The sequence below is a fragment of the Methylorubrum populi genome, assembly GCA_036946625.1.
GTDB classification, from domain to species: Bacteria; Pseudomonadota; Alphaproteobacteria; order Rhizobiales; family Beijerinckiaceae; genus Methylobacterium; species Methylobacterium populi_C.
Window position 1 is genome coordinate 2,055,596 of record JAQIIU010000003.1, and the last position, 114,648, is coordinate 2,170,243.

General features: G+C 71.5%; 102 protein-coding genes and 1 tRNA gene. 55 read left to right on the forward strand and 48 right to left on the reverse strand.

The genetic code is table 11. The features are described from left to right. Nucleotides 1–265: 265 nt before the first annotated feature. The 8 genes from PGN25_21060 to PGN25_21095 form a co-directional block, all read right to left on the reverse strand. Entirely contained in the window at nt 266–727 is a 462-nt protein-coding gene (locus tag PGN25_21060) for a peptidylprolyl isomerase (protein ID MEH3120002.1), read from the reverse strand. Between the two features lie 3 nt (nt 728–730). After that, nucleotides 731–1,237 (reverse strand): hypothetical protein, encoded by a 507-nt coding sequence (locus tag PGN25_21065; GenBank protein ID MEH3120003.1) that lies wholly within the window; start codon nt 1,235–1,237, stop codon nt 731–733. 26 nt (nt 1,238–1,263) lie between these two features. Continuing rightward, nucleotides 1,264–1,806 (reverse strand): peptidylprolyl isomerase, encoded by a 543-nt coding sequence (locus PGN25_21070; protein ID MEH3120004.1) that lies wholly within the window; start codon nt 1,804–1,806, stop codon nt 1,264–1,266. After that, a complete protein-coding gene (coaD, locus tag PGN25_21075; protein ID MEH3120005.1) occupies nt 1,803–2,360 on the reverse strand; it encodes a pantetheine-phosphate adenylyltransferase in 558 nt (185 codons plus the stop codon). Before coaD ends, PGN25_21070 begins: the two co-directional genes overlap by 4 nt. Before the next feature lie 130 nt (nt 2,361–2,490). Continuing rightward, nucleotides 2,491–5,214, reverse strand: a complete 2,724-nt coding sequence (gene gyrA / locus PGN25_21080; GenBank protein ID MEH3120006.1) for a DNA gyrase subunit A — start codon at nt 5,212–5,214, stop codon at nt 2,491–2,493. 184 nt (nt 5,215–5,398) lie between these two features. Further along, on the reverse strand, nt 5,399–6,028 hold the full coding sequence (gene mobA, locus PGN25_21085; GenBank protein MEH3120007.1) for a molybdenum cofactor guanylyltransferase MobA: 630 nt from the start codon (nt 6,026–6,028) through the stop codon (nt 5,399–5,401). Then, on the reverse strand, nt 6,025–7,179 hold the full coding sequence (locus PGN25_21090; GenBank protein ID MEH3120008.1) for an Mrp/NBP35 family ATP-binding protein: 1,155 nt from the start codon (nt 7,177–7,179) through the stop codon (nt 6,025–6,027). The genes mobA and PGN25_21090 overlap by 4 nt, the downstream gene beginning before the upstream one ends. Nucleotides 7,180–7,272: 93 nt before the next feature. After that, nucleotides 7,273–7,542: a hypothetical protein gene (locus PGN25_21095; protein ID MEH3120009.1), complete on the reverse strand. Its 270-nt coding sequence runs from the start codon at nt 7,540–7,542 to the stop codon at nt 7,273–7,275. A 143-nt stretch (nt 7,543–7,685) separates the two neighbouring features. Between PGN25_21095 and PGN25_21100 the strand changes: the two genes are divergently transcribed. Continuing rightward, nucleotides 7,686–8,189: a pyridoxamine 5'-phosphate oxidase family protein gene (locus PGN25_21100; GenBank protein MEH3120010.1), complete on the forward strand. Its 504-nt coding sequence runs from the start codon at nt 7,686–7,688 to the stop codon at nt 8,187–8,189. Nucleotides 8,190–8,348: 159 nt separating this feature from the next. Next, complete coding sequence (locus PGN25_21105) at nt 8,349–9,647, forward strand: nicotinate phosphoribosyltransferase (protein MEH3120011.1); 1,299 nt, start codon at nt 8,349–8,351, stop codon at nt 9,645–9,647. 183 nt (nt 9,648–9,830) lie between these two features. Here the strand turns inward: PGN25_21105 and PGN25_21110 are convergent, their stop codons facing one another. The 3 genes from PGN25_21110 to PGN25_21120 form a co-directional block, all read right to left on the reverse strand. Further along, nucleotides 9,831–10,106: a type II toxin-antitoxin system VapC family toxin gene (locus PGN25_21110; GenBank protein MEH3120012.1), complete on the reverse strand. Its 276-nt coding sequence runs from the start codon at nt 10,104–10,106 to the stop codon at nt 9,831–9,833. 144 nt (nt 10,107–10,250) lie between these two features. Continuing rightward, on the reverse strand, nt 10,251–10,517 hold the full coding sequence (locus PGN25_21115; GenBank protein ID MEH3120013.1) for a plasmid stabilization protein: 267 nt from the start codon (nt 10,515–10,517) through the stop codon (nt 10,251–10,253). Nucleotides 10,518–11,108: 591 nt separating this feature from the next. Further along, nucleotides 11,109–12,713, reverse strand: a complete 1,605-nt coding sequence (locus PGN25_21120) for a TROVE domain-containing protein (GenBank protein MEH3120014.1) — start codon at nt 12,711–12,713, stop codon at nt 11,109–11,111. A gap of 1,058 nt (nt 12,714–13,771) precedes the next feature. Between PGN25_21120 and PGN25_21125 the strand changes: the two genes are divergently transcribed. The 4 genes from PGN25_21125 (at nt 13,772) to hisN (ending at nt 18,304) form a co-directional block, all read left to right on the forward strand. Then, a complete protein-coding gene (locus PGN25_21125) occupies nt 13,772–14,083 on the forward strand; it encodes a helix-turn-helix transcriptional regulator (GenBank protein ID MEH3120015.1) in 312 nt (103 codons plus the stop codon). 53 nt (nt 14,084–14,136) lie between these two features. Then, on the forward strand, nt 14,137–14,859 hold the full coding sequence (locus PGN25_21130) for a 5-oxoprolinase subunit PxpA (protein MEH3120016.1): 723 nt from the start codon (nt 14,137–14,139) through the stop codon (nt 14,857–14,859). A gap of 366 nt (nt 14,860–15,225) precedes the next feature. Beyond that, on the forward strand, nt 15,226–17,256 hold the full coding sequence (locus PGN25_21135) for an AI-2E family transporter (protein MEH3120017.1): 2,031 nt from the start codon (nt 15,226–15,228) through the stop codon (nt 17,254–17,256). A 256-nt stretch (nt 17,257–17,512) separates the two neighbouring features. Then, nucleotides 17,513–18,304: a histidinol-phosphatase gene (hisN, locus tag PGN25_21140; protein MEH3120018.1), complete on the forward strand. Its 792-nt coding sequence runs from the start codon at nt 17,513–17,515 to the stop codon at nt 18,302–18,304. Nucleotides 18,305–18,501: 197 nt separating this feature from the next. Here hisN and PGN25_21145 read toward each other — a convergent pair whose 3' ends face one another. Then, nucleotides 18,502–19,488 carry an alpha/beta hydrolase gene (locus PGN25_21145; protein ID MEH3120019.1) on the reverse strand — a complete coding sequence of 329 codons (987 nt, stop codon included), beginning with the start codon at nt 19,486–19,488 and terminating at the stop codon, nt 18,502–18,504. Between the two features lie 182 nt (nt 19,489–19,670). Here PGN25_21145 and PGN25_21150 point away from each other — a divergent pair, with 182 nt between their 5' ends. Further along, a complete protein-coding gene (locus PGN25_21150) occupies nt 19,671–20,141 on the forward strand; it encodes an Hsp20 family protein (protein ID MEH3120020.1) in 471 nt (156 codons plus the stop codon). Nucleotides 20,142–20,476: 335 nt separating this feature from the next. Here PGN25_21150 and PGN25_21155 read toward each other — a convergent pair whose 3' ends face one another. From PGN25_21155 to PGN25_21165, 3 genes are read right to left on the reverse strand one after another with little or no spacing between them, the layout of a single operon-like run. Next, nucleotides 20,477–20,779, reverse strand: a complete 303-nt coding sequence (locus PGN25_21155) for a hypothetical protein (protein MEH3120021.1) — start codon at nt 20,777–20,779, stop codon at nt 20,477–20,479. A 45-nt stretch (nt 20,780–20,824) separates the two neighbouring features. Beyond that, a complete protein-coding gene (locus PGN25_21160) occupies nt 20,825–21,232 on the reverse strand; it encodes a cupin domain-containing protein (GenBank protein MEH3120022.1) in 408 nt (135 codons plus the stop codon). After that, nucleotides 21,229–21,669 (reverse strand): RNA polymerase subunit sigma-70, encoded by a 441-nt coding sequence (locus PGN25_21165; protein MEH3120023.1) that lies wholly within the window; start codon nt 21,667–21,669, stop codon nt 21,229–21,231. Before PGN25_21165 ends, PGN25_21160 begins: the two co-directional genes overlap by 4 nt. Before the next feature lie 231 nt (nt 21,670–21,900). Between PGN25_21165 and PGN25_21170 the strand changes: the two genes are divergently transcribed. Beyond that, complete coding sequence (locus PGN25_21170; protein ID MEH3120024.1) at nt 21,901–22,770, forward strand: Kdo hydroxylase family protein; 870 nt, start codon at nt 21,901–21,903, stop codon at nt 22,768–22,770. Between the two features lie 389 nt (nt 22,771–23,159). On the opposite strand, the gene PGN25_21175 is transcribed toward PGN25_21170, so the two are convergent. Beyond that, nucleotides 23,160–24,269, reverse strand: coding sequence for an AI-2E family transporter (locus PGN25_21175; protein ID MEH3120025.1), 1,110 nt, complete (start codon nt 24,267–24,269; stop codon nt 23,160–23,162). 233 nt (nt 24,270–24,502) lie between these two features. Between PGN25_21175 and PGN25_21180 the strand changes: the two genes are divergently transcribed. From PGN25_21180 to PGN25_21210, 7 genes are all read left to right on the forward strand, one after another. Further along, nucleotides 24,503–24,991, forward strand: coding sequence for a hypothetical protein (locus PGN25_21180; protein ID MEH3120026.1), 489 nt, complete (start codon nt 24,503–24,505; stop codon nt 24,989–24,991). A gap of 369 nt (nt 24,992–25,360) precedes the next feature. Next, a complete protein-coding gene (locus PGN25_21185; protein ID MEH3120027.1) occupies nt 25,361–25,657 on the forward strand; it encodes an acyl carrier protein in 297 nt (98 codons plus the stop codon). A gap of 28 nt (nt 25,658–25,685) precedes the next feature. Then, nucleotides 25,686–26,150 carry a beta-hydroxyacyl-ACP dehydratase gene (locus tag PGN25_21190; protein MEH3120028.1) on the forward strand — a complete coding sequence of 155 codons (465 nt, stop codon included), beginning with the start codon at nt 25,686–25,688 and terminating at the stop codon, nt 26,148–26,150. Further along, on the forward strand, nt 26,147–27,292 hold the full coding sequence (locus tag PGN25_21195; GenBank protein MEH3120029.1) for a beta-ketoacyl-ACP synthase: 1,146 nt from the start codon (nt 26,147–26,149) through the stop codon (nt 27,290–27,292). The genes PGN25_21190 and PGN25_21195 overlap by 4 nt, the downstream gene beginning before the upstream one ends. A 283-nt stretch (nt 27,293–27,575) precedes the next feature. Continuing rightward, entirely contained in the window at nt 27,576–28,862 is a 1,287-nt protein-coding gene (locus PGN25_21200) for a beta-ketoacyl-ACP synthase (GenBank protein ID MEH3120030.1), read from the forward strand. Beyond that, nucleotides 28,859–29,635: an SDR family NAD(P)-dependent oxidoreductase gene (locus PGN25_21205; GenBank protein ID MEH3120031.1), complete on the forward strand. Its 777-nt coding sequence runs from the start codon at nt 28,859–28,861 to the stop codon at nt 29,633–29,635. The genes PGN25_21200 and PGN25_21205 overlap by 4 nt, the downstream gene beginning before the upstream one ends. A 50-nt stretch (nt 29,636–29,685) precedes the next feature. Next, entirely contained in the window at nt 29,686–29,973 is a 288-nt protein-coding gene (locus tag PGN25_21210) for an SH3 domain-containing protein (GenBank protein ID MEH3120032.1), read from the forward strand. A gap of 236 nt (nt 29,974–30,209) precedes the next feature. Here the strand turns inward: PGN25_21210 and PGN25_21215 are convergent, their stop codons facing one another. Next, complete coding sequence (locus tag PGN25_21215; protein MEH3120033.1) at nt 30,210–33,875, reverse strand: PAS domain-containing protein; 3,666 nt, start codon at nt 33,873–33,875, stop codon at nt 30,210–30,212. 250 nt (nt 33,876–34,125) lie between these two features. Between PGN25_21215 and PGN25_21220 the strand changes: the two genes are divergently transcribed. Continuing rightward, on the forward strand, nt 34,126–35,148 hold the full coding sequence (locus PGN25_21220) for a zinc-binding dehydrogenase (protein MEH3120034.1): 1,023 nt from the start codon (nt 34,126–34,128) through the stop codon (nt 35,146–35,148). 15 nt (nt 35,149–35,163) lie between these two features. Here the strand turns inward: PGN25_21220 and PGN25_21225 are convergent, their stop codons facing one another. Genes PGN25_21225 through PGN25_21245 form a run of 5 tightly spaced genes read right to left on the reverse strand, consistent with a single transcriptional unit; the run spans nt 35,164 to nt 38,908 of the window. After that, on the reverse strand, nt 35,164–35,460 hold the full coding sequence (locus PGN25_21225) for a hypothetical protein (GenBank protein ID MEH3120035.1): 297 nt from the start codon (nt 35,458–35,460) through the stop codon (nt 35,164–35,166). Between the two features lie 34 nt (nt 35,461–35,494). Further along, nucleotides 35,495–35,935: a cupin domain-containing protein gene (locus PGN25_21230; protein ID MEH3120036.1), complete on the reverse strand. Its 441-nt coding sequence runs from the start codon at nt 35,933–35,935 to the stop codon at nt 35,495–35,497. After that, on the reverse strand, nt 35,932–37,593 hold the full coding sequence (locus PGN25_21235; protein MEH3120037.1) for a DUF4166 domain-containing protein: 1,662 nt from the start codon (nt 37,591–37,593) through the stop codon (nt 35,932–35,934). The genes PGN25_21230 and PGN25_21235 overlap by 4 nt, the downstream gene beginning before the upstream one ends. Nucleotides 37,594–37,616: 23 nt before the next feature. Next, nucleotides 37,617–38,489 (reverse strand): hypothetical protein, encoded by an 873-nt coding sequence (locus PGN25_21240; protein ID MEH3120038.1) that lies wholly within the window; start codon nt 38,487–38,489, stop codon nt 37,617–37,619. Continuing rightward, nucleotides 38,486–38,908 (reverse strand): hypothetical protein, encoded by a 423-nt coding sequence (locus tag PGN25_21245; protein ID MEH3120039.1) that lies wholly within the window; start codon nt 38,906–38,908, stop codon nt 38,486–38,488. Before PGN25_21245 ends, PGN25_21240 begins: the two co-directional genes overlap by 4 nt. 169 nt (nt 38,909–39,077) lie before the next feature. On the opposite strand from PGN25_21245, the gene PGN25_21250 reads away from it, so the two are divergent. Then, the gene (locus tag PGN25_21250; protein MEH3120040.1) at nt 39,078–42,035 is read left to right on the forward strand and encodes a phosphoenolpyruvate carboxylase; all 2,958 of its coding nucleotides are present in this window, start codon (nt 39,078–39,080) and stop codon (nt 42,033–42,035) included. Between the two features lie 141 nt (nt 42,036–42,176). Here the strand turns inward: PGN25_21250 and PGN25_21255 are convergent, their stop codons facing one another. Further along, a complete protein-coding gene (locus tag PGN25_21255; protein ID MEH3120041.1) occupies nt 42,177–42,422 on the reverse strand; it encodes a hypothetical protein in 246 nt (81 codons plus the stop codon). A 209-nt stretch (nt 42,423–42,631) separates the two neighbouring features. Here PGN25_21255 and PGN25_21260 point away from each other — a divergent pair, with 209 nt between their 5' ends. The 5 genes from PGN25_21260 to PGN25_21280 all read left to right on the forward strand — a co-directional run bounded on the left by PGN25_21260 (nt 42,632) and on the right by PGN25_21280 (nt 47,068). Next, nucleotides 42,632–42,814, forward strand: coding sequence for a hypothetical protein (locus PGN25_21260; protein MEH3120042.1), 183 nt, complete (start codon nt 42,632–42,634; stop codon nt 42,812–42,814). Between the two features lie 21 nt (nt 42,815–42,835). Further along, nucleotides 42,836–43,186 carry a hypothetical protein gene (locus PGN25_21265; GenBank protein ID MEH3120043.1) on the forward strand — a complete coding sequence of 117 codons (351 nt, stop codon included), beginning with the start codon at nt 42,836–42,838 and terminating at the stop codon, nt 43,184–43,186. A 406-nt stretch (nt 43,187–43,592) separates the two neighbouring features. Further along, complete coding sequence (locus tag PGN25_21270) at nt 43,593–44,072, forward strand: (2Fe-2S)-binding protein (GenBank protein ID MEH3120044.1); 480 nt, start codon at nt 43,593–43,595, stop codon at nt 44,070–44,072. After that, the gene (locus tag PGN25_21275; GenBank protein ID MEH3120045.1) at nt 44,069–46,420 is read left to right on the forward strand and encodes a xanthine dehydrogenase family protein molybdopterin-binding subunit; all 2,352 of its coding nucleotides are present in this window, start codon (nt 44,069–44,071) and stop codon (nt 46,418–46,420) included. The genes PGN25_21270 and PGN25_21275 overlap by 4 nt, the downstream gene beginning before the upstream one ends. Nucleotides 46,421–46,681: 261 nt before the next feature. Further along, nucleotides 46,682–47,068: a hypothetical protein gene (locus PGN25_21280; GenBank protein ID MEH3120046.1), complete on the forward strand. Its 387-nt coding sequence runs from the start codon at nt 46,682–46,684 to the stop codon at nt 47,066–47,068. Nucleotides 47,069–47,250: 182 nt separating this feature from the next. Here the strand turns inward: PGN25_21280 and PGN25_21285 are convergent, their stop codons facing one another. From PGN25_21285 to PGN25_21305, 5 genes are all read right to left on the reverse strand, one after another. Then, nucleotides 47,251–47,508: a hypothetical protein gene (locus PGN25_21285; GenBank protein MEH3120047.1), complete on the reverse strand. Its 258-nt coding sequence runs from the start codon at nt 47,506–47,508 to the stop codon at nt 47,251–47,253. Between the two features lie 369 nt (nt 47,509–47,877). Beyond that, nucleotides 47,878–48,426 (reverse strand): hypothetical protein, encoded by a 549-nt coding sequence (locus tag PGN25_21290; GenBank protein MEH3120048.1) that lies wholly within the window; start codon nt 48,424–48,426, stop codon nt 47,878–47,880. Nucleotides 48,427–48,553: 127 nt separating this feature from the next. Next, on the reverse strand, nt 48,554–48,967 hold the full coding sequence (locus PGN25_21295; protein ID MEH3120049.1) for a hypothetical protein: 414 nt from the start codon (nt 48,965–48,967) through the stop codon (nt 48,554–48,556). Then, nucleotides 48,955–49,398: a hypothetical protein gene (locus PGN25_21300; GenBank protein ID MEH3120050.1), complete on the reverse strand. Its 444-nt coding sequence runs from the start codon at nt 49,396–49,398 to the stop codon at nt 48,955–48,957. The genes PGN25_21295 and PGN25_21300 overlap by 13 nt, the downstream gene beginning before the upstream one ends. Before the next feature lie 95 nt (nt 49,399–49,493). Further along, nucleotides 49,494–49,571 (reverse strand) — tRNA-Pro (locus PGN25_21305). A gap of 332 nt (nt 49,572–49,903) precedes the next feature. Here PGN25_21305 and PGN25_21310 point away from each other — a divergent pair. The 10 genes from PGN25_21310 to PGN25_21355 all read left to right on the forward strand — a co-directional run bounded on the left by PGN25_21310 (nt 49,904) and on the right by PGN25_21355 (nt 63,057). Then, nucleotides 49,904–50,635, forward strand: a complete 732-nt coding sequence (locus PGN25_21310) for a LuxR family transcriptional regulator (protein ID MEH3120051.1) — start codon at nt 49,904–49,906, stop codon at nt 50,633–50,635. 509 nt (nt 50,636–51,144) lie between these two features. After that, complete coding sequence (locus PGN25_21315; protein ID MEH3120052.1) at nt 51,145–51,780, forward strand: GNAT family N-acetyltransferase; 636 nt, start codon at nt 51,145–51,147, stop codon at nt 51,778–51,780. Nucleotides 51,781–51,890: 110 nt separating this feature from the next. Next, nucleotides 51,891–52,499, forward strand: coding sequence for a hypothetical protein (locus PGN25_21320; GenBank protein MEH3120053.1), 609 nt, complete (start codon nt 51,891–51,893; stop codon nt 52,497–52,499). 101 nt (nt 52,500–52,600) lie between these two features. Next, nucleotides 52,601–53,935, forward strand: coding sequence for a glycosyltransferase family 1 protein (locus PGN25_21325; GenBank protein MEH3120054.1), 1,335 nt, complete (start codon nt 52,601–52,603; stop codon nt 53,933–53,935). Between the two features lie 690 nt (nt 53,936–54,625). Next, a complete protein-coding gene (locus tag PGN25_21330) occupies nt 54,626–54,949 on the forward strand; it encodes a rhodanese-like domain-containing protein (protein ID MEH3120055.1) in 324 nt (107 codons plus the stop codon). 131 nt (nt 54,950–55,080) lie between these two features. Continuing rightward, nucleotides 55,081–56,223 (forward strand): efflux RND transporter periplasmic adaptor subunit, encoded by a 1,143-nt coding sequence (locus PGN25_21335; protein ID MEH3120056.1) that lies wholly within the window; start codon nt 55,081–55,083, stop codon nt 56,221–56,223. A 152-nt stretch (nt 56,224–56,375) separates the two neighbouring features. After that, on the forward strand, nt 56,376–59,585 hold the full coding sequence (locus PGN25_21340; protein ID MEH3120057.1) for a multidrug efflux RND transporter permease subunit: 3,210 nt from the start codon (nt 56,376–56,378) through the stop codon (nt 59,583–59,585). Between the two features lie 81 nt (nt 59,586–59,666). After that, nucleotides 59,667–60,539, forward strand: coding sequence for a hypothetical protein (locus PGN25_21345; GenBank protein ID MEH3120058.1), 873 nt, complete (start codon nt 59,667–59,669; stop codon nt 60,537–60,539). 327 nt (nt 60,540–60,866) lie between these two features. After that, nucleotides 60,867–62,330, forward strand: a complete 1,464-nt coding sequence (locus PGN25_21350) for a PAS domain-containing methyl-accepting chemotaxis protein (protein ID MEH3120059.1) — start codon at nt 60,867–60,869, stop codon at nt 62,328–62,330. An 82-nt stretch (nt 62,331–62,412) separates the two neighbouring features. After that, on the forward strand, nt 62,413–63,057 hold the full coding sequence (locus PGN25_21355) for a DedA family protein (protein MEH3120060.1): 645 nt from the start codon (nt 62,413–62,415) through the stop codon (nt 63,055–63,057). 248 nt (nt 63,058–63,305) lie between these two features. On the opposite strand, the gene PGN25_21360 is transcribed toward PGN25_21355, so the two are convergent. The 4 genes from PGN25_21360 to PGN25_21375 all read right to left on the reverse strand — a co-directional run bounded on the left by PGN25_21360 (nt 63,306) and on the right by PGN25_21375 (nt 71,186). Next, nucleotides 63,306–66,131: a bifunctional transaldolase/phosoglucose isomerase gene (locus PGN25_21360; GenBank protein MEH3120061.1), complete on the reverse strand. Its 2,826-nt coding sequence runs from the start codon at nt 66,129–66,131 to the stop codon at nt 63,306–63,308. Nucleotides 66,132–66,344: 213 nt separating this feature from the next. Next, nucleotides 66,345–68,420: a transketolase gene (gene tkt, locus PGN25_21365; protein MEH3120062.1), complete on the reverse strand. Its 2,076-nt coding sequence runs from the start codon at nt 68,418–68,420 to the stop codon at nt 66,345–66,347. A gap of 62 nt (nt 68,421–68,482) precedes the next feature. Next, on the reverse strand, nt 68,483–70,342 hold the full coding sequence (locus PGN25_21370) for a glycoside hydrolase family 15 protein (protein ID MEH3120063.1): 1,860 nt from the start codon (nt 70,340–70,342) through the stop codon (nt 68,483–68,485). A gap of 232 nt (nt 70,343–70,574) precedes the next feature. Continuing rightward, entirely contained in the window at nt 70,575–71,186 is a 612-nt protein-coding gene (locus tag PGN25_21375) for a hypothetical protein (protein ID MEH3120064.1), read from the reverse strand. A 207-nt stretch (nt 71,187–71,393) separates the two neighbouring features. On the opposite strand from PGN25_21375, the gene PGN25_21380 reads away from it, so the two are divergent. The 8 genes from PGN25_21380 to PGN25_21415 all read left to right on the forward strand — a co-directional run bounded on the left by PGN25_21380 (nt 71,394) and on the right by PGN25_21415 (nt 81,384). Beyond that, nucleotides 71,394–71,981, forward strand: coding sequence for an ANTAR domain-containing protein (locus PGN25_21380; GenBank protein MEH3120065.1), 588 nt, complete (start codon nt 71,394–71,396; stop codon nt 71,979–71,981). Next, nucleotides 71,978–72,994 carry a CmpA/NrtA family ABC transporter substrate-binding protein gene (locus PGN25_21385; GenBank protein ID MEH3120066.1) on the forward strand — a complete coding sequence of 339 codons (1,017 nt, stop codon included), beginning with the start codon at nt 71,978–71,980 and terminating at the stop codon, nt 72,992–72,994. The genes PGN25_21380 and PGN25_21385 overlap by 4 nt, the downstream gene beginning before the upstream one ends. A 606-nt stretch (nt 72,995–73,600) precedes the next feature. After that, entirely contained in the window at nt 73,601–74,896 is a 1,296-nt protein-coding gene (locus tag PGN25_21390; GenBank protein MEH3120067.1) for a CmpA/NrtA family ABC transporter substrate-binding protein, read from the forward strand. Continuing rightward, complete coding sequence (ntrB, locus tag PGN25_21395) at nt 74,896–75,756, forward strand: nitrate ABC transporter permease (protein MEH3120068.1); 861 nt, start codon at nt 74,896–74,898, stop codon at nt 75,754–75,756. Before PGN25_21390 ends, ntrB begins: the two co-directional genes overlap by 1 nt. A gap of 13 nt (nt 75,757–75,769) precedes the next feature. Beyond that, nucleotides 75,770–76,564 carry an ABC transporter ATP-binding protein gene (locus tag PGN25_21400; GenBank protein ID MEH3120069.1) on the forward strand — a complete coding sequence of 265 codons (795 nt, stop codon included), beginning with the start codon at nt 75,770–75,772 and terminating at the stop codon, nt 76,562–76,564. Nucleotides 76,565–76,754: 190 nt separating this feature from the next. After that, nucleotides 76,755–77,969, forward strand: coding sequence for an FAD-dependent oxidoreductase (locus tag PGN25_21405; GenBank protein ID MEH3120070.1), 1,215 nt, complete (start codon nt 76,755–76,757; stop codon nt 77,967–77,969). Nucleotides 77,970–77,980: 11 nt separating this feature from the next. Continuing rightward, nucleotides 77,981–79,786, forward strand: a complete 1,806-nt coding sequence (locus PGN25_21410; protein ID MEH3120071.1) for a NirA family protein — start codon at nt 77,981–77,983, stop codon at nt 79,784–79,786. Further along, entirely contained in the window at nt 79,783–81,384 is a 1,602-nt protein-coding gene (locus tag PGN25_21415; protein MEH3120072.1) for a sulfite reductase subunit alpha, read from the forward strand. Before PGN25_21410 ends, PGN25_21415 begins: the two co-directional genes overlap by 4 nt. Before the next feature lie 727 nt (nt 81,385–82,111). Here PGN25_21415 and PGN25_21420 read toward each other — a convergent pair. Then, a complete protein-coding gene (locus tag PGN25_21420; protein MEH3120073.1) occupies nt 82,112–82,759 on the reverse strand; it encodes a hypothetical protein in 648 nt (215 codons plus the stop codon). A gap of 37 nt (nt 82,760–82,796) precedes the next feature. Further along, complete coding sequence (locus PGN25_21425) at nt 82,797–83,429, reverse strand: 2OG-Fe(II) oxygenase (GenBank protein MEH3120074.1); 633 nt, start codon at nt 83,427–83,429, stop codon at nt 82,797–82,799. A gap of 200 nt (nt 83,430–83,629) precedes the next feature. Between PGN25_21425 and PGN25_21430 the strand changes: the two genes are divergently transcribed. Both PGN25_21430 and PGN25_21435 read left to right on the forward strand, forming a co-directional pair. Next, a complete protein-coding gene (locus tag PGN25_21430; protein ID MEH3120075.1) occupies nt 83,630–83,959 on the forward strand; it encodes a hypothetical protein in 330 nt (109 codons plus the stop codon). A gap of 243 nt (nt 83,960–84,202) precedes the next feature. Beyond that, nucleotides 84,203–86,329: an ABC transporter ATP-binding protein/permease gene (locus tag PGN25_21435; protein MEH3120076.1), complete on the forward strand. Its 2,127-nt coding sequence runs from the start codon at nt 84,203–84,205 to the stop codon at nt 86,327–86,329. Between the two features lie 50 nt (nt 86,330–86,379). Here the strand turns inward: PGN25_21435 and PGN25_21440 are convergent, their stop codons facing one another. The 5 genes from PGN25_21440 to PGN25_21460 form a co-directional block, all read right to left on the reverse strand. Next, nucleotides 86,380–86,760 (reverse strand): hypothetical protein, encoded by a 381-nt coding sequence (locus PGN25_21440; GenBank protein ID MEH3120077.1) that lies wholly within the window; start codon nt 86,758–86,760, stop codon nt 86,380–86,382. 17 nt (nt 86,761–86,777) lie between these two features. Further along, nucleotides 86,778–86,975 (reverse strand): DUF2283 domain-containing protein, encoded by a 198-nt coding sequence (locus PGN25_21445; protein MEH3120078.1) that lies wholly within the window; start codon nt 86,973–86,975, stop codon nt 86,778–86,780. After that, nucleotides 86,972–87,223, reverse strand: coding sequence for a DUF4258 domain-containing protein (locus tag PGN25_21450; protein ID MEH3120079.1), 252 nt, complete (start codon nt 87,221–87,223; stop codon nt 86,972–86,974). The genes PGN25_21445 and PGN25_21450 overlap by 4 nt, the downstream gene beginning before the upstream one ends. A 27-nt stretch (nt 87,224–87,250) precedes the next feature. Beyond that, a complete protein-coding gene (locus tag PGN25_21455; protein MEH3120080.1) occupies nt 87,251–89,083 on the reverse strand; it encodes an aminopeptidase P family protein in 1,833 nt (610 codons plus the stop codon). A gap of 146 nt (nt 89,084–89,229) precedes the next feature. After that, nucleotides 89,230–90,147 (reverse strand): 50S ribosomal protein L11 methyltransferase, encoded by a 918-nt coding sequence (locus tag PGN25_21460; GenBank protein MEH3120081.1) that lies wholly within the window; start codon nt 90,145–90,147, stop codon nt 89,230–89,232. Between the two features lie 317 nt (nt 90,148–90,464). On the opposite strand from PGN25_21460, the gene PGN25_21465 reads away from it, so the two are divergent. Both PGN25_21465 and PGN25_21470 read left to right on the forward strand, forming a co-directional pair. Then, on the forward strand, nt 90,465–90,665 hold the full coding sequence (locus tag PGN25_21465) for a hypothetical protein (protein ID MEH3120082.1): 201 nt from the start codon (nt 90,465–90,467) through the stop codon (nt 90,663–90,665). Between the two features lie 91 nt (nt 90,666–90,756). After that, nucleotides 90,757–90,927: a hypothetical protein gene (locus PGN25_21470; protein ID MEH3120083.1), complete on the forward strand. Its 171-nt coding sequence runs from the start codon at nt 90,757–90,759 to the stop codon at nt 90,925–90,927. 43 nt (nt 90,928–90,970) lie between these two features. On the opposite strand, the gene PGN25_21475 is transcribed toward PGN25_21470, so the two are convergent. Then, entirely contained in the window at nt 90,971–91,108 is a 138-nt protein-coding gene (locus tag PGN25_21475; protein ID MEH3120084.1) for a hypothetical protein, read from the reverse strand. Nucleotides 91,109–91,391: 283 nt separating this feature from the next. Between PGN25_21475 and argC the strand changes: the two genes are divergently transcribed. The 3 genes from argC to PGN25_21490 all read left to right on the forward strand — a co-directional run bounded on the left by argC (nt 91,392) and on the right by PGN25_21490 (nt 93,788). Further along, nucleotides 91,392–92,309: an N-acetyl-gamma-glutamyl-phosphate reductase gene (argC, locus tag PGN25_21480; GenBank protein ID MEH3120085.1), complete on the forward strand. Its 918-nt coding sequence runs from the start codon at nt 91,392–91,394 to the stop codon at nt 92,307–92,309. A 561-nt stretch (nt 92,310–92,870) separates the two neighbouring features. Next, nucleotides 92,871–93,407, forward strand: coding sequence for a MucR family transcriptional regulator (locus tag PGN25_21485; GenBank protein ID MEH3120086.1), 537 nt, complete (start codon nt 92,871–92,873; stop codon nt 93,405–93,407). Nucleotides 93,408–93,512: 105 nt separating this feature from the next. Continuing rightward, nucleotides 93,513–93,788, forward strand: a complete 276-nt coding sequence (locus tag PGN25_21490) for a hypothetical protein (GenBank protein MEH3120087.1) — start codon at nt 93,513–93,515, stop codon at nt 93,786–93,788. 287 nt (nt 93,789–94,075) lie between these two features. Here the strand turns inward: PGN25_21490 and PGN25_21495 are convergent, their stop codons facing one another. Beyond that, nucleotides 94,076–95,032, reverse strand: coding sequence for a hypothetical protein (locus PGN25_21495; protein ID MEH3120088.1), 957 nt, complete (start codon nt 95,030–95,032; stop codon nt 94,076–94,078). 355 nt (nt 95,033–95,387) lie between these two features. Between PGN25_21495 and PGN25_21500 the strand changes: the two genes are divergently transcribed. The 3 genes from PGN25_21500 to PGN25_21510 all read left to right on the forward strand — a co-directional run bounded on the left by PGN25_21500 (nt 95,388) and on the right by PGN25_21510 (nt 97,762). Further along, a complete protein-coding gene (locus tag PGN25_21500) occupies nt 95,388–96,113 on the forward strand; it encodes a thiamine phosphate synthase (GenBank protein ID MEH3120089.1) in 726 nt (241 codons plus the stop codon). A gap of 34 nt (nt 96,114–96,147) precedes the next feature. Beyond that, nucleotides 96,148–96,954 carry a bifunctional hydroxymethylpyrimidine kinase/phosphomethylpyrimidine kinase gene (gene thiD, locus PGN25_21505; protein MEH3120090.1) on the forward strand — a complete coding sequence of 269 codons (807 nt, stop codon included), beginning with the start codon at nt 96,148–96,150 and terminating at the stop codon, nt 96,952–96,954. 178 nt (nt 96,955–97,132) lie between these two features. Then, a complete protein-coding gene (locus tag PGN25_21510) occupies nt 97,133–97,762 on the forward strand; it encodes an XRE family transcriptional regulator (GenBank protein MEH3120091.1) in 630 nt (209 codons plus the stop codon). 182 nt (nt 97,763–97,944) lie between these two features. On the opposite strand, the gene PGN25_21515 is transcribed toward PGN25_21510, so the two are convergent. From PGN25_21515 to PGN25_21535, 5 genes are all read right to left on the reverse strand, one after another. Beyond that, complete coding sequence (locus PGN25_21515; protein MEH3120092.1) at nt 97,945–98,556, reverse strand: ABC-type transport auxiliary lipoprotein family protein; 612 nt, start codon at nt 98,554–98,556, stop codon at nt 97,945–97,947. A gap of 222 nt (nt 98,557–98,778) precedes the next feature. Further along, nucleotides 98,779–99,861: an MlaD family protein gene (locus PGN25_21520; GenBank protein MEH3120093.1), complete on the reverse strand. Its 1,083-nt coding sequence runs from the start codon at nt 99,859–99,861 to the stop codon at nt 98,779–98,781. 71 nt (nt 99,862–99,932) lie between these two features. Further along, on the reverse strand, nt 99,933–100,754 hold the full coding sequence (locus PGN25_21525; protein MEH3120094.1) for an ABC transporter ATP-binding protein: 822 nt from the start codon (nt 100,752–100,754) through the stop codon (nt 99,933–99,935). Between the two features lie 215 nt (nt 100,755–100,969). Further along, complete coding sequence (locus tag PGN25_21530; protein ID MEH3120095.1) at nt 100,970–102,142, reverse strand: MlaE family lipid ABC transporter permease subunit; 1,173 nt, start codon at nt 102,140–102,142, stop codon at nt 100,970–100,972. A 55-nt stretch (nt 102,143–102,197) separates the two neighbouring features. Beyond that, entirely contained in the window at nt 102,198–102,479 is a 282-nt protein-coding gene (locus PGN25_21535) for a hypothetical protein (GenBank protein ID MEH3120096.1), read from the reverse strand. 144 nt (nt 102,480–102,623) lie between these two features. Here PGN25_21535 and PGN25_21540 point away from each other — a divergent pair, with 144 nt between their 5' ends. After that, on the forward strand, nt 102,624–103,745 hold the full coding sequence (locus tag PGN25_21540) for a hypothetical protein (protein ID MEH3120097.1): 1,122 nt from the start codon (nt 102,624–102,626) through the stop codon (nt 103,743–103,745). A gap of 86 nt (nt 103,746–103,831) precedes the next feature. Continuing rightward, entirely contained in the window at nt 103,832–104,272 is a 441-nt protein-coding gene (locus PGN25_21545) for a DUF1489 domain-containing protein (GenBank protein MEH3120098.1), read from the forward strand. A gap of 265 nt (nt 104,273–104,537) precedes the next feature. Here the strand turns inward: PGN25_21545 and PGN25_21550 are convergent, their stop codons facing one another. Beyond that, nucleotides 104,538–111,383 (reverse strand): hypothetical protein, encoded by a 6,846-nt coding sequence (locus tag PGN25_21550; protein ID MEH3120099.1) that lies wholly within the window; start codon nt 111,381–111,383, stop codon nt 104,538–104,540. Between the two features lie 355 nt (nt 111,384–111,738). Between PGN25_21550 and PGN25_21555 the strand changes: the two genes are divergently transcribed. Together PGN25_21555 and PGN25_21560 are read left to right on the forward strand one after the other, a co-directional pair. Continuing rightward, nucleotides 111,739–112,083, forward strand: a complete 345-nt coding sequence (locus PGN25_21555) for an Hpt domain-containing protein (protein ID MEH3120100.1) — start codon at nt 111,739–111,741, stop codon at nt 112,081–112,083. A gap of 128 nt (nt 112,084–112,211) precedes the next feature. Next, on the forward strand, nt 112,212–112,532 hold the full coding sequence (locus PGN25_21560) for a 2Fe-2S iron-sulfur cluster-binding protein (protein MEH3120101.1): 321 nt from the start codon (nt 112,212–112,214) through the stop codon (nt 112,530–112,532). 78 nt (nt 112,533–112,610) lie between these two features. On the opposite strand, the gene PGN25_21565 is transcribed toward PGN25_21560, so the two are convergent. After that, complete coding sequence (locus tag PGN25_21565; protein ID MEH3120102.1) at nt 112,611–113,786, reverse strand: VWA domain-containing protein; 1,176 nt, start codon at nt 113,784–113,786, stop codon at nt 112,611–112,613. A gap of 239 nt (nt 113,787–114,025) precedes the next feature. Between PGN25_21565 and PGN25_21570 the strand changes: the two genes are divergently transcribed. After that, on the forward strand, nt 114,026–114,445 hold the full coding sequence (locus PGN25_21570) for a hypothetical protein (GenBank protein ID MEH3120103.1): 420 nt from the start codon (nt 114,026–114,028) through the stop codon (nt 114,443–114,445). The last annotated feature ends 203 nt before the right edge of the window (nt 114,446–114,648 follow it).

Sequence of the window (114,648 nt, forward strand, 5' to 3'; positions counted from 1 at the left end):
CGACGCCGACATCCGCCATCCCGAAGGGATCCAACCGGATGTCGTATGAGCCGCCGCATCATCCCGCTCCCCTCCGCGGGAGAGGGGAGCGCCGCTTCCGGAAAGACCTGAGCCGACCCCGCTCCCGCCTGCTCCGCAGGCACTCTCCCCCACCCGAGTCGGGCCTGCCCGCCTTGAACCTGCCCGACCTGGACCTGCCCGCCTTGGGCAGATCCTTGCGGATCCCGGGCAGGCCCGCGATCCGTGGGGAGAGGGTTCATTCGGCTTACGCCGCGGCGACGGTCGCCTTCACGATCCGGTCGGGATCGCGCACGGGCTCGCCGCGCTTGATCGTGTCGACCACCTCCATGCCCTCGATCACCTTGCCCCACACCGTGTACTGGCGGTCGAGGAAGCGGGCGTCGGCGAAGCAGATGAAGAACTGCGAGTTCGCCGAGTGCGGGAAGTTGGTGCGCGCCATCGAGCAGGTGCCGCGCACGTGCGGCTCGGCGTTGAACTCGGCGTTGAGGTCGGGCAGCTCCGAGCCGCCGGAGCCGGTGCCGGTCGGGTCGCCGGTCTGGGCCATGAAGCCGTCGATGACGCGGTGGAACGGCACGCCGTCGTAGAAGCCCTGGCCCGCCAGCGTCTTGATCCGCTCGACGTGGTTGGGGGCGAGATCGGGGCGCAGCGCGATGACGACGCGGCCCTTGGTGGTCTCCAGGACGATGGTCTCGTTCGTCTCTGCCATGGCTTAGATTCCCTGTCCTCTGGGTCCGTCGTAGATGAAGCGCAGCGCCAGGGGGCGCCCCGCAATGGCTCCGCCGAGGGCCGGCGTGAGCCGGACCGGGGTGCAGCGGGCGAGCGCGTCGAGCGTCGCCCGCACCAGGATCTCCCGGGCCCTCGCAGCGCCCGGCGTCTTGTCGAACGACGTCTTGGCGAACGACGTCTTGGCAAAGGTCTTGGCGAAGGTGATCCGCGGCGTGCCGATCACCGAGCCGTCCCGGCGCAGCGACAGGCGCGCCGTGATCTCCGCGCGCTCGAACCGGCCCAGGCCCTCGGGCACCCTCCAGCAGGCGGCGAGCGCCGGATAGAGCGCCTTCAGGGTATCGGCCGGGGGCGGCCCCGTCTCCCCCGCGGGCAGCGGCACGGGCTGCGTGCCCCGCAAGGTCCGGGGCAGGGTGCGCCAGGGTTCAATGCCCCCGAACGCATCCGCCCCGCCCGGTGCGAGCAGGGCGAGGCCCGCCGCGAGGAGGCCCATCCTGCTTCGCGATGGACGCCGGGCCGCTATCGGCCGCCTCCGGCGAGCGTCATCCTCACGATCTTGTCGGGGTCCTGCACCGCGCCGTTATTGGCCTTGGAGCCCTTCTTGATCTTGTCGACCACGTCCATCCCGGAAGTGACGACGCCGACCACGGTGTAGTTGTTGTTCAGGAAGTCCGCGTCGCCCGTGCAGATGAAGAACTGCGAATTGGCCGAGTTCGGATCGCCCGAGCGGGCCATGCCGACGGTGCCGCGCTTGAACGGGGCGGAGGAGAACTCGGCGGGGATGTTGGGCAGGCTGGAGCCGCCGGTGCCGTTGCCCTTGGGATCACCGGTCTGGGCCATGAAACCGTCGATGACGCGGTGGAACTTCAGGCCGTCGTAGAAGCCCTGGGCGATCAGCGTCTTGAGCTGCTTGACGTGCTTCGGCGCGATCTCGGGGCGCAGCTCGATCGTGACCCGCCCGTCCTTGGTGTCGAGCGTGACGGTGTTCTCGCCGGCCCGCGCGGGAGCGGCGAACAGGGCCGCGGACAGGGCGAGACCGAGGACGGCGTGGCGGCGATTCATGCGGGCTTGGGCTCCGTGGTCGAAGTTTGGGTGGGGGCTCGGAAGGAGGCCTGGGGTTTCGCGAAGCGGGCGGCGAGCCGCACGGCGACGAGGCGGGGCACGAAGGGCGAGACGTCGCCGCCCATCGCCGCGATCTGGCGCACCAGGGTCGCGGTGATCGGCCGCACGCCGGTGGAGGCGGGCAGGAACACGGTCTGGACCTCGGGCGCCATCGCGCCGTTCATGCCGGCGAGCTGCATCTCGTAATCGAGATCGGTGCCGTCGCGCAGGCCGCGGATGAACAGGCTGGCGCCGCAGCGCCGGGCGGCCGAGACGGCGAGGTCGTCGAAGGTGACGACGTCGAGGCTCGCGCCCTCCGCCGCGGCGAGCGGCCCGCAGGTCTCGCGCAGCAGGGCGGCGCGCTCCTCGGCCGGGAACAGCGGCGCCTTGCCCGGATGCACGCCGATGGCGAGCACCAGCCGCGGCACGAGCCGGCAGGCCTGCCGCACCACGTCGAGGTGGCCGTTGGTGACCGGGTCGAAGGAACCGGCATAGAGGGCGGTGCGGATGGTCACGGGAACGGCCCTAGAGCATTTTTCCCGCGAACGGAACCCGACCGATCCTCTGCCGAGTCCTTGCGCTTCGTCGTTCCGGGGCCGCGCGGCGGAACCCGGAACGACGGGGGACGCGGGATCGGTCCACGCCTCAGGCCGCCTCCTCGCCGCCCTCTTCCTCACCCTCGATATGCTCCACCGAGACCACGCGCTCGGCCTTGTCGGTGTTGAACACCGTGACGCCCTGCGAGGCGCGGCCGACGATGCGGATGTCGTCCACCGGCACGCGGATGAGCTGGCCGGCATTGGTGACCAGCATGATCTGGTCGGAGGCCTCGACGGGGAAGGAGGCGACGAGGTTGCCGTTGCGGGCGTTGACCCGCATCGCGGTGATGCCTTTGCCGCCGCGGCCCGAGGTGCGGTACTCGTAGGAGGACGAGCGCTTGCCGAAGCCCCGCTCGGACAGCGTCAGCACGTACTGCTCGGCGGCGCCCATCGCGCTGTAGCGCTCCTGCGAGATCGCGGCCTCGGCGGTGCCCTCCTCGGCCTCGCCCGGCTCGGTCTCGCCTTCGCCCGCATCGCCGATGACGGCGCGGCGCATCTTCAGGTAGCCCGCGCGCTCCTCCGGCGCGGCGTCGAAGGCGTTGAGGATCGCCATCGAGATCACCCGGTCGTCCTTGGCGAGCGCGATGCCGCGCACGCCGGTCGAGTCGCGGCCCTTGAAGACGCGCACGTCCTCGACGGGGAAGCGGATGCACTGGCCGAGCGCGGTGGTCAGCAGCACGTTCTGGTCCGGCCGGCAGATCTCGACATGGACGATGTGATCGCCCGGATCGAGCTTCATCGCGATCTTGCCGTTGCGGTTGACCGTGGTGAAGTCCGACAGCTTGTTGCGGCGGACGCTGCCGCTGGCGGTCGCGAACATCACGTCGAGGGTGTCCCAGGACGCCTCGTCCTCGGGCAGCGGCATGATGGTGGAGATGCGCTCGCCCTCGTTCTGCAGGTGCAGGATGTTGACGAGCGCCTTGCCCCGCGCGTTCGGGGCGGCGACCGGCAGGCGCCAGACCTTCTCCTTGTAGGCCTGTCCCTGGTCGGAGAAGAACAGCACCGGCGTGTGCGTGCTCGCCACGAACAGCCGCGTGACGAAGTCCTCGTCGCGGGTGGCCATGCCGGCCCGGCCCTTGCCGCCGCGCTTCTGCGCCCGGTAGGTCGAGAGCGGCACCCGCTTGACGTAGCCGGCATGGGACACGGTCACGACCATGTCCTCGCGGGCGATCAGATCCTCGTCCTCGACGCTGAAGTCGGAATCGACGATCTCGGTCTTGCGCGGGGTGGCGAAGAGTGCGCGCACCTCGGCCAGCTCGTCCTTGACGATCGCCTGGATGCGGGCGCGCGAGCGCAGGATGTCGAGGTAATCGGCGATTTCTTCCGCCAGCTTCTTCAATTCGTCGCCGATCTCGTCGCGGCCGAGCGCCGTCAGGCGTTGCAGGCGCAAGTCGAGGATGGCGCGGGCCTGGGTCTCGGACAGGCGGTAGGTGCCGTCGTCGGCCACCCGGTGGCGCGGGTCGTCCACCAGCGCGATCAGCGAGGCGATGTCGTGCGCCGGCCAGTCGCGGGCCATCAGCGCCTCGCGGGCGGTGTTCGGGTCCGGCGAGGTGCGGATCAGGCGGATCACCTCGTCGATGTTGGCGACCGCGATGGCGAGGCCGCACAGCACGTGGGCGCGCTCGCGCGCCTTGTTCAGGAGGAACTTGGTGCGCCGGGAGACGACCTCTTCGCGAAAATCGTTGAAGGCCCGGAGCAGGTCCTTCAGGTTCATCAGTTCGGGGCGCCCGCCGTTGAGCGCGACCATGTTGGCGCCGAACGAGGTCTGGAGCGGGGTGTAGCGGTAGAGTTGGTTCAGCACGACGTCGGCCATCGCGTCGCGCTTGATCTCGACCACGATGCGCATGCCGTCGCGGTCGGATTCGTCGCGCAGGTCCGAGATGCCCTCGACGCGCTTGTCCTTCACCAGCTCGGCGATCTTCTCGATCAGCGTCGCCTTGTTCACCTGGTACGGGATCTCGGTGAAGATCAGCGCCTCGCGCTCCTTGCGCAGTTCCTCGACATGCGAGCGGGCGCGCATGATGATCGAGCCGCGGCCGGTATTGTAGGCCTGCCGCGTGCCGGCGCGGCCGAGGATCAGGCCGCCGGTGGGGAAATCGGGGCCCGGGACGATCTCGTTGAGCGCCTCGATGGTCATCCCCGGATCGTCGATCAGCGCGACGCAGGCATCGACCAGTTCGCCGAGATTGTGCGGCGGGATGTTGGTGGCCATGCCGACCGCGATGCCGCCCGCGCCGTTGACCAGCAGGTTCGGGAAGCGCGCCGGGAGGACCGTCGGCTCCTCGCGGGAATCGTCGTAGTTCGACTGGAAATCGACGGTGTTCTTGTCGATGTCGGTGAGCAGCGAGATCGCCGGCCGGGCGAGCCGCGACTCGGTGTAGCGCATGGCCGCCGGCGGATCGCCGTCGACCGAGCCGAAATTGCCCTGCCCGTCGATGAGCATCAGGCGCATGGAAAAATCCTGCGCCATCCGCACGAGGGCGTCGTAGATCGATTGGTCGCCGTGCGGGTGGTACTGACCGATCACGTCGCCGACGATGCGGGCCGACTTGACGTATTTGCGCTCCGGCAGGTGTCCGGATTCGAAGGCCGAGTAGAGGATGCGCCGGTGCACGGGTTTCAGGCCGTCGCGCGCATCGGGCAGCGCGCGGCTCACGATCACGCTCATGGCGTAATCGAGATACGAACGGCGCATCTCGTCGGTGATGGAGACGGGCTTGATGTCGGTCGCGGGCGGGGGGGCGCCGGTCGCGTCGTTGTCGTCTGCCAACGTCGTTCTCTCGATCTTCTGTTCGGTCGCCCGCCGCAAGGAGGCGCCGGGGGAGACGGAAGGGCTATCGCGGGGCGGCCGCTCCGATCCGCCGACCAAAGGCCGTCGTTTCAGTTGCTGAAATATGAATGACGGCCCGCGCGCACAACATCCGCGGGCCCGCGATCCGCGCTTTGCCGCGGCCTCACGCCCCGGCCGCCAGCAGCGCCTCGGCGGCGGCCAGGTCCTCCGGCGCGTTGAGGTTGAGGAAGGGATCGACCGGCTCCGCCGGCCAGGAGGCGACGGCCGCCCCGTGCCGCTCGATGAAGCCGCCGACGCGCCGCCCGCCGCGGGCGAGCCAGCCGCGCAGGTCGTCGCGCAGGCCGACCGGCCAGAGCGCGCTGGTGAAGTGACGCCGCTCGCCCGAGGCCGCCAGCGCGATGGGCTTCCGCTCCGTCCCGGCGGCCGAGACGAGGCGCGCCACGAAGTCGTGCGGCAGGAACGGCGCGTCGCCGGGCGCGCTCGCGACATGGGTCACGCCCGGCAGCGCCGCGGCCGCCTCCAGCCCGGCCAGGATGCCGGCGAGCGGCCCCGGATGGTCCGGGATCGGATCGGGCAGGACGACGCCCGAAAACACGGCGCGAAAACGGGCCGGGTCGCCGTTGGCGCTCAGCACGAGGCCGCCCCCGCATTGCGGGCCCAGGCGCTCGGCGACGCGCTCCAGCAGGGTGCGTCCGGCGAGGCGGCGCAGGGGCTTGTCGCCCCCGCCCATCCGCCGCGACAGGCCGCCGGCCAGAATGACTCCGAAAACCGTCAGGCCGAGGACCGGGCTCACTCGATGACGATCTTCGGCGCCGCCCGGCCCGCGGGCGCGCCGACGAGGTTGCCCCACAGCTTGCCCGCGATGTCGCGGTAGACCCCGGCCTGCGGCCCGTCCGGATCGGTCGCGACCACGGGGCGGCCGGCATCCGAGGTCTCGCGGATCGCCATGGTGAGCGGGATCTCGCCGAGGAAGGGCACGCCCAGGCGCTGCGCCTCCTGGCGGGCGCCGCCATGGCCGAAGATCGCCGAGGCCGCGCCGCAAGTCGGGCAGATGAAGGTCGCCATGTTCTCGATCACGCCGAGGATCGGCACCGAGACCTTGCGGAACATGGTCACGCCGCGGCGCGCGTCGATCAGCGCCAGATCCTGCGGGGTCGAGACGATCACCGCGCCCGAGAGCGGCGTCGCCTGGGCCATGGTGAGCTGGGCGTCGCCGGTGCCGGGGGGCATGTCGACCACGAGCACGTCGAGTTCGCCCCAGGCCACGTCGCGCAGCATCTGGGTGATCGCCGACTGGACCATCGGCCCGCGCCAGATCATCGCCGATTCCGGCTCGATCAGGAAGCCGATCGACATCGCCTTCAGCCCGTAGGCCTGCATCGGCTCCAGCACCTTGCCCTCGATCACCCGCGGCTTGCCGGAGAGGCCCAGGAGCTTGGGCACCGAGGGGCCGTAGATGTCGGCATCGAGCAGGCCGACCCGCAGCCCCTGCGCGCTCAGGGCCAGGGCGAGGTTGCAGGCGGTGGTCGACTTGCCGACGCCGCCCTTGCCGGAGGCCACCGCCACGATGTGGCGCACGCCCGGCAAAGCGTTGCCCTGGGCGTCGCCCTGGCGCGGCGGGGCGGCCGGACCGCCGGACCGGCGCGGCGCGCCAGGAGCGGGGCCGGGGGTGGCGGGGCCGGGGGTGGCGGGCCCGCGCTCGGCGGTGAGGCTCGCCAGCACGCTCGACACCCCCGGAATCGCCAGAACGCGGCCTTCCGCCTCGCGGCGCACCGGCTCGAAGCGCTCGGCCTCGCTCGGATCGATCAGGATCGAGAACATCACCCGGTCGCCCGGGTCGATCACGACCTGCGAGAGCCGGCCGGAGCCGGGCAGGGTGGTGCCGCCGCGATCGACCGTCACGGTCGAGAGCGCCTTCAGCACGTCGTCGCGGGTGATGGCCAAGACGCGAAGCTCCATCGGGCGCCGGGGCGGGGTCGAGCCCGCTCCCGTCCATCTAACCGCCCCCGCGCGAAACGCCAGTCCGGGGAAACCTTCTCAGCGCCGCCCCGGCGGAACGGCGATCAGGTTGCACGTCTCCATCGGCCCGCGCACGACCGAGCCGTCGCCGCGCCGATAGAACCCGCGGCGCACATGCCGGCAGCCGACGGGCCCGCGCAGCCGCTTCACCCGCTCGATATGGACGCTGCGATAGCGGCGGTTCGAGAAATCGTGGCCGCCGATGCGCACGCCGGGGCCGAACCGCACCTCGGCGGCGGCCGGCCCGAGGCCCGCGATCAACAGCGCCGCCAGCAGCGCGACCCTCATCCCCATCTCCGCGCGCACCTCCCCAACAGGGCCCTGAACCAAGACCGGCCTCGCTCGTTGTCGAGGCAATCGCCGGACGGCGGACCGCCGTCGGCCTCGGCCGGCCCGGCTCACACGATCGCCGACAACGGAGTAAGGATTCCATGCACCAGGGCAACCATCGCGACCACGAGGGTGCGAAGAGGCTCTTCGAGCTGACCCGGGACGTCAAGGTCGCGATGCTGACCACGGCCGACCCGGACGGCACCCTCAACAGCCGCCCGATGTGGAACAACGAGATCGACGAGAACGGCGACATCTGGTTCTTCACCAAGCTGCACAGCCCGAAGACCGCCGAGATCGGCCGCGACAACCAGGTCAACCTCGCCTACGCGGACCCGTCGAGCCAGACCTACGTCTCGATCGCCGGCAAGGCCGAGGTGATCCGCGACCAGAGGCTGATCGACGAGAAGTGGCAGGAGAGCCTCAAGACGTGGTTCCCCAACGGCAAGGGCGACCCGGAGGTCGGCCTCATCCGCATCCACCCCGAGCAGGGCGAATACTGGGACAGCCCGTCGAGCACGATGGTCCACCTCTACGGCTACGTGAAGGCCTCGCTCACCGGCGAGAGCCCGAAGACCGAGACCAGGAAGGTCGACCTCGCCTGATTCTTTTGTGACCGGGCCTCGCGCCCATCCAAGTGACGTTCGGCGCTCCCGTCCCCGGCGGGGGCGCCTTTTTCGTCACGCGGCTTCGGACCGGACGGCGTTGATCGCCGGAGCGATCCGCCCCAAGCTCGGGCGATTGTCCCCGAACACGGACGGCCCATGATCGACCTCGCGAAGCGGGTCTACGACCACAACTTCCGCATCGACCCGATCGTGCGGTCGCTGCTCGATACGGACTTCTACAAGCTCCTGATGGCGCAGACGATCTTCCGCCGTCACCGCGACGTGGACGTCACCTTCGCGATCCAGAACCGCACGCGGAGCGTGCGGGTGGCCGACGCGATCGACCTCGGCGAATTGCGGGCGCAGCTCGACCACGCCCGCACGGTCGGCTTGAGCCGGGGCGAATCCACCTGGCTTCGCGGCAACACCTTCTACGGGAAGCGCCAGATCCTCTCATCCGAGTTCATGGCGTGGTTCGAGGACTTCCGCCTGCCCGACTACGCGCTGGAGGTGCGCGACGGGCAGGTGGCCCTCACCTTCCACGGCCCCTGGGTCGAGACCACGATGTGGGAGGTGCCCGCACTCGCGATCCTCAACGAACTGCGCTCCCGCGCGGTGCTGCGCGGCTTGGGCAAGTTCGAGCTTCAGGTGCTCTACGCCCGCGCCATGACCCGGGTCTGGGAGAAGATCGAGCGCCTCAAGCGCCTGCCGGACCTGTCGATCGCCGATTTCGGCACCCGGCGCCGCCACGGCTTCCTGTGGCAGGACTGGTGCGTGCAGGCGATGATGGAGGGGTTGGGCGAGAAAGCCTTCCTCGGCACCTCGAACTGCCTGATCGCCCTGCGCCGCGAGGTCGAGGCGGTGGGCACCAACGCCCACGAGTTGCCGATGGTCTACGCCGCGCTCGCCGGCGGCGACGACGACGCCCTCGCCCGGACCCCCTACGCGGTGCTCGCCGACTGGCAGCAGGATTATGCCGGCAACCTGCTGGTCGCCCTGCCCGACACCTACGGCACCACCGGCTTCCTCGAACACGCCCCCGACTGGCTGACCGCCTGGACCGGCCTGCGGATCGATTCGAAGGAGCCGATCGAGGGCGGCGAGGAGGCGCTCGCCTTCTGGCGTTCCCGCGGCTGCGACCCGCGCGAAAAGCTGGCGATCTTCTCCGACGGGCTCGACATCGACGACATCGAACGCATCCACGCGCATTTCCACGGCCGCATGCGGATCGGCTACGGCTGGGGCACGCGGCTGACCAACGATTTCCGCGGTCTCGTGCCGGAGGGGCGGCTCGACCCGATCTCGGTGGTCTGCAAGGTGACGGAAGCCGGGGGGCGCCCGACGGTGAAGATCTCGGACAACCCGAGCAAGGCGCAGGGGCCGGCGGCGGAGGTGGAGCGTTACAAGCGGGTTTTCGGGGTGGGGGAGCAGGCGGCGATGGCGGTGGCGGTGTAGATGACCTGCCAACGTCTCATACCGTTTCCGCTTGATCGCTTCGGGTTTGGCCCCCCTCCGTCATCGCGAGCGGCCGCGAAGCGATCCAGGGCGCGACAGGTCCGGAAAGGGCGCGCCCTGGATCGCCACGGCTTCGCCTCGCGATGACGCAGGAGAGGCCGAACTCATCAACCGGATGTCGTATCATGCCGCTTGCCAAGGATCGATCACGTCGATGCCGCAGCCCGAAAACCCTCCGATGTCCCGGGTCGCGATACGGAATCCTGCCGCGGCGGTGATCGCGGCAATCAACGCATCGAACCCTTCGATCGGTCGCCCCATCCCACGCCGTAGCGAGACGATCCGGGCATAATGATCCGCGGCGCGATCATCGAACGGCAAGACGTGTCCGGCGAATTCATTTTCGAAGATTGCCGTGACAGCCGCACGGATCCCATCCCGACGGCGCCCCAGGGGCAAGAGGGCGGACCCGTAGAGAAGTTCGGCTCGATTGATGCTCGTCGTATTAAAGCGCGGATCGTGGCTGAACGGCGAGCCAGCCGAGAACGCGCGGATCAGGGACCGGCCGTATCAACTCGGAGATGACGTTGGTGTCGAGGACGATCATTCCTCGAGACACGGCGGATCGCGGAGCGTCACGACCGGATGCTCGTCGAGTTCGATGCCGCCGAGATGGGCCACGCGGCGGCGGATCGCCGCCGCGAGATCGAGACCGGTGCCGTCCTCCACGCGCAGGCCGTCCTGAAGTATCGCCTGAGCCTCCGCCTCCACGGAACGACCGCTCCGAGCCGCCCGCACGCGCAGCCGCTCCCGAAGCGTCCCGCCGGGATCGCGGATGGTGAGGCTGGTCGATGGTCGCGAAGAAGCCATGTCGCGTTTGTAGGAACGATTGCGGAAACCCGCAACGACAGCGCGACAGGAGGCGCCGGGCTTCCCACCCGGCGCCGCCCTCACTTACCGTCCGCGGCAGCCTTCACCCGCTTCTCCGCCGCCATGCGCCGCCACGGCGCGTCGGCCTCCCCCCGCATCAGCGCGTCCATGTGAGCGATCACGGCGGCCGCGTTCGCCCGCTCGGCTTACCGTCCCGGCGTCGAGGAGGACGCCGAACTCGAGCCCGTTCGTGCGCATCGGGATCGGGTCGGCCGAGGGCTCGACGTCGCGCAGATGCGCGAGGATCGCCGCGTCGTCGGCGCCCTCCGCGCGCATCGCGTCGGCGATGGAAGCCGCCCGCCTGAATCCACGCGCCCGGCCGGAAGCCCGAGGCGATGGGATCGCGTCCGTCGATCGCGGTCATGGTGCCGCTCCGTCTTCTTGCGGTGTCGTCCCGTTTCCGGTGATCCGATCGGATGTCCCCCTCTCCCCGCACGCGGGGAGAGGGGCTCCGTGCGGAACCGAAGCGTGCGACGGGAAACCGTCGCGGGCGGGGCGGGCGGCCCACGGCGAGCCGTCCGCCCCTCTTCGTCATCCGCGGATGAAATCCGCGATCAGCGCGGGCGCCGCCGTGTCGAAGCCGACGACGTCGAGCATTCCGGCATCGTCCGGGTCGGCGATGCTGAAGCCGTTGGAGACGAGCCCCACGACCACGAGCCTGGCCGGAATCCCGGTCTTCTCCCGGTATGCCCGCAGCGCCTCGACCGGATGGACCGGGCCGGCCCAGGTCTCCGAGTCCGTGTAGACCACGAACGCGTCGGCCTTCACGCCCCGCTCCAGCGCCCACCGCATCGGCAGCGAGCAGTCGGTCGCCCCGAAAGGCAGCCCGTCCGCCACGGTCGCCGCCTGATCGAGCCGCATCGACGGCCCGATCGGCAGCGTGGTGAGGGCCGCGCCCGCCTGCCAGTCGCGCCCGTCCTCCGCGGTGAAGGCGAGCGTCTGCCAGTGCTCCTCGGTCGCCGCGGTGACGAGCGCCATCGCGGCCGCCGCCTCGCGGGGCGTCAGCGCGGAGCCCGCGACGCTGCCCCAGCCCATGGAGCCGGACACGTCGAGGGCGAGCACGAGGCGCTTGCCCGTGGGCTCCACCGCCGCGAAGGCGGTGTAGAACGCCGCGTTCAACGCCTCGACGACGGCCGCCACCGGCTCCCAGGAGAGCCGGCCGCGCTGGCCGCGCCCGGACGCGTAGGTCTTGAGCGCCACCAGCAGTGCCATCGGGTGCAGGCGCGCCTTCAACAGGCGCTCCCGGTCCGACAGCACGCCGACCACGTGCTCGGTCGCCGCGGTGAAGGGCGCGAGCGCCCCCGCCGCGGTGAGCCGGCCGAGCTGGCGCACGAGGGCGCCGACCGGCATGCGCTCGATCAGGGCCTCGTTCACCGCGCGGCTCGTGAGCAGCCCCGTCGGCAGCGCCTCCCAGGGCAGGTTGTGCGAGCGCACCTGCGCCGCCGCGAAGGCCCCGTCGACGCCCTCCGCCTGCACCGCGGCGAAGGCGTGGACGAGGGCGGGGGTCTCCTCGGTCAGCGTCCAGCGGCAGATCCAGTCGAACAGCGCCTTCCGGGCCGGCTCGTCCGTCTCCGGATGGGCCAGCCGCAGGAGGTCGCGGTGCGACCAGCCCTGGCGGGCGCGGACCTTCACCGCCTGGTAGGCGAGCGCCTCCACCGGACGCGCCCGGTACCAGTCGCCGACCGCCCGCCGCAAGCCCCGGCCCCAGCCGCGCATCGCCTCGACGGCGCCCGCGAACTGGAACAGGTGCGTGCCGGTGCGGCAGACCCGGGGCAGGGCGGCGAGCGCCACCCGGCGGGTCGCCTCGGCGTCCGCGGAGGCCGCGAGCGCGAGGGCGAAGATCGCCGGATCCTGCTTCGGGGCGCGGCCCTCCTCGCTCACCGCGACGATGGCCGCGACCGCTCGCGCCCCGTCCTCACGGATGCAGCGCATCACCGCGACCGCGTTCTCCCGGGAGAGAGGCCGCTCGCCCGCGTAGTACGAGCCGCCCTCCGCGCCGAGCACGAGGAAGCGGTCGAGCCGCGCCCAGTCGCTGACCGCGAAGGCGTGGCCGCCGGCCGAGTTCGGCACGGTGCGGAGGATCGGCTCCGACTGCGGGGTGCGCCGGAGCGAGAACAGCTTTCCATCGTTCAACATCGCTCGCTCCTTTCTCCGCGGGGTTTTTTTGGGACTTGCCCCGAGGCTCGTTGCGGCCGCGCGGTCGTGGATGTTGCGAGGGGCTCCAATGCCTTGCGACGTTCGGGATTCGAACCCCAGGACCAGATCATCCTCGCAATCCGGCCCGCGCGGCCGAATTCTTCTCATCGTTCCAGCGGCCGTGCGGGCATGGTGGGAGAGACAGAGAACCCGCTCTCGCGGCGTGCGTCGCCCGTCCGCCACCCAGGCATCGGACCTCGCGGCCCCGTGGGATTCGAACCCGGCCTTCCGGCCGACGATCACCTGCCTCCATCGGCCCGGCGGGAGTCGAACCCGCGACCCCCTCATGAAGAATGACAACCTTGCCGCGAACGGCCCCGCGGTCGTGGATGTCGGGGACGGGTTTTCCTGAGCTACGGGCGTGACGCCCGGCGGAGCTCGAATCCGCGACCTCCGCGGCGGGTGCCGCGGCGCTCTGACCGGTAACCGTGTCCGTTCGGCCCGCAGGGACCGCCGGGATGGGGATGGGGATGGGGGGATTCACGGCCGAACCGGAGCGGCGGCCACGCGGGCATGGGGGTGCGGACGGGCATGTCCTTGCGGACAACCGAGCCCTCCGCCCGGAGGCGTCAGGCGTTCGATTCCCTGAGATAACCGTCCGCTATCGGCCCGCGTGGCCGACGATCGCGCGTGCGACCGGATACGGCCGCATCGACCATGGCCGCTCGGACCCTGGACGGGCGAAAGCGGCGACGCTGAGGTCGTCGTGTTTCATGCCTTGCTCCGTCGAGGCGGGGCCAACGGGAGACGCGGACGTGTGAAGGGGCGATCGGGGCTTCACGGGACAGGTGATAACCGAACGCCGACCGGCCCGCGCCGGTGATCTTTTCGAGTCGTGAACCGGACGTGGCGCGAACGGGCGAGGACCTTCCCATGCGGGCAAGCGGTCACGCCCGTTCTCCGGTCCGGCCGAACCGATGGGCCGGGGATACGGGCCCGCCCCGTCTGCGTCAACCGCAAACTTGAAAATTCTTTCAGCTTCGCCCATCTCCCGCCTCATGATCCCATCCGCCATCACCCCTGCCCAGATCCGCGCCGGACGCGGCCTTCTCAAATGGACCCAAGGGGTTCTGGCGAGCCGCGCCAGCATCTCCGCCGTGACCCTGAACATGATCGAGAGCGATCAGGTCGCACCGCGGACCAGGACGCTCGCCGCGATCCGCTCGGTGCTCGAAGGGGAGGGCATCCGCTTCATCGGCGACGACGAGGAGGGCTACGGCGTCGTCATGCGGCGCAAGCCGCCATCGGACGACGAAAGTTCCGGGGCAGCGCAGCCCCAGGCGTCGCCTTCCGTGCGGGCCGCCGAGTGAGCGCCCGCATCGATCTCAACGCCGATCTCGGCGAGGGCTTCGGCCCCTGGCGCATGGGCGACGACGCCGCGCTCCTCGACATCGTCACCTCGGCCAACGTCGCCTGCGGCTTCCACGCGGGCGACCCCGACATCATGGTCGAGACCGCCGCGGCGGCGCGGGCGCGGGGCGTGGCCATCGGCGCCCATCCGGGCTTCCCGGATCTGCGCGGCTTCGGCCGGAACCGGATTCAGGAGAGCCCGAGACGGATCGAGCGCGACGTCGCCTATCAGATCGGCGCGCTCCAGGCCTGCGCCGCCCTGGCCGGCGCCCGCCTCACCCACGTCAAGGCGCACGGGGCGCTCGCCAACCTCTCCAACGAGGACGAGGCCGTGGCCGAGGCGCTGGCCCGCGCCGTGGCCGGGGTGGATCGCGGCCTCGCCCTGATGGTGATGCCGGGGCTGCCCGCCGAGCGGGCCGGCGCGCGGGCCGGGCTGCCCCTGGTGCGCGAGATCTACGCCGACCGCGCCTATGCCGAGGACGGGACGCTGAGCCCCCGCTCGGCCCCCGGCGCGGTGATCCACGACGCGCAGGACGCCGCCGAGCGCGTCGCCCGCATGGTCGGGGAGGGGGCGGTGTTCACGCCGGGCGGCCGCCGCATCCCGGCGGCGATCGACACGGTCTGCGTCCACGGCGACAACCCGGCGGCTCTGGCCATGGCCCGGGCGGTGCGGGCGGGGCTGGAGCGGGCGGGCCTTGCCCTGCGCCCCTATGGGGAGATCCGAGGGACTGTCTGACCACGGCGATCCTGTTCGCAGCCTCATCCCGAGGGGCAGGCGGCAGGTTCCCGGTCATGCCGTTTCCGATCGATCACTTCGGGTTTGGCCATCCTCCGTCCTCGCGCGCGGCCGCGAAGCGATCCAGGGCGCGGGCATGTCCGGAAAGGGCGCGCCCTGGTTTGTCACGGCTTCGCAAGGACGCAGGACAGGCCGAACTCATCGACCGGATGGCGTATCGGACAGGCTCCGAGTGGAGATCCGGACGCAGCCCCCTCGCCACGGCGAAGTTTGCGGGATCGAATCCGGCCCGCTCACGGTTTCTCGAATTCAGGTGCCTCCGGGCGCCGGCCTTGAGCGTCGCGTTGCAGGGAAGCCCGGCCCGAGATGAAGCGTATGTCCCCCGGCGAAGGCTTCGTCGCGCCGCCGCATCCGACCCGCGTCGCCGCCGCCGAGGCGCCCCGCGGCCCGCTCGCCTCCTCGCTGATCGTGTTCGCGATCATCGTCGCCGGCCTCTCTCTCGGCCGCGAGGTGCTGATCCCGATCGCGATCGCGGTGCTGCTGTCCTTCGTGCTCGGCCCGCTGGTGAATTTCTTGCGCCGCCTGCGGTTGGGGCGAGCGTTTGCGGTGCTGGTCTCGGTGCTGTTGGCCGCCGGGATCATCGCCGCGCTCTCCACCGTCATCGGCGTGCAGGTCGCCGAACTCGCCCAGGACGTGCCGCGCTACCAGCGCACCATCGAGCGCAAGGTCGAGGGCCTACGGACCGGCATGCTCGGCCGGACGATGGACTACATCGCCAACATCAACCGGGCGATCCATCAGGGCGGCGAGGAGAGCAAGGAGGCGGCCGGGAAGGCCAGGCCGCAGGCCGCCCGCGACAGCGCCCGCAGGACCGAGCCGGAGCCGTCGAATCCGGTCCTCGTGCAGGTGGAGGAGCGCCGGCCGAGCCCGGTCGAACTCGCCGGCACCGTGCTCTCGCCGGTGGCGCAGCCGCTCGCCACCGCCGGCATCGTCCTCGTGGTGCTGCTGTTCATCCTGATGCAGCGCGAGGATCTGCGCGACCGCCTGATCCGGCTCGCCGGCTCCAGCGACCTCCACCGCACGACGGTGGCGATGGACGACGCGGCGCGGCGGCTCTCGCGCTACTTCCTCGGCCAGCTCGCCCTCAACTCCGCCTTCGGCATCGTCATCGGCGTCGGGCTCTGGATCATCGGCGTGCCGAGCCCCGTGCTGTGGGGCATCTTCGCGCTGGTGATGCGCTTCGTGCCCTATATCGGCGCCTTCCTCTCGGCGGTCCTGCCGATCGCCCTCGCGGCGGCGGTCGATCCGGGCTGGAGCATGGTGGTGGCGACCTTCCTGCTCTTCGCCCTCGTCGAGCCCGTCGTCGGCCAGATCGTCGAGCCGCTGGTCTACGGCCACTCGACCGGACTGTCGCCGTTCTCGGTGCTGGTCTCGGCGCTGTTCTGGACCTGGCTGTGGGGACCGGTGGGACTCCTGCTCTCGACGCCGCTCACCGTCTGCCTCGTCGTGCTCGGGCGCCACGTCGACCGGCTCGAATTCCTGGACGTGCTGTTCAGCAACCGCCCGGCGCTCACCCCGATCGAGAACTTCTACCAGCGCATGCTCGCCGACGACCCCGAGGAGGCGCAGGAGCACGCCGACCTGATCCTGCGGGAATGCTCGCTCTCGGCCTATTACGACGACGTGGTGCTCAAAGGCCTGGAACTCGCCGCCCGCGACGCCGCCCGCGGCGTGCTCACCCCCGACCAGAAGGACGGGATCCGCGCCTCGATCACGGCGCTGGTGGAGGATCTGGAGGAGCGCGAGGACCGGCTGCCGGAGGCGTCCGACAAGGCCGCGCGCCCGATCCCGGACGGGGCGGGCGAGGGCGCCTGCAAGAGCGACCCGATCCCCGAGCCCGATCCCGACGCCCTGCCCGAGGCGTGGCGCGCCGACGGGGCGGTGCTCCTCGTCTCCGGCCGCGGCTTCCTCGACGGGGCGGCCACCGCGATCGCCGACCAGCTCCTGCGCAAGCGCGGCTTCGGCACGCGGCCGGTGCCCTTCGCCGAGGTCGCCCGGGTGCGCATCGACGACTGGCATCCGGGGCCGGCCCAGGCGGTCTGCGTGATCTCGCTGGCGCTCACGGGCGAGCCCGCGCACCTGCGCCGCCTCGTCTCGCGGCTGCGCCGGAAGCTCGACGCCGTGCCCGTCGTCGCCGGCCTGTGGCGCCTCGACGAAGCGGTGCTCTCCGACGAGGCTCTCCGTGCCAAGCTCGGCGCGGACGACCACGTCACCTCCCTGCGCGCCCTGATCGAGACGATCCTGGCCATGGCCCGTCACGGGGGCGGCGCCAACGCCCCCGAACGCCGCGACGCGGCCACGCCCCCGCGGCAGGCGCAGCCCAGGGCCATCGCTTGAAGCGATGGCCCTGGGTTCCTTAGCCAGCCTCAGTCGCCGGCGCCCGCCTCCGCGGACATCTCGGCCCCTTGGGCTTTCGCTCCGCTCGATGTTTGTCAGGACGAATGTCCTGACAAACCCGCTCCGCGCGGCGCTCTTCGCGCCGCGAAGCCGCTCAAGCGGCTTCGAGCGATGGCCCTGGCGCAACCCGAGCCGGCTTGACGCGGCGGCCTCCCGGCGGCTTCGTCGTCGGTGGTCACAGGGAGGCTGCCCCTCGATGAGCGTCGTCGATCTCGCCCGGTTCATGGAAGACCTCGCCACCCAGTCCGGAGCGGCGATCCTGCCGTTCTTCCGGGCGCATTTCGGCCTGGACGACAAGTCCCACGGGACGGGCCGCGCCTTCGACCCCGTGACCGAGGCCGACCGCGCCGCGGAAGCCGTGATGCGGCGGATGATCAAGGACCGGCTCCCCACCCACGGCATCCTCGGCGAGGAATTCGGCTCGGAGCGGGCGGATGCGGAATGCGTCTGGGTGCTCGACCCGATCGACGGCACCCGCGCCTTCATCGGCGGCCTGCCGACCTGGGGCACGCTGATCGGGCTCACCCATCACGGCGCGGCGGTGCGCGGCCTGATGCACCAGCCCTATCTCGGCGAGCGCTTCCTCGGCGACGGCAAGACCGCGAGCGTGCGTTCGTCCCGGGGCGAGCGCCGCCTGCACACCCGCCGCTGCGAGGCGCTCGCCGACGCCATCCTCGCCACCACCGATCCGCGCCTGTTCGAGGCCGGCGAGGAGGCCGAGCGCTTCCGGGCGGTCGAGGGACGGGTGAAGATGTCGCGCTACGGCACCGATTGCTACGCCTACTGCATGCTGGCGGCGGGCCAGATCGACCTCGTGGTCGAGGCGGGGCTCAAGCCCTACGACATCGTCGCCCTGATCCCGATCGTCGAGGGCGCGGGGGGGGTCGTCACCGGCTGGGACGGCGGCCCGGCCACCGGCGGCGGACGAATCGTCGCCGCGGGCGATCCCCGGCTGCACGAGGCGGCGCTGGGAATCCTCAACCCGTGACCAAGCCGTGAGGGTCCGAGCCTCATACGACATCCGGTTGATGACCTCGGCTCTCCTGCGTCATCGCGAGGCGAAGCCGTGGCGATCCAGGGCGCGACACCTCCGGATAGGGCGGCGGCCTGGATCGCTTCGCATTCGCTCGCGATGACGCAGGAGAGCCGAGGTCATCAACCGGAAACCGTATCAGGGCCTCGCACTCAAGCGACGGCCCCGGCCCGGGGCTCCTCGGCCGCCGCCCGAGCCCCGTGGCCGGGCACGAAGGCGTCGAAGGCCGCCCAGAAATCGGCGCGGATCGCCTCGCACTCGGTCAGGATCTCGTGGCGGGCGCCGGGCAGCACGATCAGGTGCCCGGTCTTGAGCCGGGCGGCGAAGCGCTCGATCGCCGGGGTGCCGCACACCGGGTCCGCCCCCGCCGCGACGATCAGGCAGGGCGTGCGGATCCGCCGGATCAGGGCCGGGTCTTCCAGCCGGCGCATCGCCCGGTAGGCCGAGGCGAGCCAGGCGATGGTCGGATCGCCGACCGCGCCCGCGCCGACCGCGTGGGCGGCCGCCGCGTTGCGGGCGTAGCGCACCGGGTCGGTCGAGAGGCGGTTGCCGGCAAACGGCTTCGTCGCGATCGAGACGGCGCTGCCGAACGGGATGTAGGCGCGCCCGAGCCCCAGCCGGTGGAGACCGCGCGCGAGCAGCGAGGCGCCCGCCGGCCAGCGCACCATGCGGATCGCCAGCATCGGCGCCACCGCGACGAGGCGACGGAACGGCAGCCAGCCCTCCGCCGCGCCGGTGAGCGCCACCGCCCCGCCCATGGAGTGCGCGAGCCCGAAATACGGCTCGGGCGCGTGCGGCACGAGCACCGCCTCGGCGATCGCCCGCAGGTCGAGCCGGTAGTCGTCGAAGCGGCGGACATGGCCCTTGCGGGCGTCGCGCACCTGCCGCCCGGAATCCCCCTGGCCGCGCCAGTCGAAGGCGACGACGCAGAAGCCGCGGGCGCGCAGGTCGGCGATCGTCTCGAAATACTTCTCGATGAACTCGGCCCGTCCCTGGAGCAGGCAGACCGTGCCCTTCACGCCCCGCGCCGTCGGCTGCCAGGTCGCGGCCCGCAAGGGCACGCCGTCGGCGGTCTCGACGGGCACGAGGCGGGCGCCCGGCGGCACCGGGTTGTCGGGGGTGGATCGCAGCGTCAGCACGGTCGGCTCGTCCCCGGAATCGTTTTCGAAAAATTCGCGCGCGATCCCCGCAAGCAGACCCTTGCGCGGTTTTTGCTCCCCACCGATATCACGGGAGCACCGGCCGAGACGGCGGTGCGATGGTCCGGCCCCCGGGCGGACCCGAAGACCCACGACATGTTGCTTCTTCTGGAGGATGTGTGATGCGTCAGTTCGATCTGGCTCCCCTGTACCGCTCCACCGTCGGTTTCGACCGCCTGTTCGCGGCCCTCGACGGCTTCGTGAGCGCCGAGGCCGCTCCGACCTACCCGCCCTACAACATCGAGCGCACGGGCGAGAACGTCTACCGCGTCACCGTCGCGGTGGCCGGCTTCACCGAGGCCGACCTGTCGATCGAGGTGAAGGAGAACGCCCTCACCATCAAGGGCGAGCGCAAGGCCGCCGAGGGCAAGCCCGCCGAGGTGCTCTACCAGGGCATCGCCGCCCGCGCCTTCGAGCGCCGCTTCCAGCTCGCCGACCACGTCCAGGTGACCGGCGCCGTGCTGGAAAACGGCCTCCTCCACGTCGACCTCGTCCGCGAGGTGCCGGAGGCGAAGAAGCCGCGCCGCATCGAGATCGCCGGCCGCGCGTCGAGCCAGCCGGTGATCGAGGGCTCGGTCCAGCAGGCGGCCTGACCGCCCGGCCGCGAGGCCGACCCCGCGGAGGAGCGCCCCGGCCGCCGTGGCCGGGGCGTTTTCGTGTGCGGTCGCGTCCCGGACGCCGACCCTGTGGAGAGGGACCGAAGGCGTCGCGCCAGGCTCTTGTTCTTGCATCGTCTTTTCAGACAAGCCGGAGGCCACCTTTCGGGACGACGCTCCAGGTCCATCGACGTCGCGGCGACTGGATCGCTTCGCTGCCGCTCGCCATGACGGCGTGAGAGGACCCGCCCCGTCGTCGCGCGGCGAAGCCGAAGCCATCCGGCAGCGCGACGCTGCCGAACGGGCCGGAACCCCGCTCCCGAGCCGGTCCTTCAAAAATCCCCGAAGCGGTCGCCGCGGCCGGGCTCGTAGCAGGTGTAGCCGACGAAGCAGCCCGGCGCGTCGCGGGTCGGCACGAAGGCGCGCCGGCCGATCTCGGTCGCCTCGCAGAAGGAGCGGTCGCGCACGAAGCGGTCGAAGGTCGCCCCGCCGGTGCCGAGCACCGCCGCCCCCTGCCGCTGCACCACGGCGCGGGCCTGGGCGCAGGTGAGGGTCGTCGCCGAGGGGCGCTGCGCCAGGGCCGGCCCGGGGCCGGCGGCGATCAGGATCGTCGCGGAAACGAGGACGCGGCGCATGACGTGGGCCCGGGGACGACGAGGATGCCTCCGCGACCGCGCCGGTCACGGATGGATCCCGTCGAGATGCGGCAGCAGCACCACGCTCTCCTGCTCGTTCGGATCGGTGCGGGCGATGATCGCGGTGCAGGGCTCGCTCGGGCTCGGGTTGTAGGGCAGGTGGGGCACGCCGGCCGGGATGTAGAGGTACTCGCCGGGCTTGAGTTCGGCGTGGTGCTCCAGCCGCTCGCCCCACCACATGCGGGAGACGCCCGACACGGCGTAGATCGCGGTCTCGTGGCCCTCGTGCTTGTGGGCCCTGGCGCGGGCACCGGGCGGGATCGTCACGATCTGCAGGTGGATGCCGGTCGCGCCGACGGATTCCGCCGAGATGCCGGGGGCGTAGGACAGGCCCTGCTTGCCGGTGAAGGCCTCGCCGGGGCGCACCACCCGGCACGGCGCCTCGTCCGTCATCGCCACAGATCTCCGAACACGAGTTGCCCCTGGGGCGCGGCCGGCTTCCGGGCGACCCGCGGCGCCTCCTTGCGGGGCGACGGCTTCGGACGCGGCTTCGGGTCGGCGCGCATCCGCGCCTTCGCCTTGTCCCGGGCCGCCGCCTCGGGGGCGTGGGGATCGTCGTCGAGCCACTTGCCGCGCTTGATCACCTCGTTGACCCGGCCCTGGTTCACCCCGACCTTGAAGGCGATCTCCTGCTGGGTCATGCCGGTGGAGGCGTGCAGTTCCAGGATCGCCCGGGCGAGGTCGGGGGTCATCTTCCGGCCGGTGATGCGCCGGGCCGGGCGGATCGTGCGGGTCTGCCGGTCGCGCTCGCGCAGGCGCTCCAGCAGGGCGAGCGCCATGTGCATGCCGTGCTCGCGCAGGGCCTCCTCGAATTCCTTCAGCGTCGCCATGGCCGGTTCCTCGTCCAGGAGCGGACGGTCGGCGGGAAAACGCCGCGTCCGGGCCTCAGGTTGCCGCCGAAGGAGACGCGCGCGCGGGAGGCGGGGCAAGCGGGCGGGATGCCTCGTCCACCGCAAAACGGCCGGGCCGCCCCGCGGAGGCCCGCGGCGGCTTATCGTGTTGGCAGGGCCCGAGCCGGTCGGCTACATCGCGCCCTATCATATCGTGCGAAAAGGCCAGCCATGATCAGCCCCGTCCTTCCCGTCTCCCGCACCGAGGCGGCACCGGGCGCGCCCGGCCTCGTCGAGGCGCTGGAGAGCGGCTCGGTCCTCGTCTTCCGCGACCTCGACTTTCCCTTCGACGCCTTCGAGCGGCGCTTCGTCGAGCGCCCCTTCGCCGACGGCAAGGCCAAGAACGTCTCGATCCGCGGCGAATCCGCCGAACTGCGCGGCGCGGCCGGGAGCGAGGAGGAGCAGGCCCGCCTGCGCGCCCTGCTGGTGCGCTACCGCCGCTTCGCGCAAGACCTGATCGACACCGCCCTGCCGGCCTATGCCGGCAAGGTCTCGCTCGCCGGCACCTCCTATCGGCCGTTCGACGTCGACCGGCGCAAGCTGAGCTGGCGGCGCGACGACACGCGCCTGCATGTCGACGCCTTCCCCTCGAACCCGATCGGCGAGAAGCGCATCCTGCGCATCTTCCGCAACATCAACGCCGAGGGGCAGCCGCGGCTGTGGCGGGTCGGCGAGGATTTCGGCTCGATGGCCGAAAGATTCCTGCCGAGGCTCCCGGGCTATTCCGGGCTTTCGGCGGGCGTGCTGGCGGCGCTGAAGATCACCAAGGCCAAGCGCTCGGAATACGACCACCTGATGCTGCACCTGCACGACGCCCTGAAGCGCGACATGGACTATCAGGCCAACGCCCCCCAGGCGGACGTGCGCTTCCAGCCCGGCGAGACCTGGGTGACCTTTTCGGACCTGGTGATGCACGGCGCCATGGGCGGGCGCTACATGCTGGAGCAGACCGCCACCATCGCGGTGGCCGATCAGGCCGACCCGGAGAAGAGCCCGCAGCGGATTCTCGCGAAGAAGCTCGGCCGGCCGCTCAGGCACTGAGAGCCTGTTTGACTGCGATGATCCCATCTCGCCCCTCATCCTGAGGTGCCGCGTGAGCGGCCTCGAAGGATGCTCCAGATCCCGCGCGATTCCTGGAGCCCCCTTCGAGGCCTCCGCTCCGGCACCTCAGGATGAGGGTTCAGGATGGGAGCAGGGCATTCCTCTCGCCTTGCCGTTGCCCGACGAAGACACGGTGGCCGGTCAAATAGGCACTGAGAGTCCGCCGCATCACCGCGAGGCGGATGCCCCTGCGATCGCGGCATGGAGCGGGACCGCTCGGATGCCCCTTCCGGGGCCGAAGCGGTCCAGTGCGCCGCCTTCTCCGAAAAGGTCGCGGGGTCCGAGGCGCGGCACTTCCGTTCGCGATGACGCCGTAAGCAGCGGACCGGTCAGCCGGACGCAGCCTCTTCCGCGCCGTCCGTAAAGTCCCGCCACAGCAGGATCAGCGCGGCCATCACCGCCGGCCCGACGAACAGGCCGAGCAGCCCGAAGGTCTCGACGCCGCCGAGGATGCCGAGCAGCACCCACAGGAACGGCAGGCGGGTGGTGCCGCCGATCAGCGCCGGGCGCACGAAGTGGTCGGCGACGAAGGTGACGACGAAGCCCGCCGCCGCCACGACGAGGGCGGGAACGACCGCGCCGCCGGCCAGCAGCAGGACGGCGGCGAGCCCGAAGGCGAGCGGAGCGCCGAAGGGGATCATCGCGGCGACCGCCGTCAGCGCCCCGAACAGCACCGGGTGCGGCACGCCGGCCAAGGCGTAGACGATCCCGAGGAGCACGCCCTCGCCGAGCCCGACGAGGACGAGCCCGTCGACGGTGCCGTGCACGGAGGCCGCCATCTGGCGCGCGACCCGCTCGCCCCGGGGGCCGAACAGGCGCCGGCTCGCCCGCAGCCCCTGCGCGATCACCGCGTCGCCCTCGCGGAACAGGAAGAACAGCGTCAGCAGACAGAAGCCGAACAGCACGACCCGGTGGACGAGGCCGGCCCCGAGGGTGCGGGTGAGATCGCGGTTCGAGGCGGTGTTGAGCCGCTCGGTCAGTTCGTGGGCAAGGCCGGCATGGGCGAGATGGTCGTTCCACCACGCCGTGACGGCGGCCGAGCCGTAGGGCAGGCGGGCGACGACATCGGGCACGGGGATGCCGGAGCGCTCGGCCTCCCGGGCGTAGTCCAGCAGATCGCGCGCCTCGCGCAGGGCCTCGACGGCCAGCACCGCGATCGGCAGCAACAGGGCGAGGGCGACGGCGGCGGTGAACAGGGCCGGCCAGAGCAGGTTGCGCCGCCCGGGCGGAAACCGGCGCCGGGCGCGGGCGAAGAGCGGCCACAGGGCGATGGCGAGCACCACGGCCCAGACCAGCGCCCGCAGGAAGCCGGACAGGATGGTGAGCCCGAGCCCCAGCAGGGCGGCCACCAGCAGCGCACGGAAGAACGCCTGGGCAGGGGAGCGCCCCGCGACGCCATCGCGGGCGGCGCCGGGATCGGATTCGTCCACGCCGTGCATCGACCGCCTCGTTCCGCTGACCGCCGCGTGCATCGTCCCGGCGGCGCAGGCAACCTATGGCGGCTGCGCAGGGTTCCACGGCCCGCCCGACAATGCGGCCGCACGCCTTCTTTTCAAGAACGAATTGCGAACAAATGCTTGACCGCCGATGAGGCCGCGCCCATTGTTCATGGAACGTTCCGAACCGATTCGCCACTCGGTCTTTCCGGAACCCATCGAGCCAGGAGGCTTCCATGATCGAGATCGGCTTCGAAGACGACCTGCTCGACCGCCCGGAAGCGCCTGCGCGGCGACCGGCGCCGGACCGGGACTGGCGGATCCTCGACGACGGCCTCGAACACCGGGCCAGCGGCTACTTCATCGCCCGCGAGGAGATCGCGGGCCGCCGCGGCGACGGGCTGTGGACATGGCCGATGCAGCTCGCCGAGAAGGCGTGGTGCGCGCCGCCGAGCTTCCGCCGCGTCTTCATGGCCGCGCTCGACCGCTACGGGATCGCGTCGGACGAGGGTCTCACCCGCTCCTTCGCCCTGGGCTTCGGCATCCGGGATGCCGGGCAGCGGCACGACGACCGCTTCGTGGCCTTGGGCGAACTGGTGCGCCCGCGCATGCCGGAGCGCAAGCGGCCGCTGCCGGCCGAGGGCCGCCGGACCGGCCGCGAGCGTCCCAGGCAGGGGGCCGATACCCGCGCCCCGGCGCTGGATCTCAGCCGCTCGGCGGGCTGAACCGGCCGGCCGCGACGGAGCGCGACCCAGGCTCCGAACGCGGGTCGACAGCGAGCCGCCCGGATGCCGAGTCGCCCGATCCCGCGTCCTCCCTCGTCGCTCCGGGGGCGCCGACAAGCGAACCCGGATGACGGGTCAGGTGACAGGAGCGGTCTCCAAAGGCCGTCGCTTCGCGTTCGGCGCCTTGGGAGCGTGACGCCCGAGGTTGCCCGCGCTCCACCGCTTCGTGTAAGGGGTCGCAATCTTTCAGACGCGCCATCGGGAACCGGCGGCGATGCGGGGCCGCGGATCGGCTCGGGCGCCATGGGGCGTGCCGCGCGAGGGGTCGGCGACGCCGGACACGAAGAATCGAGAAAGCGGCCAGCCCTTATGTCGAACGAGACCGCCACCTTCGACCGCGTCGCGGACATCATCGCCGAGACGGCGGACATCCCACGCGACAAGATCACGCCCGAGAGCCACGCCATCGACGATCTCGGCATCGATTCGCTCGCCTTCCTCGACATCGCCTTCGCGGTCGACAAGGCCTTCGGGATCAAGCTGCCGCTGGAGCGCTGGACCCAGGAGGTCAACGAGGGCAAGGTGCCGGCCGAGCAGTATTTCGTGCTCAAGAACCTCTGCGCCCGCATCGACGGGCTGGTGGCCGAGAAGGCCGCCAAGGCCTGACGCGGGCAGGCCGAGGGCGCTGACCGCGATGCGGCTCGAATATTTCGAGATGATCGACTCCGTGGTGCGGCTCGACCGCGCCGCCGGCCGTATCGAGGCGCGGGCGCTCGTCCCCGAGGCGAGCCCGGTCTTCGAAGGGCACTTCCCCGGCCATCCGCTGGTGCCCGGCGTCCTGCTGACCGAGACCATGGCCCAGGCCTCCGGCTACCTCGTGCTGGCCCATCTCGACTTCGCGCAGATGCCCTTCCTCATGGGCGTCGACAAGGCCCGCTTCCGCTCCTTCGTCGGCCCCGGCGCCGCCCTCGACATCACCGCGAGCCTGGAGCACGACGGCTCGGGCTACGCGGTGACGAAGGCGGCGATCCGGCACGAGGGCAAGGCGCTGTGCGACGCGGAATTGCGGTTCCGCACCATGCCGTTCCCTGCGGGGCTCGACGCGCCGATGCGCGAGCGCGCCCGCAGGATCGGCCTTCTCGACGGAGCGCAGCCGTGAGCCGCCGGACGGGCCGTGATGTCGTCGTCACCGGCATCGGTCTGGTCTCCTGCGCCGGCGAGGGGATCGAGGCGCACCTGGCCGCCTTCGCCTCGAACGATCCGCCGCGCACGGATGCGGAGACCTTCGCACCCTACCCGGTGCATCCGGTCGCGCCGGTGACGCTCGATACGCAAATCCCGAAAAAATCCGACCAGCGGCAGATGGAGCCCTGGCAGCGGCTCGGCGTCTACGCCGCCGGGCTCGCGCTCGATTCGGCCGGGGTGAAGCAGGACGCGGCCTTCAAGTCGGCGCTGCCGCTCATCGTGGCGGCGGGCGGCGGCGAGCGCGACTATGCGGTCGACGGGGCGATCCTCACCGGCCTGCGCGGGGCCGCCGAACCCGGCGCCTTCCTCAACGAGCGGTTGCTGAACGACCTGCGGCCGACCCTGTTCCTGGCCCAGCTCTCGAACCTGCTCGCGGGCAACATCGGCATCGTCCACGGCGTGACCGGCGCCTCGCGCACCTTCATGGGCGAGGAATCGAGCGGCGTCGACGCGCTGCGCATCGCCCATGCCCGCATCGCCTCGGGTCAGGTCGAGACCATGATGGTCGGCGGCTCCTACAATGCCGAGCGGCCCGACGTGATCGTCGTGCACGAGATGGGCGGCTTCCTGCTCACGCCCGCCTATCGGCCGGTCTTCGAGCGCGGGGCGGACGGCCGGGGCGGATTCGTCCTGGGCAGCGCCGCGGCCTTCCTCGTGCTGGAATCGGCCGAGCACGCGACGGCGCGCGGCGCCAAGGCCTTCGCCCGGCTGATGCCGGTGGCCAACGACCGGGTGGCGCGCGCGCCCGGCAGCGTCTCCGCGAGCCTGGCCCGTCTGATCGGCGAGGCCGGCGTCGAGCGGCCGGACGTGGTGCTCTCCGGCGCCACCGGCCTGTCGGACCTCGCCGGGGAGGAGATCGCCGGCATCCACGCGGCCCTGCCGGGCGCGGGCATCCGGGCCACGGGCGACATGATCGGCCACCCGCTGGAGGTCGCGGCCCCTTTCGGCGCGGCGCTCGCGGCGGCGCTCTGCGCGGTCGGCTCGGCCGGGGAAGTGGCGGTCACCTCCGTCGGCCACCGCCGCGGCGAGGGCGTGATCCGCGTCGTCAAGGTCTAGAGCATCGTCCCGAAAGGTGGCTGCCGGCTTTCGGGACGATGCGGGAACGAGAGCCCCTCGTCGGCCACCGCCCTCCACCGGATGCGGGCGGGCCGAAAAGATGGTCTCATACCGTTTCCGCTTGATCGCTTCGGGTTTGGCCCCCCTCCGTCATCGCGAGCGGCCGCGAAGCGATCCAGGGCGCGCCCTGTCCGGAAAGGGCGCGCCCTGGATCGCCACGGCTTCGCCTCGCGATGACGCAGGAGAGGCCGAAATCATCAACCGGATGTCGTATAAGGCGCCGATGCCAGATCCCCGCTCCTCGTCCACCCACGACGCCCAAGGCCGCCCGCTCGTCGCGGTGACCGGCCTCGGCATCGTCACCTCGCTGGGCCGCGGCCTCACCGAGAACTGGGACGCGCTCACCGCGGGCCGCTCCGGCATCCGCTCGATCGCCCGCTTCCCGACCGAGGGCCTGCGCACCCGCATCGCCGGCACGGTCGATTTCCTCGACACCGACCCGCTGGTGGCCCCACTGCTGTCCGAGCGCTTCGCCACCGTCGCGGCCGAGGAGGCGGTGGCGCAGTCCGGCATCGGCGCGGGTTTTCCGGGCGGCCTGTTCGTGGCGGTGCCGCCGGTCGAGATGGAGTGGCCGCAGCGGCAGGCGCTGGCGGAAGCCGCGGGCGAGCCGGGCGCGGTGACCTATGCCGGCCTCCGGCGCGCGGCCGCGAGCCGGCGGTTCGACGCGTGGCACGACCTGTTCATCTTCGGCACGGTGGCCGACCGCCTGGCCGACCGCTTCGGCACCCGCGGCTCGCCGATCTCGCTCTCGACCGCCTGCTCGTCGGGCGCCACCGCGATCCAGCTCGGCGTCGAGGCGATCCGCCGGGGCGAGATGGAGGCCGCGCTCTGCATCGGCACCGACGGCTCGGTGAACCCGGAATCCTTGATCCGCTTCTCGCTGCTCTCGGCGCTCTCGACGCAGAACGACCCGCCCGAGGCCGCCTCGAAGCCGTTCTCGAAGAACCGCGACGGCTTCGTGATGGGCGAGGGTGCCGCCGCGCTGGTCCTCGAAAGCGCCGGATCCGCGCGGGTGCGCGGGGCGAGGATCCTCGGCTACGTGCTCGGCTGCGGCGAGAAGGGCGACGGCTTCCACCGCACCCGTTCCAGCCCGGACGGCGCGCCGGTGATCGCGGCGATGCGCGCCGCGCTCGACGATGCGGGCGTCGCGCCGGAGGCGATCGACCACGTCAACGCCCACGGCACCTCGACGCCGGAGAACGACAAGATGGAGGCGCTCGGCTGCTCGGCGGTGTTCGGCGAGCGGATGGCGCGGCTGCCGATCTCCTCCAACAAGTCGATGATCGGCCACACCCTGACGGCGGCCGGCGCCATCGAGGCGGTGGTGTCCCTGCTGACGATCCGGCACGGGCGCATTCCGCCGACCATCAACTACGCTCTGCCCGATCCGGCCCTGCGCCTCGACGTGGTGGGAACCGCCCGCGACACCCGCGTCTCGCGGGTCCTGTCGAACTCCTTCGGCTTCGGCGGGCAGAACACCTGCCTCGTCCTGGGAGACGAGCCGGCATGAGTGCGCAAGGCATGAGCGCGCGGAAGCAGTCCGTCCTCGTCGTCGGCGGCGCCTCGGGCCTCGGCGCGGCGACCGTCCGCGCCCTGGCCGGAGCCGGCTACGACGTCACCTTCACCTACCGCTCCTCGCCGGAGCGGGCACGGGCCCTCGCGGACGAACTCGCCGGGGCGCACGGGGCGGGCCGCATCGAGGCGCGTGCCCTCGACCTGTCGGACCGCGCCGCGGTCGAGGCTTTCTGCGAGGCGGTCGAGGGCGAGGGCTTCTACGGCTACGTCCACAATGCCGGGCAATCGGCGGACGCGCTCGCGGCCATGTTCGACCGGGACCGGGCCGAGGCGGCGATGCAGGTCAACTTCTGGTCGATGACCCGGATCGCCAAGGCGCTGGTGCGGGGCATGATCCGGGCGCGCTCGGGCCGCATCGTCGCCATCGGCTCGGTGGCCGCGCTCCAGGCCAATGCCGGCAACGCGGCCTACGCGGCGACCAAGGGCGCGCTGATCGCCTATTGCCGGACGCTGGCGATCGAGTCGGCCAGGCGCGGCGTCACCGTCAACGTGATCGCCCCGGGCTTCATCGACACCGGGATGCTCGCCGCCTACGCCAGCCACCGCGCCGGGATCGAGCGCCAGATCCCGCTCGGGCGCTTCGCGGCGCCGGAGGAGGTCGCGGCGACGGCCGCCTTCCTCGTCGGCGCGGGCGGGGCCTACATCACCGGCGCGGTGCTGCCGGTCGATGGCGGGCTGACCGCGATGATGGGCATCCACCGCACCTGAGCCCCGGCGCTCCGTCCCTCCTGCCGACCCCTCGCCCCGATCTCCCACCCATGCCGCTGCGGCCGACACGTCTTCTCGCGCTCACCCTGCTCCTCGGAGCGGGTGACGCCGCGCGGGCGGCCGAGACCTTCCGGGTCGAAGGCCTGCCGCGGGACGACAGCCTCGCCATCCGCGAGGCGCCGGACGCGGGCGCCCCCGCCCTCGGGCAGATCCCCGTCGGGCGCCGGGTTCTCGGCTTCGGCTGCACCAACGATACGCCGAGCGGGCTGACATGGTGCCGGGTCCGGTTCGAACGCAGCCTCGGCTGGGCGCGGCGGCGCTACCTGACGCCGGACTGAGCCGGTGGCTCCTCGAGGCTGCGAACCCAGGTTGACGGGATGCGCCCTCCGGATGCGGCGGTCACCGCCGCGACGCCGGACGGTCCCATCCCCAACCCTCATCCTGAGGGGCCGGAGCGCAGCGGAGGCCTCGAAGGGTGCTCCAGGTTCCGCGCGATTCCTGGAGCCCCCTTCGAGGCCGCTCACGCGGCACCTCGGGATGAGGGTCGAGATGGGAGCACCGCAGTCGAACAGGCTCAAGGCGGCGTTCCCAGCGTATCGGCGAGAAAGTCGACGACGCGCTTCAGCTCGACCGGCTTCTGGAGCCGCTCCACGTCGGCGAAGTCCGGCGGGATCACGCCCTCGTCGTAGCCGGTGATGAACACGAACGGCGTCCCGCGCTCCCGCAACAGGGCGGCCAGGGCGAAGGACGGACCCGAGCCGAGGTTGATGTCCACCAAAGCCGCGGTCGGCGCGCCCTCGTCCAGCGCCTCGCGGGCCGCCGCCTCGCTCGGGCAGGGGCCGAGAACCGCGGCACCCGCCCTCCGCAGGGCTCGCGCCGTGTCGGTGGCGAGATAGTAGTCGTCCTCGACCACCAGGATGCGGTGGCCGCTCAAATCCGATTCTCCGCTCATGTCGAGCGCTCCTCCGAACACGGTCGCGCGCTGCGGGGCATCCGTTTCCAGGAGGCTGGCCCCCTCGCGCAGCGGGAATTCCAGGCGGCATCGCGCGCCCTCCGGCCCGATCTCCAGCCGGCCCTTCCCGCCCAGCTCGTAGGGCAGGCGGCCCTCGATCAGTTCGCGGCCGAAACCGCTCCGGACGGCCGGGGCCGGCCGCCGGTCCTCCCCCGGTCCGCCGGCTTCCGTCCAATCGAAGCCGAGCCAGGACTCGCCGCGCTTGCCGAAGGTCGTCCAGCGCACCCGCACGCACCCTTCCGCAACGGAGAGGGCCCCGTATTTCAGGGCGTTGGTCGCCAGTTCGTGGACGGCCAGCGTCAGGATCTCGGCGGCTTTGGGGGAGAGCTCGATCTCCGGACCGGACAGGTCGTACTGCTCCTCGCGCAGCGCCTGGGCGCTCACCTCGTCGTGCACGATGGTCGCCACGCGAACCCCGGCCTTGGCGGAACGGGTCAGCAGGGCCTGGACGCGGGCCAGCGTCAGGAGCCGCCCCCCCACGAGGGCGGCGTACTCGGACACCGTCTCCGCGCGCTCGCCGGTCCGGGCGACGATCGACCGGGTCACCGCCATGATGTTGCGCACCCGGTGCTGCAACTCGGCCAGGAGGACCGCCTGGTGCTCGATCAGGAGCCTGGCCTCGGTGATGTCGGAGGAGAGGCCGCCGATGCGCCTGACCCGGCCGGCCTCGTCGCGCAGGGGAAACAGGGTGCTGCGGATCCAGCGGAAGGCGCCGTCGCTCGGGCGCATGATGCGGAACTCGTTGCGCAGGGCCTCGCCGGTCCCCACCCGCTTCAGGTTGCCCAGGACCTGCTCACGATCCTCCGGAACCATGTGGCTGCCCCAGCGCCGCACGTCGCGCCCCAGCACGTCCGGCTCCACGCCGTAGACCGTCCGCAGCGCCGGGTTGACGAACTCCATCTCCAGCGTCTCCGCGTCCCGGATCCACAGAACGTCGGAGGAGGCCTCGGCGAACTGCCGGAAGCGCTCGTCGCTCTCGCGCAGGCGCAGCTCGGCCCGCTTGCTGCGCAGGGCGTGCCAGATCGCCGGTGCCAGCGCCTCGGCCGCCTCCAGATCCTCCGGCCGGTAGCCGCCCTCGCGGTTGCCGAGCCCCATGATCCCGCGCGTCTTCTCGCCCTGCTTCAGCGGCACGCCGAGGAACGCCTCGAGCGGAAAGCGGCCCTTCGGCGTACCGACGCTGTCGGGATGGGAGGCGGGATCGTTGACGATGACACCCTGACCGTCGCGCAGCACCCGCCCGTAGATGCCGTGCACCGCGAGCCCCAGCGTCACCCAGTCCTGCGGCAGACCCGCGGAGGCGGCGGGATGCGCCGCGTGCAGGGCCCGGCTCCGGTCGCTGAAGAACAGGGCGTCGAGACGCCCGGTCGCCTCGTCGATCTCGCCCATGAAGCCGATGGCGCTTCCCGTCAGCTCTTCGGCGACTTCGAGGGAGATGCGCGCGAGTTCCTCCTCCGAGGAGGCGCCGAGGGTCTCGCTGAAGACGCGGTTGATCGCCTGGAGGACGGCGTTGTTGCGCCTGACGCGCTCCTCGGCCTGGCGGCGCTCGGTGATGTCGATCGAGACGGCGACGAAGCGGTCGTCGCCGAGCGGCTGTGCCGAACTGATCAGCCAGCGGTATTCCCCGTCGGCGCGGCGGAGCCGGGCCTCGCGGATGAAGGGACGGCGCTGCGCCAGGGCCTCCTCGAAGGCGGCGACGTGGCCCTGCGCGTCCTCCGGGTGCAGGAACCTCTCCCAGCCGCGACCCGCGACGGAATCGAACCCCACGCCGAAGAAATCGAGATAGCGGTCGTTGACGAAGATCGTGCCGTTCGCGTCCGCGTCCCAGATCAGTGCCGGGGCGGCGTCGGCCATGGTGCGCATCCGGATGTCGGCCTCGCGCGCCGCCCCCTCCGCGCGTGCCCGCTCCATCGCCGCCCAGATGCGCTCGCCCGTCTCGCGGACCAGCGCGACCTCCGCCTCGCTCCACGCCCGCGGCTCGATGCCCATGACGCTGAGCGTCCCCACCAGCTCGCCGCCCTTGACCAGCGGCACGCCGATCCAGGCGATGAAGTGGTTGGCGCGCAGGATCGGCCGATCCGCCTCCGGTATCAGCGGGGATGCGTTCGCATCGTTCAGGGTCACCGGAAGCCCCCGCTCGTAGAGCGGCACGAACCAGCGGAAGAGCGAGAGGGGATACGTGCCGATATAGGATTTGAAAGGCCCGCGGAGGTGTTCGCACTCGACGACGAGGCGATTCTTCGCCTCGTAGATCGCGGAGTAATGCGTGCGGTCGGCGCCGAGATGTTCGCCCAGCAGGCGGCAGGCGACGGTCTGGATGGCGGTGGTGTCGGTCAGGGAGCGCAGCGCGTCGCTGAGCCTGAGCAGGAAGACCTGCTGCTCCTCGCGGGCACGCAGGGCCTGCTCGGCGAGCTTGTACTCGTGGATGTCCTCGCTCGCGCCGTACCAGCGGACGATCCGCCCTTCCGGATCGCGGCGCGGATAGGCCCGCGACCGCAGCCAGCGGTAGTCGCCCGCGCCGCACATGCGCACGCGGTACTGGAAGTCCATCGGCTCCCCGGTGCGGACACACGCCGTCCAGTGCGCCCGCATCGGGCCGCGATCCTCTGGATGCACCACCTCCATCCAACTGTCCCCGAGACCGCTGACGCCGGTCCAGTCATGGAAGCGCAGGGGTGCGGAATCCACCGCACCCTCGGGCGTCGCGGTCCAGGAAATCTGTGGATTGAACTCGATCGTGTGCCGGAGATGTTCCTCGCTCTCGCGCAGCGCACGCTCGGCCTGAACCCGGTCCGTCGTCTCGAACGCGGCGAGATAGACACCGACGACCGCCCCGCCTTCGTCCCTCAACGGCGTCCAGCTCGATGTGAACCAGCCGAGGGTCCGTTCGCCGACGGGATATTCCCAAGGGGTGTCGATCGTGTGGAGGCCCTCGCCCCGCAGCATCATTTCGACGATGTCGCGACCCTCGGGCGCAGGCCAGATCTCGATGAAGGGCCGTCCCAGCGGCGACATGCCGACGGCGCGGCTCATGGCGTCGAAGGCGTCGTTGAGGAGGATGGTGAGTTCGGTTCCCCAGGCAACGGCGGCAAGGAGTGGCGAGCCGAGCATCAGCTCGACGATGGTCTTCAAGCTCTGGGGCCAGATTTCGATCGGACCCAGCGGCGTCCGCGCCCAATCATGGGAGCGAATACGCTCGGCCATGCCGCCGCCGCGGGGCCAATCGTTCATCTCTTCTCGCATCTCCCGGCGTAAAGACACGCTTTTCCGGAAAAGTCACTCGCCATATTTCACAAATCCCGACCGGAATCCGGAAGGATTGAAGCGGGACGAGGTTCGAAGCACAAGCCGTCCGGCGCGATTCGCGCGGGTGCCGCCCCCGCCGCCGGCCGGGGCCTTCCACGGATCCGCCGTTTCGCGATACGCCGATCGCGGTTATGCCCGGCCGGCCCACCCTCGACGGCAGACGAGATCACTTCCGATGCAAGCCCTCCAACTCTTCGGCGACCGCGACCTGCGTCTCACCGAGGTCGAGCCGCCGCCGGCCCCGGGACCGGGCGAGGTGCGGATCCGGGTGCGCGCGGTCGGGCTCAACTTCATCGACGTGTGGGGTTTTCGCGGGATGGCCTTCGCCAAGCGCCGGCTGCCGCTCACCGTCGGCGCCGAGGCCGCCGGCGAGATCGCGGCCGTCGGCGAGGGCGTCGAGGGCCTGGCCGTGGGCGATCCCGTCGTGCCCTACGGCGCGCTGACCTGCGGGCGGTGCCGCGCCTGCCGCGAGGGCCGCGACAACCTGTGCGAGGACGTCGCGGGCGTCATGGGCTTCCACATCGACGGCTTCGCCCGGGAGTTCGTGAACATGCCGGCCCGCCTCGTGGTCAAGGTGCCGGCGCAGGTCGCCCCCGTCCAGGCGGCCTGCGCCGGCATCGCCTTCGGCACGGTGCAGCACATGCTGTTCGACAACGCGCGGCTGGAGCCGGGCGAATCGATCCTGGTCCATGCCGGCGGCTCGGGGATCGGCACGGCGGCGATCAGGATGGCCAAGGCGATCGGCTGCACCGTCTACGCGACGGTGGGCGACGACGCGAAGGGCGAGAAGGCCCGCGCGCTCGGCGCCGACCATGTGATCAACTACCGCGAGGAGCGCTTCGAGGGCGAGGTGCGGCGGCTGACCCAGCGCAAGGGCGTGGACGTGGTGTTCGAGCATGTCGGGCCCGAGACCTGGAACGGCTCGCTGCTGTGCCTCAAGCGCGGCGGCCGGCTCGTCACCTGCGGCTCGACCTCGGGCGTCTCGACCCAGATGAACCTGATGCAACTGTTCCAGCAGCAGTACCGCATCACCGGCTCGTTCGGCTGCCGCGTCGCCAACATGCGCGAGAGCCTCGACAAGATGGCCGCCGGGATCACCCCCGTCGTCGACACGGTGCTGCCGCTGGCCGACTTCGCGCGAGGGCTGGAACGCCTCGAATCGCGCAAGGTGTTCGGGAAGATCCTCGTCACTCTCTGATCGGTCGCACCCGGATCAGCGCAGGCAGACGAGGACCAATCTGCCGATCGTCAGGGCGCAGCCGAGGCCGCGCCGGGGATCGGCGGTGTGCCGGGCGAAGCCGACCCAGCCGTCAGGGTGGAGCACCACCGAGGTGACGATGGCCGCGCTCACCGCCAGGGCCGCGAGGATCGGCTGGCCGAACCCCTTGTTCAGCGCGGCGTTGGCGCCCGCCTGCACGGTGTCGAGGATGCCCGCGGCGCTCGCCGCCAGGGCGATCAGAAGCGGCAGGGTCCGGCTCCTGTCCGCCCGCGCTCGGGAAAACCGCGGCAACGCGCTAAAACCCGCCGGCCGGACCCGACGCGGCTCAGGCGCGCGGGGTCGGGCGCCAGTCCTCCGGGGCCATCTCGAAGCCGGAAAATTCGAAGCCGGGCGAGACCGTGCAGCCGACGAGCGTCCAGGCGCCGAGGCTGGTCGCCGTCTGCCAATGGCCGGCCGGCACCACGATCTGCGGGCGCTGGCCGCGCAGGAGGTCGGGCCCGAGATGGTGCGCCGAGGCGTCGTGGCCGTTGGGGCTGATCGTGATCACCATCGGCGCGCCGGCATGCCAGTGCCAGATCTCGGCGGCATCGACCCGGTGCCAGGCCGAGGTCTCGCCGAGCCCGAGCAGGTAGTAGATCGCGGTGCCGACCGAGCGCCCCTCGATCGTGCGCGGATCGCGAAAGGTCTCGCGGTAATGGCCGCCCTCCGGGTGCGGCGCCAGCCCGAGCGCGTCGATCACCTGCGCCGCCGTGAGCCTGTCCGTCATGCCTCGTCCTCCACGCGGCCCGGTTCGGGCACGAGCCAGCCCCTGTAATGCACCAGCAGGCCGGCGAGCGGCAGGAACAGGGCCACGTCGAAGCGGAAGCGGCCCTGCGCATCGACCCGCTCGCTCGCCCGCGTCGTCGGCCGCAGGCGCCGCGGCAGGGGGAGGGGCCCGAGCCGCCAGCCGGTCACCGCCATGTCGAGGCCGTCCGCACCGGCGCTCACGGTCAACTCCATCGAGAACGGGCCGAAGCGCTCGCGCACCCGCCCACGCCCCTCGGGGCCGGCGAGCCGCATCCGGCTGGAGAAGCGGCGGCCCGGGACATGGCGCGTCCAGAGTTCCGCGTCGGCATCGAAGTCGGGCTCCATGGTGACGCGGAGCGGCCCGTCGGCCATCGCGGGCGGCAGCCGGAACAGCCCGGCGATCAGCGCGACCAGGGGCCCGCGCCCGCGGCGCACCTCGGCCCGGCCGCGGAAGGCGCCGTCGCCGACCGACCCGTGCAGGGCGCGCACGGCCTCGGGCATCCGGGCGAAGCCGGCCCCGAGCGCCCGCTCGAACAGGGGCGGGGGGTGCGTCACCGTGCGCTCCGTGCGGATGGCGTGGCGGGCCATCTCGGCCTCGATCTCGCCGAGCGTCAGCACGCCGGTGCAGGCGCGGGCGCCGGGCGGGATCGGCGCGCCCCGCGGATCGGTGAGGCGACGGATCGCGGCGAGCGCCGGCAGGGTGGGGACGCAGGGACCGTCGCCGGCCTCGGCGACGAGGCTCCACACGGCCCGCGCCGGGCGCCCGTCGGCGTCCCGCCCCAGCGCCTCGACGCTCATCCCGCCCCGGTCGCTGCCGAAGCGGTCGAGCCGGCCCGCCATCGCCAGGAAGGGGCGCGCGAAGGGAACGAGCGAGGGGAGCAGCCCGGCCCGGACGGGCAGGCTGGCGAGGCCGAGGCCGAGATGCAGCACCGGCAGTTCGAGCCCGGCCCGGAACAGGGCCGTCCGCAGGCGGGGGTAACGCGCGGGGAAAATGTCGAGGTCGGGCGTCTCGCACAGGCTGGCGAAGCGCCGCCCCAGCCCCGGCACCGCAAGGCGGGTCAGGAGGCCCCAGCCGGGCTCGGTCCGCCACGCGCCCGCGCGCAGCACCCGCACGGGCCGGCCGGCATAGGACAGGATCGCGCGCATCACCGAGAGGCCGCGCGGCGCCCGGTTGCCCGGCACGATGGCGACCCGCACCGTCTCGACCGCGCGCCAGCCCTCGGTGATCGCGTCGAGCGCGGCGTTCGACAGGGCCGGCGTCGAGCTGGCGCCGGTGAGCGCGGCCACGCCGGCCGCCCGCGCCGCCTCGTCGAGGGACGGGAAGGCCGCCACGAAGTCGCGCCCGTCGGCGAGGTCGAGATAGGGCAAGCCGGCGGCGACGGCCGCGCGGGCGAGCACCGGCGCGCCGCCCTGGAACGGCCCGGCGGCATCGACCACGAGATCGGCGCCGAGCGCCCGCAGGTCCGCCGCACTCGCCCGGCTCGCGTCGAGGCGGGCCGCCCGTCCGCGCCCGTCCGGCACGGTCCGGGCCACGGCCTGCGCCCGCGCCGCGTCGCGGCCGGCGACGATGACGCGCAGATCGGTGGTCGCGGCGAGTCCGGCGACGAGCCGCGCCCCGAAGGCGCCGGCCCCGCCCACCACGAGGATGGCGGGCGGCCGGTTCAGGGAATCGCCCCCTGCGGCAGTTGCAGGCCGGGCGCCCGCGCCGGCACCCGCGGCGGCTCCCCTCCCGCGGATGCCGGCTTCGAGCGCGTCGGCTTCGCGGCGGGTTTCGCGGCCGCCTTGGCCGCCTTGGCCGCCTTCTCGGCCTCCGCCGCGACCGCCTCGGGCGCCGGCGCCATGCGGCGGGCCTTCGGCGGCGGCAGGAGCCTGGCCGAGGGCGCGGTGCCGCATTCGCGGAAGCGCAGCTCGGCCAGGGCCTCGCCGGTCTCGGCGTTGACCGGCAGGGTGTCGGGCAGGGCGACCAGGGATGGGTCCCACTGGATCCTGCCGCCGACGGTCCCTTCCAGCGTCGCGGGGGAGGCGCCGCGGCGCAGGGACAGCAGGTCCGGCCCATAGGCCGTGGCGACCTTGCCGCCGATCACCACCTGCAGGACGCGGGTGACGTCCGGCGTGAGCGGGCGCAGGGGGTTGTCGAGGGTGATGCGCCCGCTGCGGGTCACCCACAGATCAGCGTTCCCGGCGCCCTGGTAGCGGGCCGCCTGATCCGGCTCGCAGGCGACCGGCGGCGCGGCGAAGGGCGTCGCCGCCGGCGCCGGGACGACGGAGGGGATCGGGTTCGCGGCCGGCTCGGCGGCCGGAGGGGTCGGGTCCGCCGGTTTCTCGGCAGCCTTTTCCGTGGGCTTCTCGGCAGGCTTCTCGACGGGCTTGGCCTGCGGCTTCGGGCGGGGTTTCGGCCGCGGGGGCTTGCGCTTGGGCGCCTGCGGCGGCGCCTCGGGCCCGGCCGGGGGGACGGCCTCCTCCTGTGCGCGCAGAGCGGGCGCGAGCGCCATCCAGGCCGCCACGGCGGCGGCGATCCGACCGATCCGCCTCATCGGGCCGCCCGGCTCCCGGCCTCGGAGGGCCCGTCGTCCCGCGCCTGCGCCTGCTTCAGCGCGCGGCTCTGCTGGTCGAGAAGGTGGTCGAGCATCCGGGGATCGAGTTCCTCCGCGTCGGACCGTTTCGGTTCCGTGGCCGCAGGCGGGTGCGGATCGTCACCCGTCGCATCAATGACCGGGCCCTCGATCGATCGCCCCGCGCCGGACCGCCCGCCGACGGCGTGGGCATCGAGCACCGGCGCGCTCCGGTCGATCGGGCTCGCCTGCGGCGGGATCAGCACCTTCGTCACGGCCTCGGCGTCGTCGTCCCACGCCTCCTCGCGGGGGAGGCGCAACGGCGGGCGGCGCGGGCCCTTGGAGAGCGTCGCCACGAAAAGGCAGGCGAGCAGCGTCGCCGCGCCCGCGGCAAGGATCACCAGGGTTTCCATGGTCGGCCCGACCCTAGACCGGATCGGGCGCCGTTGCACCTGTCCCCGGCCGCGGCCCGCCCTGCGGGGAACGGTCCTTGCGTCGCGGGCCGAAGGGTGAGAACCGCGTCGTCGACGCCGTCCGACGGTCACCGGCCGCTCACCCCAGGAACGCGCGATGCCCCTCGAAGACCCTCGCCCCGCCCCCGCCGACGCGGCGGCCCCGCCCCGGGCGACGACGGTGGCGAAAGCCGCCGACGCCGCGCACCCGGCCGGTCGCGACCGGGAGGCCGAACTCCTCGACCTCGTGGCGCGCTCCCGCGAGCAGGCGAGCGAGGACCCGTTCCGCAACCCCGTGCTGGCGGTGACGCTCGCCATCACCCGCCGGCTCGACCGGGACGAGATCGGCGAGGCGGATCTCGACGCGCTGCTCGCGACCCTGCGGCGGCGGGCGCTGACCGCGCGGGCCGAGCGCCTGCGCGCCTATGTCGGCCTCGACGGCGACGCGGCGGCGGGCGACACGGCGCCGGCGGTGGATCTCGCACAGCGCCTCGTCGCGGCGGTGGCGCGGGGCTCGGGCGATTTCGAGGCGTTTCGCGAGCGCGTCGGCCGCACCGCCTTCGCGGCGGTGTTCACAGCGCATCCGACCTTCGGCATGCCCCGGGCCGTGGCGGAACTGATCGCCCGGGCCGCCTCCCTGGCGGACGCCGACGAACGGGCGCCGCTCATCGGCGAGGCCGCCGCCCGCTCGACCCGGCCCGACCCGCAGATCAGCCTCGACGACGAGTTCGAGCAGGCCTGCATCGCCGCCAACCACGGCCGCGCGGCGATCGACGCGTTCAACGGCGCGATCCTCGACGCCGCCCGCGCCCGCTGGCCGGATCGCTGGACCGAACTGGTCCCGAAGCCGCTCGCCATCGCGAGCTGGGTCGGCTGCGACACCGACGGGCGCACCGATATCGGCTGGTGGGACACCATGCGCTACCGGCTGATCTCGAAGCGCATGCAGTTCGACCGGCTCCTGCGCGACCTGCCGGATGTCCCGGCGACCCGCGTGGTGCGCGAACTGACCGCGGGCGCGCGCGATGCCGTCGAGCGCCAGCTCGCGGGGGCGCCGCTGCTCGGCACCAAGCCGTCGCTGGAGGCGGTCCACCGCTTCGCGCTGGCCCTGATCATCGAGCGCGAGCGGGCGCAGACCGATGCCGGGCCGATCCTGGCCGGTCTCGCCGCCGCCCTCGGCGCCGCCGAGTCCGACGCGGACCGCCGCGCCATCGCCGTGCTGCGCTCCGGCGTCTCCGCGCACGGCCTGTCGAACGCGCTGCCGCATTTCCGGCTCAACGCCAGCCAGATCCACAACGCGGTGCGCCGGGTCATCGACCTGGAGGGCGAGCCGACCGACGCGGCGCAGCGCCGCTCGCACCTCGCGGCGATCAACACGCTGCTCAACGACGTGCGGCCGGTGCCGGTCGATTTCGGCGCGCTCGCCGCCGAACGCGCCTCGGCCGCGCGGCTGATGATGACGATCACGCAGATCCTCAAGCACGTCGACGGCACCCATCCGGTGCGCTTCCTGATCGCCGAGACCGAGACCGGCTACACCCTGCTCGCGGCTTTGTGGCTCGCGCGCCACTACGGCATCTCCGACAGGCTCGAGATCACGCCGCTGTTCGAGACGGCGAGCGCGCTGGAACAGGGCATCCGCGTCCTCGACGACGCCCTGCGCAACCCGCACTGGCGCGCCCATCTCAAGCGGCTCGGCCGGCTCTCGGTCCAGTTCGGCTACTCGGATTCCGGGCGCTATGTCGGCCAGCTCGCGGCGACCTTCTGGGTCGAGCGCCTGCGCCTGCGCATCACCGAGCTGATGACGCAGAACGGGCTTTCCGACATCGAACTCGTGATCTTCGACACCCACGGCGAGTCGATCGGCCGCGGCGCCCACCCGACGTCGCTGCGCGACCGCCTCGCCTATCTCGCGCCGGAGGATTCGCGCCGGCGCAACGCCGCCGCGGGCATCCGCGAGCGGCTGGAATCGAGCTTCCAGGGCTCGGACGGCTACCTGATGTTCGGCTCGGCCCAGCTCGCCGGGGCCTCGGTGGCGCGCATCGCCGAGCACGTCTTCGCCGACGCGCTCGCCGAGGACGACGCCTTCGCCGACTACGCGCTGAACGAGCGGGCCGCCGCGCCCGCCGCCGACCCGATCTACGAGGAAGCCGACTTCGCCGCCGAGTTCTTTCGCGTCGTCCGCCAGGATATGGAGGCCTTGGTCGACGACCGCGGCTACGCGGCGCTGCTCGGCACCTTCGGCCCGAGCCTGATCGACCGCACCGGCTCGCGCCCCGTGGCGCGCCAGTCGGACGGCGGCGGCCCGGCCGCGATCACCCATCCGCGCCAGATGCGGGCGATCCCCAACAACGCGATCCTGCAGCAGCTCGGCTACCTCGCCAATTCCCTGCACGGCGTCGGCCGCGCCGCCCACCGGGCGCCGGAGCTGTTCCGCCACATGCGCCAGGACTCGGTGCGCTTCTCCCGCGCCTTCCGCCTCGTGCAGCACGCGTCCAGCGTCGGCGACCTCGACGTGATGCGCGCCTATATCGACACCCTCGACCCGGCGGTGTGGCTGGAGCGGGCCCGCCGCACCCGGAGCGACGCGCGGCGCGACGAACTCGTCACCATCGCCGCCGCCCTGGAGCGGCTGAACCTCTCGCCCGACCTGCGCCGCCTGTTCGGGCGGCTCACCCGCGACGGGCTTTTCCTCCAGGCCGCGGCGCCGGATCTGGCCGCCATGTCGAACCGGCTCGCCCTGCTGCACGCGATCCGCCTCGCGCTGATCCACCGGATCTGGTTCCTGGCCGCCCACATCCCGAGCTTCCGGCCGCAGGCGGGCCTGACCCGCGAGGCGCTGCTGGAGCGCTTCCTGCGCCTCGACATCGACGGCTGCCTGACGCTGCTCGACGAGATCTTTCCGGTGACCCCCGACCCGACGCTGGGCCTCAACTTCGGCGAGCCGCCGGGCCCGCGCGACGTCGGCACCTACGAGACCGAGCACAACACCCTGTTCGGGCCGATCCGGCGGATGTTCGAGCGGGTGCGGGAGATTTCCGGGATCATCCAGCACGAGGTCGGCGCGTTCGGCTGAGGCCTCGTCCGGCTCTCGTCGCGGAGCCGGATCGCTTCGGCTCCGCCTCGCAATGACGGTGCGGGCCACCCTCTCCGTCATTGCGAGCGAAGCGAAGCAATCCAGGGCTCTGCCCTCTCCGAACGGATCGCGACGACCGACTCAATGCTTCAGCAGGCTCTCGAAGCTCGCGTCGGGCTCGACCTTGCCGGCGAAGCGGGCCAGCCGGCTCAGGCTCGGCTCGGACAGGCCGCCGGCATGGGCGTAGGTGGCCAGCGCGAAGCTCACCAGGAGTTCGGCCTCCTCGTGGGTCATCGCCCGGCCGCTCAGGGTGCTGGCCGCACCGCGCACCGCGAGGGCGGCTTGGCGGAAGGCGGGGTCGTTCTTCAGTTCGTCCAGGCGACTCATCGGGCGTCCTCGGGGCCGTGCTCGGTTCCTTGCGCGTCGACGGACGAGCCGGCGGGGTTTCGCGTGAGCTAGCCTAAGTGGGCTTCAAGTGAACTGCGTCCGAACGAAAAAGCCGATTCATCGACGGCGCGGCCCCGTTGTCGCGGCGTTCCCTCTCCCCATCGTCGCCGGAAACGGTACATTCGGGGCGGCCAGCGGGAGGGCGCGCCATGGAACGCGATCGGACCGAGGACGCGGCCTGCGCGGAGGGCCGGCACGCGGCCGAGCGGGGCGAGGCGCCGGAGAGCAACCCCCATCCGCCGGGCTCGGCGGAGCATCGAAGCTGGCAGGACGGCCACGCCTCGGTGACCGCGCCCGACGCCGTCGCCGACGATGTCGGCGATTTCGCCTGACCCCCGAGCCGCGGGACGCCGATGCGTGTGCTGGAAACACCGGACGGCCGCTACATCGTCGTCCACGGCCGGCTGTGGCGGCGCCACCGGCCGGACCTGGAGCCGGTGCAGCGCGACCGGCTGGTGCGCGACCTGATGGATGCCCGCCGTGCGGTGCGGTCGGCCAAGCGCTCCGGCGAGGAGACGGCGCTCGTCCGCGCCCGCGCGGCGGTCGACGCCGCCAAGCAGGGGCTCGGCGAGCGCGGGCCGGTGTGGTGGACGGACGGCGCACCCGACCACAACCGCCGCATGATCGCCAACACGCCCTACGCCGCGTGGTATGCGTCCCTGCCCGCGGCAACGAGGGCCGACCACGACCGTCGGAGAGGGTAGGGCGGCGTCGGGCAGCCTTTGCCGCAGCCCTCATGTGCGCGGCCGCACAGACGATTTCGAGCGATCGCTCGGAAAGCGCCCGGGACCCGCTTTGCGACGGCAAAGCGTCGGACGCAACCGAGTCGCGCGATTGCCAAAGCCTCCCGGTTCTGATTAATTCCAGACAAGAAATGCAGTCGAGGCCGTTCCGCGGCCTCCGCATCGCGGCGCAGCGATCGCGCCGCCCTCGCGACCGACCACAGGCACGAACCAAGAGCCGGACGGCACCGCCCGTGAACCGGCCGCCACGGCAGCGATCCACCCGCCCGTCGGGCTTCGGATCGTTCCCGGTACGGCATCCATGGGGAACGGCAGATCGATCCGGCCGCCGGGCGCGGCATTCCATTCCGAAACGGCAGATGGCAAGATGATAAAACTCACGGTCAACGGAGCCGAACGCAGCTTCGACGGCGATCCCGAGATGCCGCTGCTGTGGTACCTGCGCGACGAGCTCGGCCTCACCGGCACCAAGTTCGGCTGCGGCATCGCCCAGTGCGGCGCCTGCACGATCCATCTCGGCGGCACCGCCGCACGCTCCTGCATCACCCCGGTCTCGTCCGCGGAAGGCCAGGAGGTCACGACCATCGAGGGGCTGTCTCCCGACGGCAACCACCCGGTCCAGGCGGCGTGGCGCGACCTGAACGTGGCCCAGTGCGGCTACTGCCAGACCGGCCAGATCATGCAGGCGGCCTCGCTCCTCAAGGACGCACCGAAGCCGACCGATCAGCAGATCGACGAGACCATGAGCGGCAACATCTGTCGCTGCGGCACCTATCCGCGCATCCGCGCCGCGATCCATCAGGCCGCCGGCCAGACGGCGCCCGCCAACACGGGAGAGCGCCTGTGATTCACGAAGCGAAGCCGATGGCGGAACTCGCCGCCTCCGAGAACGCGTCCGGCCCGGTCCGGATCGACAACGTCAGCCGCCGCGGCGTGGTCGGCGGCATGGGCGCGCTCGTGCTCGCGCTGTCGCTCCCGGACCGCGCCAGGGCCGACGAGGGCCAGACCAAGGAGCAGAAGGAAAGGAAATTCGGCGCCGACGGCATGCCCAACGGCTGGCGCGACGATCCGAAGATCTTCGTCTCGATCGCGCGTGACGGCACCGTCACGATCACCAATCACCGCTCCGAGATGGGCCAGGGCGTGCGCACCTCGGTGGCGCTCACCGTCGCCGACGAGCTGGAGGCCGACTGGGCGAAGGTGAAGGTGATCCAGGCCTGGGGCGAGGAGACCCGCTTCGGCAACCAGGACACCGACGGTTCGCGCAGCCTGCGCCACTTCTTCCGGCATTTCCGCCATGCCGGCGCCGCCGCGCGGCTGATGCTGGTCCGGGCCGCTGCCAAGCGGTGGGGCGTGCCGGAGGGCGAGGTGAAGGCGGAGGGTCACGTGCTGACCCACGCCAGGTCCGGGCGCACGCTCGGCTACGGCGAGGTGGCCGAGGCCGCGGCCTCCCTGCCGGTGCCGGCGCGCGAGAGCGTGCGGTTGAAGAAGCCCGAGGCCTTCCGCTACATCGGCAAGGGCCGGATCGGCCTCGTCGACAACCGCGACATCACCACCGGCAAGGCGGTCTACGCCCTCGACGTGAAGCTCGACGGCATGCTTTTCGCCGTCGTCGCCCGCCCGGCGGTCTACGGCGGCAAAGTCGTTTCCTTCGACGATTCGGAAACCTTGAAGGTGCCCGGCGTCGTCAAGACCGTGAAGATCGAGGGCGGCGAGATCCCGTCCGAGTTCATGCCGCTCGGCGGCATCGCGGTCATCGCCAGGAACACCTGGGCGGCGATGAAGGGCCGCGAGGCCCTGAAAGTGACCTGGGACGACGGCCCGAACGCCGCCTACGACACCGCCGCCTTCCGCAAGGAACTGGAGACGGCCGCCCGCGCGCCGGGCAAGGTCGTACGGGTCGCGGGCGACGTCGATGGGGCGATGAAGGGCGCCAGGACGAAGATCGAGGCCGAGTACTTCGTGCCCCATCTCGCCCAGGCGCCGATGGAGCCCCCGGCCGCGGTCGCCCGCATCAAGGACGGCATCTGCGAGGCCTGGGCCTGCACGCAGGGGCCGCAGGCCGCCCATGACCGGGTGATGAAGCGCCTCGACCTGCCCGCCGACAAGGTGCGGGTGAACGTGACGCTGCTCGGCGGCGGCTTCGGCCGCAAGTCGAAGCCCGACTACGTGGTCGAGGCGGCGCTCTGCTCGCGGGCCATGGACGGCGCGCCGGTCAAGCTGGTCTGGACCCGCGAGGACGACATCCGGCACGGCTACTACCACACCATCTCGGTGGAGCGGATCGAGGCCGGCCTCGACGACAAGGGCCTGCCGGTGGCGTGGCTGCACCGCTCGGTCGCGCCGACGATCGGCTCGATCTTCGCGCCCGATCCGAAGCACGAACTGCCGTTCGAGCTGGGCATGGGCCTCGTCAACAATCCCTTCGCCCTCGAGAACCTGCGGTTCGAGAACCCGGAGGCCGCCGCCCACACCCGGATCGGCTGGTTCCGCTCGGTCTCGAACATCCCGCACGCCTTCGCGATCCAGTCCTTCGTGGCCGAACTCGCGCACGCCGCGGGCCGGGATCCGAAGGATTATCTCTTGGATCTCATCGGCCCCGCGCGAAACATCGACCCGACCGGGATGGGCGATGTCTGGAACTACGGCGAGGATCCGAAGCGCTACCCCGTCGAGACCGGCCGCCTGCGGCGCGTCATCGAGACGGTGGCCGACGGGGCCAAGTGGGGCCGCAAGCTGGAGAAGGGCCGGGGTCTCGGCCTCGCCGGCCACTACAGCTTCGTCACCTACACCGCGGTCGCGGCCGAGGTGGAGGTGGACGACAAGGGCCAGGTGAAGGTCCACGCCATCGACATCGCCGTCGATTGCGGGCCGCAGGTGAACCCGGAGCGCGTCCGCTCGCAGATGGAGGGGGCGGTGGTGATGGGGATGGGCCTCGCGCTCACCTCGAAGATCACCTTCAGGAACGGCCGGACCGAGCAGTCCAACTACGACGGCTACGAGGTCCTGCGCATCGACGCCGCCCCGAAGGCGGTGCGGGTGCATCTCGTGCCCTCGGACACCTACGACGCTCCGCTCGGCGGCGTCGGCGAGCCGGGCGTGCCCCCGGTCGCGCCGGCGATCGCCAACGCGGTCTTCGCGGCCACCGGCCGCCGGGTGCGCGAGCTGCCGCTGCGCGACCAGCTCAGCACCTGAATACCAAGCGGCCTGGAAGCCGACCGATGGTCGGCTTCCCTGCGTCCGGCGGACGACCGGGCAACGCCCTCCGGATGTCGGGCTCGCCCGATATCCGGCTTCCTTGTCCAAAGGGGTTTGGTCCAAAGGGAGTTTGGTCCAAGTCGGGCTTGATCCAAGTCGGGCCTGCCCGACTTGGATGGGGGAGGGTCGGATGTCGGCGGCAACCCTCGGGCGCCTCGCGACTTTCACAGGCATCCGTTGCACGAGGATCCACGCTTCATGACGCTCACCGCGCGCCTTGCCCTCGGGCTGTCGCTGACCGGCCTCCTGATGGCCGGGCCGGCGCTCGCCTCCCCCTGTTCCGACAAGATCGCGAAGCTCGACGGCCGAGTGAAATCCGAGGCGACGGCCTCGATCGCGGCCTCCACCGGCAGCAAGACCGTCGCCGCCCACCGGGAGGGCGAGGGCCAGACCGGGACCGGCGGCCAGACCGACCGGCGCGAGGCCCCCCCGGAAAAATCCGCCGAGGCGGGCAAGGGCGGTGATCGGGCCCAGCAGGCCAAGGTCGCCCTGGAGGAGGCCCGCACCGCCGACGGCAAGGGCGACGCCAAGGGCTGCGAGGCGGCGATCGCCCGCGCCGAGACGCTCCTCGGCGACGAGCCCTGAGCTTGGCGAAGGCGGGCGCCGTCGCGGTGCCGGATCGCTTCGCCGACCCGTGCGCGTCGTCGGCAACCTCGGCCGCCAGCGCGAGGGCGTACTGTCCCTGGAACCGGGCCGGGGCGCCCGGTTCGCGTCGCGGATGATCGCCGAGGGGTGAGCGGGGCGTCGAGCGGCGCTCCCGGGACGCGTCAGTTGCCGCCGCTTCCGCCGCCGGCGCTGCCCTGCGGCACCACCCGCGAGGGCTGGTTCGAATTGCCGCCGGCGGCCGAGTTGGTCTCGACGGTATCGGCGGCGCTGTTGCCGCGCGGGATCGTCAGGTTGCGGTCACCGCCGGTGTTGTTCTGGCCAATGCCGACGGCGGGGCTGCTCGGGGGCGGAGCCGCGGTCTGCGCCAGTGCCGGCGTGGCGGCGGCCAGGAGTGCGGCGGCCAGGATCGGAATACGCATGGAAGTCCCTCGATCTCGCTGGAGCACCCGCATGTCGCGGCGGGCCTCGGGCTTGTTTTCGCTCGGACAACCGTGCTGACCGGCGATCGATCCAAGAAAGCCTTTCACGGCTTCCGGCGCGAAGCCGCCATTCGACAGCCGCACCGTTCCGCTCTCACGAGAGGAAAACAGGGAGGAGAGGACGTGACGCGCCATTCGAACGGGCCCGCCGGGATGTGCGCGCTCGGGCCGGGCCGCGCTCGCCGCCGTGCACCTACACGGTCGAGGGGCGCCAATACGTGGCCGTGGCCGCCGGCGGCGCCTCCTTCACCAGGGCTTCGGCACCGGCGACGCCCTCGTGGTGTTCGCGCTGCCGGATTGAGCCTCGGCCTACGCCGCCGCGTCGGGCCCGTCCGCCTCGAAGGGCGCCGACGGATCGGTCCCGTCCTCCGCCGCCTCGTCCCCGAGGCCCTCCTGCGCCGACCGGGGAGCGGTGCCGACGGCGTAGAAGTCGCCGCGCCGCACCGCCTCGCCGCTGTTGGCCATGACGCTGAGATAGGTGTTCAGCGTGTTCGGCGCGACGTCGGGCAGGCGCCGCGCGATCTCGGCATGCGACAGGCCCTGCGGTCCGGCGCCCTCCAGCAGCGTCTTCAGCCGGCCCTTGGCCGAGTTCGCCCGGGGCCCGCGGCTGCCCCGCCCGCCGCCGCGCCCCGAACGCGCCTGCGGCTCGCCGGCAAACCCCGGCGCGACGGCCGAGGAAGCCGGAAAGTCGGCGGTCACATCGCCGAGCGCCGTGCCCTCGACGATCGCGGCGAGCGACTTTTCCGCCACCTGGAGCTTGGTCAGCTCGGACGTGACGCGCTCGTACTCGGCCTGGAGATCGGCCATCCGCCGCCGGACATCGGCCAGGGCCTTGGCCAGCGTATCGCCTTCGGACATGACGGAATTCAACCCTCACGGGACGGGAAGAAGGCTACAGCCACAGCCCGCTCTGCGCGTCAACCGGGCCGGCGCGGATCGGGACGAGAAAGCGAAGGTGCGGTCGAAATCCACCGACCGGCGGGACTCAGCCGCCGGACGAACCGGTCGGGGGCGGCAGGAGCTTGCGCGAATGATAGTCTGCCGCGCGGGGCTTCGGCGGCGGCGCGTCCGGGTTCTTGTTCCAGCCCCGCCGGCCTTCGGCGAGGCCGTGCTCGACGAAATGGACGAGCGGGTTGACGCCGCCCTCGCGCACGTCGGGGTTAGCCTTGAGATAGCCCTCGGTACTGAAGCCGGCGCTCGGGTCGCGCCCTTCCTTCCAGCCGTAATGGATATAGTGGCTGAGAGGCCCGTGCGGGAAGGTCCGCACATCCGGATACCAGTAGAGGTAATAGATCGGATCGAAGCCCGGCAGCGGCGTGCGGACGATCGAGGACGACGGCCGCCGCGTCGTGAGCGCCTGCAGCCTCGTCTTCTTCAAAAGCTTCTTCACCGCGCGCACGGCTCTAAGGACTCGTTCGAGGAGGAGTGCCCGTCGCCTCCCGACGACGGCGCCATTCTCGGCGCCGGCGTGAGGGCGGGTTCGTCAAGACACTCGGCCGATCCCTCATCCGCGGATTGCATCGGCCAGTCTAGTGCCGGACGGCCACAATCGCGGTCCGTCGGATACGCGCGGACCGGCGGGACGGAAGTGGCCTGAACGAACGGCGCGACGGGTGCCTCGATCCGCCACTTGGCCTCGATCATGAGTTCGGAACGGTAGACCGGCCGCCGCTCGTTCTTGGTGACGGCCTTGGTGACGACCTCGAACCGGCCGATATCGAGCCGCGTCGTCATCGCCGTGACGGCCAGCGCCCGACATCCGGCGAGTTCCATGCCTTCCTCGTCGATCGTGCGGTTCCCACCCTCCCCGTCGAAGAAGCAACGGAGCATCCCGTGCGGCTCCTCCGTTCACCGATACGGGCGGAAGTTGGAAACCAAGGCGACATAGCCGTATCCCGGTTCGGCTAAGTCATTGACTTAAAGGATGGTCGGAGTGGCGGGATTCGAACCCACGACCCCTAGTCCCCCAGACTAGTGCGCTAACCGGGCTGCGCTACACTCCGACGCCCCGAAGGGCTTGGCGCTCTTAGCTTTCCGCCACCGGGGGTGCAACCCCTTTTCGAGCCGGTCGCGCAACGAAGCGCGAACAGGTGCGGCGTCGCGCGCAGAAAGTCCCACGGAAGTCCCACGGGATGTTCCGTCGCCTTGCCCCGTGGATCGGGTCCGCCAAAGCCTTCCACGGCGACGACCGGCAGCGGGGTCGGCTCGAACCGGGGCAGGTTGGGAAACCCCGCGCAGCCAGCCAATAATGCAACCTGAAAGAAATTTATGACTGCTCTTCTCAAGAGCCTCGTATCGACTTATCGTAATGATCGCGCATCCGTTTCACCGGGCCATGTCCAGAAAATCACTCGACCTGACGTTGGCGATCCTCAAGTCGCTCGACCGGGCGCATTCGCGCGAGGATGTCCTGCGGGCAATCATGCCGCGCCTCGGAGCCTTCGGGATCGAATACATCATCTCCGCGATGATCCCGCAGAAACGTCTCCCGTCACGGACACAGAAGAACTACGTCATCCTCGAAAATACATCGGACGAGTGGAACCGGCTCTACTTCTCGAAAGGGTACATGTACGCCGACCCGATCGTTCAGGCGACGCTGCAGAGCACGACGGGCTTCCGCTGGTCCGAGATCGAGACGGCCGGCCCGCTCGATCCGCGCTCGCGGCAGGTCATGGGCGAGGCGCGCGAATTCGGCCTCGGCGACGGCTTCACCGTGCCGCTCGCCACCCTGGAGGAGGAGCGCGGCGGCCTGACCTTCGCCGGGCGGCAGATCGACGTCAGCCCGGCGCAGCGCGGCGTGCTGACCCTGCTGGCTTCCTACGTGGTCGGGCAGACGCTGCTGATCGCCAACGGGCCCAACGAGCGCCGGATGGGGCTGACGCCGCGCGAGCGCGAGAGCCTGCAATGGGTGGCCGAAGGCAAGACCGACTGGGAGATCGGCGAGCTGATGGGCATCTCCCACCACGGGGTCGATTTCCACCTGCGCTCCGCCCGGGTGAAGCTCGGCTGCGTCTCCCGCACCCAGGCGGTGGCCGAAGGGTTCCGGCGCGGACTGATCATCTAGAGCATCGTCCCGGAAGGTGGCTGCCGGCTTGTCTGAAAAGACGATGCAAAATCAAAAACCGAGAGCATCGAGGCCCGACATCCCGTCTCGCAGGGCCACCGCTCGAAGCTGCCCGCAGGGCCACCGCTCGAAGCCGCGCGAGAGGTTTCGCGGCGCGAAGGGCGCCGAAAGGCAGGGCCGCGAACTCGGGTTGACGCTCTTGCAGGCCCTCTCCGGTCCCTCACCGCCGTCATTCCGGTGCTGTGGCCGGTGCTGTGGCCGCGACGCCGCATCCGGAGGGCGCACTTCGTCGACCTGACTTCGCAGCCCTGCCCGGGGCCTCGGATGCAGATTGCCTCGGCATGCAATCCACGATAGAGGAAACGGGCCGCGACTCGGCCCCGCACCGCCCCCCGCCCGCGGTCGCCGCCGGCGCCCTGTTTGCGCGAACGAAACCCTACGGGTTCCCGTAGTGCCGCCGCCCGTCTGAATTTGGGACGACCACCTCGGATTTCCCAAGAGGTGTTCCCATGATCCATGTCGTGACGGCGGAGAACATGCAGGACTATGCCGGTGCCCTGGATCAGGCTTTCCGCCTGCGGCACCGGGTGTTCGTCGAGGAGCTGGGCTGGCACAACCTCGCGCGGCCCGACAAGCGCGAGATCGACGAGTTCGACGACGAGCACGCCGTCCACCTGCTCGCGATCGATGAGAACGACACCGTCATCGGCTACTCGCGCCTGTTGCCGACGACCCGCCCCTACCTGCTGCCGATCGTTCTGCCGCAGCTCTGCGAGGGCACGCCGCCCTCGGGCCCGCACGTCGTCGAGTGGGGCCGCATCTGCGTGGCCGAATGCGCCCGCACCTCGGGCCGGCGGCTCAACCCGACGGCGCTGGCGCTGATGACGGCCATCGTCGAGTGGGGCCTGCCGCGGGGCGTGACGAGCTTCGTCTCCGAGATGCCGACGAGCTGGATCCTGCGCCTCCTGCAATTGCATCTGCGCGCCATCCCCCTCGGCCTGCCCCATGAGATCGAGGGCGAGGAGATCGTCGCGGTCGAGGCGGCCTTCGACCGCCGCGCCCTGCGCCAGCTCCAGACCAAGCGCGGCGACATCCGCTCCGTGCTCGCCCCGCCGCGGGCCAGCATCACGCGCCTCGCATCCTGACGGGCGCCCCTCCAGCCCACGAGAGCGCCGCGGCCCGGCCGCCGCGGCGCGCACGAGCACAGCCACCAACACCATCGGCCCAAAAAACATCGGGCGCGGGGAGCAGGACCGTGAAACACAGACGCAGTGGCGCCCGCCGGGGCGCGACCCCGGGGCTCGTCGGAACCCTGGCGAAGTCCGGCATCGTCGGAACCTGGGAGTGGGATCCGGCCACCGGACACTTCCTCCTCGACGAGGGAGCCGCCGCCCTGATGGCGGGCGATGCGCGACTTGCCGGAGGCGCCCTGCTCAGCGAACGGGCGACGGCAGGGCTCGACACGCCGGACGCCGTCCGCTTCCTCGGCGCGGTGCTCCGCACCGCCGAGCAGGAGGAGGACGATCTGCGGATCGACCTTCGCGTCCGGGCTCCCTCCGGAGCCGTTCGCCGACTGCTGTGCCGCGGCCGGATCCACCGGAACGAGCACAACCGGCCCGTCCGCTGCGAGGGAACCCTGGTCGACACCGTCGATGTCGGCGCCGAGGCCCGTGCCCTGCTGGGGCTGGAGAACGAGGGCGCCGCGAACGCCATCGACGAGGCGGCCGAACTCCTGATCGCGGCGCGCCAGGCGATCGATGCGAGCGGCAGCCGTCGCCTGCGCCAACTCGTGGACGTCCTCCTCCTGGAGGTCGCCCGGGAGATCGCCAGCCGGAGCGTGCAGCCGAACCGGTCGCATCATTAGGGCACCCTGCGCCCGGGTGGTGCCCGGTCCGGCGCGAGCGGAAGCGCGTCAGGACAAGCGCTGAGAGCCCTGCCGATTGCAACGCGATCGGGCAGGGCTCTATGCAGCGGCCCATGCCAGCCAGCCTCGCCATCGACCTGACCCGCCTCATCACCCGGCTCCGCCACGCCAGCCCGACGGGGATCGACCGGGTCGACCTCGCCTATGCCCGGCACGTCCTCGCCGGGGGCGGGCAGGGCACGCGCTTCGGGCTCGTCTCGACGGCCCTCGGCCCGCGCGTCCTCGACCGCGAAACCGCGCGCGGCCTCGTCGAGGCCGTGGCGGCGGGCTGGGTCGAGGACGCCGCCGCGGAGGCCGACCCGGTCTACCGGACGCTCGCCGCCTCCCTCGCCGCGACTCCCGCCCCCTCCCTCGCGGCCTGCCCGCTTCCGGCGGAGACGGCTCCCCGGCGACGGGGGGAGGGGAGCCTGCGCCGTCGCCGCCTCCAGGCCGAGACGATGCTGCGGGTCCTGCGCCGCGGCGGCGCCGAACACCTGCCCGCGGGCACGGTCTATCTCCACACCTCGCACCTGCGGCTCGACCTGCCGGGGCGGTTCGACTGGCTCTACACCCGGCGCGACGTGCGGCCGGTCTTCTTCGTCCACGACCTCATCCCGATCTCGCATCCCGAATACGGCCGGCCCGGCGAGGCCGGGCGCCACGCTTTGCGCATGGAGACGGTGGCGCGCCACGCCGCCCACGTCCTCGTCAATTCCGGCGATGTCGGCGCGCGCTTCACGCATTACGCGCGGCAGCGGGGCCTCGGGACGAAGCCGGTGAGCGTGGCGCCGCTCGGCGTCGAGACGGTCTTTTCGGATCACGCGGGGGAGGCGCCGCCGGGGCTCGCCCGGCCGACCTTCCTCGTCTGCGGCACCATCGAGCCGCGCAAGAACCACCTGCTGCTGCTCAACCTCTGGCGCGATCTCGCCGCGCGCATGGGCGCGGCGACCCCGCGGCTCGTGCTGGTCGGCCGGCGCGGCTGGGAGATCGAGAACGTCGCCGACATGCTCGATCGCTGCGCGGCGATCCGGCCGCACGTCACCGAGGTGGCCGGCCTCTCGACCCACGGCCTCGCGCGGCTGATGCGCGGCGCCACCGCCCTGCTGATGCCCTCCTTCATCGAGGGCTACGGCCTGCCCGTGGTCGAGGCGGCGGCGAGCGGCCTGCCGGTCGTCGCGTCCGACATTCCGGTCCATCGGGAAATCGGCGCGGGCTTCGCCCATCTCCTCGATCCCCTCGACGGGCCGGGCTGGACGCGGGCCGTCCGCGCCTTGAGCGAGCCGGATTCGCCGCTGCGGCGGGACCTGAGGGGGCGCCTCGACGGCTACCTGCCGCCGAGCTGGGCGGCGCATTTCGAGCGGGTGGACGCGGCGCTGGCCGAACTGCCGCCACCGTGAGCGCAGTCCCGCGGCAGGGCCATCGCTCGAAGCCGCCTGAGCGGCTTCGCGGCGCCAAGGGACACGACCAAGAGCGCCGCGCGGAGCGGGTTTTTCCAAGACGTTCGTCCTGAAAAACATCGAGCGGAGCGAAAGCCCAAGGGGCCGAGATGTCCGCGGAGGCGGGCGCCGGCGACTGAAGCTGGCCAAGAAGACCAGGGCCATCGCTTCAAGCGATGGCCCTGGGCCCCGCGGGGGCGACGGTTGCACGGTGCCGGTCGCAGGACTTATACGCTATCCGGTTGATGAGTTCGGCCTCTCCTGCGTCATCGCGAGGCGAAGCCGTGGCGATCCAGGGCGCGCCCTGGATCGCTTCGCGGTCGCTCGCGAGGACGGAGGGGGGCCAAACCCGAAGCGATCAAGCGGAAACGGTATTAATACCAAGCGGCGCCGATCCCGACCGATGGTCGGGATCGGCGCATCCGGCGGACGGCCGCCGCCCCGAGGTCGCGGGGGCAGCCGACGATGCGTGATCCTCATCGCCGGCTGGTATAAGAAAAACGCCCTCGGACGCTCCGCCCCTGAGCGTCTCTCACGAAACGCCCGCTGCGCCGACGCGCCCGAAGGGGAGACGACCGGTGACCGGGCGTTTCGTGAGGCACTCCGAACCCTCGGCCGCGGCAGGTTCCCCTCAGGAAAGATCGGTTTGCGATGAAGGTGGTCGATCTCGACCGGGAGACGGTCAAGCAGGGCCTGGCGGACGGCTCGCTGCTGCTCATCGACGTGCGCGAGGACCATGAGTTCGCCCGCGGGCACATCCCCGGCTCGGTCTCGCATCCCCTCTCGCGCTTCGATCCGGAGAGGGTGCGGGCGCTGATCGCGTCGGACGGGCGCCGGCCGGTCTTCTCCTGCGCCTCCGGCGTGCGCTCGGTCCACGCCATCGCCGCGGCGCAGCAGGCCGGGCTCGATCTCAGCGAGCACTACGCCGGGGCCTTCAAGGACTGGTACGCCGCCGGGGAGCCGGTCGAATTCTAGCTCATGAAGAATTTCCCCACGGACATCGATTCGTTCCGGCGATTCGTTCCGGCCGGAGGAACCGACCATGTGCGCGAGCGCACGCCCCATACGAGGGGACGGGGACTAGGCCGCGCCATGCAGGGAACCGAATGATGCGCAGCCTCAGGCCACTCCTCTTCGCCACGCCGCTGATCGCTTCCGCGCTGCTGGCCGCGCCGGCCAGCGCACAGATGCCGGGGGCGCCCCCGCCCGGCGTGACCGTCGCCAAGCCGGTGGTGAAGGAGATCGTCGAGCAGAACCAGTATACCGGCCGCTTCGACCCGATCGAATTCGTCGAGGTGCGCGCCCGCGTGACCGGCTATCTCGACAGGATCCTGTTCCAGGACGGCGCCAACGTGAAGAAGGGCGACGTGCTCTTCGTCATCGACCGGCGCCCCTACAAGGCGGCGCTGGAGCAGGCCCAGGCCGCGCGGACCTCGGCCAAGGCGCGGCTGTCCTTCACGCAGACCGACCTGGAGCGCGCGCAGGTGCTGTCGAAGGGCGGCAACATCTCCGAGCAGGTCACCGACCAGCGCCGCCAAGCCTCGCAGACCGCCCAGGCCGATGTCGACAGCGCGGAAGCCGCGCTGCGCAACGCCCAGCTCAACTACGACTTCACGGAAGTGAAGTCGCCGATCGACGGGCGGATCAGCCGGCGCCTCGTCACCGAGGGCAACATCGTCATCACCGACCAGACGATGCTGACCACGATCGTCTCGCTCGATCCGATCTATTTCGGCTTCACCGTCGATGAGCGCTCGTTCCTGAAGTACCAGAACACGCTCGGCATCGGCATGGGCCAGATGCAGCGCGGCAAGGGCGCGCCGATCCTCATCGCCCTGTCCGGCGAGGAGAAGCCGACCCGCAAGGGCACCCTCGACTTCGTCGACAACCGCGTCGACAACGCCACCGGCACCGTGCTCCTGCGCGCCACGGTCGAGAACCCGGACGGCTTCGTCAAGCCGGGCCTGTTCGGCATCGTCTCGATGCCGGCGACCAAGCCCTACCAGGGCATCCTGCTGCCCGACGAGGCGGTCTCGGCCAACCAGGACAAGCGCATCGTCTACGTGCTCGGCGAGGGCGACAAGGTCTCGGCGAAACCGGTGAAGCTCGGGCCGATCGTCGACGGCTACCGGGTGATCCGAGACGGCCTGAAGGGCGACGAGATGGTGGTCGTCAACGGCGTCGCCAAGGTCCGTCCCGGCGCTCAGGTGAAGCCCGAGACGACGCAGTTGCCGCCGAGCAGGAAGTGAAGCCGCCCCGGCCGCGGGGGGCGAGGCGGGAACGGACAGTGACATTCGAGCGCCGACGCCGCCGGGCCGACCGGGGGCGCCGGCCTGAACGCAGACGGCAAGCCGCGCGGGTCGCGCCAACGCGCTCGTCCCGGCGGCGAGAGGTTTGAACGATGCGTTTCGCCCATTTCTTCGTCGACCGGCCGATCTTCGCCTCGGTCACGTCGATCGTCTTCCTGATCCTCGGCTTCGTCGCCTACGAGACGCTGCCGGTCTCGCAATACCCCGAGATCGTGCCGCCGACGGTGACGGTGCGCGCGAGCTTCCCCGGCGCCAACGCCGAGACCGTGGCCGCCACGATCGCGACGCCGCTGGAGCAGGAGATCAACGGCGTCGACAACATGCTCTACATGACGTCGTTGTCGACCAACGACGGCGCCATGCTGCTGACCGTGACCTTCAAGGTCGGCACCAACCTCGATATCGCCAACGTGCTGGTGCAGAACCGTCTCTCGGTGGCCCAGCCGCGCCTGCCGCCGGACGTGCGCAACCTCGGCGTCACCGTGCGCAAGGCCTCGCCCGACCTGATGCTGGTCGTGCACCTGCTGTCGCCGAAGAAGACCTACGACCAGAACTATCTGGCCAACTACATCTACCTCAACATCCGCGACGAGCTCTTGCGCCTCGACGGCGTCGGCGACATCTCGATCTTCGGCGGCAACGAGTACGCCGAGCGGATCTGGCTCGACCCGCAGAAGATGGCCGCCTACGGCCTGACCACGACCGACGTCACCTCCGCGCTGCAGGAGCAGAACGTCCAGGTCGCCGCCGGCCAGCTCAACGGCCCGCCGGCCGCGCCGGGCGCCGCCTTCCAGCTCGTGGTGCAGTCGCAGGGGCGCTTCCAGACCCCGGAGGAGTTCGCCGACGTCATCGTCAAGGCCAATGACGGGCGCCTCGTGCGCGTGCGCGACATCGCCCGCGTCGAGATGGGCCAGAAGGACTACACCACCAACTCCTTCCTCAACGACACGCCCGCGGTCGGCATCGGCGCCTTCCAGCGGCCGGGCACCAACGCGCTCGAGGCCGCGGAATCGGTCAAGGCGACGATGGAGAACCTGAAGAAGAACTTCCCGCCGGACGTCGAGTACCGCATCGCCTACAACCCGACGGAGTTCATCGAGGAATCGATCCACGAGGTCTACAAGACCCTGTTCGAGGCCGTCCTCCTCGTCGTCATCGTGGTGCTCGTCTTCCTGCAGAGCTGGCGCACGGCGCTGATCCCGGTGATCGCGATCCCCGTCTCGCTCGTCGGCACCTTCGCGGTGATGTCGGCGCTGGGCTTCTCGCTCAACAACCTGACCCTGTTCGGCCTCGTGCTCGCCATCGGCATCGTGGTCGACGACGCCATCGTCGTGGTGGAGAACGTCGAGCGCAACATGGCCGAGGGCCTCTCCCCCGGCGAGGCGGCGCACAAGACCATGGACGAGGTGGGCAGCGCGGTCATCGCCATCGCCCTGGTGCTGGCGGCGGTGTTCATCCCGACCGCCTTCATCCCCGGCATCTCGGGCCAGTTCTACAAGCAGTTCGCGCTCACCATCGCGGCCTCGACCCTCATCTCGGCCTTCAACTCGCTGACGCTGTCGCCCGCGCTGTGCAAGCTCCTGTTGAAGCCGCACGACGCGCATGCCAAGCCGAAATTCTTCCTCACGCGCTTCGTCAACTGGCTGGCGCACCTGTTCAACCGCGGCTTCGACGGGCTGTCGAACGCCTACGGCCACACCATCCGCGTCCTGACCGGCACGGCGATCGGCGTGATCGCGATGCTGATCCTCTACGCGGGCGTGATCGCGGGCACGCTGCACCTCGCGAAGACGACGCCGACCGGCTTCATCCCGGACCAGGACCAGGGCTACCTCATCGGCGTCGTGCAGTTGCCCTCGGGCGCCTCGCTCGACCGCACCACGGAGGTGGTGAACCGGGCCGCCGCCATCGCCCGCAAGATCGACGGCATCACCAACACCGTCATCATCGCCGGCTTCGACGGCGCGACCTTCACCAACACCACCAACGCGGCGGTGATGTTCCTCACCCTCAAGAACGCCAAGGAGCGGGCGGAGCAGGGGCGCAGCGCGGCGGTCATCACCGGCGACGTGATGAAGGCCACCGCCGGCATCCAGGAGGCGCGGATCATCGTGATCCCGCCGCCGCCGGTGCGCGGCCTCGGCCAGGGCGGCGGCTTCAAGATGCAGATCGAGAGCCGCCAATCCTCGGCGGTCGGGCCGCTGCTCGCGGCGACCGGCGAGGTGATCGGCCAAGCCAACCAGAGCAAGGACGTGACCCGGGTCTTCACGACCTTCGGCAACGACACGCCGCAGCTCTACCTCGACATCGACCGCACCATCGCGCGCATGCTCAACGTGCCGCTCGCCAACGTCTTCGACACCGTGCAGGCAGAGCTCGGCGGCACCTACGTCAACGACTTCAATACCTTGGGCCGCATCTATCAGGTGCGCGTGCAGGGCGATGCGGTCTACCGCATGTCCCAGCGCGACATCGAGCAGTTGAAGGTGCGCTCCTCCACCGGCGCCCTGGTGCCGATGGGCACGCTCGCCACGATCCGCGAGATCACCGGCCCGCAGATCGTGCAGCGGTTCAACCTGTACTACTCGGTCCCGGTCCAGGGCGTGGCGCAGGCCGGCGTCTCGACCGGTCAGGCCCTCGACTCCATGGAGGCGATCGCCAAGCGGGCGCTGCCCGAGGGCTACGCCTACGACTGGACCGAGATCGCCTTCCAGCAGAAGGCGGCCGGCGGCACCGCCATCTACGTCTTCGCGCTCGGCGTGCTGCTGGTCTTCCTCGTGCTCGCGGCGCAGTACGAATCCTGGGCGCTGCCGCTGGCGATCCTGCTCGTGGTGCCGACCGGCGTGCTGTCCGCGCTCTTCGGGGTGCAGTTGAGGGGGCAGGACAACAACATCCTGACGCAGATCGGCCTGATCGTGCTGATCGGCCTGGCGGCCAAGAACGCGATCCTGATCGTGGAGTTCGCCCACGACATCGAGAAGAGCGAGGACAGAGGGCCGGTGGACGCGGCCGTGCACGCCTGCCGCCTGCGCCTGCGCCCGATCCTGATGACGGCCTTCGCCTTCATCCTCGGCACCCTGCCGCTGGTGATCGCCACCGGCCCCGGCGCCGAGATGCGTCAGGCACTCGGCACGGCGGTGTTCTTCGGCATGATCGGCGCGACCTTCTTCGGCCTGTTCCTGACGCCGGTCTTCTACGTGGTGATCCGCAAGGCGGTGCTCTGGATCGAGCGGAAGCGCGGCAAGGATCCCCACGGCAAGGATCCGCGCCACGAGCCGCACGGCGCCCCGGCCCACGGCTGAGGCATTTACCCGAAGGGGATGAGAATGCGGCCGGGAGCGCTAGCTTCCGGCCGTTCTCGTTTTTTCGAAACAGGATCGTCCGTGCCCGGTTACCTGCCCTTCGCGGGCGCCCTGAAGCTTCCCGCCTACGCTTGCGACAATTGCGGGTTCTGGCAGCGCCACTTCGAGGCGCCGCCGGCCTGCCCGATGTGCCTCGACGCGCGCCACGTCGTGCCGCAGGACGGCTGGCGCTTCCGCTCGGAGCGCGAGGCGCAGGCCGCCTTCCCCTGCCACTGGGAGGAGTTGGAGCCCGGCGTGTGGCGCTTCTGGAACGAGCCGGTCTCCGGCATCGGCCCGAGCGCCTACCTGATCCGGACCGAGAACGGGAACATGGGCTTCGAGGGCTGCCCGGTGTTCAGCGAGGCGGCGCTCGACCGGATCGGGCGGCTGGGCGGGATGCAGGTGCTCTCGGCCTCGCACCCGCATTCCTACGGCGCCCTTGTGCAGCTTCAGGACCGCTTCGACCCGGAACTGTGCCTGCCCGCGGCCGACTTCACCTGGAGCGCGGCGCTCCAGGTCTCCTGGCCCTACGACGATTTTCTGGAGCCCCTGCCGGGCCTGGAACTGCACCGGACGGCGGGTCACTTCGACGGCCACGCCGTGCTGTTCGACCGGAAGCGAAAAATCTGCTTCTGCGGCGACGCGCTGAAGTTCGAACTCGACCCGAACGATTCCCGTAAGGCGGTGACGATCTCGGCCCACAAGGCCTTCGTGCGCGGGGTGCCGCTGACGGTGAGCGAGCTGCGCCGCTACCGCGACGTGTTCGAGCGGCTCGACTTCACCCAGACCTGGACGCCGTTCGAGCCCGCGGCCAATGTCGGCCGGGCGGAGGTGCTGGCGCTGATCGATGCCATGCTCGGCTCACGGCCGCACGCGGCGCCGGTGCCGCTGGCCTCGCTGCCATCCCGGATCTGAACCTGCGGAACCTGCCTTCTTACCGGGGCCGCCCGGCGACCGATGTCGCGATCCGGCCCGTTGTCCGGCAGGGGGAAGGGGGAAGGGGGAGGATAAACGGAACACGCATGGCTTTCATCCCAATTTAACACCTACCATGAGATGTAAACCGAGAAGAGCGGTGGGACGATGCGCCAGACTTTTGTTTTTGCATCCTCTTTTTCCGAAAGCCGGAGGCCACCTTTCGGGATGATGCTCTAAAAGAACGAGAATCTCTGTCCGAGGCATGACCGGAAACTCTCCGCACGTAGCCTCAAGCGGAAACGGACTTCGGTCACGAGGCTATTCATGTTCCATAAAGCTGTTGTCGACAACTTCGACCGAGCCAAGCTTGCCGCACTCGACCGTTCGCTCGCGACGATCGAACTTTCCATGGACGGCCTCGTCGTCGACGCGAACCGGAATTTCCTGGCTCTGTTCGGTTACACGCTCGAAGAGATCAAGGGACGGCATCACGGCGTCTTCGTCGAGGCACCTTGTGCCGAGAGCGACGATTACCGCAGGTTCTGGGAGAAGCTTCGCGGCGGCGAGTACGTGTCGGGCGAGTTCCTCCGTCTCGGCAAGGCCGGAGACAGGATCTGGCTGGAGGCAACCTACAACCCCATCCTGGGGGTAAACGGTACGCCCGAACGGGTGATGAAGTTCGCCACGGACATCACCGCCAAGAAGAACGAGACGAGCCGCCTTCTGACGATGATCGACCGCATGCCCGTTGCCGTCATGACCGTGGATCCTCGGGATGATTTCCGGATCAACTATCTGAACAAGACCTCGCGGGACACGCTGAGCACGATCGAGCGGCATCTGCCGATCAGGGTCTCGGAGATGGTGGGTCGCTCCTTCGACGTGTTCCACAAGACCCCCCACCATCAACGCTCCCTGCTCGCGGACGACAGCCGCCTGCCGCACCGGGCCAAGATCAGGGTCGGCCCCGAGACGCTCGACCTGCGGGTCTCGGCGATCAACGGTCCCGACGGCGCATATATCGGCCCGATGGTCACCTGGGCGGTGGTGACGGCCCAGGTCGAGATGGCGACGAACGTCTCGCAGGTCGTCGAGGCGGTGGGCTCGGCGGTGGGAGCGATGCAGCAATCGGCCCAGGACCTCGCGCACTCGGCGGAGGAGGCCCGGCGGCGGGCCGCCTCGGTGGCGGCGGGGTCGGAGCAGATGACGGCCTCGATCCAGGAGATCTCGGGGCAGGTCGGCAGCGTCTCCGACCGCGCTCAGCGGATCGCGGCCCAGGCCGCGACCACCGACGCGACGGTGCGGCGGCTCGCCGAGAATGCCCGCACGGTCGATGCGGTGGTGGCGATGATCCGCACCATCGCCGCCCGGACCAACCTGCTGGCGCTCAACGCCACCATCGAGGCGGCCCGGGCGGGTGCCGCCGGCCGCGGCTTCGCCGTGGTGGCCGCCGAGGTGAAGGCCCTGGCCGAGCAGACCGCGCGGGCGACCGGCGAGATCTCCGGGCAGATCGCCGCGATTCAGAGCGCCACGGGCGAGGCGGTCGATGCCATCGACACCATCACCGCGGCGGTGACGGAGCTGTCCGGGCTGACGCTCGCCATGGCGAGCGCGGTGGAGGAGCAGGCGGCCTCGACCCACGCGATGTCGGGCAACATCGTCGGCGTGTCCTCCGCCGCGAACGCCACCGGCGCCCTCGTCGATTCCGTGCGCGCGATCGCCGACGGCCTCTCGGCGCATTCCGCGAGCCTGGGGGCCAGCGTGGAGAAGTTCCTCAAGGCGGGCTAATAGCGAGGAAATGGCCGCCCTCCTGCGGCCACGTTCCTGACCAGACTGCGCGGCGACACGTTCCGCGGAGACACGCCCACCGATGTCCTTCCTCCAAGGACTGCCGATCGCCGACCTGATCGCCCATTACGGCTATCTCGCCGTCTTCGTCGTCGTCGCGCTGGAGAGTGCGGGCGTGCCGATGCCGGGCGAGACGATCCTGATCTCGTCGGCGGTCTACGCAGGCAGCACCGGCAACCTCAACATCGTCCTCGTCGTCGCCGCGGCGGCGGCGGCCGCGATCCTCGGCGACAATGTCGGCTACTGGGTCGGGCGGCGCTGGGGCATGCCGCTGCTGCTGCGCCACGGCCACCTCATCGCCCTCGATCACGGCCGGCTGAAGCTCGGGCAGTACCTGTTCCGCGAGCACGGGGGCAAGATCGTGTTCTTCGGCCGCTTCACGGCGATGCTGCGCGCCTACGCGGCGGTGCTGGCCGGCGTGAACAAGCTCGATGCCCGCCGCTTCATGGTGTTCAACGGCCTCGGCGGGCTCGCCTGGGCCGGCATCATGGGCTTCGGCGCCTATGCCTGCGGCCGTTCGATCGAGCACATCGTCGGCCCCGTCGGCCTCGCGCTGCTCGCCTTCGTGATCTTCGGCGGGCTCGCCCTGTGGCTGTTCATGAAGCGCCACGAGGAGCGGCTGCTGCTGAAGGCGGAAGCGGCGATCCCGGGGCCGCTGACGGACTGATACCGTTGCCGATTGATCGCTTCGGGTTTCGCCCCCCCCTCCGTCATCGCGAGCGGCCGCGAAGCGATCCAGGGCGCGACAAGCCCGGAAAGGGCGCGCCCTGGATCGCCACGGCTTCGCCTCGCGATGACGCAGGAGAGGCCGAAGTCAGCAACCGGATGGCGTATGATTTCTCTTTTCGCGGGCGATCCCCGCGACGACGGCCATTGAGGGCCCCTCTCCCCGCCCGGCGGGGAGAGGGGGAAGCCTTATCCGGCGACCGCCGCCCTGATCGCCGCGGCGACGCGCTTCACGCCGCCGGCCACGTCGCCGCCCTTGACGTGAACCCTGAGCGCCCGGCGCTTACGCTCGGACAGCACGGCGAAATCGCCCCGGGCCTGAGCCGCGATCACCGTCTCGAAGCCGAGCTTGCGCCCGGGGATCGGCAGGGCGGCGGAGGGGTCGGCGGTGATCTGGAGGAACACGCCGCCGGCAGGGCCGCCCTTGTAGGCTTGCCCCGTCGAGTGGAGGAAGCGCGGGCCGAATTCCAGGCAGGTCGCCACCCGGCGCGCGTCGCGCACCGCGAGACGCGCCTCCTGAAGCGTGGCGTGGTGCGCCGCGTTGCGTTCGACGTAGGCCAGCAGGGCGACGTAGTCGCCCGGCTTCACCCGGGCGAGATGGGCCGCGACGATCGCCTCGAAGCCCTCGCCCTGGCGCAGGGCCTCGGTATTGGCCGCGTCCGCGTAGAGCGCGACGGTCCCGTCCTCGAAGACCGGCGTCTCGGCCGGGAGCGCGCCGGTCTCCTCGGCCGCGGCGAACAGCTTCTTGGTCTCGACCTTGCTCGCCTCGACATCGGGCTGGTCGAACGGGTTGATGCCGAGCACCGCGCCGGCCACCGCCGTGGCGATCTCGAACCGGAAGAATTCCTGCGGCAGCCGCTCGGCCTTGTCGAGGTCGATGCGCACCACCGGCTGCGCCTCGCTCTCCAGGATCTTCACCGCCTCGTCCTGGCGCGCATCGGCGTGGCCGGTCAGGCGCAGGTACACGAACAGGCGATCCTCGCCGTAGACGGCGGGCACACCGACCGGCTCGCCCTCGACCGGGATCAGGCCCTTGCCCTCCTTGCCGGTCGACTCGGCGATGAGCTGCTCGGCCCAGGTGCCGAAGGTGCCGATGCCGGGCGAGGCGACCAGAGTCACCTTGTCGCGGCCGAACTCCCTGGCCGCCACCCCGATCGCCGCGCCGAGCTGCACGCCGGGATTGGCGGCGGGCGGCACCGCCGGACCGCAGGAGCGGACCATCATGCGGGCGCTGTCGAGGAACTCGCGGATCTCGACGCCGGCCGCCGCCGCCGGCACGAGGCCGAAGGCGGAGAGCACGGAGTAGCGCCCGCCGATCTGCGGCACGCCCAAGAAGATCTTGCGGAAGCCGTCGTCCTTGGCCGCCTTCTCCATGGCCGAGCCGGGATCGGTGACGGCGACGAAATGGCGGCCGGCTCGTGTCGCGCCGACGACCTCCTTCATCCGGCCGAGGAAGTAGTCGCGAAAAACGTTGGGTTCGAGGGTCGAGCCTGACTTCGAGGCGACGATGAACAGCGTCGTCTCGAGGGTCACCGCCGCCTCGACCGCCCGAACCTCGTCCGGATCGGTCGAGTCGAGGATGCGCAGGCGCGGAAAGCCCTCGCGGTGGCCGTAGGTCGCGGCGATCACCTCCGGGCCGAGGCTGGATCCGCCCATGCCGAGCACCACCGCGTCGGTGAAGCCTTCCGCCCGGACCTCCTCGGCGAAGCGTTCGTAGAGATCGACCCGCTCCCGTTCGTCCTCGACGATGCGCAGCCAGCCGAGCCACCTGTCCTCGTCGCGCCCGGTCCAGACGCTTGCGTCGTGCGCCCAGAGGCGGCGGATCGCACCGCTCGCGCGCCAGGACTCGACCGTCTTGTCGGTGGCCGCCTGGAGCGCCTCGTCGAACTGGAAGGACTGGGCGTCGAGCCGGTGACCGAGGAGCGCCGCCCGCTTGCCGGCGACCGCGCCGAGCACCGCGTCCGCGGCATCGACGAAGAGCTGCACGCCCTCCTCGACGAGCTGGCGCGCCACCGCCTCGATGTCGATGCCGGCCTCGGCCAGACGCGCCATCGCGGCCTCCGCCTCGCCGACGTTCTCTTCGAGCGTCGCCCGCACCCGGCCGTGGTCGCGGAACGCGTCCATGGTGGCCGGCGGCATGGTGTTGACGGTGTTCCGGCCGACCAGTTCCTCGACGTAGAGCACGTCGGAATAGGCCTTGTTCTTGGTGCCGGTGGAGGCCCAGAGCAGGCGCTGCGCCTTCGCCCCCCTGGCCTCCAGCGCCGCCCATTTCGGGCCGGAGAAGATCCGCTTGTAGCGCTGGTAGGCGAGCTTGGCGTTGGCGATCGCGATCCTGCCCTTGAGATCCTCGTAGCCGCCGGCTTCGTCGAGTTTCCTGTCGACGAGGCTGTCGATGCGGCTGATGAAGAAGCTCGCCACCGAGGCGACCTTCGAGACGTCGCCGCCTTTTTCCCCGAACGCGGTCAGGCCGTCGATGAAGGCGTGCGCGACCTCTTCGTAAACGCCCTGCGAGAACAGCAGGGTGATGTTGACCGAGATGCCCTCCGCCGTGAGCTGGCGGATCGCCGGCAGGCCGGCGGGGGTGGCCGGCACCTTCACCATCAGGTTGTCGCGGGCCACCGCCGCGTGGAGGCGGCGCGCCTCCTTCAGGGTCTCCTCGGTGTCGAGGGCGAGGTAGGGCGAGACTTCGAGGCTGACATAGCCGTCGGCGCCCGCGCTCGAATCGTAGACGGGCCTGAGCACGTCGGCCGCCGCCCGGATGTCGGCGATGGCGAGCCCCTCGTAGAGGTCGATGACGCGGGCATCGCCCTCCGAGAGCGCGGCCTTGAGGCCGTCGTCGTACTCGGCCGAATGGCCGATCGCCTTCTCGAAGATCGCCGGATTGGAGGTGACGCCGCGCAGGTCGTCGGTCTCCACCAGCGCCCGGAGTTCGCCCTTGGCGACGAAGCCGCGGGCCACGAAATCGAGCCAGACCGCCTGCTCGTGCTCGGCGAAGAGGGCGTTCAGCGCGTTCATCTCGGTCGTCCTCGCGTGATGTCTGGTGCGTCCCGTGCCCGGTAGATAGGGCGGGGCGGGCGCCTCAACCCTCCCCCCCGTCTGCGGGGGAGGGGGCCTGCGGAGCGGGCGGGGGAGGGGCTGGCGCAGGTTCCGGAAACGGCGCTCCCCTCTCCCGCGCTCCCTTCGGGGGCCACCCTCTCCCGCTTCGGGGGAGAGGGCAGTTGGCGCGCCCTACTTCCCGTGCTTGGCCACCTGCGCGCGCGCGGCCTCCAGCACCTTCCCGGCGGTGAAGCCGAACTTGCCGAGCAGATCCTTGATCGGGGCCGAGGCGCCGAAGGTGTGCATGCCGACGATGGCGCCCGCCGAACCGGCGTAGCGGTCCCAGCCGATCACGCTGCCCTGCTCCACCGCCACGCGGGCCAGAACCTCGGGCGGCAGCACGCTGTCGCGGTAGCTCTCGTCCTGGCGCTCGAACAGGTCCCAGGACGGCATCGAGACGACGCGGGCCTTGACGCCCTCGCTCGTCAGGGTCTCGTAGGCGCCGACGCAGAGCTGCACCTCCGAGCCGGTGCCGATCAGGATCACGTCGGGGGTGCCGTCGCAATCGGCGAGCACGTAGCCGCCCTTCGCGACACCGGAAGCCGGGGCGTACCGGGAGCGGTCGAAGGTCGGCAGCGGCTGGCGGGACAGCGCCAGGACCGCGGGCTGGTCCTTGAGCGAAAAGATCACCCGGTAGGCCTCGGCGACCTCGTTGGCGTCGGCCGGGCGCAGGGTCATGAGGCCGGGGATGCAGCGCAGCGAGAGCAGTTGCTCCACCGGCTGGTGGGTCGGGCCGTCCTCACCGACGCCGATCGAGTCGTGGGTGAAGATGTGGAAGACCGGCAGTTCCATCAGCGAGGCGAGCCGGATCGGCGGTCGCATGTAGTCGGCGAAGACGAGGAAGGTCGCGCCGTAGGCCCGCAGGCCCACCAGCCCGAGGCCGTTCACGATCGAGCCCATGGCGTGCTCGCGCACGCCGAAATGGATGTTGCGCCCGCCCGGCTCGAACGGGGTGAGCGAGCCGGCCCCCTCGAAGGTGAGGTTCGACTTGTTGGAGGGCGCCAGATCCGCCGAGCCGCCGAGCAGGAACGGCACGTGCTTCGCGATGGCGTTCAAGACCTTGCCCGAGGCTTCGCGGGTCGCGAGCCCCTTGGCGTCGGCCTCGAACACCGGGATGTCCCGGTCCCAGCCCTCGGGCAGGCGGCCTTCGAGGAAGGCGCTCAGATCCTCCGCATGGGCCGCGTCCGCCGCCTTGGCCTCTGCGAAAAAGCCTTGCCACTGGGCGTAGAGCGCGGCGCCGCGCCTGCCGATGCCCTCGGCGAAGGTGTCGTAGACGCCGTCCGGCACGAGGAACTCGGAATCCTCCGGCCAGCCATAGGCGCGCTTGGCCCCCTTCGCCTCGTCGGGGCCGAGCGCGTCGGAATGGGCTTTGGCCGTGTTCTGCTTGGTCGGCGCGCCGTAGCCGATGATCGAGTTGACGATGATCAGGGTCGGGCGGTCGCTCGACTGCAGGAAGGTTTCCAGCGCGGCCGAGATCGAATGCACGTCGTTGGCGTCCGCCACCCGCAGCACCTGCCAGCCATAGGCGAGGAAGCGCGCGGCGACCTCCTCCGAGAAGGCGAGTTCGGTGTGGCCCTCGATGGTGATGGTGTTGTTGTCGTAGATCCAGCACAGGTTCGACAGGCGCAGGTGCCCGGCGATCGAGGCGGCCTCCTGGCTGACGCCCTCCATCAGGTCGCCGTCCGAGCAGACGGCGTAGACGTTGTAGTCGAACAGCGGCCGGTCGGGCCGGTTCAGGCGCTCGCCCTTGAAGCGGCCGCCGACGGCCATGCCGACGGAGTTCGCCACGCCCTGGCCGAGCGGGCCGGTGGTGGTCTCGACGCCGGTGGTGAAGCGGTATTCCGGGTGGCCCGGCGTGCGGCTGTCGAGCTGCCGGAATTTCTTGATGTCTTCCAGCGATATCGCGGGTGCGTTGCCGCCGTCGCTCTCGGCGACGCGGGCGAGGTGCAGCAGCCCGTAGAGCAGCATCGAGGCGTGGCCGGCCGAGAGCACGAAACGGTCCCGGTTCGGCCAGTGCGGATGGGCCGGATCGTAGCGCAGATACCGGTTCCACAGGGTGTAGGCGACGGGCGCCAGCGCCATCGGCGCGCCGGCATGTCCCGAATTCGCCTTCTGCACCGCGTCGATCGCGAGCGTCCGGATCGTGTCGATCGCGAGCGTGTCGCCCTCGCTCGGGGCCGCCTTGGGGCTCGTGTCTGCACCGCTCATCAGTCTCGTCTCTCTCGCTTCCACCGCCCGCCGGGCAACCGCCGCCATGAAGCGGACGGCGCCTACTGCGCCGCGATGGATTCGCCTGCCCTCGACTCGGAATCGTCCGCGCCGCCGCCCCGTTCCTTCGCCGGACCGGTGGCGCGGCCGTAATTGAGGATCGTGTTGACGAGCGCAACATGCGTGAACGCCTGGGGGAAGTTGCCCACCTGGCGTTTTGCGCGCACGTCGTACTCCTCGGAGACCAGTCCGAGGTCGTTGCAGATGCCGATCAGGCGCTCGATCAGGTCGCGGGCCTCGGCGCAGCGGCCGAGCCCGATCAGGTTGTCGGCGTACCAGAAGCTGCAGGGCAGGAAGGCGCCCTCGTTGCCGGGCAGGCCGTCGGTGGTCTGCCCTTCGGTCTCGTAGCGCAGCACGAAGCCTTCGCGCATCAGGTGCCGCTCGACCGCCGCCACCGTGCCGACGACGCGGGGATCGTCCTGGGGCAGGAAGCCCATATGCGCGATCAGCAGCAGGCTCGCATCGAGCGCCTTGCTGCCGTAGGACTGCACGAAGCTGTCGAGTTCGGCGTCGAAGCCCTTCTCGCAGACCTCGGCGTGGATCTCGTCGCGGATCGCGCGCCAGCGGCCGAGCGGCGGATCGGCGGGGCGAAGAGCGTCTTCGCCCATCATCTCGACGCTGCGGATCGCCCGGTCGAAGGCCACCCAGGCCATCACCTTGGAATGCACGAAGTGGCGCCGTCCGCCGCGCACCTCCCAGATGCCCTCGTCGGGCTCGCGCCAGGCCGTTTCGAGATGCTTGATCAGGGCCTGGCCGACGCGCACGCCCTCCTTGTCCTCGGCCATGCCGCGGGAGCGGGCCTGGAACAGCGCGTCGAACAGCTCGCCGTAGACGTCGAGCTGGAACTGCGACACCGCCGCGTTGCCGACCCGCACGGGCCGCGAGTTCTCGTAGCCGGGCAGCCAGTCGAGCTCGATCTCGGGCAGAAGCCGCTCGCCGCCGATGCCGTAGAGGATGTGCGCCTGTTCCGGGTTGCCGGCCACCGCCCGGGTCAGCCAGTCGCGCCACGCGCGGGCCTCCTCGATGTAGCCGGAATCCATCAGCGCCAGCAGCGTGAAGGTCGAGTCGCGCAGCCAGCAGAAGCGGTAGTCCCAGTTGCGCACCCCGCCGAGATCCTCGGGCAGCGAGGTCGTCGGCGCGGCGACGATGCCGCCGGTCGGCCGGTAGATCAGGGCCTTCAGCGTCAGCAGCGAGCGGCGCAGGATGTCGTCCCAGGGTGTCTCGAGCGTGCAGCGGCTCGACCAGTCGCGCCAGAACCGGTTGGTGTCGTCGAGCCAGCGGCGCGGCTCGATCGGCGGCGGGTCGTCCTCGTGCGAGGCGCCGTAGCTGAGCACGAAGCGGATCGCGTCGCCCTTGTAGACCGTGAACTCGGAGACCGTGGTCTGGTGGGTCGAGCCGCGCATCGGCGCGTTGGTGCGCAGCACCACCTTGTGCGGCCCGGAGATGGCGCGCAGATCCCCGAGTTCGCTGCGCGACACCCAGGGCACCGCCGAGCCGTAATCGAAGCGCACGGCGAGATCCATGCGCATCGCCATCCGTCCGCGCACGCCCTCGACGAGGCGGATCACGTGGGAGCCGTCGCCGACCGGCATGAAGTCGGTGACGCGCACCTCGCCCTCGTGGGTCCTGTGGGTGGTCTCCAGCACCAGCGAGCCGGTGCGGTAGCGCCAGGAATGCCGGGCGCCCTCCGCCGCCGGGGCGATCTTCCAGAAGCCGTGCTCCTGCGTGCCGAGCAGGCTCGCGAACAGCGCGGCGGCGTCGAAGCGCGGCATGCACAGCCAGTCGATGCTGCCGTCGCGCCCGACCAGGGCCGCGGTGCGGCCGTCGCCGATCAGGGCGTAATCCTCGATCCGTCCCGCCATCCGCGTCTCCGTCGCATCGTCCCGAGCCGACCGGCGCGGGGGGCGCGAATACGGGCGTCGGTCTCGCTTTCCAAGGTGCCGGCCGGCAGGTCGGCCGGAAAGACACCGCACCATCGGGGGGGGGTCGGCGGGCGTTGCGCCGGGCGCTCCGATCCCCGCGAAGTGGCGCAGCCGCCGCGCTTCGCAAGGCTTGGGCGGATAACGATCGTGAAAACGGTGCCCGCGGGCGGGTTCAGCGCAGGTCGGAGACGAGGCTGACGACCGAGCCGCCGAGATGGGCCGCGCCGGTGCCGACGCTGCGGGCCGCGTCCCAGGCCGCATCGATGGCGGCGAAGGGCAGGGCACCCGCGGGCAGGAAGCGGCCGTCCTCGGCCTCCGCCTGGGCGGCCGGAGCCTCGAAGGGGGCGGCGACCGGCCCCGTCGCGGGTTTCGGCGCGGCCGCCGGCTGCGTCGTCGCCATCCGGCTCGCGGGCGGGCGGCGGCGTTCGGATCGGGCGATGGCGGGATTGCGTGCCGGGCGGGACGGCGCCGCGGCGGGTTCGCTCGCCGCGACGGGTTCGCTCGCCGCGACGGGGGGCGCGAGGCGGGCGAAGGCTTCGCTCGCCGGCACCGGTGCCAGATCCGCCACGAGGGCGTTGCCGGGATCGAACACGGTGAGGCCGGGTGCCGCAGCCATGGCGGGAACCGGCCTGGCCGGCTCCGGCGTCTCCCTGGCCGGCTCGCGGCAGGCGAGGGACAAGAGGGCGGCGGCGAGCGCGAGGCCGAGGGTCGGCAGGAAGGGCGGCAGACCGGCGCGGGGCGTCGCGGTGACATCCGGCTTCCGCAACGGATCGACGATGCGCATGAACCGGACCCTCCCGATGGATTCGCCAACGGCTTGCATGTACCGTTCCGTTTGCGGCGGAAGCGGGGCCGTGACATGTCCGGTTCGTAAACGCTCGGCGTGGTCGGCACCGGATGGACCCCTCGCTTGGCCGCCGCCCCCTTCCCGCGCCGGCCCGCACGTCGTAACGCCCTTTCTTCGAACCGGATCGAACCGCCCCAGGCCTCGATGACCGAGACCAGCCTCACCGTCGCCGTGATCGATCCGAGCCGCGCCCGCGCGGCGATCCTGGAGGAGGGCCTGCGGGCCTCGGGCGTCGGCACCGTCGTCGTCCTCTCCGACGGGCCGGACCTCCGGACCCGGGTGGCGAGCCTCAGGCCCGACGTCATCGTCGTGCATCTGGAGAGCCCGAGCCGGGACGTGCTGGAACAGATGTCGGGCCTGTCCCGGCAGGCCGAGCGGCCGGTGGCGATGTTCGTCGACCGCTCGGACCAGACCATGATGCAGGCGGCGGTCGATGCCGGCATCTCGGCCTACGTGGTCGACGGCCTGCGGGCGGAGCGGATCAAGTCGATCCTCGACATCGCGATCCTGCGCTTCAACGCCTTCGCGCGGCTCCAGCGGGAACTCGACGAGGCGCGCTCGGAACTCGCCGACCGCAAGCTGATCGAGCGCGCCAAGGGCATCCTGATGACGCGAAAAGGCATGGGCGAGGAGGAGACCTACAAGCTCCTGCGGCGGCAGGCGATGAACGAGAAGCGCAAGATCGTCGACATCGCCCGCGCCATCGTCACCGCGGCGGACCTGCTCGGATGAAGCTGACGCTCGGATACGTCCCGCTCGCCGACGCCGCCCCCGTGATCGCGGCGGCGGAACTGGGCTTCGCCCGCGACGAGGGCCTCGACGTCGCCCTGTCGCGCGAGCCCTCCTGGGCGACCCTGCGCGACCGGCTGGCGCTCGGCCATCTCGACGCCGCCCACATGCTGGCACCGCTCGCCATCGCCAGCGCGCTCGAACTCTCGGGCCCGCGGGCGGCCTTGAGCGTGCCGATGGCGCTCAACCTCAACGGCAACGCCCTGACCGTTTCCAACGCCCTGTGGGCGGCGATGGCGCCGGAGAGCGACGGGCCGGCGGACGTGGCCGCCGCCTTCGCCCGGGCCGCCCGCGCGCGGGCCGGGGCGGGGCGACCGCTGACGATCGGCACGGTGCACCCCTTCTCCAGCCATTCGTACCAGCTTCGCCTGTTCGCGGGCCTCGGCGGGCTCGACCTCGACGCCGCGGTGCGGGTGGTGGTGGTGCCGCCGCCCGATACGGTCGGCGCGCTCCGGCGCGGGCTCATCGACGGCTTCTGCGTCGGCGCCCCCTGGAACAGCGTCGCGGTCGCCGCGGGCCTGGGGCGGATCGCCGCGCTCGGCTGCGAGATCGCCCCCGACTGCCCGGAGAAGGTGCTGGCCCTGCCCGCCGAGGGGGCGGACTTCGCGCTCCCGCTGGTGCGGGCGATCCATCGCGCCGGATCGTGGTGCGCCGAGCCCGCCAACCGCGATGCCCTCGCCGCGCTCCTGGCCGAGCGGGCCGGGCTCGGGTCCGACGCGGCGCTGATCGCCCGGACGCTCGGCGGTGCGCTGATCGTCGATGCACACGGCACCCGGCGGACGAACACGGCCTATCTGCGCCTGGGCGCCGCGACCCACTGGCCGGACCCGGCCCATGCCCGCTGGTTCGTCGCGCAGATGGTCGCCTGCGGGCAGATCGCGCCGGGCGGCGACGCGGCCGAGCGGGCCGCGGCCCTGTTCCGGCCGGACATCTTCGAGGCGGCGATCGCTCCCTGATCGGGCCGTTCCGGCCGTCGTCGCGAGGGCGAGGCCGATACGGCCGGCGAACGGATTCGGGATCGCGCGAAAGTCTCATCCGGCTCTCGTCGCGCACCGGATGGTTTCGGCTCCCCCTCGCCATGACGGGGCGGGCGGGACACGTCGTCGTCGCGAGCCGTCAGGCGAAGCGATCCGGCACCACGACCTTCACGAATTCATCCCGCGTCTTCCGCATCGGCCAGCGGGATCGGCTCGAGACCTCGCGCCGACGAGAGGATTTCCTCGTCATCGCGCGCGAAAGCGAAGCGAGCCGTCGGCATGTCCCCGTTCGTCCTGCGCATCGCCGCGGCATCCGCTCAAATTTTGTGCACCGCACGCGAAGGCCGGGCTTTCGAGCGAAGCGGGCGTCCCGACCGCCTCTCCCGCGGCGCCCCCGCCCCCGACCGACACGGCTTGGCACGCTTCCTGCGACCCGATCCGGGCGGGACCGCCAACGATGACGGCCCCCTCATGTCAGCAAGGCCGCTGATCCGGATTTTCCGCACGCGATTCACGATCGCGCCAGGCGATCCCCGGACGGCGGCTTTTTTCATGCGTGCTCAGGGCAACGGAGACGAGGAGCGGATGAGCATCGATCAGGGCGACACGACCCGGCGCGGCGTCCTCAAGGGGGCGGCGGCCGCCCTCGCGCTGGCGGGCGCCGCCCGCGCCGCCCTGCCCGGCGGTGCCTTCGCGCAGGGCGCGGGGCCGGAGGTGAAGGGCGCCAAGCTCGGCTTCATCGCGCTCACCGACGCGGCCCCCCTCTTCGTCGCCAAGGAGAAGGGCATCTTCGCCAAGTACGGCCTGCCCGAGACCGAGGTGCTGAAGCAGGCGAGTTGGGGCACCACCCGCGACAACCTCGTGCTCGGCTCCGAGGGCAACGGCATCGACGGCGCCCACATCCTCACCCCGATGCCCTACCTGATCTCGGCCGGCCGGGTGACGCAGAACAACGTGCCGGTGCCGATGTACATCCTCGGCCGGCTCAACCTGAACGGCCAGTGCATCTCCGTCGGAAAGGAATACGCCGAAGACAGGATCGGCCTCGATCCGAAAGCCTTCAAAGCCGCGATCGACCGGAAGAAGGCCTCCGGCAAGCCGGTGAAGGCCGCCATGACCTTCCCCGGCGGCACCCACGACCTCTGGATCCGCTACTGGCTCGCCGCCGGCGGCATCGATCCCGACAAGGACATCGAGACCATCGTCGTGCCCCCGCCGCAGATGGTGGCGAACATGAAGGTCGGCACGATGGACGTGTTCTGCGTCTGCGAGCCCTGGCACAAGCAGCTCATCAACCAGGGCATCGGCTACACCGCGCTCACCACCGGCGAACTCTGGAAGGACCATCCCGAGAAGTCGCTGGCCCTGCGCGCGGCCTGGGTCGACAAGTATCCGAACGCCGCCAAGGCCGTCCTGATGGCGGTGATGGAGGCCCAGGCTTGGTGCGACAAGCCCGAGAACTGGGACGAGCTCGCCGCCATCGTCGCCAAGCGCCAGTGGATCAACGTCCCGGTCGGCGACGTGATCGAGCGGATGAAGGGCAAGTTCGACTACGGCAACGGCCGCGTCGTCGAGAAGAGCCCGGTGATGATGAAGTACTGGGACAACGGCGCCGCCGGCTATCCCTATCACAGCCACGACCTCTGGTTCCTCACCGAGGATATCCGCTGGGGCAAGTTCGAGCCGACGACGGACACGAAGGCGCTCATCGCCAGGGTCAACCGCGAGGATCTGTGGAAGGACGCCGCCAAGGCGCTCGGCGGCATCGCGATCCCGGCCTCGACCTCGCGGGGCAAGGAGACCTTCTTCGACGGCAAGGTCTTCGATCCGGAGAACCCCGCCGCCTACCTCGGCAGCCTCGAGATCAAGAAGGTCGCGTGATGGCCACCGGAGCAACGCTCGCCGCGACCCGCATGCGCGCCGCCGCCAAGGCGCGCGGCCCCCTCGTCACCATGGTCGCCCTGCGCGGGCTCGCCGCCCGCGTCGTGCCGCCGCTCGTCGTGCTGGCGGGCCTCCTTCTGCTGTGGGAGGTGCTGTGCTCCTCCCCCACCGCCGGCCTGCCGCCGCCCTCGCGGGTGGTGGCGGAGGCCTGGGACATCATCGTCGATCCGTTCTACGACAACGGCGGCACCGACAAGGGCCTGTTCTGGCATATCGCCGCGAGCCTCCAGCGCGTGGCGCTCGGCTTCGCGCTGGCCGTGGTGGCGGGCGTGCTGCTCGGCACCCTGGTCGGCCAGTCGGAATGGGCGATGCGCGGCCTCGATCCGATCTTCCAGGTGCTGCGCACGATCCCGCCGCTGGCCTGGCTCCCGCTCTCGCTCGCCGCCTTCCGCGACGGGCAGCCGAGCGCGATCTTCGTGATCTTCATCACCTCGATCTGGCCGATCATCATCAACACCGCGGTCGGCATCCGCAACATCCCGCAGGATTTTCGCAATGTCGCGGCGGTCGTCCGGCTGAACCCGATCGAGTTCTTCGTGAAGATCATGCTGCCGTCGGCGGCGCCCTACATCTTCACCGGCCTGCGCATCGGCGTCGGCCTGTCCTGGCTCGCCATCGTCGCGGCCGAGATGCTGATCGGCGGCGTCGGCATCGGCTTCTTCATCTGGGACGCGTGGAACTCGTCGCACATCAGCGAGATCATCGTCGCCCTCGTCTATGTCGGGCTCATCGGCTTCGTCCTCGACCGGCTGGTCGCCGGGCTCGGCGTGCTCGTGACCCGCGGCACCAGCGCAGCGTGAGGGAAGCGATCCCATGGCCCATCTCTCCCTCTCCCAGGTCGGCATCGCCTTCCGCCGCGGCGGAAAGACCTCCGAGGTGCTGCGCGACGTGAACCTCGACATCGCCAAGGGCGAGTTCGTCTCGATCATCGGGCATTCGGGCTGCGGCAAGTCGACGGTGCTCAACATCGTCGCCGGGCTGCTCAAGGCCTCGACCGGCGGCGTGCTGCTCGACGGGCGTGAGGTGAACGCCCCCGGCCCCGACCGCGCCGTGGTGTTCCAGAACCACTCCCTGCTGCCCTGGCTCACCGTGCGCGAGAACGTGGCGCTCGCCGTGGACAAGGTGCTCAAGGGCCAGAAGACCCGGACCGAGCGCGCGGAGTGGATCGAGCACAACCTCGCCCTCGTGAACATGATGCACGCCGCCGACAAGCGCCCGGCGGAGATCTCCGGCGGCATGAAGCAGCGCGTCGGCATCGCCCGCGCGCTCGCCATGGAGCCGACCGTGCTCCTGATGGACGAGCCGTTCGGGGCGCTCGACGCGCTGACCCGCGCCCATCTCCAGGACCAGCTCATGGAGATCCAGACGCGGCTCAGGAACACCGTCATCATGATCACCCACGACGTGGACGAGGCGGTGCTGCTCTCCGACCGCATCGTGATGATGACGAACGGGCCCTCCGCCACCATCGGCGAGATCCTGCCCGTGCCGCTGGCGCGGCCGCGCCGCCGGCTCGACCTCGTGGAGGACGCCGCTTACGTCCACGCCCGCGCCGCGGTGCTGGAGTTCCTCTACGCCCGCCACGCCAAGCCGGCGCAGGCCGCTTGAACGACGCCTCGTCCCACCCATCCATCCCCCCATCCTTGAGGGGTCTGCCGCAGGCGGGCCCCCGGAGGAGGGTCCAGGGCGCGAGCAGGCGGGAGGCCTCCTTCGAAGCCTCCGCAGCGCTCCGGCACCTCGGGAGGAGGGCGCGGCGGGGAGTGACCGGAAAAGTGAGATGCCTTCAGAAGCGCAAGAAATGAAGGACAGACTCGTCGTCGTCGGCAACGGCATGGCCTCGCTGCGCTTCCTCGAGCGGCTGACGGAGCGGGCGCCGGGCCGCTACGACGTGACGGTGGTCGGCGCCGAGCCGGTGGCGGCCTACAACCGGGTGCTGCTCTCGTCGCTGCTCGGCGGCGAGGTGGACGAGGGATCCTGCGGCTTCCGCCCGCTCTCCTGGTACGAGGCGCACGGAATCCGCCTCGTCACCGGCGCGCCGGTCACCGGGATCGACCGGGCCAACCGCCTCGCCCTCGTCGGGCAGGCGCATGTCCTGCCCTACGACCGGCTGGTGCTGGCGGTGGGCTCGCTGCCGATCCGGCTGCCGCTGCCGGGCATCGACCTGCCCGGCGTCCTCACCTTCCGCGACCTCGCCGACGTGGCGGCGATCCGCAAGGCGGCGGTCGGGCACGCCAGGGCGGTCGTCGTCGGCGGCGGCCTGCTCGGCCTGGAGGCCGCGGTCGGGCTCGCCCGCCTCGGCGTCGACACCACGCTGGTCCACGTCATGGACCGGGTGATGGAGCGCCAGCTCGACCACGGGGCCGCCCGCCTCGTGCGCGCGGCGATGGAGGCGCGCGGCGTCAAGGTCATGCTGTCGGCCGACACCGCGGCGATCGAGGGCGAGGCCCGTGTCGAGCGGCTCCTGCTGAAGGACGGCCGCGCGATCCCGGCCGACCTCGTGGTGATGTCGGTCGGCATCCGCGCCTCGACGGCGCTCGCGCAATCCTGCGGGCTGGCCTGCGGGCGCGGCATCGCCGTCGACGACCGCATGACCACCTCGGACCCGGCGATCCACGCGCTCGGTGAATGCGCCGAGCACAGGGGCACCGTTTACGGCCTCGTCGAGCCCGCCTACGAGCAGGCCGAGGTGCTGTCGCGGCACTTTGCCGGCGAGGCGGCGGCCTATCCCGGCACGTCGCTTGCCACGAGCCTCAAGGTGTCGGGCCTGTCCGTCTTCTCGGCCGGACGGGTCGATACGCCCGAGGAGGCCGAGGCGGTCGTGATGCACGACGCCGCCGCCGGGCTCTACCGCAAGCTGATCATCGCCGACGGCCGGCTCGCAGGGGCCGTCTTCGTCGGCGACATCTCGGAGCAGGCGCGCTGCAAGGAGCTGATCCGCTCCGGCGCCCCGCTCTCCCCCGACGACCGGGACGACCTGATGTTCGGCCCGGCCCCGAAAACCCTCGCAGCGTGAGTGAGGCAGCGATGGCCGACGCATTCGACGCCGAGCAGAAGCGGTATCTGGAGGGCTTCGCCTCCGGCATCGCGGCCGCCCGGATGACCGGTGGCCTCGCCGCGGGCCAAGCCGCCGCGGGCCAAGCCCCGGCGGGCGCGCCGGCCGAGCCCACGGGCCCGGACGCGATCCACGTCAAGGCGCAGGACCGCACCGTGAAGGACGGCGGCAAGCTCTGCGAACAGGAGAAGTGGAAGCGCGCCGGGAACCCGTTCGAGGGCCACAACCGCCTGATTTCCGAGGCCGCGACCGGCAAGGCGCCGAAGCCGGAGGACAACTTCCGCTGGCGCTATCACGGCCTGTTCTGGGTCGCCCCGACCCAGACCTCCTACATGTGCCGCCTGCGCATCCCCAACGGCATCCTGCGGCACGGGCAGTTTTCCGGCATCGCCGACCTCGCCGACAGGCATGGCGGCCCCTACAGCCACGTCACCACCCGCGCCAACCTCCAGGTCCGCGAGATCGCGCCCGAACACGGCCAGGCCTTCCTCGACGGCCTGGTCGATCTCGGCCTGACCGCCCGCGGGGCGGGCGCCGACAACATCCGCAACGTCACCGGCTCGCCCACCGCCGGCATCGACGCGCAGGAGCTGCTCGACACGAGGCCGCTGGCCAGGTCCTGGCACAACTGGATCCTGAACGACCGTTCGCTCTACGGCCTGCCGCGCAAGTTCAACGTCGCCTTCGACGGCGGCGGCGTGATGCCGGTTCTCGAAGAGACCAACGACATCGGCTTCCAGGCGATCGAAGTGCTGGAGGGGGCCTCCGTCCCCGCCGGCATCTGGATGCGGCTCGTGCTCGGCGGCATCTCCGGCCACAGGGATCTCGCCCGCGATACCGGCATCGTCCTCAAGCCCGAGGCGTGCAACCCAGTCGCCGACGCGATCCTGCGCGTCTTCATCGAGAACGGCGACCGGACCAACCGCAACAAAGCCCGCATGAAGTACGTCCTCGACGCCTGGGGCTTCGACAAGTACCTCGCCGCCGTCGAGGAGAAGCTCGGCCGCAGGCTGGACCGGGTCGCCCCCGAGCACGTCGCGCCACGGAAGCCCACCGACCGGTTCAGCCATGTCGGCGTGCATCGCCAGGTCCAGGAGGGCCTGAACTGGATCGGCGTGGTGCTGCCCGTCGGCAAGATGACCACCGACGAGATGCGGGCACTCGCAAAGATCTCCGCCGAGTGCGGCGACGGCGAGATCCGCCTGACCGTGTGGCAGAATTTCATCTTTTCCGGCGTGCCGGACGCCAGGGTCGCGGAGGTCGAGGCCCGCGTCGCGGCGCTCGGCCTCACCACCAGGGCCGCCGGCATCCGCTCCGGCCTCGTGGCCTGCACCGGGGCGCGCGGCTGCAAGTTCGCGGCCTCCGACACCAAGGGTCACGCGATGATCATCGCCGATCACGTCGAGCGGACCGTGCCGGGCCTCGACGTGCCGGTGAACGTGCACCTCACCGGCTGCCACCACTCGTGCGCCCAGCACTACATCGGCGACATCGGGCTCATCGGCGCCAAGGTCGTCGTCTCGGAGGAGGGCGATACGGTCGAGGGCTACGACATCGTGGTCGGCGGCGGATTCGCCGAGACCCCGAAGATCGGCACCGAGATCTGGAAGGCGGTGAAGGCCGAGGACGCGCCGACCCGCGTCGAGGCGCTGCTCGACGCCTATCTCGCCCGCCGCCAGGGCCCGGAGGAGAGCTTCCAGGCCTTCACCGCGCGCACCGGACCCGAGGCCGTGCGCGAGGCCGCCGAAGAACAACCCGCCCTCAAGGCCGCCGCATGACCCAGCACGTCGCGCCCCCGCTCGTTCTCATCCCCGAGAGCGCCCCCTTCACCGCCGACCAGCGCTCCTGGCTGTCGGGCTACTTCGCGGCGCTCCTCGGCCCGGCGGTCGAGGGCGCGACGGCGCTCGCCCCCGGCGAGGAGGCGGGCCATGCGAAAGAACTCGCCGACAACGACGACGCGCCCTGGCACGACCCGTCGATGCCGATCGGCGACCGCATGGCGATCGCCAAGGACCGCTCCGAGCCGCAGAAGCTGATGGCCGCCATGGCTCAGCAGGATTGCGGCCAGTGCGGCTACAACTGCGCCGACTACGCCAACGCGATCTTCCTGAAGAACGAGGAGCGCCTGAACCTTTGCCAGCCCGGCGGCAAGGAGACGCTTCGGATGCTGAAGAAGCTGGAGCAGGAGTTCGGCGCCTCCGGCGGCGCGGCTCCCGCGAAGGAGGATGCCGACGCGCCGAGGAAGGAGCCGGAACTCGGCCCGCTCGGCTATTGCCGCGAGAATCCGGTCGAGGCGACCTTCCTGTCGCGCACGCGCCTCAACGCGCCGGGCGGCGAGAAGGAAACCTGGCACATCGAGATCGACCTGAAGGACACGCCGATCGCGTACGCGGTCGGCGATTCCCTCGGTCTGTTTCCCGCCAACGCCCCGGCGCTGGTCGATGCGGTGATCGCCGAACTCGGCACGCGCCCCGAGCGGACGATCCGCGGAAAGACCCTGCGCGAGCGGCTGCTGGGCGACTACGCGCTCGGCGCGGCGCCGGACAGCCTCTACCAGCTCCTGTCGCTGCTGACCTCGGGCGAGGCCCGCAGAAAGGCGCAGGCCCTGGCCGCGGGCGAGGATCCGGACGGCGACGCGCAATATCTCGACGTGCTCGGCGCGCTGCACAAGTTTCCCGGTGCCCGGCCCGATGCCGAGGTGTTCCTGGAAGCGCTCGACGCGTTGCAGCCGCGGCTCTACTCGATCTCCTCCTCGCCGAAGATGGATGCCGGCCGCGTCTCCCTCACCGTCGATGCGGTGCGCTACAACCACCGCTCGCGCCTGCGGCTCGGCGTCGCCTCGACGCATCTCGGCGAGCGCCTGCCCGAGCGGACGAAGGTCAGGATCTATCTCCAGAAGGCGCACGGGTTCGGTCTGCCGGAGGATCTGTCGCGGGACGTGATCATGTGCGGCCCCGGCACCGGCGTCGCCCCGTTCCGCGCCTTCCTGCGCGAGCGCGCCGCCACCGGGGCGCCCGGCCGCAACTGGCTGTTCTACGGCCACCAGCGGCAGGCCAGCGACTTCTTCTACAAGGAGGAGCTGAACGGCCTGAAGGACGAGAAGGTGCTCACCCGCCTCTCGCTGGCATGGTCGCGCGACGGCACGGAGAAGACCTACGTCCAGGACCGGATGCGCGAGAACGGCGCCGAGCTGTGGAAGTGGCTGGAAGGCGGCGCGCATTTCTACGTCTGCGGCGATGCCAAGCGCATGGCCAAGGACGTGGAGCGGGCGATCATCGACGTCGCGGCGCAGTTCGGGGGGAAGAACCCCGACGCGGCGGTGGCCTATCTCGCCGCCCTGAAGAAGGCCGGGCGGTACCAGGCCGACGTGTACTGAGGGGCCTTCTTCCCTCCTCGTCATCGCGAGCGTCAGCGAAGCGATCCGGCGGCGCGACCGATCCGGACAAGGCGGCGCCCTGGATGGCTTCGGCTTCGCCTCGCCGTGACGGAATGACAGAGCATCGTCCCGGAAGGTGGCTGCCGGCTTGTCGAGACGACATCCGGTTGATGATTTCGGCCTCTCCTGCGTCATCGCGAGGCGAAGCCGTGGCGATCCAGGGCGCGACCTTTCCGGACAGGGCGCGCCCTGGATCGCTTCGCGGCCGCTCGCGAGGACGGAGGGGGGCCAAACCCGAAGCGATCAAGCGGAAACGGTATGAGAGCCTGCTCGACGGCGAACCTCCCATCCCCTCATCCGGGGGTGCCCGTGTCAGCGGGCCTCGAAGGATCCTCCAGATTCCGCCCGATCCCTGGAACACCCTTCGAGGCCTCCGCTACGCTCCGGCGCCTCAGGATGAGGGTGGGAACGGGAAAAAGCTCTCCCCTTCGCGGGCGTTGCCTGAAGGCACGCTGGCCAAGCAGAGAAGGCTCTCAGTCCAGGGCCATCGCTCGAAGCCGCATGAGCGGCTTCGCGGCGCGAAGAGCGCCGCGCGGAGCGGGTTTGTCTGGACATTCGTCCTGACAAACATCGAGCGGAGCGAAAGCCTGAGCCCGCGGAGGCGGGCGCCGGCGACTGAGGCTGGCCAAGAAACCAGGGCCATCGCCTCAAGCGATGGCCCTGGCTCTCAGTCCGACTTGCGGCCGCAGCGGATGTAGTTCGCCTGGCCCTTGCCGCTGGTCCAGGTCAGACGGTCCTGCTCGACCACGAGGCGCACCTGCGAGGTCCAGCGGCGGCCGCGCTCGCTGCAATCGGCGGCCATGGTCCAGGTGCCGCCCTCCCGGCGGTTGTTGCGGAAGCGGCAGATCGTGCGGCCGGCCTTGGCGCCGTCCTCGGTGATGGTCGCGGGCAGGAAGCCGCGGCGGCGCTGGCGCTGGCCGCAGGCCACCGGATTCGGCCCCCACACGCCGACGAAGGCCGCCCGCTCCACCAGCGGGGCCGCCGGACGCGGCTCGGCCGGGGGCGCCACCGTCTCCAGCGGCGGGGCGGGCGCGGCGACCGGAAGCACCCGCGGCGGATGGGCGGCGGGCGCAGGCGGGCGTTCCGGCTCGGGAAGACGGACCTCCGGAACGTCGATGCCGTCCGCCGCGGCGAGCCGGGCCTGCCCGGCACTCGCCGCCACCGGCCCGTCGTCGGTGAGCACGACCAGCGTATAGGCGAACAGCGCGCCCCAGCCCGCGGCCAGGATCACGGGAATCGCGAGGCGCCGCCGCGACACCGCGGCCGGTTCCCGCGTCGCACCGCTCCCGTCCGCGTCCTGCGCGCCTTCCGTCATCGCCGTCCCTTCGGCGTTCGCTCCGGCCAACGTCATCCTAGCGTCCGAAGATCCCCTTCAGGAACTGGGCCGTGCGGTTGCGCTTCTTCTTGCGCGCCAGCTCGGCCGCATCCTTGACCCAGGCCACCTGCACCACGCGACGCTCCCCCTCGAACGGCTCGTGGCCGTGCCAGGAATTGTCCGCCCGCAGGAAAGCGAACATCGTGCCCATGGTCGGCGGCACCTCGACGGCGAAGGGCGTGTAGTGCCGGCCGTCGTAGAGCACGCGCAGGCGCCCCGCGGCGGGCGCCTCCCAGGCATCGTTCATGTAGACGAGCAGCGTCATCACCTTCGACGGTCCGTCGGTGTGGATCGAGCCGTATTTGAGCTGGCTGCGCTTCATGATCGTGGTCAGCCGCGGGCACGACACGAGGTCGATGCCGAACTTCTCGCTCAGGATGCGGGAGAATTCATCGCTCTCCAACGCGTCGACCAGTGCCTTGAACCGGCCTTTCAGCGCCACCTCGTCCACGGTGAGGTAGCCGGGTTTGGCGATGTCGGGGAAATCCGCGCGGATCTCCGCCACGGCGGCGGCGTCGAGCACGCCGCTGCCGAGGAAGTAGGTGTAGGGCTCGCGCATCACCGGCGCGGCGCGCACGGCATCGAGGTTGAGGATCGACAGGCCCGACATGGCTCGACTTCGCTCCCGTTCGAGGGACGCGTCGGCCCTTCGGCGGCAGGGCGGCGCGGGTCGTGGCAGGGCTCGTCGGCCCATGCCCGAGGATAGACTCTCAGATTGCGGCAGAGGCACGGCAACCCCTTCCCGGCGCAGGCGGAACCTGCCATGGTCAAGCTTGGCGGCCGCGACCGGCCGTCGACCGTAGCCGCGTGATGAAACCTGTCACCCTCGCCGTTCTCGGTTCGGCACTGGCGCCCCTCCTGACGTCGCACGTCGCCCCCGGTCCGGCCCTCGCCCAGCCGCGCACGCAGACGGCGCGCCCGACCTGTGCGGAGGCGATGGCCATGGTGAAGGCGGAGGGCGCGGTCACGCTCGGCTTCGGCGGACGGCCGCCCGAGCGTTTCGTGCGCGACCGCAGCTTCTGCGACCTCGCCGAGATCGCCGAGCTGCGCTTCGTGCCGACCCGCGACAACCCGCAATGTCCGATCGGCTATCGCTGCCGCGAGCCGGATTACGGCGACTGGAACTGGGACGCGAACTGAGCGCGGGGACGCGTTCGCCCGCCCGGCGCGGTTCCACGGTGTCGCACCCCGTCCTCCGCCGCGCTGGCGGCGGACGGTCGTCATGCGCGACATGACGGAAATTTCACGTGACAGGCGCGGGCCCGCGCCACGATCTCGCCACGGGGGATCGTCAGGGGCGCTGCATTCGGCGATGACCCCGACCGCCGGCCCCTCATCCGGGCAGGGATGAGCGGGGCCGGCGCAGCGAGAAGGAGATTTCGCGTGGCCGCATTGAAGAGCGGGCTCGGCATCCAGGCCGTGCTCACCGCGCTCGTCGCGCTCGTGCTGCTGGCCATGCCGGCGATCCTGCCGGGGCTGCCCTCGCCGCCGCTCTACGTCTCGCTGGCGGGTTTCGCGATGGCGGGCATCCTCGTCGCCTCGAACACCCTTTCGGCCTACCTCAAGATCTTCGTCTCGGTCTACGGAATCGGCTACCTGCTGCTCGCCGTCGCGAAGACGCTGGCGAGCATGGACGCGCTGCCGGGCATGGTCGCCGCCCTGCTGCCGCCGGACTTCGCGGCGACCGGTTCCGTGGTGTTCGCGGCCATCGTGCTCGCCGTCTCGCGCTGGAAGCCGATCCGCGACATCACCCTGATCGCCGACCCCTATTTCGCGAGCCACGACGCGCCGAGCCGGGAAATCGGCCTGTTCCGCCGGTTCGGCCGCACCGAGGGTCGGATCGGCCGCAACCTCGTGGCGCTGTCGGTCTTCGTGACCTTCGCCGACGTGGCGATCACGCTCGGGTTCAACTTCTACTACCGGGACATGTACAATTCCCTGCAGGCGCTGGACGCGGCGGCCTTCTGGAATCAGGTCCTGTGGGTGTTCGTCCCGCTCGCGGTGCTCAACGTCGCGATCGGCATGTTCGATCTCTACGTCGATTCCGCGCTGCAGCTTCGCTGGCGCACCTGGCTGACCCACAGCCTCTACGAGCGCTGGCTCGGCGAGGGCACGCATTACCGCATCCCGTTCACCGACGAGCACGCCGACAACCCGGACCAGCGCATCCAGTCGGACGTCAACAACTTCATCGCCCAGACCACGACCCTCTCGACCCGGCTGCTGTCGCAGGCCGCGCAGCTCGTCTCCTTCATCGTCATCCTGTGGACGCTCTCGCGCGACTTCGTGCTGCCGTTCACCGACACGGTGATCTCGGGCTTCCTCGTCTGGCTCGTGATCGCCTACGCGGTGGTCGGCACGTGGCTCACCCACGTCATCGGCAAGCCGCTGATCGGCCTCGACTACCGGCAGGAGCAGGTCGAGGCGGACTTCCGCTTCGCGCTGGCGCGCAACCGCATCTACTCGGAGCAGATCGCGCTCCTGCGCGGCGAGCGGGCCGAGGCCTCGCGGCTCACCACCCTGTTCCACGCCATCATCGACAACTACGTCGGCATCATCTTCCGGCGCATCAAGCTGATCGCCTTCACCTTCAGCTACCGGCAGGTGAGCGCGGTCTTCCCGCTCGTCATCGCCGCGCCCTCCTTCTTCGCCAAGAAGATCACCCTCGGGGCGCTCCAGCAGACCGCGAACGCCTTCGGCAACGTCCAGAACTCGCTGAACTTCTTCATCACCTCCTACACCATCCTCGCCGCCTACAAGGCGAACACCATGCGTCTCGGCTCGTTCAAGCGGGCGATGACCAAGGCCGAGGCGCTGGCCGGCGCCGGCTACGGGCTCGCGCAGGGCAACGAGACCGCCGGGGCCGTGACCGCCCGCGACCTGACGCTGGCGCTGCCCGACGGCCGCGAGATCGTGCGGGCGGGCGCGCTCGACCTGCCGAAGGGCGGGGCGACCCTGCTCACCGGCCCCTCGGGCTCGGGCAAGTCGACCCTGTTCCGGGCGATCGCCGGGATCTGGCCGTTCGGCAAGGGCCGCGTCGACGTGCCGGCCGGGCAATCGGCACTGGTCCTGCCGCAGCGGCCCTACATCCCGCTCGGCTCCTTGCGCGGGGCGGTCGCCTATCCCCACACCGTCGACCGCTTCTCCGACGAGGCGATCCGCGAGGCCCTCCGCGCCGCGCAACTGCCGCACCTCGCCGAGAACCTCGACGAGGTGGATAGCTGGGATCGGCGCCTGTCGGGCGGCGAGCAGCAGCGCCTCGCCATCGCCCGGGCGATCCTCGCCAAGCCCGACTGGCTGTTCCTCGACGAGTCGACCGCCGCCCTCGACGAGGAGACCGAGGCCGAGATCTACCGGATGCTGCGCGCGACGATGCCCGGCACCACCCTCGTCTCGATCGGCCACCGCTCGACCCTGCACCGGCACCACGACCGGCGCGTGGAGATGAAGCCGGCGGGCGAGGGCCGCTTCGAGCCGCGGCTCGCCGCGGCCCCCGCGCCGGCGGAGTAGGGGCGGGGACCGTGCCTCCGAACGTCGTTCAATGTCGGTGTGCTCCGGCATCATCCAACCACCGCCGTCATCCGGGGCCGCACAGCGGAACCTGGACCCCACGTGTGATGAGCGGCCGATGCACGATGTCGTGCCCGATCATGGATTGCACGCCTTCGGCGCGCCCCTTCGGGTCCGGGTTCGCTTGTCGGCGCCCCGGAACGGCAGAGCAGGCGGCGCTCGCCCCGGAAAACCGGCCAATCGGCGCTCCAGACGTTCTCGATGGCGACGGAGCCGAAGGCGTAATCCGCGTGCCAGCCGCCGGTGCCGGCGGAATCGACCGTGACGTCGAGCCCGATCCGCTCCGCCTCCCACCGGAAGGCCACCTCCGCCAGGGGCGGGCGGCAGATGTTGCCCAGGCACACGAACAGGATTGCGGGGCGTTCGGCCATCGACCGGAAGAGCCTGCTCAGGCAGCCGTCAGGGCGGCGAGGTCGGCCCCGCTCGCCAGATGCTCCGTGGCGTCCAGGATTTCGAGGGCGACGATCCGACCCTCGGCATCGAAATCGAGGACGAGACCGGGCCGCACCTCCTCGCTCTCGACAATGGGCGTCTCGGTGAAGCGGACGTAGAGCGCATCGGTCTCGGCATCGTAGCGGCTCTTCACGCTTTCCTCCTCCTGCCGCGATCGAGAAACATCGTAACGACGCGAGCACCGCCGGGGATCGGAAGGTATACCACGCGCAGGACGCGCCCGTCCCGTTCGGGGAGCGCCCGAAAGGCCCGCAGCCGGTCCGGATGGACGGGGTCCGGCTCGACGCTGTCCGGCGCCGCAAGGGTACGCTCGACCCATGCGCGTTCGATGGCGCGGTCCACGAGCGTGTCGAGGGCGTGGGGACCGTAGACGACCCTCACCGACCGAGGCTCCGGAACGGCCGGCGCCTATCCAGCCCCGATCGGCCGCGTCGCCGCCTCCAGCCACACCCGCGTCGGCCCGTCGAGATCGGGCGCCAACGCCGCCCTGACCCGTGCGTGGTAGGCGTCGAGCCAGTCGGCCTCGTCGGCGCCGAGCCGATCCGGATCGATCAGGCGCCGGTCGATCGGTGCCAGCGTCAGGGTCTCGAAGCCGAGCATCGCCCGGTCGCCGCCGGGGATCGCGCGCTCTTCCACGAGGATCAGGTTCTCGATGCGGATGCCGTAGGCGCCGGCCCGGTAGTAGCCCGGCTCGTTCGAGAGGATCATGCCGGCTTTCAGCGCCACCGTGCCGGTCTTGGCGATGCGCTGCGGCCCCTCGTGCACCGAGAGGAAGGCGCCGACGCCGTGGCCGGTGCCGTGGTCGTAGTCGAGCCCCGCCTGCCACAGGCTCTGGCGCGCGAGGGCGTCGATCTGCGCGCCCGTCGTATCCTCGGGAAAGACCGCGCGGGCGATGGCGATGTGCCCCTTCAGCACCCGGGTGAAGCGGTCGCGCATCTCGTCCGTCGGCGGGCCGAGCGCGACGGTGCGGGTGATGTCGGTGGTGCCGTCGGCGTACTGCGCGCCGGAATCGATCAGGAAGAGTTCGCCGGGGCCGGCGGTCCGGTCGGTGGCGCGGGTGACGCGGTAATGCACGATGGCGCCGTTCGGCCCCGAGCCGGAGATGGTCGGGAACGAGACGTCCCGCAGCAGGCCGCCCTCGCTGCGGAAATCCTCCAACGCCTCGACGGCCCGGATCTCGCTCACGCCGGCCGGCGCCGCCCGGTCGAGCCAGGCGAGGAAGCGCGTCACCGCCACGCCGTCGCGGTGATGGGCGGCGCGGGTGCCGGCGATCTCCGCGGCGTTCTTGACCGCCTTCATCGCGGTGACCGGATCGGCCCCGACATCGGCCACGCCCCCGGCGGCCTCGACCCGGTGCTTCAGCGCCGCGGCCCCCGTCGCCGCGTCGAGCCGCACCCGCGCGGCGCCGGCGCAGAGCGCGGCGAGACCGTCGGGAAAGGCGCTGCGCGGGCGGATCTCCGCCAGGGGCTCCAGGACGGCCCGCAGATCGGCATCGATGTCCGGCGAGGTCAGGTAGAGGGCGGCCCGACCCTCGCGGGGCAGGAGCGCGTAGCCGAGGGCGAGCGGCGTGTGGGCGATGTCGGCCCCGCGCAGGTTGAACGTCCAGGCGAGGTTGTGCGGATCGGAGATCACCAGGGCATCGACCCCGTCCTCTTCGAGCGCGGCGCGGATGCGGCCGAGCTTGTCCGGGCGCGTCTCGCCGGCGAGCGCGTCGGGATGGGCCGCGACCCGTCCGGCCGGCGGGCGCGGCCGCCCGGCCCAGACCGCATCCACGAGGTTGTCCTCCACCGCCCGCAGACAGGTCCCCGCCTTCGCCGCGGCGCGCTCCAGGCGGGCGACCCCGTCGGGCGTGTGGAGCCAGGGATCGTAGGCCAGCGTCTGGCCCGACTTCAGATGGGCGCCGAGCCACGCCTCCGGCGTGGTCTGCGCCAGCGGCACCACGGCGATCGTCCCGGTATCGACCTGCTCCGGCGCCTGGAGGGTGTAGCGACCGTCGACGAACAGGGCCGCCGCCTCGGCGAGCACCACCGCCGTGCCGGCGGAGCCGGTGAAACCGGTGAGCCAGGCGAGGCGCTCGGCATGGGCCGGCACGTATTCGGACTGGTGCTCGTCGGCCCGCGGCACCACGAAGCCGTCGGCGCCGATTTCGCGCAGGGCCGCACGCAGGGCCTCGATCCGCTCGGGGCCCTTGGCGTGGCCTGGATCGTCGAAGGTCTGGAAGCGGGGGCGGGCGCTGGTCATGGCAGGCATCATGGCGGGAACGTATCGCTTCGCGCGCGCGCCGCAACACCCTCTCGGCGTGGGCTCGGAGTGCCTCACGAAACGCCCGGCCACCGGTCGTTTCCCCTTCGGGCGCGTCGGCGCAGCGGGCGTTTCGTGAGAGACACTCAGCGGGGACGCGCCGCCGCCCCGCCCCGGCGCAGCACCAGCGTGGCCCAGCCCTCGATCACGCCGGAGCGGGCGCGGTGGAAGCCGCGGTGGCGGTAGGTCGAGAGCACGCCCGGCACGTCCCGCTCGATCAGCCCGGAGAGGATCAGCACGCCGTCGTCGGCCACCACGGCGGCGAGCGAGGGGGCGAGCCGCTTGAGCGGGCGGGCCAGGATGTTGGCGAACACCACGTCGAAGCCGCGGGGGCGGTCGGCGAGCGCGTGGCGCACGCCCGGCGCGGTGTAGAGGCGCATCAGGGGGCCAAGCCCGTTGAGGCGGGCATTGCCGCGGGCGGTGGTCACGGCTTCCGGGTCGAGGTCGCCGGCCACCACGGGGGTGTGCAGCGCCTTGGCGGCGGCGAAGCCCAGGATGCCGGTGCCGGTGCCGACATCGAGGATGCGGGCGGGCCGCCGCCGCTTCAGCTCGGCCACCAGCGCCCGCAGGCAGCCGAGCGTGGTGCCGTGATGGCCGGTGCCGAAGGCGAGCGCCGCCTCGATCTCGATGGCGAGGTCGTTGGGGCGCACGTGATGCCGGTCGTGGCTGCCGTGGACGAGGAAGCGGCCGGCCCGCACCGGCTTCAAGCCCTCCAGCGAGGCGCGCACCCAGTCCTGCCGGTCGATGGTCTCGAAGGCGGCCGCGTCGGCCTGCGCCCCGAGCACCGGGCGGATCAGGTCGCGGATCGTCGCCGCGTCGGGCTCGTCGGAGAAATAGGCCTCCAACCGCCACGCGCCGGTCTCCTCCACCTCGAAGGCGGCGACCGCCGTCTCCATGGGATCGAACATCTCGCCCAGCAATTCGGTCATGGCGCGAGCGGAGGGCTCGTCCGTGATCAGGCGCAGGACGTGCGTGGGCCGGTGCGGAGGCAGACCTTCGAGCATGAGCCGCCCTCTACCACCCGCACGCGGGGAGAGCCACGGGCTTCGCGGTCTCCCTCGCCGCCCGGTACACGCGGCCGTCGCCGGCCAAGCGTGGCCATGAAAGCACGGGCAAGCCCGAAACAGCCTAATTCTCAGGCATTATGTTTAATTTCTAGACGAAATCAGTGGAACTGTCGCCGGAAGACGGCGTTCTCACCGGCCAAAGCGTCTCTCGCGATCCTCGCCGGTCCCTCGACCGACGGGGCCATGCCCGGTGGAAGGGCGTTGCGCGAGGCGCTCGACCCTGCCCACAAGGCGCTCGAGTCCCCGTTCGCGTCATGACACCCCGATCCGCCCGTCGCCGTTCCCCCGTCGTCGTGAAGCGCGAGCCGCGGCCCGACCGCCGCCGCGCGGTGGCCTCCCACATCCTCGCTCCGGACACCCTGGAGGCCCCGCTGCCCGGCCCGCTGCTCGTCCTGCTGAGCCGGCTCCACCGGGCCGAGGCGAAACCGGGCCGGGAATCCGATTCCGTGGCCTGAGGCCGGGGAACCCCGGGCGCATCGAGCCATTCCCCATCGCGCGCCCGCCGATCCAACCGGGCGGGCGATTTTCCGGAGAAAGGAGGCTTCGATGGCCGTCGTGTCGAGCAAGATTTTCGAAGAGGGCAAGTCCGCCAAGGCGATGGGCAAGCCCGATTCCGCCAATCCCTACGAGGCCGGCTCGCAGGAGAGCCTGGACTGGCTCGAAGGCTACACCGCCGGCGAGCCCGAGCCGTCGGCGGCCGGTCCGTCCGAGGCCTGACCGGCCATCACGCCCAGGATGGTGCCGGGACCGGCGCGCGGATTCACGGCCTTGAACAGCGCTGCTGCATCGACTCGGCCTTTGTCGCGCCGCCGTTTCCGGCCTTGCCGCCCTTGGAGGGTTGCGTCACCTCCACCTTCTCCCAGAGCTTCGGGTCGGCCTTCCTCGCGGTGCCCGACATCGCTTTCGCCTCCCGATCGACATTCGGCTGTCAACAGGAGCCTTCATCCTGGGTTCCGGCCGCGCATCCGTCCCATCCACACACGCTGCGCGGAGCGACGCGAACATTGACAGGGGAAGACGAAGCTTCCACCTGCGCCCGACGATGCGTCCTGCCGACATCCCCGCGCCGCCGACGGCCGCAGGGGTTTCGGCGGGCCGCCCAACCGGCCCGAAACCGGGCGAGCGAGGATCCGCGATGTCCGACGGCGTCAGCCCCCCCCCCCCCGGCCGCCGCCCCGAAGGTGTTCATCGATGGCGAGGCCGGCACCACCGGCCTGGGCATCCGCGAACGCCTGGAGCACGAGGGCAGGGTGCGCCTCGTCAGCATCCCGCACGAGAGCCGCAAGGACGCAGGCGCGAAGCGGGCGATTCTCGAAGCGGTCGATCTCGTCGTGCTCTGCCTGCCGGACGAGGCCTCCCGCGAGACCGCAGCCCTCGCCGACGGCCTGCCCGGCGGCGGCCCGAAGCTGCTCGATGCCAGCACCGCGCACCGCATCGCGCCGGGCTGGGTGTACGGCTTCGCCGAGATGGCCCCGGATCAGGCCGACGCGATCCGCGGCGCACGGCGGGTGGCCAATCCCGGCTGCTATCCGACCGGGGCGGTCGCCCTGCTGCGCCCGCTGGTCGAGCGCGGCCTGATCCCGTCCGACCACCCCGTCAGCATCAACGCGGTCAGCGGCTACAGCGGCGGCGGCCGCAGCATGATCGAGACCTACGAGCGGGGGGAGGGCGCCCCGTTTCAACTCTACGGACTCGGCTTCGGCCACAAGCACCTGCCGGAGATCGAAGCCTATAGCCGCCTCACCCGGCGCCCGATCTTCATTCCGTCGGTCGGCAATTTCCGTCAGGGCATGCTGGTCAGCATCCCGCTTCATCTGGGCGGCCTGCCCGGCCGGCCGAATCCCGGCGATCTCGAGGACGCGCTGGCCGCGTGGTACGCCGATTCCCCGCGGGTGACGGTGGTGCGCGGCGCGGAGGAGGGAGCCCACCGCGAGCGCCTCGAACCGGAAGCGCTCAACGACACCGACCGGCTCGAATTGCGGGTGTTCGGCTCCGAGAGTCACAGTCAGGCCGTGCTGGTCGGCCGCCTCGACAACCTCGGCAAGGGCGCCTCGGGGGCAGCGGTGCAGAATCTCGGCCTGATGCTCGATCTCGACTGAACGCTCCAAAGCCTTCCCGCACCGTCGCGCGGCCCCGGACGAGGCATCCGAGCGGCCCGACGCCCTTCGCCAGCAGATCGCGAAGCCGGGGCCGTTCGGCGCGCGACCGTTCCGGACAACGCAGCGCCAATCCGGATGCACCCCGGAAATCCACAGAAAATACCGGACCCCGCGGCAGGATGTCGCAGGCAGGGGACGGTCGGAGGCCCGAAGCGCCGTTTTCACGGGGTGGCCAGCGGAACCCTGTGGTCGAGACACGTTCGCTTCGAACAGCGAAAATCTCAAACCGTTGAGAACACGCAGCTTTTAATCCGCATGGCGCATGCTTCTTAACATTTGCAATATTTCTGGTTGAGCAACCTGATGGGCAGAAAGTGAAGGCGATGGTTTTTCGGCGCAGCTTCCGAACCACGATTTTTTGATCCACACAGCATAGAAATTCTGGTCCGGCTGCATTTTCTTCGACGTCCAAGCAGCCGTTTTCATCCTCTATGACTTGCTCCGCAGAGGCGCTGAGCTTACCGTTACCGAACTTATCCTCCCCTCGCAGAAGATTGCACCATGGATGCCAGCGAACAGGACGCGGAAACAGCCCGCCTCGTCACCCTGACGGCAGATGTCGTCTCCGCCTATGTCAGCAACAATCATGTCCAGAGCGCCGAGCTGCCGAAGCTGCTCGGCGAGGTGCACGAGGCGATCCGTTCGGTGAGCCAGAGCGGCCGTCCCTCCGCCGAGACCGGCCCGCCGAAGGCGACGCCGCAGGAGATCCGCAAGTCGATCAGCCACGACTTCCTGGTCAGCTTCGAGGACGGCAAGCCTTACAAGACGCTGCGCCGCCACCTCACCCTGCGCGGTCTTTCCCCCGAGCAGTACCGGGCGAAATGGGGCCTGCCGAACGACTACCCGATGACCTCGGCGAGCTATTCCGAGCAGCGTTCCGAGCTGGCCCGTGCCCTGGGCCTGGGCCAGCAGCGCCGCCGGATCTCCGATCCCGAGCCGGAGACGGCCCCCGCGCCGGCGGCCGCCGAGCCGGAGCCGCCGCCCGCTCCGGAGAAGAAGCGACGCGCCCCGCGCCGCAAGAAGGAAGAGCAGGCCTGAGGGCCCGCCGATCGCCGCATCATCGGCCGCGCCCGACGACAGGGTCGGGCGCGGTCAAATCTCGAGTCAGCCCTCGAAACCCATCCCGGCGAAGTCGAAGACAGCTTGATCCACGAGCAATCATCGAAGCTGCCCTGTGACGAAGACACGTCGGCCGGTCAGACAGGCTCTCACGCCGAATCCGCAAACGCCGAATCGGGCGTACTGCTTATGACTTGGGCACAAAGACAGGTCACGCGCGACGAGATCCGTTCGGTCGAACTTCTGTTCCGCGAGCAGGCCGCGTCCTTCGACCGAGACAAGCGGATGCTCCTCGTGCGCGTGGACGAGGCATGGGACGGGACATGGCCAGCGGTTCGTCTCCGGGTCCCGATCTGCTGACGCCCTTTTATACGACATCCGGTTGATGACCTCGGCCTCTCCTGCGTCATCGCGAGGCGAAGCCGTGGCGATCCAGGGCGCGACCTTTCCGGACCTGTCGCGCCCTGGATCGCTTCGCGGTCGCTCGCGATGACGGAGGGGGGCGAAACCCGAAGCGATCAAGCGGAAACGGTATTACGGGTTCGTCCTGTGCACCCGCGCCGATCTGCCCCTGGCCCCGACGCTCGCGGCCGGCTGTCCGGAGCGGTTCGGGCGCGCGTTCCAAGGATGCCGACGGGGACGAACCGTCACACCGTCCGCCGCGACGGGGTGAGCCGTACGCCGGGGGCGGGGCGCTCCAGCAGCACTTCGCGACGGAAGCGCACCAGCCGGGCCGGGCGTCCGGCATTGCCGCTGGTGAGGGCCTCGGTCTCCTCCACCAATCCCTGCTGGGCGACGAGGCGGCGGAAATTCTGCTTGTGCAGCCGGGTGCCCGACAGGGCTTCGACCGTCCGCTGCAGTTGCAGCAGGGTGAAGGCCGGGGGCATCAACTCGAACACCACCGGGCGATACTTGATCTTCCCCCGCAGGCGGCCGATCGCGGTGGCGAGCACCCGGCGGTGGTCGTGGGCCATCGGCTGGCCGGTCACGGCGAGGTCGGCGGGGATGGCGGCGCCCACCTGCCCCTTGGCCTCGGGAATCAGCCCGGCCTCGAACAGCAACTCGTAGCGCTCCAGCACGCGCTCCTCGTTCCAGGCGCCGCCGATCCCGAAACTGAGCCCGACCCGGTCCTCGCGCAGGCGCCGGAGCTTCGGGTCGGAGGCGGCGGCGACCCAGGCCATCAGCCGCGGCTCGATCGCGGCGAGCGCGGGCGGGCGCCCCTCGCGAAAATCCTCCCAGGGGAGATAGCGGTACCAGTTGCGCCACGCGGCCTCCGCCAGGCCCGCCGGGCGCAGTTCGCGCACCAGGGCGAGATAGGCCACCGAGAGCAGGTGGACGCCGCGCTGGCCGCCCTCGCGGTCGCGGTCGCCGAAGGTGTAGAGCTGCTCGACGTAGCCCAGCCGCTGATGCGTCTGCTGCTCGACCCAGGCCCGCAGGCCCTTTTCCAGGGTGGCGTGCTCCGGGACCAGGGGGCCAGCCGGCAGCGCGCTCTCGCGGCCCCCGGCCTGCCCGGACACCTGCACGGTGAGCGCGCGCGGCTCGCCGTCCGTCGCCGCGACGATCACGGCGACGAGCCCCACCGAGGAGGCGCCGGCGGCGCGCATCCCCGTCTCCGCCGCGATGGCGGCCACACCCGGTTCGGCCGTGCTCATGCGTTCTTCGGCTGCGTTCGTCGGCTCCGTCCTTCGGGCCTCGCGCCCGTCGCCTCGGGAATCCTCTCGGCGGCGGAAGCGGAAGCGGTTCCGGCCGGCCCTCCCCGCTCTTGCCGGATCGCCCCCGGCAGCGTCAACGGAGGGCGCGGCTCCATCCGCAGCCCGTTGCGGCCCCGGCCGGCGGCCCCGGTCGCGGCGGCGGGCCGATCCTGCTAGACCGAAGGCGCATGCGATCGATCGGAGCGGGCATGGCGGCGGACGGGGTGCGGGCAAAGGGCGCGACAAGAGGCACGACCAGGGGCGCGGCATGAGCATCGGAACGGGACTCGGCCTGTCCCGGCCGCAGGCCGGGGCCGCGGTGGACCTGCGCCTCTACGGCCTCCTCGATGTCGGCGTGCTGGGCGGCGATGCGGCGGCGCTCGCCGCTTTGGCCGCGGAGGCGACCGCAGGCGGCGCCACCCTGCTGCAATACCGCGACAAGGATCTCGCCGACGCCCGCGCCGCCCTCGCCCGCATCCGGGCGATCCATGCGGCGGTGGCCGGGCGGGCGCCGCTCCTCGTCAACGACCGGGTCGATCTGGCGCTCGCCGCCGGCGTCGAAGGCGTGCATCTCGGCCAGTCCGACCTCCACCCGGAGGAGGCGCGCCGCCTGCTCGGGCCCCGCGCCATCGTCGGGCTCACCGTGAAGACCGGGGCCCAGGCCGACGAACTCTACCGGCTGCCGATCGACTACGCCTGCATCGGCGGCGTGTTCGCCACCACCAGCAAGGACAATCCCGACCCGCCGGTCGGCCTCGACGGACTGCAGCGCATCGTCTTCCGGGCCCGGCTCGCCCGGGGCCGGGCCCTGCCGCTCGGGGCGATCGCCGGGATCGACGCCGGCAACGCCGCCTCGGTCATCCGTGCCGGCGCCGACGGCGTGGCGCTGATCGGCGCCCTGTTCAAGGGCGGCGCGACCGAGGCCAAGGCGCGCGACCTGCGCGCGCGGGTCGACGAGGCGCTGGACCGGCGCGGAAGCATGGGAACCCGTTAGAAAGAGACGCCCGAACGCGGGAGAGGAGACGCCCATGACCGCCATCGCCGTGACCATCGCCGGCTCGGATTCGGGCGGGGGCGCCGGCATCCAGGCCGATCTCAAGACCTTCGCGGCGCTGCGCGTCTACGGCGCCAGCGTCGTCACCGCGCTCACCGCCCAGAACACCCGCGGCGTGCAGGCGATCCACGACGTGCCGGCCGACTTCGTCGCCGCGCAGATCGACGCGGTCTTCTCCGATCTCGCGGTGGGCGCGGTGAAGATCGGGATGCTGTCGCGGCCCGAGACCATCCGCGCGGTGGCCGAGGGCCTGCGGCGGCACGCGACCGGCATCCCGGTGGTGCTCGATCCGGTGATGGTGGCGACCAGCGGCGACCGGCTGATCTCGGGGGAGGCCGTCGAGATCCTGCGCGGCGAACTGATGCCGCTCGCCACCGTCGTCACCCCGAACCTGCCCGAGGCGGCGGCGCTGCTCGGCGAGGCGGAGGCGGGCCACGAGAACGAGGCCGTGGGCCAGGCCCGGCGGCTGCTGGAGCGCGGGGCGCGGGCCGTGCTGATCAAGGGCGGCCACGGCGAGGGCCGCGAGAGCGTCGACCACCTGATCGCCGCGGGCGGAACGCTTCGCCGGTTCGCCGCCCCGCGCATCGAGACCCGCAACAGCCACGGCACCGGCTGCACCCTCTCGGCGGCGGTGGTGGCCGGGCTCGCCCGGGGCCAGGGTCTCGCCGAGGCGGTGGGGAGCGCGAAAGCCTACGTCACCGCGGCGATCCGCGCGGCGGATTCGGTCCCCGTCGGCCACGGCCACGGCCCGCTCCACCACTTCTTCGCGCTCTGGCAATAGGCGCTCAAGGGCGCAAAAGCGGCCCCTGTCCGGCTTTTCTCGTTTGACAGACCAAACGCTCGTTCGGATAACGGAACGCCTTTCGGTGCCCTGCGGACAACCCCGTGATCCGGACCGCCCGAGAGGGTTTTCCCGGCGCGCGGGTGTTTCGGCGGGCATTCTTCAGCGGACCGACGTGATGCAGGACATAGCGGCAAGCCTCGAGCGCGGACGGCCGAAGGATCTCGCCAGCGGTGCCCAGGTGCTCTCGGGCCAGCTCGGCAAGACGATCCAGCGGCTGCGCAAGGCCTACAACCTCTCGCTCTCCGAACTCGCCGAGCAGTCGGGCGTGGCGAAGTCGATCATCAGCCAGATCGAGCGCAACGAGACCAACCCGACGCTGGCCACGATCTGGCGGCTCAGCCAAGCCCTCGACGTCTCGATCGAGCGGGTGCTCGCCACCTCCGACGAGGAGCCCTTCATCGAGCGCTTCTCCCGGGCCGACACGCCGCGCCTGGTCTCCGAGGACGGCCGGGTGCGGCTCGCCATCATCGGCTGGATCAAGACCGTCGAGTGGCTGCAATGGTACGACGTCGCCGCCGATGCCGGCGGCGTGCTCGAATCCGACGCGCACCAGCGCGGCTCGGTCGAGTCGCTCTCGGTCCTGGAGGGCAGCTTCGAGGTCGAGGTGGCCGGCGAGGTGCAGCGGGCCAATGCGGGCGAGACCCTGCGCTACCGCTGCGACCGCCCCCACGGCATCCGCTGCCTCGGCGACGGGCCGGGCCGGGCGACGATGGTGGTGATCATGAAGGCCGCCGTGATGGAGTGATACGACATCCGGTCGATGACTTCGGCCTCTCCTGCGTCATCGCGAGGCGAAGCCGTGGCGATCCAGGGCGCGACCTTTCCGGACCTGTCGCGCCCTGGATCGCTTCGCGGCCGCTCGCGATGACGGAGGGGGGCGAAACCCGAAGCGATCGACCGGAAACGGTATGAGGGGGGGAAAAGCCCTCACCGCCCCGTCTTCACCCAGCGCACGAGGTCGGCGAGCACCTGGGCGAGGGCGGCGTCGAGGCCGGTGGCGGCGCTCTGCGGATCGACCGTCCGGATCGGCACGCGGGCGGTGAAGACACGGGCGTTGACGACCCGGCCGCTGCCCTCGGCGATCAGCTTGGCCGAGAGGTCCACCACCGCCTCGCCGGTGCCGGAATTGATGTCGAACTCGCGGATCTCGCTGACGAGCTGGTAGTCGGACGGCACCTTGTCGCCCGGCCGCGAGACCGAGCGCAGCCGGCCGGTATTCTCCAGGCTCTGGATCACCCGCGTCTGGATCAGGCGCGGCAGGCGGTCGACCCACTGGCCGCCGCCGAGGAAGGAGAGGGAGCCGCCGGGCTCGCGCACGATGATGCGGTCGGCCTCCATCGGCTGCAGGCCGACGGGCTCGGACACGACGATGGAGCGGGCGGCACCGCCGGCCCGGGCCTGCCCCGGCAGGGCGGCGAGGTCGAAGGTCAGCGGCGTGGCGCCGCCGCCGCAGCCGCCGAGGAGCGCGAGCGGGGCGAGCAGGGCGCCCGCCCGCAGGAGGCGGCCGGGGAGGGCGGGCGTGAGAGGAAGACGCGTCATACGCTCGGGCACCGTCCGTTCGCGATCGAGGGGACTGCCGCCCCCTCCAGGGCATCGTCCCGGAAACCGGCTCCGGGACGATGCGCTCAACTCTTGTTCCTGCATCGTCTTTTTCCGAAGGCCGGAGACCACCTTTCGAGACGATGCTCCAGCACGCGGGAGCATACGGCAACGCTCAAGCGGGGCGGTGCGTGCCGACACGTCGTCCCGAAACACGGCCGCTCAGCGGCCACCGTTGTATTCCGGCAACGATGGCTTGCCGCCGAAGATGACCTGGGACGGGTCGCGCTCCAGGCTGCGGGCCGCCCGGTTCAGGCTGTTGAGGGTGCGCTGGCCGTCCCCCGACAGCGCCTCGACCTCGCGGCGGCTCGATCCCGACAGGCGGCTGAAGCTCGTCGAGATGTTGGCGGTGCGCTTGTCGAGGTTCTCCGAGAGCGCCCGGAACGCCTTGCCGGCGTCGCGCACGGAGATCGCCGCCTCGCGGATCTCGGCGAAGGTGCCGGCACCCTGCTGGCCCGAGGCCGAGCCGAGGAAGCCCTCGGCGCCCTTCAGCACGCCGTCGATCCGGTCGGCCGAGGCGCTGAGCTTGGCCGCGAGAGCGCGGGCGTCGTGCAGTCCGGCCTCGATGTCGGGGCTGGACTTGGCCAGGGCGGTCGAGAAGGTGTCGGCGTTCTCGATCACCCGGTCGAGGCGCTGGCCGTCCACCGCCTTGACCAGGCCGGCGATCGAGGGGCCGGCATCGGCCAGCGTCTTCGAGAAGGCCTCGACATTGGCCAGCGTCCGGTTGATCGCGCCCTCGTTGCCGGCCACCACCTTGTCGAGGCGCTGGAGCACGTCGTCGGCGCGCTGGGCGATCTGCCTGGCCGCCGCCATCATGTCCTGGATGTCGCTCGAATCGGCGAAGATCGTCGGCATCTTGTCGCCGGAGCCGGGCGTGAGCGCGGGCGCGTCGGCGCTGCCGCCGGAGAGCGCGATCTGCGACACGCCGGTCAGCATCGCCGAATCGAGGCGCGCGCGGGTGTCGGCGCGCAGCGGCGTCGAGGGATCGACCTGCACCACCGCGACGACGCGGCGGGGATCCTGCGGCAGCAGGCGCACGTCGAGCGCCTCGCCGACCTTGATGCCGTTGAACGACACGGTCGAGCCCTTGGCGAGCCCGCCGACCGAGCCGGAGAACACGATGCGCAGCGCCTGGGTCGCCTGCCCCCGGGAGCCGCCCTGGAGCCAGAACACGAAACCGAAGGCGGCCAGGACGACGCCGATGGTGAAGGCGCCGATCAGCACGTAGTTTGCGCGAGTCTCCATCGGCCCAGCTTTAATCCCGATCCGAGGGGGCGAAGCGGTGCGCAACCGCACCGGGGACGATCATCCGTCGCTCAAGCATGGGCGTAGCCCGGCCGCGCGGTGCTCGCCGGGGCCGCCAGCGCGCGGGCGCGCTTGCCGTGGAAGTACGCGCGCAGCCAGGGATGGTCGCTCGCCAGCATCTCCGCGATGGTGCCCTCCGCGATGATGCGGCCGTCGCCCAGCGCGGCGATGCGGTCGCAGGCGGTGTAGAGGCTGTCGAGATCGTGCGTCACCATGAAGACGGTGAGCCCGAGCGTCTTCTTCAGGGTCGAGACGAGGTCGTCGAACTCGCCCGCGCCGATCGGGTCGAGGCCGGAGGTCGGCTCGTCGAGGAACAGGATCTCGGGGTCGAGCGCGAGCGAGCGGGCGAGCGCCGCGCGCTTGATCATGCCGCCGGAGAGCTCCGAGGGGTACCTGTCGGCCGCATCCGGCTTGAGGCCGACCATCTCGATCTTCAGCCGGGCGAACTCGTCGAGCAGCCGCTCGGAGAGCTTCAGGTGCTCGCGCATCGGCATCTGGATGTTCTGCTTGACGGTCAGCCCCGAGAACAGCGCGCCCTGCTGGAACAGCACGCCCCAGCGCTGCTCCAATCGGCGCCGCCGGGCGACGGTCAATCCGTCCACGTCCTCGCCGAAGATCTCGATGGTGCCGGAGCGCTTCGGAACGAGCCCGAGGATGGTCCGCGTCAGCACCGACTTGCCCTGGCCGGACGGGCCGACGAAGCCCAGGATCTCGCCGCGGCGGATGTCGAGGTCGAGCCCCTTCATCACCGTGCGGCGGCCGAAGCCGACCACGAGGTCGCGCACGCGGATGATCGCGTCGGCCTCGGGCGAGGACGAAGGGGGGCTTGCCAAGTCGCCTGCCAAGTCGCCTGTCCGCATCGGCTCAGAGTGCCTCACGAAACTCCCGATCACCGTCCGCGCTCACCCCGGGCGCGACAGCGCAGCGGGAGTTTCGTGAGAGACGCTTGGCGCATCGTCCCGGAAACCGGCTCCGGGACGATGCGCTAGGCTCTTGTTTTCGCATCGTCTTTTCAGACAAGCCGGAGGCCGCCTTTCGGGACGATGCTCTAGAAATCGATCGCGGCGAAGAAGACCGCGAAGAGGCCATCCAGCACGATCACCATGAAGATTGACTTGACGACTGCGGCGGTGACGTGGCGGCCGAGCGATTCCGCCGAGCCTTGAACCGCGAACCCCTCGATCGTCGCGATGATGCCGATGGTCAGCGCCATGAACGGCGCCTTGATCAGCCCGACGGCGAAGTGGTGGAACGAGACCGCCGCCTGGAGCCGCGCCAGGAAGGCGTCGACGGTCATGCCGCCGTAGAGCGCGGCGGTGAGGCCGCCGCCCGCGAGCGCGGCGAGCGAGCCGAGGAAGGTCAGAAGCGGCAGCCCGATCACCAGGGCGAGGATGCGCGGCAGGATCAGGATCTCGACCGGGTCGAGGCCCATGACGCGCAGCGCATCGACCTCCTCGCGCATGCGCATCGAGCCGATCTCGGCGGTAAACGCCGAGCCGGAGCGGCCCGCCACCATGATCGAGGTGAGCAGCACGCCGAGTTCGCGCAGGATCAGGAGGCCGATCAGGTTGACGACGAAGCTCTGCGCGCCGAAGCGCTGGAGCTGGAAGATGCCCTGCTGGGCGACGATGCCGCCGACGAGGAACGAGATCAGCACGATGATCGGCACGCCGCGGAAGGCGACCTGTTCGAGCTGGTTGACGAGCGCCGCGGCGCGGAAGGCCTGAGGCCGGCGCGCGACGCGGCCGGCGGCGGCGACCACCTCGCCGAGGAAGGCGAGGCCGGCCAGCACTTCGGTGCCGCCGCGGGCGACGCGGCGCCCGGTCGCGTCGAGGAGGCGGACCAGCGGGTTGCGCGCGTCCCGCGGCGCCGGCTCGGGCTCGCGCAGGCCCATCTCGCCGAGCAGGATGCGGTGCTCGGGCCGCGCCCCGGCATAGGCCAGTCGCCCGCCCGCCGCCTCGATCTCGGCGCGGGTCCGTTCCAGCACCCAGGCGCCGAGGGTGTCGAGCCGCGTCAGCCGGCTCAGGTCCACCAGCACCGGCCGGCTTCGGCCCTGAACCGTGCCGTGGGCGGCGATGCGCGCCGAGGCGCTCTCGACCGCCGGCCCCTGATCCGCCGTCCAGCGCCCGTGCAGGATCACGCGGCCGCTGCCGGCATCGAGTTCGGCATCCGCGCAGTCCAAGGTGCCCGCCAAGGTGCCCGAGCCGTCTGCGATCCGCACGCCGCCGCTCCCGCTGCCGCCCCGGCGATCTCGGGACGGACTCCTCAAGCGCTGCCTATACCGCATCGCGGGAAGCCTCGCCAAACCGTCCGGCTTCCCGAGCGCGTTGCACCCGGCGCGCGAGCGTCACGAGGGCGAGGCCGGCGAGCGCCGGCGGCGCCATCACCAGGAAGGTCGCCGTGCCGCCGAACGAGCGGGAGACCGCGCCGCTGGCCTGCGGCGCGGGAGGCCGCCGGTCCGGTCGGCAAAAAGCGGCGCGGGGAGGCCGCGCGGCGCGAAAACCGTAAGCCGCCGTTAAAGCGCTCGTGTCAATCTCGGGCGGACCGTCAATCGTCACGACGCTCCCTTGCGGGTGCCGGGTCTTATACCAAGCGGCGGATGGCCGCCGCCCCCAAGCCGCATCCCTTGGCGCGGGGGCAGCCGACGATGAGTGATCCTCATCGCCGACTGGTCTTACGGGTGAGGGTTCCTGCGGGGTGTGATGTCGAGTTCCCGATCCCTGACGCCGCTGGACGCGTCGCGCTACGATGCCATCGAGGACGCCGTTCGGGAGACCGAGCGCGGCCGGTGGTTCCTGGCGGAATACGCCCGGCGCAACCGCAACGCGGACACCGAGGTGCTGCTCGACGCGATCCGGCGCATCGAGAACGCCGTCACGACCGAGCGGCCCGACGATGTCGGACGCTTCCGCGGCGACCTGATGGAGATGGCCGACGCCATCGCCCGCACCCGGGCCGAAGTCGCCGCCCTCTCCGCGCCCGAGCAGGGGGAGAGCCGCCTGACGGTCGCCTCGGAAGCCCTCGACGCCATCGTGCGGGCCACCGAGCGGGCGACCTCCGACATCCTCGGCGCCGCCGAGGAGGTGCAGGAGGCGGCCTGGACCCTGCGCGAGGGCGGGGCCGATTCGGCGCTCTGCGACGCCCTCGACCGCCACGCCACGCAGATCTACACCGCCTGCTCGTTCCAGGATCTCACCGCGCAGCGCACGAGCCGCGTGGTGCACACCCTGCGCTACCTCGAGAACCGCATCGCCTCGATGATCGGCATCTGGGGCAGCCCGGACGACGCGGTGCCCTCCCTCGACCCGGATGCGCGCGCGGAGACGGCCGCGGCCCTCGACCAGAACGACGTCGACCGCTTCCTCGACATGGAGAGCCCGGCCCCGGCGCGGGCCCCCGTCCTGCCGCCGCTGCCGACGGTCGCCCTCGACGGCGACCTCGCCTTCCTGCCGGAGGGTCCGGAGCCGGCGCATGGGGGCCCGGCCGAGGGTTTTGCGGAAACGGTCACCGTCGCCGACCAGGCCGTGACCGGATGGGACGTGCCGACCGTCGAGACCGCGGCCGAAGAGACGTCCGATCCCGAGCCGGCGTCGGATGCCATCGAGGCCGAGACCGCCGCCCGGTTCGATACACCGCCGGAGCCCGTGCCGCCGGCGACCGCGGTTGCGGATGAGGCGCCCGAGACCGTCGCCGACCTCGCCGTCCCGGCCGCTTCGGAGCCCCCCGCACCGACGGTCGAGCCTGCGGCGGAGGACGACCTCGCCGCGGCCTTCCCCGACCTCGACGCGCTGAGCATCGAGGAGAAGATCGCGCTGTTCGCCTGAGAAGGGCAGGGCGCCGCGGTGCCTGCCGTCCCTGGACGAAGGGCGGCGGCCACTTTCGCCCCGCGATGCGCTATAGGGCCCGCGTCATGGCCTTGCATCTCCTGAAGCTGTGCGTCGGCCCCTCCTCGATCGAGGAGCTGGAGGCGCGCATCGCCCACAACCGAGCCGAGGCGCTGCGCCTCGGCGGCGATCCCTCGACCGCGCACGTCACCCGCATGGTCCCCAAGCGGGCCGGGGCCATCGCCGGCCGCGGCTCGATCTACTGGGTGATGAAGGGCACGCTGATCTGCCGCCAGCCGATCCGGGCGATCGAGCCGGTGACCGGCAGCGACGGCATCGGCCGCTGCCGCCTCGTGCTCGATCCGGCCGTGACGCCGGTCTCGCCCCGCCCCTGCCGCCCGTTCCAGGGCTGGCGCTACCTCGAAGCCCGCGACGCCCCGGCCGACCTCGACCGCGCCAGCGCCGGCGAAGTCGCCGAGATGCCCGAGAGCCTGCGGCGGGAGCTGGCGGCCCTCGGACTGATCTGAGGGCGGGTCGCCCGGCTTTTTTCGAGGCGACGCTTCGGTGATCCGGCTGCGATTCCTCACTGGTGAAGCGTGCTCCGGCCCCGTTGCGCTGGATGGCTTCGCCTTTCGGCTCGCAATGACGGAGAGGGCGGCCCGCACCGTCATTGCGAGGCTTCAGCCGAAGCAATCCAGGCCGCCGGTACCGGATGCGGCTGACGCGCGGAGCCGGGTATGATCGTCTCCTCCCCGCGATGACGGAGGTAAGCGCCCCCGTCATCGCGGTCCGTCACGCCTCGTCGAACCGGCCGCTGGCGTGGGCGAGCATGGTGTAGACCTTGCCCGTCTCGGAGGTGAGGTAGGCGTCCGCGCGCTTGGTGTCGCGGTCGTTCTTGGTCACCTCGCCGAGCAGCCGCTCGAACTCGCCGACGTAGCGGTCGACCGTGCGGCGGAACTCCGCATCCGCCCGGTAGCGGCGCTGGATCTGCTCGAAGGTCTGGCGGCCCTGCGGCGTGTAGAGGCGGCCGTCGAACAGGTTCGCCTCGCCCCGGCGGTAGCGCTGCCAGAACTCGACCGAGGCCTGATGGTCGACCATCCGGGCGATGTCGGTCGAGATCGCGTCGAGCGAGATCCGCTCCACCGCGCCCTTCGCCTCGGGAGCAGGGGCGGGGGCCGCCCCGGCGCCGTCGTCGTCGATCGAGGCGCGGGTCAGGAGGTCGGACAGCCAGCCGCGGTCGTCGCGGTTGCCGGGCCGCCCCTGGACCGGGGCCGGGCTCGCCGGACGCACCGTCGCCTGGGCCGGCACCGCGGCGGGGGGCCGGGGTGCGGCCGCGGGACGAGCCGGCTGGGGCGCCGGCTGCGGTGCGGGGGCCGCGACCGGCGCGGGCGCGGCGCGCCCGCCCTCCGCGCGGCGCGGCTCGACCTGACGGGCCTGGGCCGAGGGCTGGGCGACGTCGACCGAGCGGTTCGAGCGGGCGACCAGGGCGGCCAGTTCGTTCAGCGCCTCGATCTGCTCGGCCACGACGCGACGCATCTCGCCGGTGGCGTCCTGCGTCTCGCGCGGCAGGTCGAGCACGCCGCGCTGGAGTTCGGCGCGGGTGGCGTCGAGCTCGCGGCGGATCTCGACGGCCATGGCGCTCATCCGCGCCACCGCCTCGCCGAACTGGCCGGAGGCGGCGCCGAGGCTCTCCATCATCTTGGCCGAGGCCTCCTCGATGGCGCCGCGCACCGCCCCCGCCGTGCGGGCGCTCTCCTCGTTCGCGCCGCTGCGCAGGCGCGCGAAATCGCCCGCCACCGCGGTGCCGGCTTCGCGGGCCGCCTGGGCCAGGCTCTCGCCGAGTTCCTGGGCGCGGACCTCGGCCGTGCGCAGCGTCTCCTCGACCACGCTGCCGAAGCGGCCGGTCTGGGCCTCGATCGCCTGGCTGCGCTCGGCGAGGCGGGCCAGCACCGCCTCGACCACCGCCTGCCGGCTCGACAGGCTCTCGGCGAGCCGGTTCTCGACCGCTTCGAGCGTCCCGGCGGCTTCGGAGAGCGCACCGAGATGGGCGCCGGTGCGCTCGACCAGCGCCGTGCCGCTTGCGTCGAGGGTCCGGGCGAGGTCCGAAGCCTGGGCCAGCGCGCCCTGCGAGGCGTCGCGCAGGGCGACCACCTGGGTCGAGACCCGGTCCGAGGCCTGCGCCGTGTCGGCGGCGATCCGGTCGAGGGCCGACCGGATCTGCTCGACGCGGGCCGCGAGCCCCTGCTCGATGGCGCCGAGGTTTTCGGAGGCACCGCCGACGAGGTCCTTGAGCCCGGCATTGGCGCCCTCGATCCGGGTCAGGAACCCGGCCACGTCGCGGCGGACCCGCTCATGCGCCTCGGCGACCGTGCCGGCGGTGGCGGCGGCGCCCTCGTCCAGGGCCGCGCGCAGGGCCTGGGCCGACTCGACGGTGCGGACCACGATCGCGTCGGTGCGCTCGCGCAGCGCCTCGACGAGGGGGGCGCCCTTGTCGGCGATCAGCCGGTCGAGAGCCTGTTCCCGCTCGGCGAGGGCGTCGGCGAGCGAGGCGGCGGGCCCGTCGATCAGGCGCGCCAGCGCCGCGTTGCCCTGGTCCAGCGTCTCGGCCAGGGCGTCGGCGCGGCCCTGCACCTCGGCGGCGTGGCGGCGGGCCCGCTCCTCGAGCGCGGCCACCATCCGGGCGGTGCCCTGCTCGATCAGGCTGGCATAGGCGTCGCGCTGGCCGTCGAAGGCCTCCGTCAGGGCGGCCTGCCGCCGAGCGCGCTCGTCGAGGGCGGCGACCATCCGGGACGTGCCCTCTTCGATCAGCGCGGTGACGGCCCTCTGGCGCTCCTCCACCGTCTCGGTCTGAGCCGCGTGCCGGCGGGCGCGCTCGTCGAGCGCCGCGACCAAGCGGGCGGTGCCCTGGTCGATCAGGCCGGCATAGGCGTCCTGGCGCTCGTCGAAGGCGTCGGCCAGGGCGTCGGCGCGGGTCGCCACCACGGTGGCGAAGGCCCGCAGGCGGGCATCGATGCGGGCGGTGAAGGCCTCGCTGCGCGCCTCGACCGACTGCGACAGCAGGGCCGTCTGATTCTCCACGAGCCGCACGAAATCGCCGCCGCTTCTCTCCACCAGCCCGTCGAGGCCGCGCATGCGCTCGTCGAACACCGCCGCCATCGCCTTGGCCTGGGCGTCGAGGCGGCCGGTCAGGGCCGTCGAGCGGTCATCGACCAGGGTGTCGAGGGTGGCGTGGATCTCGTCGAACAGCCGGCGCAACTCCTGCGCCCGCTGGTCCACGGTCTGCGCGATCTGCCGGCCGCGGCCGTCGACGAGGTCGCCGAGCACGCCGAGGCGCTCGTCGAACAGGGTGGCGAGCGCCCGGGTCCGCGCATCGACGGCGCCGGCGGCCCGGCCGATCCCGCCCTCCAAGAGTTCGATGAAGGCGCGCGCGCCCTCGCTCAGGGCCTCCTGCAGCGGCAGGATGCGGCCCTGGAAGCCCTCGTCGAGGCGGCCGGCATGGCCGTCGAGCAGCCCGCGGATCTCGCCGGTGCGGCGGTCGAGGATGTCGCCCACCGTGCGGGCGCGCTCCTCCAGCGTCGTGCGCAGCGCCTCGACGCTCCGGTCGAGCTCGCCCCGGATCTCGCCCGCCTGGGCTTCGAGGACGTGGCCGACGCGGCCGGCCCCGTCACCGAGCAGGCCGTCGAGCTGTCCCATGACGTCGCGAAGCCCGGCAAGCAGGGCGGTGCCGCGGCGGTCGAGCAGCGCGCCGAGGGAGGCGCCGCCCTGTTCGAGGGCGTGCGTGATCTCCGACAGGCGCCGGTCGAGGTCGGCGGCGAGCGCGCCGCCGCGCGCGTCGAACAGGTGGTCGAGGCTCTCGGCGCGCGCGTCGAACAGCCGGGCGATGGCCTCGACATGGCCGCCCAGCGCCTCGGCCGCGCCGCCGCTGCGACGCTCCACCAGGGCGACGAGGTCGCGGATGCGGCCGGTCAGCTCGCCGTCGATGGCACGGGTGCGGCTCTCGATCAGGCGCACCGCCTCCAGGGCCTGGATGCCGAAGGAATCGTCGAGCTGGCGGGCGCGCTCCTCCAGGGTGCCGCTCAAAGAATCGAGGCGGGCGACGACGCCCGTGTCGAGGCGCTCCGCGCCCGCGTCGAGGCGGCGGGCGAGATCCCGGGTGGTGCGGTCGAGCCGGTCGGAGATCTCGGCGGCGCGGTCGGCGATGTCCTGCGCGGCACCGTCGGCGCCGCGGTCGAGGGCCTCCGCCAGGGCGCGGTTGCCGTCCTCGAACGCGCGGGCGATCTCGGCGGTGCGCAGCACCAGCGCCTCGTTGAGGGCGTTGGCGCGGGCGCCGAGCCGGGTGTCGACATGGCCGGCGAGGGCCTCGAAGCTCTCGCCGATCTCGGCGGCGCGCCGGGCGGACAGGGCCTCCATCTCACGGACGCGCGACGCGACGGTCTCGCCGGCGAGGCGGGCGCGCTCGGCCAGGGACTCGGCGAGGGCGTGACCCTGCTCGACGATGATCCGGTCGACCTCGGTCAGGCGCGAGCCGAGGGTCTCGCCGAGCGCCTGGGTGTTGCCGGCGATCCGGTCGGCGAGGATGTCACCGCGGGCGATGGTCTCCTGCAGGGCGGCGAGCCGGCTGCCGAGCGCCTCCTCGACCGCGCGGGCGCGGCTGTCGGCGGTCTCGGCGAAGGCGGCGTGGCTGCGGTGGAACGCGTCGCCGACCTGCGAGACGTGGCCGGCGATGGCGAGCACGACCTCGCGGCCGGCGCCTTCGAGCCGGGCCTGCGCCTCGTCGGACTGGCTGGCGATCAGCGAAGCGGCGCCGCGGCCGTGCCGGCCGAAGCCCTCCTCCAGGGCGGCGAGCCGGGCGGACAGGTCGGAGCCGACGTCCTCGGCGGTGCGCACGAGCGCCTGCGCCGTCGCCTCGCCGCGGGCCGCCGCCTCGTCGCCCAGGCGGCGCAGGGCCTCGCCCAGGGTTTCGAGGGCGCCCTCGGTGCGGGTGCCGACCTCGCCGCCGGCCTGCTCGGCGGCGCGGGCGAGGGCGGTGACGACCTCGGCGCCGCGGGCGTCGATCTCCGCGCGGACTTGGCCCAGCAGGTCGCGCAGGCCCTGCGTCGAGAGATCGGCCCGGCTGCCGATCTCGCCGCCGGCCTGGGCCGCCGCGAGGGACAGCGCCACGGCCGCCTCCGAGCCGCGGGTGCCGATCTCGTCGGCCACCTGCCGCAGCAGCTCCTGGAGCGCGTGCATCGACTGGTCGGTGCGGCTGGTGATCTCGCCGCCGGCATGGGCCGCGGCCAGCGCCAGGGCGCCGGTGGCCTCGGCGCCGCGGGCGGACAGTTCGTCGGCCACCCGCTGGACCGCGGCGTGCATCGCCTGGGAGACACCCTCGCCGCTTCGGCCCAGCTCGCCCCCGACATGGGCGGCGGCGGCCTGGAAGCGGGTCACCACGTCGTCGGAACGGGCCTCGACGGCGGCGGCGGCCTCGTCGGCCGCCCGGCGCAGGGAAGCGGCGGCGTCGGCGAAGCGGGCGGCCGTCGCATCCGCCTGGGCCTGCGCGGTGCCGGAGGTCTCCTCGGCGCTGCGCAGCATCAGGGCGGTGGACTGCGCGGCACGCTCGGTGAGCAGCACGCTCGCGGCCTCGGCCGCGGTGCGCAGGCGGCGTTCGAGATCCTCGACGCCGGCGCCGACGGAAGCCGCCGCGGCCTCGGTGCCGCGCCGGATGCCGTCCTGGGCCGAACCGGCGCGGGCGTCGAGATCCTCGCCGAGGCGCGCCACCGTGTCGCGCAGGCTCGCGGCGGCGCCCGCCGCGTTGGCCGCGAAGGCGGAGCCGAGTTCGTCCAGAACCCGCTCGACGGTCTGCGCGGCCAGCGCCGCGCGGTCGGCCATCAGGCCGGCCACCCGCTCGCCCGCCGCGTCGAGCCCCGTCGCCAGGGCGCCGCCCTGCACGGCGATGACGTCGTCGACGCGGGCGGCGGCCGCCTCGATCCGGCCGGCGAGTTCGAGGCCGCGGCCGTCCATGGTCTCGGCGGCACGGGCGGCGGAGGCGAGGACCGCGTCGCGCACCCGGTCCATGCGGGTGGAGAAATCGTCGGCGACGCCGCCGGCGGCGAGCGCCAGGGCGGCCTGCGCGTCGCGGCCGCGGCCCTCGATCAGTTCGGAGACGCCGGTGCCGGCGGCCTCGATCTCGGTGCGCAGCGAGGCGCCGCGGGCGGCGATGTCCTCGGAGATCGCCGCGCCGGTGGCGGCGAAGTGGCGGCTCAGGCCCTCGCCGGTCTCGGCGAAGCGGGCGGTGATGGCGCCTCCGGTCCGGGCGAAGCGCTCGGTCAGCTCGCCGCCGCGGGCGAGGAAGGCTTCCTCCAGCCCCCTGGTCGAGCGCTCGAAGGTCTCGCGCACGGCGCCGCCCTGGCGGTCGAGGGCCTCGATCAGGCCGGCGCCGGTCTGCGACAGCGACTGCGCCACCGAGCCGGCGTTGTCGGCCAGCGTCCGGGTGAGCGCCCCGCCGGTGCGCTCGAAGGCCTGCGTCACCTCGTCGGCGCGCTGCTGGAGCGAGGCGGTCAGGCCGCCGCCGATGGCCTCCAGGCCGCTGCGCACGTCCTCGCTGGTGGCGTTGAGCTGGCGGATCAGGTCGTCGCCCCGCGTCGAGACGTTGCCGACCACCCGCTCGCCGACCTCGCCCAGCGCCGCGGTGATCTCGCTGCCGCGGGCGTCGAGGGCGCCGGTCACGCGCTCGCCCGCGCCGTTGATCGCCGCGACGATGCGCTCGGCCGCGCCGTCGAGCTCGCTCGACAGGGTCTCGTGCGAGCCGGTGATCGCCCCGCGCACCCGGTCGGCGCTGCCGACGATGGATTCGCGCTGGGCGATCAACTCGTCGACGAGGCTGCGGATGCGGATCTCGTTGTCGGAATAGGCCCGCTCCAGGGTCGAGATCTCGCCGCGCACCAGGGTTTCGAGTTCGCCGGCGCGGGCGAGCGCCCGCTCCACGCCGTCGCCGACCGCGGCGACCTCGCGGCGCACGGTCTGCGACATGGTCAGCACCGCGTCCGTCGAGAAGCTCTCCGGCTCGGCCAGCCGGATCGCGACCTCGCCGACGGCGCGGGCGACGAGGCGCATCTCGTGGGCGCGCACCGCCAGCATCGCCGTGATCAGGAACAGCACGATCGGCCCGGCGATGGCGGTGGCCACCACCGCCGCCTGGAGCGCGGTGAGCCCGGTGACGAAAGCCTTCAGGTCGCCGCCGGACTGGTTCCAGGCGAGCGCCACGAGGCCGTTGAGCCAGAGGAAGGAGGCGACGCCCGCGACGAGGTACGGCTTGCGCGAGGGCCGCACCCGCAGGGTCTGCTGCAGGATGCCGATGTTCTGGCGGTCGTCGTTGGCCACCAGCGAGCGGTCGGGCGGCAGCAGGCCGCCCTCGCGGCGCGAGCGCCCGCGCTCGGGCGGCGGCAGTTCGGAGGCCGCCGGATCGATGTCGAGGTTGGGGATGCGGCGCCCGCCGGCCCCGGCGAAGGAATCGGCGAGCGGGTCGCCGTCGCCGACATCGGGAAGGCGCGGCTCGACGCGGGCGGTCTCGCCCGGAGCCGGAATGTCCAGATTCAAAGCCTGCTCGATCGCGGAGAGGGCCGCCTCCGCCGGATCCTTCAGCTTCTTCTCGGTGGCCATGCAACGCCTCGTACGCATCGCCGTCCGCCGCGGAACGCGCGCCCTCGCACGCACCCTCCGCAGCGGAGGCGGTATTGACCCGTTCACCTCGGAACCCTAGTCCCTCGGCCCCCGCACCCGATACCCGATCGGTCCGGCGCACCCAAGAAACCTTAACGAAATGGTTACCAAGACGGAGCCCGGCAGCGGGCACCCGCCTCAAGTTCTGACGCGGGAAGCCTTAAACGGGTACGCCCCTCTCCGCCCTGCCTTGTGGATAGCCTCCGCCGCCCACAGGCCGATCACCGGTCTCCGCCGGTTCCGGGGCCGGCCCGGCGCCTCCTTCGACGAGTTTCAAGACAGCATGAGCCCGGACGTGAGCGATCGAAACCAGCCCGCTCCCCTGCTCGACCGCGCGCATCTCGACGCGCAGACCTTCGGCGATGCCGATCTCGCCCGCGAGGTTCTGAGCCTGTTCGAGGCGCAGTGCCGCCGCCTGCTGCCGCTCCTGGCCGAAGCGAGCCGCCCGGCGCAGGAGCGGGCCGACTTCGCCCATACGCTGAAGGGTGCGGCGCTCGGCGTCGGGGCGATGCGGGTGGCCGAGGCCGGCGCCGCGGCGGAGAGCGGATTTCGCGCCGGCGGCGAGGCGGATCTCGAAGGCCTGCGATCGGCGGTCGCCGCGACCCTGGCGGCGCTCGGCACGTTCGGCCTCGAAGCCTGACCGGCACCCGGCGCGACGGAAAAGCGCCCGCCGCCCGCTTGCATTCCGGCGCCGCCGCCCGCAAGCAGGCGCCACGCCGCCGCCCCCCAAGGACCGCAGGCGGACGCCGACACGTCCCGGAGCCAGGAATGCCCAAGATCACCTTCGTCGATCACGCCGGCACGGCCCGCACGATCGACGGCGAGGTCGGCTCGACCGTCATGGAGACGGCGATCCGCAACAACGTTCCGGGAATCGATGCCGAGTGCGGCGGCGCCTGCGCCTGCGCCACCTGCCACGTCTACGTGGACGAGAGCTGGGCCGACCGGGTCGGCCCCGCCGAGCCGATGGAGCAGGACATGCTCGATTTCGCCTCGGACGTGCGCGCGACCTCGCGCCTGTGCTGCCAGATCCGCGTGACGCCCGAACTCGACGGCCTCGTCGTGACGACCCCGGCCCGCCAGGGCTGATCCTTCCTTCATGCCGGTGCGAGCCGCCGGAGCCGTCTTCCGCAGACGCCGATCGGCGGCCCTGCCGTCGCGGAACCCCTATCGCAGCAGCGCCCGCATCGCCCCGTCGAGGCCCTCCAGCGTCAGCGGGAACATCCGGTCGGAAAAGATCCGGCGGACCATGCCGACAGACTGCGTATAGGCCCAGTGCTCGACGGGGATCGGATTGAGCCAGACGGCCTTCGGGAAGTGATCGAGGAGGCGGCCGAGCCAGACCTCGCCCGCCTCCTCGTTCCAGTGCTCCACCGAACCGCCGGGACGGGCGATCTCGTAGGGGCTCATGGAGGCGTCGCCGACGAACACCACCCGGCAGTCGGACGGATAGGTGCGGATCACGTCGAGGAGCGGGATGCGCTCGTCGTGGCGGCGACGGTTCTGCGTCCACACCGCCTCGTAGGGGCAGTTGTGGAAGTAGTAGTGCGCGAAGTGCTTGAACTCGGAGCGCGCGGCGGAGAACAGCTCCTCGGCGCGTTCCACGTGCCAGTCCATCGAGCCGCCGACGTCGAGGAACAGCAGCACCTTCACGGCGTTGCGCCGCTCCGGCCGCAGCCGCACGTCGATATAGCCCTTGCGGGCGCTCTCGCGGATGGTGCCGTCGAGGTCGAGTTCCTCGGCCGCGCCGGTGCGGGCGAAGCGGCGCAGGCGCCGCAGCGCCACCCGCATCGAGCGGGTGCCGAGTTCGCGGGAATCGTCGAGATCCTTGAACGCGCGCCGGTCCCACACCTTCACCGCGCGGACATTGCGGTTGCCGTCCTGGCCGATGCGGATGCCTTCCGGGTTGTAGCCGTAGGCGCCGAACGGCGAGGTGCCGCCCGTGCCGATCCATTTCGAGCCGCCCTGGTGGCGTCCCTTCTGCTCGGCGAGGCGCTGCTTCAAGGTCTCGAACAGCCTGTCCCAGCCGAGCGCCTTCAGTTCCGCCTTCTCCGCCTCGGTCAGGTACTTCTCGGCGAGCTTCCTCAGCCACTCCTCGGGGATCGCCGCGGGCTCGACCGCCTCGCCCAGCGTCTCCAGCCCCTTGAACACGGAGGCGAACACCCGGTCGAACCGGTCGAGGTTGGCCTCGTCCTTCACCAGCACCGTGCGGGCGAGGAAGTAGAATTCCTCGACGCGCCTGTCGGCGAGGCCGCCCTCCATCGCCCGGAGCAGCGTCAGGTATTCGCGCAGGGAGACCGGCACGCGGGCCTCGCGCAGGCCCGTGAAGAACTGGAGCAGCATCGCCCCTAAACGCCCGAGCCGGGCCGGCGGGTCAACCCGCGGATCGGCCGGGACGCGCCCGAGGTCCCGGCCTCGACCGCCGGGCGCGAAGACCCATGGAGTCCTGTGGACGGTGTCGTTTTCCGGTGGATATCGCCCGCCGACGCCTTTGCGCGTGAAGAACAACCGTCACCTGAGCGGAACTATGGTGCCTCGCACAATGCAGGACGAGTCCGTGACTTGACGATTGGATGGACGCGATGCCCGTGGTCTTGCGCTCCTTGAGCGATTTCAAGAAATTCCTGCGCAAGCCCGGGGCGACCCTGCAGATCGTCCAGAACACCTTCGTCGACCGCCAGGACGAGGAGTCCCGCGCCGCCTACCGCCGCAAGGGCCTCTACGAACCCCGCACCCTGCGGGCGATGTCGAAGAAGGCCGCCGTCTTCGACGTGAAGGGGCACGAGACCACGGTGTGGCTCTACTGGGATCGCGGCACCCGCAACTGGCGGTTCTCCGGCGATACCGTCACGGTCCCGCTCAAGGCCTCCCTCGGGCCGCCCGATGCGGTGGTCTATCGCTGCAGCCTGCCGGATGTGCCCGAGCACGGCGGGGAACGCCGGGCGAAGCGCCGCCCCGTCGCCCGTCGGGACAATCGGGAGCCGGCCCTGTCGGGCCCGTAACCATCGCCCGCCGCGAACGGGGAAAAGCCTCGCTTGCGAGGTCGGCGTCCCCCAAGACCGGCTGCCGTCGATCGAGATGGGCAATTCGACCTGTCGCGGCGAAGGCTTCACCCGCACATCGATCTCACGATCTCTCGAAGGGCGCGAATCGGACGCGCCTGACCACGCCCTTCTTCGAACCTCAGCTTGCCCGCATCACCTCG

Coding starts and splice junctions, on each gene's coding strand:
- PGN25_21200 (MEH3120030.1), top strand. CDS start 27,576: ATGCCAGATCCCCGCTCCTCGTCCACCCACGACGCCCAAGGCCGCCCG.
- PGN25_21100 (MEH3120010.1), top strand. CDS start 7,686: ATGCACCAGGGCAACCATCGCGACCACGAGGGTGCGAAGAGGCTCTTC.
- PGN25_21510 (MEH3120091.1), top strand. CDS start 97,133: ATGCAGGACATAGCGGCAAGCCTCGAGCGCGGACGGCCGAAGGATCTC.
- PGN25_21425 (MEH3120074.1), bottom strand. CDS start 83,429: ATGTCGGGCCTGTCGATCCTCAACCTCGATGCCGTGCGCGCCGCGCCG.
- PGN25_21500 (MEH3120089.1), top strand. CDS start 95,388: ATGAGCATCGGAACGGGACTCGGCCTGTCCCGGCCGCAGGCCGGGGCC.
- PGN25_21150 (MEH3120020.1), top strand. CDS start 19,671: ATGCGTCAGTTCGATCTGGCTCCCCTGTACCGCTCCACCGTCGGTTTC.
- thiD (MEH3120090.1), top strand. CDS start 96,148: ATGACCGCCATCGCCGTGACCATCGCCGGCTCGGATTCGGGCGGGGGC.
- PGN25_21180 (MEH3120026.1), top strand. CDS start 24,503: ATGATCGAGATCGGCTTCGAAGACGACCTGCTCGACCGCCCGGAAGCG.
- PGN25_21270 (MEH3120044.1), top strand. CDS start 43,593: ATGATAAAACTCACGGTCAACGGAGCCGAACGCAGCTTCGACGGCGAT.
- PGN25_21420 (MEH3120073.1), bottom strand. CDS start 82,759: ATGACGGAAGGCGCGCAGGACGCGGACGGGAGCGGTGCGACGCGGGAA.
- PGN25_21380 (MEH3120065.1), top strand. CDS start 71,394: ATGACCGAGACCAGCCTCACCGTCGCCGTGATCGATCCGAGCCGCGCC.
- PGN25_21105 (MEH3120011.1), top strand. CDS start 8,349: ATGATCGACCTCGCGAAGCGGGTCTACGACCACAACTTCCGCATCGAC.
- PGN25_21220 (MEH3120034.1), top strand. CDS start 34,126: ATGCAAGCCCTCCAACTCTTCGGCGACCGCGACCTGCGTCTCACCGAG.
- PGN25_21250 (MEH3120040.1), top strand. CDS start 39,078: ATGCCCCTCGAAGACCCTCGCCCCGCCCCCGCCGACGCGGCGGCCCCG.
- PGN25_21095 (MEH3120009.1), bottom strand. CDS start 7,542: ATGAGGGTCGCGCTGCTGGCGGCGCTGTTGATCGCGGGCCTCGGGCCG.
- hisN (MEH3120018.1), top strand. CDS start 17,513: ATGAGCGTCGTCGATCTCGCCCGGTTCATGGAAGACCTCGCCACCCAG.
- PGN25_21290 (MEH3120048.1), bottom strand. CDS start 48,426: ATGTCCGAAGGCGATACGCTGGCCAAGGCCCTGGCCGATGTCCGGCGG.
- PGN25_21165 (MEH3120023.1), bottom strand. CDS start 21,669: ATGGCGACGCTGAAGGAATTCGAGGAGGCCCTGCGCGAGCACGGCATG.
- PGN25_21350 (MEH3120059.1), top strand. CDS start 60,867: ATGTTCCATAAAGCTGTTGTCGACAACTTCGACCGAGCCAAGCTTGCC.
- PGN25_21400 (MEH3120069.1), top strand. CDS start 75,770: ATGGCCCATCTCTCCCTCTCCCAGGTCGGCATCGCCTTCCGCCGCGGC.
- PGN25_21385 (MEH3120066.1), top strand. CDS start 71,978: ATGAAGCTGACGCTCGGATACGTCCCGCTCGCCGACGCCGCCCCCGTG.
- PGN25_21465 (MEH3120082.1), top strand. CDS start 90,465: ATGACACCCCGATCCGCCCGTCGCCGTTCCCCCGTCGTCGTGAAGCGC.
- PGN25_21550 (MEH3120099.1), bottom strand. CDS start 111,383: ATGGCCACCGAGAAGAAGCTGAAGGATCCGGCGGAGGCGGCCCTCTCC.
- PGN25_21060 (MEH3120002.1), bottom strand. CDS start 727: ATGGCAGAGACGAACGAGACCATCGTCCTGGAGACCACCAAGGGCCGC.
- PGN25_21260 (MEH3120042.1), top strand. CDS start 42,632: ATGGAACGCGATCGGACCGAGGACGCGGCCTGCGCGGAGGGCCGGCAC.
- PGN25_21340 (MEH3120057.1), top strand. CDS start 56,376: ATGCGTTTCGCCCATTTCTTCGTCGACCGGCCGATCTTCGCCTCGGTC.
- PGN25_21205 (MEH3120031.1), top strand. CDS start 28,859: ATGAGTGCGCAAGGCATGAGCGCGCGGAAGCAGTCCGTCCTCGTCGTC.
- PGN25_21330 (MEH3120055.1), top strand. CDS start 54,626: ATGAAGGTGGTCGATCTCGACCGGGAGACGGTCAAGCAGGGCCTGGCG.
- PGN25_21390 (MEH3120067.1), top strand. CDS start 73,601: ATGAGCATCGATCAGGGCGACACGACCCGGCGCGGCGTCCTCAAGGGG.
- PGN25_21410 (MEH3120071.1), top strand. CDS start 77,981: ATGGCCGACGCATTCGACGCCGAGCAGAAGCGGTATCTGGAGGGCTTC.
- PGN25_21520 (MEH3120093.1), bottom strand. CDS start 99,861: ATGGAGACTCGCGCAAACTACGTGCTGATCGGCGCCTTCACCATCGGC.
- PGN25_21335 (MEH3120056.1), top strand. CDS start 55,081: ATGATGCGCAGCCTCAGGCCACTCCTCTTCGCCACGCCGCTGATCGCT.
- PGN25_21430 (MEH3120075.1), top strand. CDS start 83,630: ATGAAACCTGTCACCCTCGCCGTTCTCGGTTCGGCACTGGCGCCCCTC.
- PGN25_21405 (MEH3120070.1), top strand. CDS start 76,755: ATGAAGGACAGACTCGTCGTCGTCGGCAACGGCATGGCCTCGCTGCGC.
- PGN25_21565 (MEH3120102.1), bottom strand. CDS start 113,786: ATGCTGCTCCAGTTCTTCACGGGCCTGCGCGAGGCCCGCGTGCCGGTC.
- PGN25_21120 (MEH3120014.1), bottom strand. CDS start 12,713: ATGTTGAACGATGGAAAGCTGTTCTCGCTCCGGCGCACCCCGCAGTCG.
- PGN25_21485 (MEH3120086.1), top strand. CDS start 92,871: ATGGATGCCAGCGAACAGGACGCGGAAACAGCCCGCCTCGTCACCCTG.
- PGN25_21240 (MEH3120038.1), bottom strand. CDS start 38,489: ATGAGGCGGATCGGTCGGATCGCCGCCGCCGTGGCGGCCTGGATGGCG.
- PGN25_21515 (MEH3120092.1), bottom strand. CDS start 98,556: ATGACGCGTCTTCCTCTCACGCCCGCCCTCCCCGGCCGCCTCCTGCGG.
- PGN25_21375 (MEH3120064.1), bottom strand. CDS start 71,186: ATGCGCATCGTCGATCCGTTGCGGAAGCCGGATGTCACCGCGACGCCC.
- PGN25_21415 (MEH3120072.1), top strand. CDS start 79,783: ATGACCCAGCACGTCGCGCCCCCGCTCGTTCTCATCCCCGAGAGCGCC.
- PGN25_21175 (MEH3120025.1), bottom strand. CDS start 24,269: ATGCACGGCGTGGACGAATCCGATCCCGGCGCCGCCCGCGATGGCGTC.
- PGN25_21170 (MEH3120024.1), top strand. CDS start 21,901: ATGATCAGCCCCGTCCTTCCCGTCTCCCGCACCGAGGCGGCACCGGGC.
- PGN25_21265 (MEH3120043.1), top strand. CDS start 42,836: ATGCGTGTGCTGGAAACACCGGACGGCCGCTACATCGTCGTCCACGGC.
- PGN25_21475 (MEH3120084.1), bottom strand. CDS start 91,108: ATGTCGGGCACCGCGAGGAAGGCCGACCCGAAGCTCTGGGAGAAGGTG.
- PGN25_21135 (MEH3120017.1), top strand. CDS start 15,226: ATGAAGCGTATGTCCCCCGGCGAAGGCTTCGTCGCGCCGCCGCATCCG.
- PGN25_21115 (MEH3120013.1), bottom strand. CDS start 10,517: ATGGCTTCTTCGCGACCATCGACCAGCCTCACCATCCGCGATCCCGGC.
- ntrB (MEH3120068.1), top strand. CDS start 74,896: ATGGCCACCGGAGCAACGCTCGCCGCGACCCGCATGCGCGCCGCCGCC.
- PGN25_21125 (MEH3120015.1), top strand. CDS start 13,772: ATGATCCCATCCGCCATCACCCCTGCCCAGATCCGCGCCGGACGCGGC.
- PGN25_21315 (MEH3120052.1), top strand. CDS start 51,145: ATGATCCATGTCGTGACGGCGGAGAACATGCAGGACTATGCCGGTGCC.
- PGN25_21355 (MEH3120060.1), top strand. CDS start 62,413: ATGTCCTTCCTCCAAGGACTGCCGATCGCCGACCTGATCGCCCATTAC.
- PGN25_21255 (MEH3120041.1), bottom strand. CDS start 42,422: ATGAGTCGCCTGGACGAACTGAAGAACGACCCCGCCTTCCGCCAAGCC.
- PGN25_21130 (MEH3120016.1), top strand. CDS start 14,137: ATGGGCGACGACGCCGCGCTCCTCGACATCGTCACCTCGGCCAACGTC.
- PGN25_21210 (MEH3120032.1), top strand. CDS start 29,686: ATGCCGCTGCGGCCGACACGTCTTCTCGCGCTCACCCTGCTCCTCGGA.
- PGN25_21285 (MEH3120047.1), bottom strand. CDS start 47,508: ATGCGTATTCCGATCCTGGCCGCCGCACTCCTGGCCGCCGCCACGCCG.
- PGN25_21280 (MEH3120046.1), top strand. CDS start 46,682: ATGACGCTCACCGCGCGCCTTGCCCTCGGGCTGTCGCTGACCGGCCTC.
- PGN25_21440 (MEH3120077.1), bottom strand. CDS start 86,760: ATGGCCGAACGCCCCGCAATCCTGTTCGTGTGCCTGGGCAACATCTGC.
- PGN25_21460 (MEH3120081.1), bottom strand. CDS start 90,147: ATGCTCGAAGGTCTGCCTCCGCACCGGCCCACGCACGTCCTGCGCCTG.
- PGN25_21370 (MEH3120063.1), bottom strand. CDS start 70,342: ATGGCGGGACGGATCGAGGATTACGCCCTGATCGGCGACGGCCGCACC.
- PGN25_21190 (MEH3120028.1), top strand. CDS start 25,686: ATGCGGCTCGAATATTTCGAGATGATCGACTCCGTGGTGCGGCTCGAC.
- PGN25_21455 (MEH3120080.1), bottom strand. CDS start 89,083: ATGACCAGCGCCCGCCCCCGCTTCCAGACCTTCGACGATCCAGGCCAC.
- PGN25_21070 (MEH3120004.1), bottom strand. CDS start 1,806: ATGAATCGCCGCCACGCCGTCCTCGGTCTCGCCCTGTCCGCGGCCCTG.
- PGN25_21310 (MEH3120051.1), top strand. CDS start 49,904: ATGTCCAGAAAATCACTCGACCTGACGTTGGCGATCCTCAAGTCGCTC.
- PGN25_21545 (MEH3120098.1), top strand. CDS start 103,832: ATGGCCTTGCATCTCCTGAAGCTGTGCGTCGGCCCCTCCTCGATCGAG.
- PGN25_21540 (MEH3120097.1), top strand. CDS start 102,624: ATGTCGAGTTCCCGATCCCTGACGCCGCTGGACGCGTCGCGCTACGAT.
- PGN25_21185 (MEH3120027.1), top strand. CDS start 25,361: ATGTCGAACGAGACCGCCACCTTCGACCGCGTCGCGGACATCATCGCC.
- tkt (MEH3120062.1), bottom strand. CDS start 68,420: ATGAGCGGTGCAGACACGAGCCCCAAGGCGGCCCCGAGCGAGGGCGAC.
- PGN25_21230 (MEH3120036.1), bottom strand. CDS start 35,935: ATGACGGACAGGCTCACGGCGGCGCAGGTGATCGACGCGCTCGGGCTG.
- PGN25_21155 (MEH3120021.1), bottom strand. CDS start 20,779: ATGCGCCGCGTCCTCGTTTCCGCGACGATCCTGATCGCCGCCGGCCCC.
- PGN25_21560 (MEH3120101.1), top strand. CDS start 112,212: ATGCCCAAGATCACCTTCGTCGATCACGCCGGCACGGCCCGCACGATC.
- PGN25_21160 (MEH3120022.1), bottom strand. CDS start 21,232: ATGACGGACGAGGCGCCGTGCCGGGTGGTGCGCCCCGGCGAGGCCTTC.
- PGN25_21215 (MEH3120033.1), bottom strand. CDS start 33,875: ATGAACGATTGGCCCCGCGGCGGCGGCATGGCCGAGCGTATTCGCTCC.
- PGN25_21300 (MEH3120050.1), bottom strand. CDS start 49,398: ATGCTCCGTTGCTTCTTCGACGGGGAGGGTGGGAACCGCACGATCGAC.
- PGN25_21495 (MEH3120088.1), bottom strand. CDS start 95,032: ATGCGCGCCGCCGGCGCCTCCTCGGTGGGGCTCGTCGCCGTGATCGTC.
- PGN25_21065 (MEH3120003.1), bottom strand. CDS start 1,237: ATGGGCCTCCTCGCGGCGGGCCTCGCCCTGCTCGCACCGGGCGGGGCG.
- PGN25_21470 (MEH3120083.1), top strand. CDS start 90,757: ATGGCCGTCGTGTCGAGCAAGATTTTCGAAGAGGGCAAGTCCGCCAAG.
- PGN25_21570 (MEH3120103.1), top strand. CDS start 114,026: ATGCCCGTGGTCTTGCGCTCCTTGAGCGATTTCAAGAAATTCCTGCGC.
- PGN25_21360 (MEH3120061.1), bottom strand. CDS start 66,131: ATGAACGCGCTGAACGCCCTCTTCGCCGAGCACGAGCAGGCGGTCTGG.
- PGN25_21325 (MEH3120054.1), top strand. CDS start 52,601: ATGCAGCGGCCCATGCCAGCCAGCCTCGCCATCGACCTGACCCGCCTC.